94 protein-coding genes, 7 pseudogenes and 1 riboswitch (1 of these 102 only partly in view) are annotated in these 114,924 nt (G+C 71.7%); of the genes and pseudogenes, 43 read left to right on the top strand and 58 right to left on the bottom strand.

Annotated elements, in window-relative coordinates:
* Nucleotides 1-1,261 carry the 3' portion of a sensor histidine kinase gene (locus tag ACF08B_RS29185; protein WP_392320123.1) on the top strand. It extends 50 nt beyond the left edge of the window, so only the last 1,261 of its 1,311 coding nucleotides appear in the window; its start codon lies beyond the left edge, outside the window; the stop codon is at nt 1,259-1,261.
* On the opposite strand, the gene ACF08B_RS29180 is transcribed toward ACF08B_RS29185, so the two are convergent.
* The 17 genes and pseudogenes from ACF08B_RS29180 to ACF08B_RS29100 form a co-directional block, all read right to left on the bottom strand.
* Complete coding sequence (locus tag ACF08B_RS29180) at nt 1,163-2,050, bottom strand: ABC transporter ATP-binding protein (protein ID WP_392320122.1); 888 nt, start codon at nt 2,048-2,050, stop codon at nt 1,163-1,165. The two genes, ACF08B_RS29185 and ACF08B_RS29180, sit on opposite strands and share 99 nt — an antisense overlap.
* 3 nt (nt 2,051-2,053) lie before the next feature.
* Nucleotides 2,054-3,016 (bottom strand): FecCD family ABC transporter permease, encoded by a 963-nt coding sequence (locus ACF08B_RS29175; protein ID WP_392320121.1) that lies wholly within the window; start codon nt 3,014-3,016, stop codon nt 2,054-2,056.
* Nucleotides 3,017-3,081: 65 nt separating this feature from the next.
* A complete protein-coding gene (locus ACF08B_RS29170; protein ID WP_392320120.1) occupies nt 3,082-4,119 on the bottom strand; it encodes an ABC transporter substrate-binding protein in 1,038 nt (345 codons plus the stop codon).
* Between the two features lie 13 nt (nt 4,120-4,132).
* Nucleotides 4,133-8,455, bottom strand: a complete 4,323-nt coding sequence (locus ACF08B_RS29165; protein WP_392320119.1) for an amino acid adenylation domain-containing protein — start codon at nt 8,453-8,455, stop codon at nt 4,133-4,135.
* Nucleotides 8,442-8,699 carry a phosphopantetheine-binding protein gene (locus ACF08B_RS29160; protein WP_392320118.1) on the bottom strand — a complete coding sequence of 86 codons (258 nt, stop codon included), beginning with the start codon at nt 8,697-8,699 and terminating at the stop codon, nt 8,442-8,444. Before ACF08B_RS29160 ends, ACF08B_RS29165 begins: the two co-directional genes overlap by 14 nt.
* A gap of 29 nt (nt 8,700-8,728) precedes the next feature.
* The gene (locus ACF08B_RS29155) at nt 8,729-10,258 is read right to left on the bottom strand and encodes a long-chain-fatty-acid--CoA ligase (RefSeq protein WP_392320117.1); all 1,530 of its coding nucleotides are present in this window, start codon (nt 10,256-10,258) and stop codon (nt 8,729-8,731) included.
* 23 nt (nt 10,259-10,281) lie between these two features.
* A complete protein-coding gene (locus ACF08B_RS29150; RefSeq protein ID WP_392320116.1) occupies nt 10,282-10,809 on the bottom strand; it encodes an FcoT family thioesterase in 528 nt (175 codons plus the stop codon).
* On the bottom strand, nt 10,806-11,696 hold the full coding sequence (locus tag ACF08B_RS29145) for a TauD/TfdA dioxygenase family protein (RefSeq protein ID WP_392320115.1): 891 nt from the start codon (nt 11,694-11,696) through the stop codon (nt 10,806-10,808). The genes ACF08B_RS29150 and ACF08B_RS29145 overlap by 4 nt, the downstream gene beginning before the upstream one ends.
* A 64-nt stretch (nt 11,697-11,760) precedes the next feature.
* Nucleotides 11,761-13,131 carry an MFS transporter gene (locus tag ACF08B_RS29140; RefSeq protein WP_392320114.1) on the bottom strand — a complete coding sequence of 457 codons (1,371 nt, stop codon included), beginning with the start codon at nt 13,129-13,131 and terminating at the stop codon, nt 11,761-11,763.
* A 12-nt stretch (nt 13,132-13,143) separates the two neighbouring features.
* Nucleotides 13,144-13,902, bottom strand: a complete 759-nt coding sequence (locus tag ACF08B_RS29135; RefSeq protein ID WP_392320113.1) for an aspartyl/asparaginyl beta-hydroxylase domain-containing protein — start codon at nt 13,900-13,902, stop codon at nt 13,144-13,146.
* 242 nt (nt 13,903-14,144) lie between these two features.
* Entirely contained in the window at nt 14,145-14,798 is a 654-nt protein-coding gene (locus tag ACF08B_RS29130; RefSeq protein ID WP_392320112.1) for a sigma-70 family RNA polymerase sigma factor, read from the bottom strand.
* Between the two features lie 298 nt (nt 14,799-15,096).
* Nucleotides 15,097-15,897 carry a hypothetical protein gene (locus ACF08B_RS29125; RefSeq protein WP_392320111.1) on the bottom strand — a complete coding sequence of 267 codons (801 nt, stop codon included), beginning with the start codon at nt 15,895-15,897 and terminating at the stop codon, nt 15,097-15,099.
* Between the two features lie 152 nt (nt 15,898-16,049).
* Nucleotides 16,050-16,793, bottom strand: a complete 744-nt coding sequence (locus ACF08B_RS29120) for a class I SAM-dependent methyltransferase (protein WP_392320253.1) — start codon at nt 16,791-16,793, stop codon at nt 16,050-16,052.
* A gap of 208 nt (nt 16,794-17,001) precedes the next feature.
* The gene (locus ACF08B_RS29115) at nt 17,002-17,544 is read right to left on the bottom strand and encodes a copper chaperone PCu(A)C (protein WP_392320110.1); all 543 of its coding nucleotides are present in this window, start codon (nt 17,542-17,544) and stop codon (nt 17,002-17,004) included.
* Nucleotides 17,541-19,835, bottom strand: coding sequence for a heavy metal translocating P-type ATPase (locus ACF08B_RS29110; protein ID WP_392320109.1), 2,295 nt, complete (start codon nt 19,833-19,835; stop codon nt 17,541-17,543). The genes ACF08B_RS29115 and ACF08B_RS29110 overlap by 4 nt, the downstream gene beginning before the upstream one ends.
* Nucleotides 19,835-20,065 (bottom strand): hypothetical protein, encoded by a 231-nt coding sequence (locus tag ACF08B_RS29105; RefSeq protein ID WP_392320108.1) that lies wholly within the window; start codon nt 20,063-20,065, stop codon nt 19,835-19,837. The genes ACF08B_RS29110 and ACF08B_RS29105 overlap by 1 nt, the downstream gene beginning before the upstream one ends.
* A gap of 143 nt (nt 20,066-20,208) precedes the next feature.
* Nucleotides 20,209-21,337: pseudogene (locus ACF08B_RS29100) on the bottom strand (HoxN/HupN/NixA family nickel/cobalt transporter).
* 8 nt (nt 21,338-21,345) lie between these two features.
* Nucleotides 21,346-21,534: riboswitch (cobalamin riboswitch) on the bottom strand.
* 79 nt (nt 21,535-21,613) lie between these two features.
* Between ACF08B_RS29100 and ACF08B_RS29095 the strand changes: the two are divergent.
* On the top strand, nt 21,614-22,009 hold the full coding sequence (locus ACF08B_RS29095) for an ArsR/SmtB family transcription factor (RefSeq protein WP_392320107.1): 396 nt from the start codon (nt 21,614-21,616) through the stop codon (nt 22,007-22,009).
* 81 nt (nt 22,010-22,090) lie between these two features.
* Here the strand turns inward: ACF08B_RS29095 and ACF08B_RS29090 are convergent, their stop codons facing one another.
* From ACF08B_RS29090 to ACF08B_RS29080, 3 genes are all read right to left on the bottom strand, one after another.
* Entirely contained in the window at nt 22,091-23,236 is a 1,146-nt protein-coding gene (locus ACF08B_RS29090) for an RNA polymerase sigma factor (protein ID WP_392320252.1), read from the bottom strand.
* Nucleotides 23,237-23,244: 8 nt separating this feature from the next.
* Nucleotides 23,245-23,652 (bottom strand): YciI family protein, encoded by a 408-nt coding sequence (locus ACF08B_RS29085; protein ID WP_392320251.1) that lies wholly within the window; start codon nt 23,650-23,652, stop codon nt 23,245-23,247.
* Between the two features lie 159 nt (nt 23,653-23,811).
* Entirely contained in the window at nt 23,812-24,741 is a 930-nt protein-coding gene (locus ACF08B_RS29080) for a YoaK family protein (RefSeq protein ID WP_392320106.1), read from the bottom strand.
* A gap of 623 nt (nt 24,742-25,364) precedes the next feature.
* On the opposite strand from ACF08B_RS29080, the gene ACF08B_RS29075 reads away from it, so the two are divergent.
* Complete coding sequence (locus tag ACF08B_RS29075; protein ID WP_392320105.1) at nt 25,365-27,599, top strand: SpoIIE family protein phosphatase; 2,235 nt, start codon at nt 25,365-25,367, stop codon at nt 27,597-27,599.
* A 32-nt stretch (nt 27,600-27,631) separates the two neighbouring features.
* Here ACF08B_RS29075 and ACF08B_RS29070 read toward each other — a convergent pair whose 3' ends face one another.
* Nucleotides 27,632-28,621: a helix-turn-helix transcriptional regulator gene (locus ACF08B_RS29070; protein ID WP_392320250.1), complete on the bottom strand. Its 990-nt coding sequence runs from the start codon at nt 28,619-28,621 to the stop codon at nt 27,632-27,634.
* A 92-nt stretch (nt 28,622-28,713) separates the two neighbouring features.
* On the opposite strand from ACF08B_RS29070, the gene ACF08B_RS29065 reads away from it, so the two are divergent.
* The 4 genes and pseudogenes from ACF08B_RS29065 to ACF08B_RS29050 all read left to right on the top strand — a co-directional run bounded on the left by ACF08B_RS29065 (nt 28,714) and on the right by ACF08B_RS29050 (nt 33,184).
* Nucleotides 28,714-29,112, top strand: coding sequence for a VOC family protein (locus ACF08B_RS29065; RefSeq protein WP_392320104.1), 399 nt, complete (start codon nt 28,714-28,716; stop codon nt 29,110-29,112).
* A 49-nt stretch (nt 29,113-29,161) separates the two neighbouring features.
* Nucleotides 29,162-29,932: pseudogene (locus ACF08B_RS29060) on the top strand (integrase core domain-containing protein); the annotation flags it as partial.
* 274 nt (nt 29,933-30,206) lie between these two features.
* On the top strand, nt 30,207-30,755 hold the full coding sequence (locus tag ACF08B_RS29055) for a DUF4142 domain-containing protein (protein WP_392320103.1): 549 nt from the start codon (nt 30,207-30,209) through the stop codon (nt 30,753-30,755).
* A 278-nt stretch (nt 30,756-31,033) separates the two neighbouring features.
* Nucleotides 31,034-33,184 (top strand): SpoIIE family protein phosphatase, encoded by a 2,151-nt coding sequence (locus ACF08B_RS29050; protein WP_392320102.1) that lies wholly within the window; start codon nt 31,034-31,036, stop codon nt 33,182-33,184.
* 23 nt (nt 33,185-33,207) lie between these two features.
* On the opposite strand, the gene ACF08B_RS29045 is transcribed toward ACF08B_RS29050, so the two are convergent.
* The 3 genes from ACF08B_RS29045 to ACF08B_RS29035 form a co-directional block, all read right to left on the bottom strand.
* Nucleotides 33,208-34,020: an alpha/beta fold hydrolase gene (locus tag ACF08B_RS29045; protein WP_392320101.1), complete on the bottom strand. Its 813-nt coding sequence runs from the start codon at nt 34,018-34,020 to the stop codon at nt 33,208-33,210.
* A gap of 270 nt (nt 34,021-34,290) precedes the next feature.
* Complete coding sequence (locus tag ACF08B_RS29040) at nt 34,291-35,337, bottom strand: FUSC family protein (RefSeq protein ID WP_392320100.1); 1,047 nt, start codon at nt 35,335-35,337, stop codon at nt 34,291-34,293.
* A gap of 147 nt (nt 35,338-35,484) precedes the next feature.
* Nucleotides 35,485-36,606 (bottom strand): PP2C family protein-serine/threonine phosphatase, encoded by a 1,122-nt coding sequence (locus ACF08B_RS29035; RefSeq protein WP_392320099.1) that lies wholly within the window; start codon nt 36,604-36,606, stop codon nt 35,485-35,487.
* A 322-nt stretch (nt 36,607-36,928) separates the two neighbouring features.
* Here ACF08B_RS29035 and ACF08B_RS29030 point away from each other — a divergent pair, with 322 nt between their 5' ends.
* Both ACF08B_RS29030 and ACF08B_RS29025 read left to right on the top strand, forming a co-directional pair.
* Nucleotides 36,929-38,092: a transaldolase family protein gene (locus ACF08B_RS29030; protein ID WP_392320098.1), complete on the top strand. Its 1,164-nt coding sequence runs from the start codon at nt 36,929-36,931 to the stop codon at nt 38,090-38,092.
* A gap of 147 nt (nt 38,093-38,239) precedes the next feature.
* Nucleotides 38,240-39,496 (top strand): M23 family metallopeptidase, encoded by a 1,257-nt coding sequence (locus ACF08B_RS29025; RefSeq protein ID WP_392320097.1) that lies wholly within the window; start codon nt 38,240-38,242, stop codon nt 39,494-39,496.
* A gap of 25 nt (nt 39,497-39,521) precedes the next feature.
* On the opposite strand, the gene ACF08B_RS29020 is transcribed toward ACF08B_RS29025, so the two are convergent.
* The gene (locus ACF08B_RS29020) at nt 39,522-39,932 is read right to left on the bottom strand and encodes an ATP-binding protein (RefSeq protein WP_392320096.1); all 411 of its coding nucleotides are present in this window, start codon (nt 39,930-39,932) and stop codon (nt 39,522-39,524) included.
* 516 nt (nt 39,933-40,448) lie between these two features.
* Here ACF08B_RS29020 and ACF08B_RS29015 point away from each other — a divergent pair.
* Complete coding sequence (locus tag ACF08B_RS29015; RefSeq protein WP_392320095.1) at nt 40,449-40,760, top strand: hypothetical protein; 312 nt, start codon at nt 40,449-40,451, stop codon at nt 40,758-40,760.
* A gap of 62 nt (nt 40,761-40,822) precedes the next feature.
* Here ACF08B_RS29015 and ACF08B_RS29010 read toward each other — a convergent pair whose 3' ends face one another.
* Nucleotides 40,823-41,665, bottom strand: coding sequence for a hypothetical protein (locus ACF08B_RS29010; RefSeq protein ID WP_392320094.1), 843 nt, complete (start codon nt 41,663-41,665; stop codon nt 40,823-40,825).
* A gap of 427 nt (nt 41,666-42,092) precedes the next feature.
* On the opposite strand from ACF08B_RS29010, the gene ACF08B_RS29005 reads away from it, so the two are divergent.
* Nucleotides 42,093-43,364: a phosphatase PAP2 family protein gene (locus ACF08B_RS29005; RefSeq protein WP_392320093.1), complete on the top strand. Its 1,272-nt coding sequence runs from the start codon at nt 42,093-42,095 to the stop codon at nt 43,362-43,364.
* Between the two features lie 112 nt (nt 43,365-43,476).
* Here ACF08B_RS29005 and ACF08B_RS29000 read toward each other — a convergent pair whose 3' ends face one another.
* From ACF08B_RS29000 to ACF08B_RS28990, 3 genes are all read right to left on the bottom strand, one after another.
* Entirely contained in the window at nt 43,477-44,718 is a 1,242-nt protein-coding gene (locus ACF08B_RS29000; RefSeq protein WP_392320092.1) for a PP2C family protein-serine/threonine phosphatase, read from the bottom strand.
* A 78-nt stretch (nt 44,719-44,796) separates the two neighbouring features.
* A complete protein-coding gene (locus ACF08B_RS28995; RefSeq protein ID WP_392320249.1) occupies nt 44,797-46,071 on the bottom strand; it encodes a PP2C family protein-serine/threonine phosphatase in 1,275 nt (424 codons plus the stop codon).
* A 180-nt stretch (nt 46,072-46,251) separates the two neighbouring features.
* Complete coding sequence (locus ACF08B_RS28990) at nt 46,252-46,746, bottom strand: SRPBCC domain-containing protein (RefSeq protein WP_392320091.1); 495 nt, start codon at nt 46,744-46,746, stop codon at nt 46,252-46,254.
* Between the two features lie 279 nt (nt 46,747-47,025).
* On the opposite strand from ACF08B_RS28990, the gene ACF08B_RS28985 reads away from it, so the two are divergent.
* The gene (locus tag ACF08B_RS28985) at nt 47,026-47,979 is read left to right on the top strand and encodes a YihY/virulence factor BrkB family protein (protein WP_093471855.1); all 954 of its coding nucleotides are present in this window, start codon (nt 47,026-47,028) and stop codon (nt 47,977-47,979) included.
* Nucleotides 47,980-48,111: 132 nt separating this feature from the next.
* Complete coding sequence (locus ACF08B_RS28980) at nt 48,112-49,098, top strand: Ig-like domain-containing protein (protein WP_392320090.1); 987 nt, start codon at nt 48,112-48,114, stop codon at nt 49,096-49,098.
* A gap of 90 nt (nt 49,099-49,188) precedes the next feature.
* Here the strand turns inward: ACF08B_RS28980 and ACF08B_RS28975 are convergent, their stop codons facing one another.
* The gene (locus ACF08B_RS28975; protein WP_392320089.1) at nt 49,189-50,145 is read right to left on the bottom strand and encodes a GNAT family N-acetyltransferase; all 957 of its coding nucleotides are present in this window, start codon (nt 50,143-50,145) and stop codon (nt 49,189-49,191) included.
* 165 nt (nt 50,146-50,310) lie between these two features.
* Here ACF08B_RS28975 and ACF08B_RS28970 point away from each other — a divergent pair, with 165 nt between their 5' ends.
* Nucleotides 50,311-51,138, top strand: a complete 828-nt coding sequence (locus tag ACF08B_RS28970) for a maleylpyruvate isomerase family mycothiol-dependent enzyme (protein ID WP_392320088.1) — start codon at nt 50,311-50,313, stop codon at nt 51,136-51,138.
* Nucleotides 51,139-51,199: 61 nt separating this feature from the next.
* On the opposite strand, the pseudogene ACF08B_RS28965 reads toward ACF08B_RS28970, so the two are convergent.
* From ACF08B_RS28965 to ACF08B_RS28955, 3 genes and pseudogenes are all read right to left on the bottom strand, one after another.
* Nucleotides 51,200-51,945: pseudogene (locus ACF08B_RS28965) on the bottom strand (molybdopterin-dependent oxidoreductase); the annotation flags it as partial.
* 253 nt (nt 51,946-52,198) lie between these two features.
* Nucleotides 52,199-54,082, bottom strand: a complete 1,884-nt coding sequence (locus tag ACF08B_RS28960) for a chloride channel protein (RefSeq protein ID WP_392320087.1) — start codon at nt 54,080-54,082, stop codon at nt 52,199-52,201.
* A gap of 407 nt (nt 54,083-54,489) precedes the next feature.
* Complete coding sequence (locus tag ACF08B_RS28955; RefSeq protein WP_392320086.1) at nt 54,490-54,738, bottom strand: hypothetical protein; 249 nt, start codon at nt 54,736-54,738, stop codon at nt 54,490-54,492.
* Nucleotides 54,739-54,880: 142 nt separating this feature from the next.
* Between ACF08B_RS28955 and ACF08B_RS28950 the strand changes: the two genes are divergently transcribed.
* Entirely contained in the window at nt 54,881-55,432 is a 552-nt protein-coding gene (locus tag ACF08B_RS28950; RefSeq protein ID WP_392320085.1) for a MarR family winged helix-turn-helix transcriptional regulator, read from the top strand.
* Nucleotides 55,433-55,437: 5 nt separating this feature from the next.
* Here the strand turns inward: ACF08B_RS28950 and ACF08B_RS28945 are convergent, their stop codons facing one another.
* Nucleotides 55,438-55,548 carry a multicopper oxidase domain-containing protein gene (locus ACF08B_RS28945; protein WP_392320084.1) on the bottom strand — a complete coding sequence of 37 codons (111 nt, stop codon included), beginning with the start codon at nt 55,546-55,548 and terminating at the stop codon, nt 55,438-55,440.
* On the opposite strand from ACF08B_RS28945, the gene ACF08B_RS28940 reads away from it, so the two are divergent.
* Nucleotides 55,547-55,708, top strand: coding sequence for an alpha/beta fold hydrolase (locus ACF08B_RS28940; protein ID WP_392320083.1), 162 nt, complete (start codon nt 55,547-55,549; stop codon nt 55,706-55,708). The genes ACF08B_RS28945 and ACF08B_RS28940 overlap by 2 nt on opposite strands.
* Nucleotides 55,709-55,801: 93 nt before the next feature.
* On the opposite strand, the gene ACF08B_RS28935 is transcribed toward ACF08B_RS28940, so the two are convergent.
* The 5 genes from ACF08B_RS28935 to ACF08B_RS28915 all read right to left on the bottom strand — a co-directional run bounded on the left by ACF08B_RS28935 (nt 55,802) and on the right by ACF08B_RS28915 (nt 60,414).
* Nucleotides 55,802-57,406: a carboxylesterase/lipase family protein gene (locus ACF08B_RS28935; protein ID WP_392320082.1), complete on the bottom strand. Its 1,605-nt coding sequence runs from the start codon at nt 57,404-57,406 to the stop codon at nt 55,802-55,804.
* 16 nt (nt 57,407-57,422) lie between these two features.
* Nucleotides 57,423-58,061: a GPP34 family phosphoprotein gene (locus ACF08B_RS28930; protein WP_392320081.1), complete on the bottom strand. Its 639-nt coding sequence runs from the start codon at nt 58,059-58,061 to the stop codon at nt 57,423-57,425.
* A gap of 112 nt (nt 58,062-58,173) precedes the next feature.
* Nucleotides 58,174-58,833 carry a response regulator transcription factor gene (locus ACF08B_RS28925; protein WP_093698626.1) on the bottom strand — a complete coding sequence of 220 codons (660 nt, stop codon included), beginning with the start codon at nt 58,831-58,833 and terminating at the stop codon, nt 58,174-58,176.
* A complete protein-coding gene (locus ACF08B_RS28920) occupies nt 58,830-59,894 on the bottom strand; it encodes a sensor histidine kinase (RefSeq protein WP_392320248.1) in 1,065 nt (354 codons plus the stop codon). Before ACF08B_RS28920 ends, ACF08B_RS28925 begins: the two co-directional genes overlap by 4 nt.
* A gap of 196 nt (nt 59,895-60,090) precedes the next feature.
* A complete protein-coding gene (locus ACF08B_RS28915; protein ID WP_392320080.1) occupies nt 60,091-60,414 on the bottom strand; it encodes a hypothetical protein in 324 nt (107 codons plus the stop codon).
* 390 nt (nt 60,415-60,804) lie between these two features.
* Between ACF08B_RS28915 and ACF08B_RS28910 the strand changes: the two genes are divergently transcribed.
* The 4 genes from ACF08B_RS28910 (at nt 60,805) to ACF08B_RS28895 (ending at nt 66,872) form a co-directional block, all read left to right on the top strand.
* Nucleotides 60,805-62,178 carry an acetyl-CoA carboxylase biotin carboxylase subunit family protein gene (locus tag ACF08B_RS28910; protein WP_392320079.1) on the top strand — a complete coding sequence of 458 codons (1,374 nt, stop codon included), beginning with the start codon at nt 60,805-60,807 and terminating at the stop codon, nt 62,176-62,178.
* Nucleotides 62,175-64,187, top strand: a complete 2,013-nt coding sequence (locus ACF08B_RS28905) for a PEP/pyruvate-binding domain-containing protein (protein WP_392320078.1) — start codon at nt 62,175-62,177, stop codon at nt 64,185-64,187. Before ACF08B_RS28910 ends, ACF08B_RS28905 begins: the two co-directional genes overlap by 4 nt.
* An 8-nt stretch (nt 64,188-64,195) precedes the next feature.
* A complete protein-coding gene (locus ACF08B_RS28900) occupies nt 64,196-65,569 on the top strand; it encodes an MFS transporter (protein WP_392320077.1) in 1,374 nt (457 codons plus the stop codon).
* Nucleotides 65,570-65,705: 136 nt separating this feature from the next.
* Nucleotides 65,706-66,872, top strand: coding sequence for a PAS domain-containing protein (locus tag ACF08B_RS28895; protein ID WP_392320076.1), 1,167 nt, complete (start codon nt 65,706-65,708; stop codon nt 66,870-66,872).
* A gap of 83 nt (nt 66,873-66,955) precedes the next feature.
* Here ACF08B_RS28895 and ACF08B_RS28890 read toward each other — a convergent pair whose 3' ends face one another.
* The 5 genes from ACF08B_RS28890 to ACF08B_RS28870 all read right to left on the bottom strand — a co-directional run bounded on the left by ACF08B_RS28890 (nt 66,956) and on the right by ACF08B_RS28870 (nt 73,393).
* On the bottom strand, nt 66,956-68,461 hold the full coding sequence (locus ACF08B_RS28890) for an arabinofuranosidase catalytic domain-containing protein (RefSeq protein ID WP_392320075.1): 1,506 nt from the start codon (nt 68,459-68,461) through the stop codon (nt 66,956-66,958).
* 250 nt (nt 68,462-68,711) lie between these two features.
* Complete coding sequence (locus tag ACF08B_RS28885; protein ID WP_392320074.1) at nt 68,712-70,085, bottom strand: FG-GAP-like repeat-containing protein; 1,374 nt, start codon at nt 70,083-70,085, stop codon at nt 68,712-68,714.
* A gap of 81 nt (nt 70,086-70,166) precedes the next feature.
* Nucleotides 70,167-71,210, bottom strand: coding sequence for a DMT family transporter (locus tag ACF08B_RS28880; RefSeq protein WP_392320073.1), 1,044 nt, complete (start codon nt 71,208-71,210; stop codon nt 70,167-70,169).
* A complete protein-coding gene (locus ACF08B_RS28875) occupies nt 71,207-71,812 on the bottom strand; it encodes a TetR/AcrR family transcriptional regulator (RefSeq protein WP_392320072.1) in 606 nt (201 codons plus the stop codon). The genes ACF08B_RS28880 and ACF08B_RS28875 overlap by 4 nt, the downstream gene beginning before the upstream one ends.
* Nucleotides 71,813-71,899: 87 nt before the next feature.
* Entirely contained in the window at nt 71,900-73,393 is a 1,494-nt protein-coding gene (locus tag ACF08B_RS28870; protein ID WP_392320071.1) for a metallophosphoesterase family protein, read from the bottom strand.
* Between the two features lie 196 nt (nt 73,394-73,589).
* Between ACF08B_RS28870 and ACF08B_RS28865 the strand changes: the two genes are divergently transcribed.
* Together ACF08B_RS28865 and ACF08B_RS28860 are read left to right on the top strand one after the other, a co-directional pair.
* Nucleotides 73,590-74,429, top strand: coding sequence for a hypothetical protein (locus ACF08B_RS28865; protein WP_392320070.1), 840 nt, complete (start codon nt 73,590-73,592; stop codon nt 74,427-74,429).
* 152 nt (nt 74,430-74,581) lie between these two features.
* Nucleotides 74,582-75,490, top strand: coding sequence for a hypothetical protein (locus tag ACF08B_RS28860; RefSeq protein WP_392320069.1), 909 nt, complete (start codon nt 74,582-74,584; stop codon nt 75,488-75,490).
* Here the strand turns inward: ACF08B_RS28860 and ACF08B_RS28855 are convergent.
* From ACF08B_RS28855 to ACF08B_RS28830, 6 genes and pseudogenes are all read right to left on the bottom strand, one after another.
* Nucleotides 75,465-76,871 carry a sensor histidine kinase gene (locus ACF08B_RS28855; protein ID WP_392320068.1) on the bottom strand — a complete coding sequence of 469 codons (1,407 nt, stop codon included), beginning with the start codon at nt 76,869-76,871 and terminating at the stop codon, nt 75,465-75,467. The genes ACF08B_RS28860 and ACF08B_RS28855 overlap by 26 nt on opposite strands.
* The gene (locus ACF08B_RS28850) at nt 76,868-77,527 is read right to left on the bottom strand and encodes a response regulator transcription factor (protein WP_392320067.1); all 660 of its coding nucleotides are present in this window, start codon (nt 77,525-77,527) and stop codon (nt 76,868-76,870) included. The genes ACF08B_RS28855 and ACF08B_RS28850 overlap by 4 nt, the downstream gene beginning before the upstream one ends.
* A gap of 374 nt (nt 77,528-77,901) precedes the next feature.
* Nucleotides 77,902-78,498, bottom strand: coding sequence for a sarcosine oxidase subunit gamma (locus tag ACF08B_RS28845; RefSeq protein WP_392320066.1), 597 nt, complete (start codon nt 78,496-78,498; stop codon nt 77,902-77,904).
* Nucleotides 78,488-81,672: pseudogene (locus ACF08B_RS28840) on the bottom strand (sarcosine oxidase subunit delta family protein). Before ACF08B_RS28840 ends, ACF08B_RS28845 begins: the two are co-directional and overlap by 11 nt.
* Nucleotides 81,673-81,687: 15 nt before the next feature.
* Nucleotides 81,688-82,935, bottom strand: a complete 1,248-nt coding sequence (locus ACF08B_RS28835; RefSeq protein WP_392320065.1) for a sarcosine oxidase subunit beta family protein — start codon at nt 82,933-82,935, stop codon at nt 81,688-81,690.
* Between the two features lie 110 nt (nt 82,936-83,045).
* Nucleotides 83,046-83,414, bottom strand: a pseudogene (locus ACF08B_RS28830) (serine hydroxymethyltransferase); the annotation flags it as partial.
* A 100-nt stretch (nt 83,415-83,514) separates the two neighbouring features.
* On the opposite strand from ACF08B_RS28830, the gene ACF08B_RS28825 reads away from it, so the two are divergent.
* From ACF08B_RS28825 to ACF08B_RS28790, 8 genes and pseudogenes are all read left to right on the top strand, one after another.
* Nucleotides 83,515-84,174, top strand: a complete 660-nt coding sequence (locus tag ACF08B_RS28825; protein WP_392320064.1) for a GntR family transcriptional regulator — start codon at nt 83,515-83,517, stop codon at nt 84,172-84,174.
* 136 nt (nt 84,175-84,310) lie between these two features.
* A complete protein-coding gene (locus ACF08B_RS28820) occupies nt 84,311-85,159 on the top strand; it encodes an STAS domain-containing protein (RefSeq protein ID WP_392320063.1) in 849 nt (282 codons plus the stop codon).
* Nucleotides 85,156-85,524: an STAS domain-containing protein gene (locus tag ACF08B_RS28815; RefSeq protein WP_093471889.1), complete on the top strand. Its 369-nt coding sequence runs from the start codon at nt 85,156-85,158 to the stop codon at nt 85,522-85,524. The genes ACF08B_RS28820 and ACF08B_RS28815 overlap by 4 nt, the downstream gene beginning before the upstream one ends.
* Nucleotides 85,521-85,939 (top strand): annotated as a pseudogene (locus ACF08B_RS28810) (anti-sigma regulatory factor). Before ACF08B_RS28815 ends, ACF08B_RS28810 begins: the two are co-directional and overlap by 4 nt.
* Entirely contained in the window at nt 85,936-86,973 is a 1,038-nt protein-coding gene (locus tag ACF08B_RS28805; RefSeq protein ID WP_392320062.1) for a SpoIIE family protein phosphatase, read from the top strand. The pseudogene ACF08B_RS28810 and the gene ACF08B_RS28805 overlap by 4 nt, the downstream one beginning before the upstream one ends.
* On the top strand, nt 86,970-88,910 hold the full coding sequence (locus ACF08B_RS28800; RefSeq protein WP_392320061.1) for a hybrid sensor histidine kinase/response regulator: 1,941 nt from the start codon (nt 86,970-86,972) through the stop codon (nt 88,908-88,910). Before ACF08B_RS28805 ends, ACF08B_RS28800 begins: the two co-directional genes overlap by 4 nt.
* Nucleotides 88,907-90,523: a SpoIIE family protein phosphatase gene (locus ACF08B_RS28795; RefSeq protein WP_392320060.1), complete on the top strand. Its 1,617-nt coding sequence runs from the start codon at nt 88,907-88,909 to the stop codon at nt 90,521-90,523. The genes ACF08B_RS28800 and ACF08B_RS28795 overlap by 4 nt, the downstream gene beginning before the upstream one ends.
* 167 nt (nt 90,524-90,690) lie before the next feature.
* Entirely contained in the window at nt 90,691-93,360 is a 2,670-nt protein-coding gene (locus ACF08B_RS28790) for an ABC transporter substrate-binding protein (protein ID WP_392320059.1), read from the top strand.
* 38 nt (nt 93,361-93,398) lie between these two features.
* Here the strand turns inward: ACF08B_RS28790 and ACF08B_RS28785 are convergent, their stop codons facing one another.
* The 4 genes from ACF08B_RS28785 to ACF08B_RS28770 all read right to left on the bottom strand — a co-directional run bounded on the left by ACF08B_RS28785 (nt 93,399) and on the right by ACF08B_RS28770 (nt 98,295).
* Nucleotides 93,399-94,697, bottom strand: a complete 1,299-nt coding sequence (locus ACF08B_RS28785) for a PP2C family protein-serine/threonine phosphatase (RefSeq protein ID WP_392320058.1) — start codon at nt 94,695-94,697, stop codon at nt 93,399-93,401.
* A gap of 57 nt (nt 94,698-94,754) precedes the next feature.
* A complete protein-coding gene (locus ACF08B_RS28780; protein WP_392320057.1) occupies nt 94,755-95,453 on the bottom strand; it encodes an SDR family oxidoreductase in 699 nt (232 codons plus the stop codon).
* 442 nt (nt 95,454-95,895) lie between these two features.
* Entirely contained in the window at nt 95,896-96,552 is a 657-nt protein-coding gene (locus tag ACF08B_RS28775) for a fasciclin domain-containing protein (protein ID WP_392320247.1), read from the bottom strand.
* Nucleotides 96,553-96,654: 102 nt separating this feature from the next.
* Nucleotides 96,655-98,295, bottom strand: coding sequence for a molybdopterin-dependent oxidoreductase (locus tag ACF08B_RS28770; RefSeq protein WP_392320056.1), 1,641 nt, complete (start codon nt 98,293-98,295; stop codon nt 96,655-96,657).
* A 331-nt stretch (nt 98,296-98,626) separates the two neighbouring features.
* On the opposite strand from ACF08B_RS28770, the gene ACF08B_RS28765 reads away from it, so the two are divergent.
* On the top strand, nt 98,627-99,325 hold the full coding sequence (locus ACF08B_RS28765; RefSeq protein WP_392320055.1) for an alpha/beta fold hydrolase: 699 nt from the start codon (nt 98,627-98,629) through the stop codon (nt 99,323-99,325).
* 124 nt (nt 99,326-99,449) lie between these two features.
* Entirely contained in the window at nt 99,450-100,490 is a 1,041-nt protein-coding gene (locus ACF08B_RS28760; RefSeq protein WP_392320054.1) for a vWA domain-containing protein, read from the top strand.
* Between the two features lie 103 nt (nt 100,491-100,593).
* Here ACF08B_RS28760 and ACF08B_RS28755 read toward each other — a convergent pair whose 3' ends face one another.
* On the bottom strand, nt 100,594-102,045 hold the full coding sequence (locus ACF08B_RS28755) for an ATP-binding protein (protein WP_392320053.1): 1,452 nt from the start codon (nt 102,043-102,045) through the stop codon (nt 100,594-100,596).
* Nucleotides 102,038-102,502: pseudogene (locus ACF08B_RS28750) on the bottom strand (DNA-binding response regulator); the annotation flags it as partial. The gene ACF08B_RS28755 and the pseudogene ACF08B_RS28750, both read right to left, overlap by 8 nt.
* Here ACF08B_RS28750 and ACF08B_RS28745 point away from each other — a divergent pair.
* The 4 genes from ACF08B_RS28745 to ACF08B_RS28730 all read left to right on the top strand — a co-directional run bounded on the left by ACF08B_RS28745 (nt 102,495) and on the right by ACF08B_RS28730 (nt 105,654).
* A complete protein-coding gene (locus ACF08B_RS28745; RefSeq protein WP_392320246.1) occupies nt 102,495-103,091 on the top strand; it encodes a PepSY domain-containing protein in 597 nt (198 codons plus the stop codon). The pseudogene ACF08B_RS28750 and the gene ACF08B_RS28745 sit on opposite strands and share 8 nt — an antisense overlap.
* A gap of 273 nt (nt 103,092-103,364) precedes the next feature.
* On the top strand, nt 103,365-104,093 hold the full coding sequence (locus ACF08B_RS28740; protein ID WP_392320245.1) for a hypothetical protein: 729 nt from the start codon (nt 103,365-103,367) through the stop codon (nt 104,091-104,093).
* Nucleotides 104,094-104,113: 20 nt separating this feature from the next.
* Nucleotides 104,114-104,689: a hypothetical protein gene (locus ACF08B_RS28735; protein ID WP_392320052.1), complete on the top strand. Its 576-nt coding sequence runs from the start codon at nt 104,114-104,116 to the stop codon at nt 104,687-104,689.
* Between the two features lie 203 nt (nt 104,690-104,892).
* On the top strand, nt 104,893-105,654 hold the full coding sequence (locus ACF08B_RS28730; protein ID WP_392320244.1) for a class I SAM-dependent methyltransferase: 762 nt from the start codon (nt 104,893-104,895) through the stop codon (nt 105,652-105,654).
* Nucleotides 105,655-105,735: 81 nt separating this feature from the next.
* Here ACF08B_RS28730 and ACF08B_RS28725 read toward each other — a convergent pair whose 3' ends face one another.
* Nucleotides 105,736-106,626 (bottom strand): haloalkane dehalogenase, encoded by an 891-nt coding sequence (locus ACF08B_RS28725; protein ID WP_392320051.1) that lies wholly within the window; start codon nt 106,624-106,626, stop codon nt 105,736-105,738.
* 205 nt (nt 106,627-106,831) lie between these two features.
* On the opposite strand from ACF08B_RS28725, the gene ACF08B_RS28720 reads away from it, so the two are divergent.
* From ACF08B_RS28720 to ACF08B_RS28695, 6 genes are read left to right on the top strand one after another with little or no spacing between them, the layout of a single operon-like run.
* Nucleotides 106,832-107,509, top strand: a complete 678-nt coding sequence (locus ACF08B_RS28720; RefSeq protein WP_392320050.1) for a hypothetical protein — start codon at nt 106,832-106,834, stop codon at nt 107,507-107,509.
* Nucleotides 107,506-108,435 (top strand): hypothetical protein, encoded by a 930-nt coding sequence (locus ACF08B_RS28715; protein WP_392320049.1) that lies wholly within the window; start codon nt 107,506-107,508, stop codon nt 108,433-108,435. The genes ACF08B_RS28720 and ACF08B_RS28715 overlap by 4 nt, the downstream gene beginning before the upstream one ends.
* A gap of 40 nt (nt 108,436-108,475) precedes the next feature.
* Complete coding sequence (locus ACF08B_RS28710; protein WP_392320048.1) at nt 108,476-110,722, top strand: PEP/pyruvate-binding domain-containing protein; 2,247 nt, start codon at nt 108,476-108,478, stop codon at nt 110,720-110,722.
* A 28-nt stretch (nt 110,723-110,750) separates the two neighbouring features.
* Nucleotides 110,751-111,629: a UbiA family prenyltransferase gene (locus ACF08B_RS28705; protein ID WP_392320047.1), complete on the top strand. Its 879-nt coding sequence runs from the start codon at nt 110,751-110,753 to the stop codon at nt 111,627-111,629.
* Nucleotides 111,630-111,664: 35 nt separating this feature from the next.
* Nucleotides 111,665-112,315 carry a glycerol-3-phosphate acyltransferase gene (locus ACF08B_RS28700; protein ID WP_176986358.1) on the top strand — a complete coding sequence of 217 codons (651 nt, stop codon included), beginning with the start codon at nt 111,665-111,667 and terminating at the stop codon, nt 112,313-112,315.
* Nucleotides 112,312-113,379, top strand: coding sequence for a polyprenyl synthetase family protein (locus ACF08B_RS28695; RefSeq protein ID WP_392320046.1), 1,068 nt, complete (start codon nt 112,312-112,314; stop codon nt 113,377-113,379). The genes ACF08B_RS28700 and ACF08B_RS28695 overlap by 4 nt, the downstream gene beginning before the upstream one ends.
* On the opposite strand, the gene ACF08B_RS28690 is transcribed toward ACF08B_RS28695, so the two are convergent.
* Nucleotides 113,316-114,026, bottom strand: a complete 711-nt coding sequence (locus ACF08B_RS28690; RefSeq protein ID WP_392320045.1) for a glycerol-3-phosphate acyltransferase — start codon at nt 114,024-114,026, stop codon at nt 113,316-113,318. The two genes, ACF08B_RS28695 and ACF08B_RS28690, sit on opposite strands and share 64 nt — an antisense overlap.
* A gap of 346 nt (nt 114,027-114,372) precedes the next feature.
* Between ACF08B_RS28690 and ACF08B_RS28685 the strand changes: the two genes are divergently transcribed.
* Complete coding sequence (locus tag ACF08B_RS28685) at nt 114,373-114,747, top strand: VOC family protein (protein WP_093471926.1); 375 nt, start codon at nt 114,373-114,375, stop codon at nt 114,745-114,747.
* Nucleotides 114,748-114,924 lie beyond the last annotated feature (177 nt).

Raw genomic sequence — 114,924 nt, 5'->3', positions numbered from 1 at the left:
GAGCCGGTTAGAGGATGAGATGACAACTCCGAACGCGTTGCCGACCGCCCACGAGGGCCGACCGCCCGGTCACGGAGGGGAGGCCGAGGTTCCCGCGCTGCATCTGCGCAGGTCGTTCCGGTGGCAGGCGCTGCTGCGGATCGCCGTGGTGATCGCGTTCGCGGTGGATCTGGCGGTGTTCCCGCCGTCGGAGCAGCTACCGCTGTCGGTGGTGTTGGCCGCCGTCTACGGGCTGTGGACCGTGGCGACGCTGTGGGCCGCGTTCGGACCGCACCAGCCGTTTCCGAACTGGGTGTACCCGCTGGCCGACCTGACACTGCTCACGGCGTTGATGGCGGTTTCCGGGAATTTCTCCGACCCGAACTGGAGCTCCCCGCTCTCGGCCGACATCTTCCTGTTCATTCCCGTTCTCGCCTCCTTTCAGATGGAGCCGATTCTCACCGCAGCCTCCGGAGTACTGGCCGCGGCGAGCTATGCCATCGGCACCAGCCTGGGACACATGCAACAGCCGTACTGGCATTTCATCTTCGTCCACACCCTGTTCATTCTCGTGGTCTGCGCCGGCTGCGTTCTGCTCTCCGACGTCCAGCAGCACCGGGTGCGGTCGATCAGGGAACTCGCGGAACATCGCCTATGGCTGCTGGACCGCATCATGGCGGCGGAGGAACGTGAACAGCGGAAGATCGCGGAAGTGCTCCACGACGGTGCCCTGCAGAACGTCCTCGCTGCCCGGCACTTCATCGACGAGGCGGCGTGCGGCCCGGAGGATGTCACCGATTCCCTGCAGCGCGCCGACGAGGCCCTCACGGCCGCGAGCAGGCAGCTCCGCTCCTCGGTACGGACGCTGCACCCCGAGGTGCTCGTCTCGGGCGGCCTCGTACCCGCCCTGGAACATCTGACCCAGCAGGCGTCCGAGCGCGGCAGATTCCACGCCGAGGTCCACGCGGCCATCACCACCGCGGGGAGCGCCGACCGGCCGCTCTACTGGCTGGCCAGAGAACTGCTGGAAAACGTCGTGAAACACGCGCAGGCGAAAAACGTCACCGTCACCCTGCAGAAGAACAACTCGGCGAGTGTACGGCTGTCGATCCAGGACGACGGCATCGGAATTCCCCCCGACGCCATGACCAGAAGTCTTTCTTCCGGGCATATCGGCATCGCCTCACATCGTGCCCGCGTCGAGGGAATGGGAGGCACGTTCACCCTCCACGCGAACTCCTCCGGCGGCACCACGGTCGAAGCCGTCCTCCCCCTCGAATAGCCGTCGGTCCTTGCCGGCGGCGAGAGGCTGCGCACCGTAGGTGATGCGGACGACACCGTCGGCGTGCCGTTCCGCGGACGCCCGTACGCCGAACACGTCGGCGAGGATCTCGGGGGTGAGCACTTCGAGGACCGGTCCCGCGACGACCACGGTTCCCTCGTGCAGGACGACCATATGGTCGCAGAGCCGGGCGGCCAGGTCCAGGTCGTGCAGGACCGCGAGCGTGGTCACGCCGGTGGTGCGGATCAGGTCCAGCAGTTCGAAGCGGGCGCGGATGTCGAGGTGATTGGTCAGCTCGTCGAGCACGAGCAGCCGGGGCTGCTGCGCCAGTGCCCTCGCCAGCAGGACGCGCTGCCGCTCCCCTCCGGACAGGGAGGCGTAGTCACGGTCGGCGTAGGGCCGCACGCCGCACCGGTCGATCGCGTCCTCCACGGCCCGGTGGTCCTCGGCGCCGTCGCGTCCCAGCAGACCGTGGTGCGGGGCGCGGCCGAGCGCGACGATCTCGGTGACGGTCAGCCCGGAGGTGCTGCCCGTGGCGTCCTGGAGGACGGCGGCGGTGCGGCGGGCCGCGGCTCGTGCGGACAGGGCCCATACGTCGTCGCCGCCGACAGCGACCACGCCGTCCGCCGGGCGGAGCGAACGGTAGACGGCGCGCAGCAGTGTGGATTTTCCGCTGCCGTTGGGGCCGACCAGGCCGACGATGTCGCCTTTGCGTGCCTCCAGGCTCACGGCGTGCAGGATCGGCCGGTGGTCCAGGGTGATGCGGAGCTGGTCGACGGTCAGTTTCATGGATCAGTCCAGGCCCTTGTCGCGGCGCAGCAGCCACAGGAAGAAGGGGGCGCCGAGCAGGGCGGTGAGGATGCCCAGTGGCAGTTCGTTGGGACGGTCGAGGGTGCGGGAGAGCAGGTCGACGAGGACGAGGTAGAGGGCGCCCAGCTGGGCGGTGAGGGGCAGGAGGCGGCGGTGGTCGGCGCCCAGGGTGAGGCGGACGAGGTGGGGGATCATCAGGCCGACGAAGCCGATGCTGCCGGCCACGGCGATGACCGTGCCGGTCAGGAGTGCGCTGAGCACCAGGAGTGTCGCGCGCAGCCGGTTGACGTCGACGCCCAGCGCGGTGGCGGACTCGTCGCCCGCCAGCAGGACGTTCAGGCGCCGTCCGAACAGTGTCAGGACGGCGGTGCCGGTCAGGACCACCACGGCGACGGTCGGGAGCCGGCCCCATTGGGCGCCGGCCACGCTGCCCAGCATCCAGAACATGACCGTGCGCAGTTCGGTCGGCGTCGCCTGGAGCTGGACGTAGGACGTCGCCGAGAGGAAGACGTAGCCGACGGCGACACCGGCCAGGACCAGTCTGGTGGGTGCCATCCGGCCCCGGCGTCTTCCGAGCGCGAAGACGAGTGCTCCCGCCGCCACCGCGCCGAGGAAGGCGGCCGCCGACACCCCGAGACCGGCGAGCGCCACGCCGCCGCCCAGGGTGATGACCAGCACGGCGCCGAGTGTGGCGCCGTAGGAGAAGCCGAGGACGACGGGGTCGGCGAGCGGGTTGGACACCACGGTCTGCAACACCGCTCCGGAGACGGCCAGGCCCGCGCCGACCAGTGCGGCGAGGACCACCCTGGGGGTGCGGAAGTTCCACACGATCTGGTCGGTCGCGAGGTCGGCGGCCGTGCCCTGCCCGGTGATGTGGTGCCAGACGATGCCCCAGACGTCATCGAGCGGAACGGTGACCGCTCCGATGCTGATCGCCACGATCATGGTGGCGATCAACGCGCCGGGCAGGAGGGTGAAGGCCAGAACGGCCCCGAGCCTGTCGCGTCGGTTCAGAAGGCGTCCGGGTGCAGCATCCGCGCGATCTTCTGCACGGCCAGGTCGTTGCTCGGGCCGAGGTACATGGAGTCGGACAGGACCACGAACGTGTTCTTCCTGGCGGCCGGCCACTGGGGGAACTCCTTCAGCAGTTTCCTGGCGTAGGCCGCCGGGTCGGGGTCGTGGTAGCCGATGACGACGAGTGCGTCGACGTCGGTGGCGGCCACCTTCTCCTTGCTCAGGTCGGCGAAGGCGGTCCTGGAGGCCGACTCGAAGGCGTTGGCACCGCCGGCCCTGGTGAGGATGTCGTTGTAGATGCCGTGGGCGACGACGGAGCTGAAGTCGTTGCCGCCCATGGACATGTTGGAGAAGAGCACCATGACCCTGGGCCTCTTCCTGCCCTTGACCTTGGCTGCCACCTCGTCGATGTGTTTCCGGGAGGCGGCGATCAGCTTCTCGGCCCGCCGGGGGACGTTGAAGACCTTCCCCATGTCACGCAGCAGCGTGTAACTGTCGGCGACGGTCATCTTCGAGGTGTCCTGATCACAACCCTGGGGTGAGACATAGGTGTTGGCCCCGACCTGCCCCAACTGGTCACGGGTGGCGAAGCCGTTCTTCTCGTCGAAACCGTACGACGTCGTGGACAGCACCAGGTCGGGGCGCAGGCCGAGCATGGCCTCGCGGGGAATGTCGTAGGCGTCGTTGAGTTCGATGTGTCCGGTCGGCAGCGCCGTGACGGCCTTGGCCCGGCCCGGTACCTCGCTCATGCCGTAGTTCTGCTCGTTGGCGACGATTCGGTCCCCGAGGCCGAGGGCGAGCAGGGTCGAAACCTCCGCCACGGAGGCGCCGTTCATCACGACGACCCGACTCGGTGCCTTCTTGAAGGTCTCGGACCGGCCGCAGTTCTCGAGGGTCACCGGGTGCCCGGTCCTCGACGCGGCCTCGGTCCCGTCGCCGTTCGTCCTCCCCTCGGTCGAGGAGTCGGCGCATGCCGTCGTGACCAGGCACAGGGCCGCGGTCAGCACCGCGGCGACCGGCCGTTTGATGGACATGGTGGCTCCTTGCTCACAGGCTCGGTGGTGTTCCGTTGCAGTAGTCGTGGCGCGGTGGTCTCGAGTTCCCGACGCGGTCCGACCACTGCTTCCGGGAGGCCGGACGGGGATCGTGTCCGGCCGGTGCGGGCAGCTTGCCGGTGGTCACGCAGTGGTCGAGGTACCGGAAGACCAGGTCGCGGTCGACGGGCGGACAGGTGATGCCGCTGCCGCGCAGGCCCTGGCGGACGTTGTCGGCGCGGACGTGTCCGAGGCGCAGGTCGGGTGTACCGCTCCCGGTGGTGTCGTGGGCGTCGAAGAAGGTGAGCAGGGTGGCGGCGGGCCCGGACGACGGGGGCAGTTGGTCGCGCCATCGGGTGAGCGGCAGGCGTCGTACGGCGTACCCGTACTCCTCCACCCAGTCGTAGAGGTCGCTCAGCCGGACCCGCGGAACGGCCGCGTGGTTGAAGACGGGCCCGGCGGCCGTGCGGGCCAGATGCACCACGGACCTGGCGATGTGGTCGACCGGTGTCCAGGTCTCGTCCTCGGACAACTCCGGGAGGATTCCCGCCGGGAGACCGGCGCGCAGCACGCTCCACAGGAAGTCGTCGGCGTTGACGTACCCGGAGCCGGCGGGTCCGACCACGCGTCCCAGACGGTGCACGGTGACCGGCAGACCACGCTCGGCCGCCTGTTCGAGCAGGCGTTCGGAGGCCCACTTCGACTGCTGGTAGCCGTGACGCAGGCCCGCGTGCGGTGGCAGGAACTCCTCTCGCACCTCGGCGTCGAGGCTCGCCGGCGGGGCCACGGACAGCGTGGACACGTAGTGGAGGGGAACGGTCCGTCGGGCCGCCAGGCGCAGCAGGTGCCGGGTGGACTCGGTGTTGACCGCGCGCAGGGTGCCGTACTCGCGCAGGACGCTGACCGTGGCGGCGTTGTGGAAGACGGCGTCGCAGGTCCCGGCCAGTTCATCGAGGAGATCGGGTGCGAGGCCGAGGTCCGGGCGGGCGAGGTCGGCGGGGACGGCGGTGACGCGCTGCCGCGCGGATTCCGGAAGCCCGAGGTGGTGTTCCCACAGGGCTTTGTGCACGCGGTCCGCGGCCGCGTCGCCGGTGGGCGCCCGGACGGTGCAGACGATCTCCGCGTCCGTGGCGGCCAGGAGTTCCGCCAGCAGGTGCGCGCCGACGAAGCCGGTGGCTCCGGTCAGCAGGATGCGCGCCGGGGTGTCGGTGTGCCGGCCTGTCCCGGGGCGGATGTCCGGGTCGAGGACGGTGTCGGTGTGCAGCGCCGCGGGGAGGCCGGTGGCGGCGGGTGAGCGCTCGTCGAGGAAGCGGGCGAGTGCCGCCGCCGTCGGGTGCTGGAAGAGCCAGGCGACCCGTACGTCACGGGCGAGTTCCGTGCCGAGCCGGTTGGCGGCCTGGATGGCCTGCAGGGACTGGGCGCCCAGGTCGAACACGTCGTCGTCGGGGGTGATGCCGTCGACGCCCAGGATCCCTTGCCAGACGCCGATGACGGTCCGTTCCAGGCGACTGCCGGCGGTCGGGACGCGGGGCTCGGGCGCGGTGCTCAGTGCGGGTCGGTCGACCTTGCCGGATCCGGTGCGGGGCAGACGGGCGTGGAAGGCGACGGCCGAGGGGATCATCGCCGCCGGCAGCCTCGCCCGGAGGTGAGCCCTCACCTCGGAGGCGGACGGGGCCGGGGGGTCCGTGACCAGATGGGCGGCGAGCGCGCGGGTGCCGTCCGGCATCGTCCGGCCGACGACGGCCGCCTCACGGATCCGGGGATGGGTCAGCAGCGCGCTCTCCACCTCGGCCGGGTGCACACGATGACCGCTGATCTTGAATTCCTCGTCCGCTCGGCCGAGGAACCGCAGTTGCCCGTCGTCACCGATGTCCACCAGGTCGCCCGTACGGTAGGCGCGGGGCGCTCCCGGAAGCGCCGCGAGAGGCGCGAACCGGGCGGTGTCGCGGACTTCGGTCCCCCGGTAGCCGAGGGCCAGGTTGTCGCCCAGGAGGTACAACTCCCCGCGGACGACGGCGGCCCTGGTGCCGGGCAGTGGCAGCCCGATGGGTACGGCGCCCTGGGCGAGCCCGGGGTCGTGCAGGTCGGCGACGGTGGCGACCACGGTGGCCTCGGTCGGGCCGTAGGTGTTGAACAGCCGGACCGAGGTGCCGACGGCCTTGCGCCAGCGCTCCACCCGTTCCGGCAGCGCGGCCTCACCGCCGATGACGACGGTCCGTACGCCCGCGGGCAGGGCGGCCGTGCCCGTCGAGAGGGCGTGGGCGAGTTCGTGCCAGTAGGCGGTGGGCAGGTCCAGCACGTTGATCCGCAGGCGCGCGCACGCGTCCAGGAACCGCGGGACCGACTCCGTCATGTCGTCGGTACGGACGACGAGGGTGGCTCCGGCGCAGAGCGTCAGGAGGATCTCCTCCACGCTGGCGTCGAAGTGGAGCGGCGCGAACTGCAGGACGCGGTCGTCGCTGCTCAGCCCGTAGCGGTGGGTCGCCCCGGTCACGAAGTTCGCCAGGGCGCCGTGGCTGATCTCGACGCCCTTGGGGCGGCCGGTGGAGCCGGAGGTGTGGATGACGTAGGCGGGGTCCTGGGGCGAGGGAGGTCTCGGGGCGGGGCCGGACGGCGAGTCCGGCTGGTCGAGCGCGAGTACGGGTGTGCCCGTGAAGGTGTCCGCCCAGGTGGTCGTCGTCAGGACCAGGACGGGCTCGGTCCCGCTCAGCAGCCGTGCCGTCCGGTCGGGCGGAGCGGCCGGGTCGAGAGGACAGTAGGCCGCGCCCGCGAGCAGCACGCCGAGGACCGCGGTGACGGCACCGATCCCCCGCGGCAGCGCCACGGCCACCAGGGTGTCCGGGCCGGCACCCCGCGCCGTCAGCCGGAGGGCCAGCTCGCGTGCGTCGGCGTACAGCCGTGCGTACGTGATGCTGTCCCCGGCGTGCTCCACGGCCGCCACGGCGCCCCGGTGGGTGGCGTGGTCGGCGATCAGGCTCAGCACCGGGCGGGCGGGGGCGGGCAGTGGACCGCCGTCGAGAACCAGTGCGGACGGCGGACTCAGGGGCCGGTCGGGAGCGGCCACCGCCTCGGCCAGCAGAGCGAGCAACCCCGTGTGGAGGGCGGCGACTTCGGTCTCGTCGTACAGGTCGGGGTTGGCGTCGGTCGCGATCCGCAGTCCGGTTCCGTCCGAGCGGTCGTACACGTTGACCGCCAGGTCGTCGACGGGACCGGCGGAGACGTTGTGGACGGTGCTGCGGTGTCCGGCGAACCGCAGATCGTACGCGAACGGCATGATGTTGACACCGGGCCCGGACAGGCGCCGCTGCCCGCCCACCAACTTCAGGTCGCGGCGCAGCTGTTCGTAGCGGTAGCGCTGGTGCGGCAGTCCGGCGCGGAGTTCGCCGGAGACGCGGGCCGCCAAGTCGCGCAGGCTGTCGTCGGCGGTGACGGACACCCGCAGCGGCAGGATGTTGCGCACCATCGCCGGTACACGCAGCGACACCGAGCCGAGGCGGCCCATGACGGGCAGGCTCAGGACGGTCTCCGCCGCACCGGTGACGCGGTGGAGATGGGCCGCCGTCACCGCGAGCAGGACTTCGGACCAGGTCACCGACAGCTCTCGGGCGACCGTGCGCAGTGCGTCCACCTGGTCCGGTTCGAGGTCGGTGACGCGGCGGTGGAAGGTGCGGGCGGGCAGCGCGGACCGGCCGGCCGGTGAGGCCACCGAGGGTCGGTCGGCGTACCGCGTGTTCCAGTGGGCGCGGTCCCCGGCGTGCCGGTCGCTCTCCCGGTACGCCTGTTCCTCGGCGCGGACGGAGTCCAGTGTGCCGAAGCCGCTGTCCGGTATCGGCTCGCCGGCCATGAGGGCGGTGTAGACCCGGGCCACACGGCGGGCGACCAGGGAGAGGCCGAAGCCGTCGAGGGCGATGTGGTGCACCCGGTGGTACCAGAGATACCGCTCGTCTCCGGTCTTCAGCAGGGCGTGGCCGAACACGGGTCCCCGGGCCAGGTCCACGGGCCGGGCCAGGTCCTCGGCCATCCACGCGAGCGCGGCGCCGCGCGGGTCCGGTTCGCCGGTGAGGTCGACGGTGTGCGACTGCCAGTCGGTGACCGGGGTTTCGAGCTGCCAGGGGCGCCCTGCCCCGTCCGTCTCGTAGGTGACGTTGAGGGCTTCGGTCTCGGCGACCACGTGGTGGAGGGCGAGTTCGAAGACGGCCGCGTCGACGGACCCCTCTATGCACACGTATTCGGCCGTGTTGTAGGCGGGACTGTCCGGGTCGAGCTGCTGGCCGGTCCAGATGCCTTCCTGCGCGGCCAGCAGCGGATGGCGGCGTGCGTGTCTAGGTGTCGGCATGGTTCTCTCCTCCCTGGCGTTCGGCCAGCAGCCGCCACCACTGGGCGAAGGAGGTGCGCTCGGCGAGGTCCACGAAGCTGACGTCGGCACCGGCGGACTGCCACCGTTCGAGCAGGGTGACGATGCGCAGGGAGTCGAGGCCCGCGTCCAGCGGGTTCTCGTCCAGGTCGACTTCGTCGGGGCTCAGGTACAGGAACTCGGCGAGGTCGGCGCGGAAGCTGTCGAGGGTGAGGGGTTGAGGCATGGTCTCTCTCCACGGCGGTGTCGGCGGCGTCAGTTGACCTTGCGGGCGGAGTCGCCCCAGAAGCGGTCGCGCAGCTCCCGGCGGAGGATCTTGCCGCTGGGGTTGCGCGGTACGCGGTCGATGAACTCGTAGCGCGAGGGCAGCTTGAAGGCGGCCAGCCGCGGCACGAGGAACGTGTGCAGGTCCCGTGGGCTCGGCCGCTCGCCGGGAGCGGGGACGACGAAGGCGTGGACGCGTTCGCCCCAGCGCTCGTCGGGGGCTCCGACGATCACGGCCTCGGCCACGCCCGGGTGGTGCTCCAGCACGTTCTCGATCTCGGCGGGGTAGACGTTCTCGCCGGCGACGAGGACGGCGTCCTTGATCCGGTCCTGGATGAAAAGGTAGCCGTCCTCGTCGAGGTACCCGGCGTCGCCGGTGTGGATCCACCCGTCGACCAGGGTCTGGGCGGTCCTGTCGGGCAGGCCCCAGTACTCGACCATGCGGGCCGGGGTGTGCAGGCAGGCCTCTCCGATCTCGCCCGGTGGCAGCGGTCGGCCCTTGTCGTCGATCACCTTGACGCGGACGCCCGGATAGGGGCGGCCCGCGGCCTGCATGCGCGGTCCGCCGGGCACATGGTCGGCCGGTGGCAGACACAGGGCGGTGTTGCCGGTCTCGGTGAGGCCGTAGATCTGGGCGAACTCGCAGTCAAGGACGGTGAGGCTCTCCTCCAGCAGGTTCTCGGAGATCGGCGAGCCGCCGTAGACGATTTTGCGGAGCGTGGTGAAGTCCTGTGCGCTCACGCCCGGTTCGGTGAGCAGCAGGCGGAGCATCGCGGGCACCACGCAGGCGGTGGTGACGCCGAGTCCGCGGATCAGGTCGACGGCGTGGCGGGCGGCGAAGGCGCGCATCGCCACGATGGTCGTACCCGCGTTGAGGTTCTGCGTGGCCCACCACAGGCCCCCGATGTGGAAGCCGGGGATGCCGACGAGCGCGATGTCACCGTCCCGCCAGTCGATCCAGTCGAGTCCCTCGCGCACCAGGGCGTCACGGACGGCGAAGAAGCTGCGGTGGGCGAGGACGACGCCTTTGGGGAGTCCGGTGGTGCCGCTGGTGTAGAGCTGGGCGACCGGTGTCCCGGATTCGGCCGCGAACTCCGGTTCTGTGCAGGGGTGTTGTGCGCTCCACGCGGTGATGGTCTCCAGCGGTACGACCGTCTCGGGCGGCGCGGTCGGCATGCGTGCCACGATCGGCGCGAACTCCGGCTCCAGGAACAGGAGTCCGGTTCCGGAGTCCTGGAGGATGTGGCTCACCTCGGGTGCGGTGAGCCGCCAGTTGACGGGGACCAGCACGGTGCCGCTCTTGGCACAGCCGTAGAGGATCTCGTAGTAGTGCTCGGACTCCCTGCCGAGGTACGCCACGCGGTCGCCCTCGGCGAGTCCGGCTGCCCGGATGGCGTGGGCGATGCGGTTGCTCTCGTGGTGCAGGGCGCCGTAGGACAGGCTGCGGCCTTCGCAGAGCACGGCCGGGGCGTCGGGCCGGTGTTCGGCGTGGAAGCGGACGGTCTCGACGAGGGTTTCCATGGGCGGTCCCTTCGGTGGCCGGGTCAGGGGAGGTTGACGAAGGCGAGGGTCGCCTCGCCGTCGCAGCGTCCGCCGTCGGCGTCCCAGTAGCGGTAGGAGGTCTTGGCGTGGAGGAACGGCTTGCGGCCGTCGGGCTCGCGCCGGGTGACGGACAGGAACTCCATCTCGCCCGAGAAGGAGCGGGGGTCGATCGGACGCCGGAAGCTGCCCGAGAAGCGGGCGATGAGGATGTCCGGGAGCTGATGCCGCCAGAAGTCGTCCAGGGTCCAGTCCTCGAACCCGGCCAGGAGTCCTTCCCGGACGGACTTCGCGACGAGGTAGTACATCATCTGGTTGTAGGCGATGTTGACCTCGACCGAGTTCAGGTGCCCGGTGTCGTCGATGTAGCAGGACTCGGGGATCGCGAACTCGCAGCGCGCCGCGTGGTGTTTGGGCCCTGTCGTGACGACCGCGGACGTCAGGTACCTGCAGTGCGCCTTGTACGGCGCCAGGACACGCTCCAGGAGGTCGGTGTCAGTGGCGTACGGGCGCTGGGCGGAGGTGGTGGTCATGGCACTCGTATCCCGTCGTGCAGCTTGTGGTCGTCGTGGACGGTGACGCGGTAGGAGACGGTCGGTTCCGGGGTGGCCGTGTGCCGGGCGCGGTGGACGAGGCTGCGGTTGTCCCAGACGAGCAGATCGCCCTGCTCGAAGCTCTGCAGATGGATGTCACCGTGCTCGAAGGTGTCGTCGAGCTGGCCGGTGGCCTCGAACAGGCGGTGCAGCAGGTCGTCGTCGAGCGGCCTGCCGTCCGCGTCCTCCATGCCGACGGTGAAGCCCTCGCTGATGTAGAGGACGGTCTCGCCGGTGAAGGGGTGCGTGAACGTGGTGGGTTGGCGCACGGCCGGAGTATTGCGCTCGACCTCCTCGACGACTTCGGAGAGCGGGCGGTAGACGTCCTGCGGGCGGATCTTGAAGTACTTGCGGACGGAGTGCCGGCAGTAGGTGCCGGCGATCCGCTTCCGGAGATCCTCGGGCAGTTTCGCGTGGGCCCGGCCCATGTCGATGAAGTAGGTGCCGCGGTCGCGCAGCGGGACGACCTGGGGGTGGATGAGGGTGATGCCGAAGGGATCGGGCATGAACTGGTAGTCGGCGTGCCAGAACGTGCCGGTCTTCGGCACGCCTATCTGTCTGCCGTTCTCCGGGACGTTGGAGGACACGAAGATCTCCGGCAGTTCGGGGTGGTGGTACATCGGCTCGTAGTAGGTCTCCGGGCGTCCGAGACGGCTGCCGAGGTCGAGGAACTGTCGGGGAGTGAGGTCCTGCGCCTTCAGGACGGCGATCTTCTTCGTGTAGACGGTCCGCTTGAGCCTCTGGACGTCCGCCTCCGATGCGTTGGTGTGGTCGAAGCCCTCGATCGTGGCGCCGAGGGCGGAGCCGGGATGTTCGGTGATCTTCATGAGTCGATTCCTTCGTGGGGGTTTTCTGAGAACGGGTGCCGTGAGGCCCCGCGTACGGCGCTGTCTAGGAAGCGGCGGGGGTTCCGCGCACGGCGCGGGCCAGGGGCACACCGCAGGCGATCCCCGCCGCTATCGCGAACACGGCGGTTCGCAGGCCGGCCGCCGAGGGACCGCCGGCCGGATGCCGTCCGACGGCGCCGGCCACCGCCACCAGCACCGCGAGACCCACCGCACCGCCGATCTGCAGACCGGTGGAGGTGATTCCCGACGCCACGCCCTGCTCGTCGGGGTCGACACCGGCGCCTGCGGCGATCCATATGCAGGTCCAGGCGGCGCCCTGGCCCAGGCCGACGAGCACGATGCCCGGGAGGAGCAGGGGGTAGGAGCCGTGCGGGGTGAGGGCGAGGCCGAGAGCGGCGGCCCCCGTCGCACCGAGTGCCATCCCGCCGGCCAGCGTGCGGTGCACGCCGACGGCCGCGACGGCCCGCTCCCCGGCCTGTGTCCCCACCGCGACCACGACGGCGGGAACCAGGAAGGCCAGGCCGGTCGCCAACGCGCCGTACCCGCGCACCTCCTGGAAGTACAGGGTCAGGAAGTACGGCAGCGAGCTGAACGTGGCGCTGTAGACGGCGGTCACCGCGATCGCCGCGACGAGCCCTCGGTGCCCGAACAGGCGGCCCGGCACCAGCGGATCGCGTGAGCGCGTCTCGACGACGGTGAAGAGGGTGAGCAGAGCCACCGACAGCACCGCGCTCACCAGGACGGACGGGGTGAACCAGCCGGCCTCGGGCGCCCGCACGAGCAGGAACACCAGCAGGGTGATGCCCGCGGTACCGGTCAGCGCGCCCGCCAGGTCGAAGCTCCGCGCCGCGACCGGGGGGACGTCCGTGGGGAAGAGCACCCAGCCCGCCCACGCGACGGCCGCCGCCAGGGGAACGCTGACGAAGAACACCGACGGCCAGCCGAACGCCTCGACCAGGACGCCTCCGAGAAGGGAACCGAAGCAGAGACCGCCGGCGCCCGCGGCACCCCACACCGCCAACGCCCGGTTCCGGTCCGGTCCTTCGGCGTAGATCGTGTTGATCAGGGACAGGGTGGCCGGGAAGAGCAGGGCTCCCCCGATCCCCTGGACCGCCCGCACGGCGATCAGTGCTCCCGGAGCCACGCAGAACCCTCCCACCAGCGAGGACACCGCGTAGACCGAGGCCGCGACGACGAACGTCCGGCGCCTGCCCAGCAGGTCCGCGGCCCGGCCACCCAGCAGCAGGAAGCCCCCCGTCGTCACGACGTAGGCGCTGACCACCCACTGCAGATCGTGTTCCGCGAAGCCGAGGTCCGTGCCTACGGCGGGCAGGGAGACGTACACGATGTTGAAGTCGAGGGCGACGACCAGTTGGGCCAGCGCCAGAACGAGGAGCGGCAGTCGTGCCGACATGGTCCGCTCCACCTACTCGTTCGCTCCCATCAGCCGCCTGATCTCCGTGATGAGCACCACCAGCGCCTGCCGTTCGGCAAGGGTCGTCTCGGGATGCCACAGGTCCAGGAGGAGACAGGTGCGTGGACGGTCGCCGTCATTGCGCGCCTCGTGCTCGAAGGAGTAGTCGAAGAGCAGGCACCGGCCCTCCTGCCAGGTACGGGTCTCACCGGCGACGGTGATGCTGCACCCCTCGGGGATGTCCACGGCGAGGTGCAGGTTGATGCTGAAGTTCCACAGGTCGCAGTGCGGGGCTATGGACGCCCCGGGCAGCAGGGTGGAGAAGTGGCTCTCCAGGAGGGGGCAGATCTTCTCCGCGTCGACGGCGAACTCCTCGAGCACCTTGTACGCGGTGGGCACGAGCGCGGCCGACGGCTCGACCATGGCGCCACCGCGGTACAGGTGGAGGGCCTGCCAGTCGTCCTGCCTGGTCAGATGGTGCTCGTAGGCGGAGAACGCCTCCCGGCGCATCTCCCAGGCCGAGGTCAGCTCGTCCTTGATGGCCGGATGGGCGCCTTCCAGTGCCTCGACGACGGAGAGCAGTTCCGGGTGGGCACGGGGATCGTGCCACGGGGTGGGAGACAGTCCCGGCAGGATCCATCTGGCTCCCCGCCGACGGGGGTGCCCGGCCTCGCCCCCTCCGGGTTCCAGCATCCGCTCCACCCGGCTGAGGGATGTCGCACCGTGGTCGCTTCTGATCGCCGCGAACGCGTCGTCCAACTCGGGTGTCATGAGGTCCTCCTGGCCGCTCGCGCGACCGTCGCTGGACCGTGCCGTCGCATCAGTAGTCGGGCGGGTGACCGGACGAGTTCCCACGACTTCTGGACAAGGTGGCGCGTCACCAGGGGACTTGGCGCCTCCGTTCACTCGTGAGGGGCTGGGGCGAGGCGTCGCTGCCGGCGTCACGGGCCCACGACGCCGGCTGCCGGCGCCGCCGCGCGTGCCGTACGCGGGCGGCGCCGGTCCGGTCGCCGTCAGGCCGCCCGACCGGCCGGGGCGGTCCCGGGAGGGGTGGGTTTTACGGCGGCCGCGCTGCCGGCGGGTCCGTCGGCTTCGGCGAGCAGCGCCGTGAGGGTCATCCGCGCGCGGGCCACGCGCGAGCGCACCGTCCCGACAGGGCAGCCGCCGAACCGGGCCGCCTCCTCGTAGGACAGGCCGACCACCTGGGTCAGTACGAACGCCTCGCGGCGTTCGTCGGGGAGGGCGTCCAGCAGGTCGAGGAGGGCGATGCCGTCGTCGAAGCCGGGCAGACCCCTCGGCTGCGCCCACTCGGCGGCCGCCTGCCAGTCGTGGGTGTGGGCCGTCCGGGGACGTACGGCGGCACGGCGGAAACTGTCGACGACCGCGCGGCGGGCGATGGACAGCAGCCAGGTACGGGCGGAGGCCCGGCCCTCGAAGCGGTGCAGGCTGTCGAGTGCCCGCACGAACGTGTCCTGGGTGAGGTCGTCGACGTTCTGGGGGTCGGCGCCCAGATGGGTGACGAAGCGCAGCACGTCGGAGTGCAGGGCCCGCACGAAACGTTCGGCCGCTTGCGGGTCACCGCTCCGGGCGGCCAGCGCCCAGGCGGTCGCGGCGGCGTCCGCCGAGGCCTTCTGCGTTCGCGAAGCGGGCAGGGCAGAAGTGATCACGAGGTGTCCTTCGCAGGTCCTCCGGAGCCCGGTCATGGTGGGACCGCGGGTTCTCCGGTGAGTGGGGTGCCGCCGTAGGGGTGGTACGGCGGTGCCCGGGGCTCGTGCGCACTTGTGCGCGGGCAGCGGTGATCGGGGGTTCTCGGGAACCCATCAGGCCCTCAGGGGCCACTCATGGCCTCAGGAGCACTCAGGTCCTCGGGAACCGCTCACGACACCACCGCCGAACTCTTCCGAGGAGGCCTCAGAACGCCCGCTGGAAGGGAAGGAAGGGGGAGCCCCGGTGGATCCGGCTGTCTCAGGCGACAGCGAGGCCCACCGGCGGCCCGCGGGAGATGATGGCGTGGCAGAGCAGGAGTCGTGCCAGGGAGCGGTGCCCGGAAGTGCGGCGCCTGCGCACCGGCGGCCGGCTCGGCGGCACGGGCAGGGCGAGCAGCATCCGCAGGGGGGCCACCAGGCGCGTCGCGGCGGTCCTCAGCAGGCGGAACACCGCGCGCTCGCCGTGCGCCAGCCACAGGCCGCACAGAATCGCGGCGAGCAGGTGGGCGGCGAACATGCCGAACGTGCCGTTGCCGCCCATGCTGTGAGCCATGTGCATACCGGGGTCCATGGGCGTCATGGAGCCCGACCCGATGTCTCCCAGGCCGGGCATGTGCATCGCGTCCATGTGCATGGACCCCATGTGCATGGACCCCGTGTGCATGGGCCCCATGTTCGTCGAACCCATGTGCGCGGAGCCCATGTCCGTGGGGTTCATGTGCAGGGAGCCCGCGGGAGTGGCGCCCATGCCCATGACGTCCACGCCCTGTGCCACGGCGGACGAACCCTCGGACCGGCCGGACACGAACGCCTGCGCCAGCGAGAAGCCCTCGTGCAGGACCGCCTGCGCACCGACCACGACCGTGACGATCAGCGCCTGTCCGCGCTCACGCCCGGCGAGGCACCAGCCGGCGGCACCTGTCCCGGCGGCCCCCGCCGCCATGGCCCACCAGGGCACCGGGACACCGGACATCAGCACGTGACCGAGGGCAGCGAGCAGCACGCAGGCGGCGGCGAACACACCGGCCCGCAGCGTGCGGCACCACCCTCCGACAGTCATGACGCGCCCATCTTCCCACCAGTGGTCCGGTCGTCGTCAGGGGGTACGTACGAACGCGCGCCCCGGACTCAGCCAGAGAAGAGTGACACACACCGAACCGTCAGGGCGGGAACTCCACGGACATCGCGGACGACTCCGGCAGGTGGCCGTGCTCAGGCGCGGCAGCGCAGCATCTCCAGCGGCGGCCTGGTGCGGAGGTCCGTCCAGAAGTCCGCGCCGAACTCACGGACGCCGGCCTCGGACACCTGGAGCGGGACCCACTCCACCGCACGGAAGCCGGCCGCCCGCAGACAGTCCTCGTAGACCTCACGGCGCGGGGCCGTGGTGACGATGCTGATCGGCGCGGGTTCGACGAGGGCGGTGACCCGCACCCGCGGACCGGTCTCCGTCTCCTCGCCGGTCGGTTCGCAGCGGAACCCGTACCTCTCCAGCGACGGACAGTCGAACCGGTAGTCGGGCTTCTGTGCCAGCACGAAGAACTCCCCGCCGGGCACCAGACTCCGGTGGATGTTGCGGCACATCCGCTCCATCGCCGCAACGTCCTCGGCGTAGTTGAGGCACTGGACCCCGACGGCGACGTCGAAACGCCTTTCGAGAGATCGGAGTTCGGTCACGTCGCCGACCTCGTAGCGCACGCCCAGCGGGTCACGTCGCTCGATGTCCCGGGCGGCGGCGACCATTTCGACGGAGATGTCCACGCCGAGGACGTCCGTGGCGCCGCGCCGCTTGAACTCCCTGCTGTAGAAGCCGGTGCCGCACGCCACGTCGAGGACCGACCTGCCGCTCACGTCCCCGACCATGCCCAGGAGGCTCGGCACCTCCCCGTAACGCGTCAGCGGCAGGGACTTGAACCCCTCGAAGGCCTCGCCGATCTCGTCGTACTGCTGCACGCTCACGTGCCGCCCCCTCCTGCGCTCGGTCATGTACGTGCCACGCCGCCTGCCCGAGGTGAGGACGGGCCGGGCCGTGGTCATGGCAGCGAGTCTCCTCCGCGCCCGTTCGGCCGGCGTACTGGCAGAAGGCACAGGGAAGTTGGGCGACGCCCCCCGGATCGACCAATGCCGTTCGGGGACGGCGTTCACGGCATGCGCCTCGTCGACACGGTCAGGGCCGGAAAACGGCCGTCCCCGCGCGGACCACCACGGCGGACATCCGTACGCGGCCGCCGCGGCGGAACGTCAGTGTGAACGACACCCGGTCGCCCGCCCGCCACGCGCCGGCCGGGACCGGCACCGTCAGGTCCACTCCGTGCGGCGACATCGCGACCGTCCGTCCGGCCGGTATCTCGACCGATGCGATCGAGGCTCGGTAGGCCGTCGCCCCTGCGCCCATGCGGTGCCGGGCGAGTGTCACCCCACCGGGGACGCCGGGCGAGGTGACCCCCAGCAGACGGTCGGTCGAGCCGCCCTCGTTGGCGATGCGGAAGAACGCCGTCGTCTCGGGCGAGCCGCCGGTCGGGAGCAGGACGCGTCCTTCGGTGACGCGTATGCGGGCGGGGCTTCCCGCGTGGCCCGCGCCGACCCAGGTCGTCAGGCCGGCCAGCGCCAGGCCGGCCGCGGCGACGGGCACGAGGGTGGCGAGGAGGGCGTCGGTCAGCCGCCCGCGATCGGTGAGCCGGGCGACGGCGCCGGCAAGGAGTCCGTTCACCGGGGCACCGCCCGCTCGCGCCGCCGCTCGCGTGCCGGGGCGGGTGTGGGCCGCCACGCCCGCAGGCGCAGGCTGTTGCCCACCACCAGTACGGAGCTGGCCGACATCGCCGCCGCGGCCACCATGGGGTTGAGCAGCCCGGCCACGGCGAGCGGCACGGTCACGACGTTGTAGCCGAAGGCCCACACCAGGTTGGTCCGGATCGTACCGAGCGTGCGCCGGGCGAGCAGCACGGCGTCCACCAGGGCTTCGATGTCCTCGCGTACGAGTGTCAGGTCGGCCGCGCCGATGGCCACGTCCGTACCGCTGCCCATGGCGATGCCCAGATCGGCGCCGGCGAGCGCGGCGGCGTCGTTCACGCCGTCCCCGACGACCGCGACCCGCCCGCCACCGTCCTGCAACCGCCGGACGAGGGCCGCCTTGTCCTCGGGCGTGCAGCGGGCGTGCACCTCGTCGATGCCGAGTGCGCCGGCCACGGCTCTGGCGGGTGCCTCACGGTCACCGGTGGCGAGAACCGGCCGGATCCCGAGTCGGCGCAGTCGGTCCACGGCTCGGTAGCTGCCGGGCCGGACGACGTCGCCGACCGCGATCAGCGCCTCGGCGCGTCCGTCGACGCGTACGAGGACGGGTGTGTGCGCGGCGTCCTCCGCCGCTGTGAGCGCGGCCCGCAGCACCGTCGGCAACTCGCCCTCCGGGGAGAGGACTTCCACTGTCCGGCCGTCGACGCGGCCGCATACCCCCCGTCCCGGCGTGGCCGTGAAGTCGCGCACGGCGGGGAGCGGTTGCCCGGCCGGTGCGCGTCGCGCGCAACTGGTGACGGCTCGCCCGAGCGGGTGTTCCGAACCCTGTTCCACGGCACCGGCCAGGCGGAGGACCGTCTCCTGGCCGAGACCGCCCGGAGCCGCGGTGATCCTGGCGACGGTCATGTGGCCGCTGGTCAGCGTGCCGGTCTTGTCCAGGACCACGGTGTCGACGTGCCGGAGTGCCTCCAGGGTCCGCGGACCGCCGACCAGTACGCCCAGTTGGGCGCCGCGGCCGGTCGCGGCCATGAGGGCGGTGGGCGTGGCCAGGCCGAGCGCGCAGGGGCAGGCCACGACGAGCACGGCCACGCACGCGGTGATCGCCGCCTGAGGGTCGGCTCCGGCGCCGAGCCAGAACCCGAGCACGGTGACGGCGACGGTCAGCACGACGGGTACGAACACCCCGGCCACGGCGTCGGCCAGTCGCTGCGCCCGCGCCTTGCCCGCCTGGGCGTCGGTCACCAGCCGGGTGATCCGGGCCAGTCGGGTGTCGCTCCCGACGGCGGTGGCTCGCACCAGGAGCAGACCACCGGCGTTGACCGCTCCTCCGACGAGGGCGGATCCGGGCCCCACCTCGACCGGCTCGCTCTCGCCGGTGACCAGGGACAGATCCAGGGCGGAACTGCCCTCCACCACACGGCCGTCGGTGGCGACCCGCTCACCGGGGCGCACGGCGAAGACCTGCCCCACCCGCAGCTGTTCGATGGGCACGGAACGCTCGCGGTGCCCGTCGCGCACGGACACCTCCTTGGCGGCCAGCTCCGCGAGCGACCGCAGGGCGGCTCCGGTACCTCGCCCGGCCCGCGCCTCCAGGAACCGCCCGGCGAGCACGAACAGCGGTACGCCGACCGCGGCTTCCAGGTACACGTGCGCGGGGCCGTCCGACGCGGACGGCAGCAGACTGAACGGCATCCGCATCCCCGGGTCGCCCGCTCCCCCGAGGAACAGCGCGTACGCCGACCAGGAGAAGGACGCCACCACGCCCAGCGAAACGAGGGTGTCCATGGTGGCCGCGGAGTGACGCAGTCCGCGCACCGCCCGTGCGTGGATCGGCCAGGCGCTCCACACCGCCACCGGGGCCGCCAGCACGAAGCACAGCCACTGCCAGTTCCGGAACTGCAGGGAGGGCACCATCGACAGGACCAGCACGGGAACGGCGAGCAGCGCGGTGACCACGAGCCGCTCGCGCTCCTGGAGCGCGGCGGCCTCGGCAGCCTTCTCGCCGCCGTCGGTCCCGTCGCGCCTGTCCGGTACGGCGGGCTCGGGCAGCGCGGCCTCGTACCCCGCCCGCTGGACGGCCGTGACAAGGTCCTCCGCGGGGATGTCCGCCGGGTGGCTGACCCGGGCGCGTCCGGTGGCGAGGTTGACGGTGGCCGTGACCCCGTCGAGCCCGGCCAGCTTCTTCTCCACCCGGCGGACGCACGCGGCACACGTCATACCGCCGACCGTCAGATCCGTGACCACCAGCGGCGCCAGGGGTTCGGCCCCCATCACTGACCGCCGCCGTGCATGCCGGGCATGTCATGCGTGCCGCCTCCGCTGCCTCCGCCGCCTCCGGAGCCGTGCATGCCCGGCGCCACCGGCCCGGCGGCCGATCCCACGGCGTACGCCGCCGAGAAGACCAGCACCAGCAGCAACAGGAAGCCGCAGAGCCTGGGCGGGGGCAGCAAGGTGCGGGGAACCGCGGCCGCGCCGCGGGAGGGATGTCGGGACTCGGCCATGCTCGACCTTCCTGGTCGCTCGAACCGTCGTACGGCGCAAGAGGTCGCAGCCGTACCGCTCCAGCAGTCGGACGGATCGGTGGCGGAGTTCCCGCACGGGACGATGGCGTAGGCCACATGGCGGACCCGTGCGGTGCTCGACGTCAGCCGGTGTCGGCGGAGCGGGTGTTCCAGCGTTCCTCGATCCTGGCCAGGCGCCAGTAGGCGATGGCGACCGCCCAGACGACCACGAACAGACCGACGATGACGTAGCCGACGCTGTCCAGGTTCAGCCCCGCGATCCAGCCGGTGACGCCGTCGCTCAGGCCGAGCTTGTCGTGCAGGACGCCGACCAGTTCGATGGTGCCGACGAAGAACGCGACGGCGATGGACAGGCCGGTGATCGTGAGGTTGTAGAACACCTTGCGGACGGGGTTCGAGAACGCCCACTGGTAGGCGAAGTTCATGAAGGTGCCGTCGAGGGTGTCGAACAGGCTCATGCCGGCGGCGAACAGCAGGGGCAGGCACAGCACCGCGTACCAGGGCAGCCCGGCGGCGGCGCCGTTGCCGGCCAGCGCGAGGAGCAGGACCTCGGTCGTGGTGTCGAAGCCGATCCCGAAGAGGAAGCCGAGGGGGAACATCTGGCCCGGGCGGCGGATGGACCTGGTGAGCCGTCCCAGGATGCGGTTCATGAACCCGCGCGAGTCGAGGTGCGCCTGCAGCTCGGCCTCGTCGTACCGGCCAGCGCGCATGGCCCGGAAGACCCGCAGGATGCCGAACAGGGCCACGAGGTTGAGCGCGGCGATGAGGTACAGGAAGGACCCCGAGACCGTGGTGCCCACGGTGCCCAGGACCTGGTGGGTACGGGAGCCGTCGTTCATCAGGGTGCCGGCGAGCTTCGCACCGCCGGCGACCAGGGCGGCCATCACGACCACGACGCTGGAGTGCCCGAGGGCGAACCAGAAGCCCACGGAGACGGGCCGCTTGCCGTCGGCCATCAGCTTGCGGGTGGTGTTGTCGATCGCGGCGATGTGGTCGGCGTCGAAGGCGTGCCGCATGCCGAGCGTGTAGGCGGTGACGCCCAGCCCGACCCCGAACGCCTTCGTGCCGACCTCGTAGTGATGCGGTATCACCAGCAGGAAGAGGATCCCGAAGGCGACCACGTGCAGTGCCACGATCACGGCCAGGAGCCCCGCGGTGCGGACGGTGTCCTCGCGACGCCAGCGGAAGGACGGTTCGGCGTCGGTTTCGGGCACGCCTCGGGACACGGTCATGCGGGTCACGCTCCAGCACCTCGTGGATCAGCTTCGTGATGCCGTGGCCGGTCTCCTGGCTGACGGGTCGACGCGCCCGCCCCTGCCTTCCCGGCCGTGCGGCCAGTGGCATACGTGGGGCGGGAACTCCCCGATCACAGTGGCGAGGGCCGCTCCGGACTGAGCCCCTGAGGGCTGTCACCGGTCTTCCCGAACACCACGGCCCGTCCACCCTAGAAGGCCGAGGTCGTCGGCTGCAAGATTGCACAACTGCTCAGGTATGGAGGCGATCGCCCCGGGCTGCGATGATGACGGCATGCATCTCGTCCCCGCGGACCGTGCCGGGCAGCGCACCATCGACGGCGACCGGGTCTGTGACGCCATCGCCGCCGTCGGCGAGCCCGAGCGGGTGCGCACCTGGGCCGACCGCTTCTCCCTGCTCTCCGATCCCGGGCGGCTGTCCCTGCTGCTCGCCGTCCACGAGGCCGGTCCCATCGCCGTCTCCGACCTGGCCGTGGCCACCGGAATGCGCGACACCACCGTCTCCCAGGCACTGCGGCTGCTGCGGGCCGCGGGAGTGGTCGAAGGCCGCAAGGACGGCCGGATCGTGCGCTACCACCTCGTCGACGGGCCGATGGCCGCGCTGCTGGAGCACTGCAAGTCCGCCGACACCGGCGACGTCCGCGTACGGCCCCACCGGTCCGAGGAGTAGGGCACCGAACGCGGCCGCGCACCGGGGAGCGACCGCGGCGCCGCGCCGTGTCGGCATCCGGGCCGGTGTCGGCCGGAGCCCTCAGCCGCGGGCGCGGGCGTTGAGCCGGGCGGCCTGTCGCGTCAGGTGGTCGCGTTCGGCCAGGTTGGGAGCCCTGTGCGCCGCCTCGGCGTACAGGCGTGCGGCCGTCACCACATCCCCGTCACGCTCGTGCAGGTACGCCGACACGGCCGAGTGGCGGGGCAGCGACGCGTCCAGTTCCGCCAGCGCGGCGAGCCCGGCACGCGGGCCGTCCGCCTCGCCGACGGCGACGGCGCGGTTGAGCCGGACGACGGGGCTGTCGGTGAGGCGTACCAACTCGTCGTACCACTCGACGATCTGCACCCAGTCCGTGTCCTCCGCACGCTGCGCGTCCGCGTGCAGGGCGGCGACGGCCGCCTGGGCCTGGAACTCGCCAAGACGGTCCCTCGACAGAGCCGCCTGCAAGAGGGCGATGCCCTCGGCGATCGCCTTCGTGTCCCAGCGGCCGCGGTCCTGCTCGGCGAGCGGCACCAGGCTGCCGTCCGGCCCGGTCCGGGCGGGCCGCCGGGCATGATGCAGCAGCATCAGCGCGAGCAGCCCCGCCACCTCGGGGTGGTCGATCCCGGCCGCGAGCTGCCGGGTGAGCCGGATCGCCTCGGCGGCGAGGTCGACGTCACCGCCGTACCCCTCGTTGAAGATCAGGTACAGCACGCGCAGCACGGTGGCGACGTCGCCCGGCCGGTCCAGCCGCACGCCCGAGACGGTGCGCTTGGCCCGGCTGATGCGCTGGGCCATGGTCGCCTCGGGCACCAGGTACGCCCGGGCGATCTGCCGGGTGGTCAGCCCGCCCACCGCGCGCAGCGTCAGTGCCACCGCCGACGACGGCGTCAGCGAGGGGTGTGCGCACAGGAAGTACAGCTGGAGCGTGTCGTCCACCGCGGGCGAGGGCGCCGGCGACGGCTCCTGGTCGACACGGTCCTCCCGCCGGCGGCGGGCGGCATCCGCCCGCACCGCGTCGAGGTAACGGCGCCATGCCACGGTCACCAGCCAGCCCTTCGCATCCCGCGGCGGATCGGCCGGCCACACGCGCACCGCTTCCAGCAACGCGTCCTGTACGGCGTCCTCGGCCGCGGCGAAGTCCGCGCCCCGCGCCACCATGACGGCGAGCACGCCGGGCGTCAGACTTCGCAGCAGCACCTCGTCCACGGCCGGGGTCACTCCGTGACGGTCGGCGGCTCGGCGAGGAACGGGCGCAGCTCCAGCCACTCGTGGATCGGCTCGCCGCCCGCGCCCGGCGCGGCCGACAGTTCGCCCGCCAGCTCGACCGCCCGCTCGTAGGTGTCGACGTCGATGACCATCCAGCCGGCGATCAGGTCCTTGGTCTCCGCGAACGGGCCGTCGGTGACCGGCGGGCGTCCCTCACCGTCGTACCGGACCCACGTCCCCTCCGGGGCCAGCGCCTGGCCGTCGACGAACTCCCCGGTCTTCTCCAGCCGCGCCGCGAAGTCGCGCATGTACTGCACGTGCGCCGTGATCTCGTCCTGCGTCCACTGGTCCATCGGCACGCAGTCGGCAGGGGCCGGAGCGCCGCGGTAGTGCTTCAGCAGCAGATACTTCGCCATGGTGACCTTCTCCTCGAAGCTCGTGCGGCCCATTGTGGCCGCCTTCACCCCGAGGACGGAGCGGGTCACGGGATCTCGACATCGCCACGGGAAGTTTTTTCGGGCCGGGTGCGACGCCCTTGCCCGAACGGACTTCCCGCACGTCGGCTCGGCCGTACCTCAGGCGCCCGGGCTGCCGGGCTTGGGGAGTCTGCGTGCCATGCGTTCGTCGTGCACGAACAGGGCCAGGCCGGCCGCCAGCACCACGCAGGCCGCCCACACCGCGTGCACACCCCATTGGAACGTCAGCCAGCCCCCGCCGAACGCCCCCGCGAGGAAGGCCAGCACGACGGCGGCGAAGTGGCGTGCCCGGCGCCGGGCGTCCGCGCTCCGGCCGACCACCGCTTCGTAGGCGTTCTGCATGGCCGAGCGGAGGTTCCCGGTCGTCATCGTGCTGTTGTAGACCGTGTCGACCAGGGTGCGGAAGGTGGACATCTGGACCGACGCCATGAACGCGATCAGGACCGTGACCAGGGCGTCCGGCGCGCTCGCGGGGATGAGTCCGACCACCGCCAGCACCACGCACTCCAGCACCATCGCCACGCAGGCCGGCCGGCGCAGGAACGCCGCCACCCTCGGCCGCCGCAGCGTTTCGGCGACCAGGACCCCGGCGAGGAAGGCGACGACCGCGGGGAGGTGGCCCAGCGCCTCCCACCAGTGCCGCTGCGCGGCCGCCACGCCCATCAGGACCACGTTGCCGGACTGCGCGTTGGCGAACACCCCGCCACGGCTGATGAAGGTGTAGGCGTCCAGTCCCCCGCCGACCAGCGCCAGCAGGATGCCCAGCCGTACGGACCGGTCCGTCGGCAGCACCTCTTCGGCCGCACCCGGCCCTACGGCACCGGGGCCCGCGGCGGCGCGCGGCTCCGTTGCATCACCGCGCCCCACGGCATCACCCGCCCCGGTCGCCGCAGGACCCGGCTGCTCGACCGGGCTTCGCCCCACGGCACCGTCGGACCCCGCGGCGGCGCCCGGCTCCGTGGCACCGGTGGCGGGCGGGCTCTGCTGCTGCTCGGAGTGGCCTCCCGTCTGCGGTGTGGCGTCCGACATGTCTGCCCCTTCCGCCTCCGCGGCCCGCCGCAGCCGAGCCGCCAGGCAACCCGGCGCGCGGGCGTCTTGCCTGTTGTGTCCCGGCCGGCAGTCCGTGCCGCCGCAGCCCAGGTCGATCAGCCACCGTCCGTGCACCGGCCGATCCGGCAACCGGCCTGCTCGCGCGCCTCGGCGCCGCTCCGGCCGGAGGCTCGCCCTGCCGGAGCCGCCGTATGGTCCGACCGTCACGGCCGCCCGCAGCCCCGGCGCGCAGATGTCTTCCGATCATCCCCCACTCCCCCGGCCGCTGCCCGGTGGCGCCGGGGCAACCCGGCCCGGCGTCGGTCCGGACGTCCTGCCCGGTGGACGGTGGGCGTGCGCGCGCCGCCGGCCCCGCCCAGGGCCCGCTGGACCCCGCAGGAGCCGCAGGACCCGCTGGTGATCGGCCCGCCCGCGTCACCGCCCGGCCACGGCGCTCTTCACGAGAGGAGCTCGCGGACGCGGGCGTACGGCCTCCCGAGCGCCAGGCGGATGCGCCCGCCGCATGCCGGGGGGAGCATGGAGAACAGCTCACCACACCCAGCCACGCAGCCAGCTTCAGCCTCACGCGCCCTCCGGACGGGCGTCCGACGCGGGACACGGCCATGAACGAACCCACGGACCCCCACACCACTCTGCACCGGGACTCCGCCCTCGCGACCACCTTGCGGGAGGTCGTCGAGCACCTGGGCGCGAACACGGGCCTGGCCTACCTGCTCGACAAGGACAAACAGACCCTGCGGACCGCGATCGTCGCCGGGGCCCAGCCCGCGATCTACACCATGCCGGAACGCGTGGACCTCAACGCTCCCTACGCCACCGCCGCGGCGTTCCGCACCGGGCAGATGACCATGGCCGGGTTCGCCGCGCCGTACTACCCCGATCTGAAGCTCGCCAGCCGCATCCCCTTCCCCTATTCGGTGATCTCCCTCCCCCTGGACGCCGAGAGCAGCCGCCTCGGCGTTCTCACCTTCGCCTGGGTGCCACCCCGTACCCGCTTCCTGCACGCCCACGAGATCGCCTGGCTGACCGACCGGGCCGAAGACCTCGGCCGTACCCTGCACACCCTCCTCGGCCAGGGCGTCGACATGCATCCCGGCACCAAGCCCGCGCTGATCCCGCTCTATCAGTCGAAGTCCCATGCAGTGCAGGCCGACAACTCGGGCTGGGGGCTGCCCCACGTCCCGGGCTCCACCGAAGTCAGCTTCATGTACCAGGTGCACCAACTCGCCGCCGAGCTCAACGAGGCCGCGAGCGTCGACGAGATCATGCAGGTCGCGCGCGACCGGGTCATGGCCCCGTTCGGCGCCTCCGCGTTCGTCGTGAGCACGCTCAAGGACGGCAGGCTCTGGATCACCGGGCACAGCGGGTATCCCACCGTCGCCCTGAGGCTGCTGCACGGCCAGGCCGCCGGCCCCCATCGCCCCGACGCCGACGCCCTCCTGACCCATACCCCGCTGTTCTTCGAGGACCACGCCACGCTCACGCAGGCGTACCCGCAGGCCGTGGACGACGAGCTCGAGGCGACCGCCCACCTGCCGCTCATCCTCAAGGACCGGCTCACCGGGGTGTGCACTCTCGGCTTCGGACGGCCCCGCACCTTCAGCTCGCAGGAACGTGTCGTCGCCATGATGATGATGGACCTCCTCGGTCCCGCGATCGAACGCGCGAGTCTCGACGAGAACGCCCGCTCCCTGGCCGAGAACCTGCAGAAGAAGCTCCTTCCCCGCGATCTCGTCGAGGTGCCCGGCATCACCACCACCGCGCGCTACCTGCCCGCTCCCTCCACCGCCGGACTCGGCGGCGACTGGTACGACATGATCCCGCTGCCCGCCGGCCGCCTCGCCCTGGTCATCGGTGACGTCGAGGGGCACAGCATCGAGAGCTGCGTGGTGATGGGGCAACTCAGGAGCGCCGTCCGCGCCTACACCACCGAGGGCCACCCCCCGGACGCCGTCATGACGCGCGCCAACCGTCTCCTCAACGCCCTCGACACCGATCTCATGGCCACCTGCTGCCTCACCACCGTGGACCCCTCGACCGGCGTCGCCGAGACCGCCCTCGCCGGTCATCCGCCGCCGCTCATCCGCACCCCGAACGGCCACATCGCCGCCCCGGACCTTCCTCCGGGCATTCCCCTGGGGATCGACCCCGAGACCACCTACACCGCCGACGAGACCCCGCTCAGCCCCGACACCCTGCTCATCCTCTACACCGACGGCCTCACCCACACGCACACCCACGACACCGTGCTGTGGACCCACACCCTCGACACCACCGCCTCGCCGCCTCCCCACGCCGCCGTGTCGGCCGTCCCCACCCAGGACGCTCCTTCCCTCGACACCCTCGCCGACCATCTGATCGACCAGGCCACCACGCACGGCACGCACCACGACGACGTCGCGCTCCTCCTCGCCCACTACGAAGGACCGGACCCAGGCCCCAACCGGCGCATCACGCGCACCACGTTCCACCGCCACGACCTCAGGGCCGTCAAGGCGGCCCGTCAGTTCGTCACCGACAACCTCCACCAGTGGGGCCTCGACGACCTCATCGACAACTTCCAGCTCATCACCAGCGAGATCGTCACCAACGCCCTCATCCACGCGGACAGCGACGTCGATCTCCGCCTGCGCGAATACCCCGACCATCTGCGACTCGAAGTACGCGACACCAATCCCACGCCGCCCATCCCGACGCCCATCACCCAGACCCTGGAACAGAATCAGCACGCCGAGCACGGGCGGGGGCTCAACATCGTCGACACCCTCTCCACGCAGTGGGGCAACACCCCCAGCGGGCGGGGCAAGACCATCTGGGTCGACATCTACAACACCTAGCTGTGCCACCTCATGACGTTGGTTCCTCGCCGTCAGGCTTGGCGGGCGTAGGACGCGAGGCGATCGGCGAGCGCGATGACGAGGTCGCGCAGTTCATCGGGGCGCTCGATGACGAACGGCCGGTCGAGTGAGGCGAGTACCGGAGGCAACCAATCGAGCCGCTCCGCCCGCAGCTCGACGCGCAGCCAGCGCGCGGTCGCCCGGTCCTGGCCTGCCGCGGGCGCGTGCTCCTCCAGGTTCGCGACGCTGACGGGAAGGCGGGCGCGGATCTGCTCAACTGTCCCGTGAATCCGCAAGGTCACCTCATGCCGGTACTCGGCCGTGGCGAACCCTGACAACACGCGCTGTGCCGGACCGGGCCCCACGGGTGCTTCGAATGAGCCGGGCAGGGTCCGCGCGTCCGCGATGCGATCGAGCCGGAAGGTTCGGTCCTCGCCGATCCGGGCGTCCTTGCCCGTGACGTACCACCGGCCCGCATGGGCGACGATCCCGTACGCGTGCAGCGTGCGTTCGCTGCGCCGTCCGTCGCGGTCGGTGTAGCGGATCAAGACCGGCCGGCGGTGGCGTACCGCATCGGCGATGGCGAGCAGGACCCCAGCGTCCGGGGTGTCGAACTCGTCGGACTGGTCCGTGAAGGCGAGAGCCTCCAGAAGTGTGTCGAGCCGGCGGGCGATGTGCTTGGGCAGCACCCGCCGGATCTTCGCCGATGCCGTCTCGTTTGCCGTGTGCTGCGTCGTCGTCAGCCCTGCTCGGCGGCCGGCGACCAGGCCGAGCAGCACGGCCAGCGCCTCGTCGTCGCTGAGCATGAGCGGAGGCAAGCGGTACCCGGGGGCGAGCCGATACCCGCCGTAGCGGCCGCGCACCGATTCCACGGGCACATCCAGGTCGATCAGCTGGTCCACATACCGCCGCACGGTGCGCCCTTCGACGCCGAGCCGGTCGGCGAGTTCGGCCACCGTCCGGGTTCCGCCCGACTGCAGCAGCTCCAGGAGTGTCAGGACGCGGCCAGTGGGTCGAGACATGTGCACAACCTAACGCAGATACAGGACCGATTCTGTCCACTATTTCTCCTAGCCTGCGCAGTGCACGCCTCCAGCACAGCCAAGGAGATCCCATGGACTTCGTCTCGATCCGCATCATCACCAGCGACGTAGCGCGACTCGTCGACTTCTACGAGCGAGCCACAGGGGCGCGGGCGATGTGGGCCACCGAAGACTTCGCCGAACTGAAGACCGCGGGCGCCACCCTCGCGATCGCCGGCACCCGCACCGTCCCGCTGTTCGCCCCGGGCTCTGCCCGCCCGGCGGACAACCACAGCGTGATCACCGAGTTCCTCGTCGACGACGTGGACCGCGTTCACCAGAACCTGACCGGCTTCGTCACCGACTTCGTCACCGAGCCCACCACGATGCCCTGGGGCAACCGGTCGCTGCTGTTCCGTGACCCCGACGGCAACCTCGTCAACTTCTTCACCCCCGTCACCCCAGCGGCCATCGAGAAGTTCGCACGCTGACGCCACGCACAGCCGCTCACACGGGAGCCCTGAGATCCCAGGGCTCCCGGTGAACACGGCCACCGAGTCCAAGAGCGCCGCCAGCAGGGGACATCGGAACGCACCGCTGACCCCCGAAGGACGTCTGCGCTTGTGTCTGCGGATCGACGCCGGACGTCCGATCGCTACTCGACCACTCCTCCCGCCCCGCCACCAGCCCCGCCCGCACCCCCGAAGACACCGCTGACCTGGTGGAGGCGCTGCGGCGGCAGACCCAGCACGGGCCGGCCCGGCTCGCTTCCGACCTACAGCGGCTGCACGGCGTCACACTCGCACCCGCGACCGTCCACCGCATCCTGGTGAGGCCAGGACTCAACCGGCTCCGGGACCTCGACCCACCGACCGGCGAGCAGCTGCGCGAGGTCATCCGCTACGAGCACGATCAGGTCGGCGACCTGGTCCACGTCGACGTCAAGAAGCTCGGACGCATCCCGGCCGGCGGAGGGTGGCGGATACACGGCGCGGGCACCGAGCCGCCTCCCACGGCATCACACCGATCCGCCGCTGCCTCACCGACAACGGCGCGTGCCACCGGTCTACGACCTGGGCTGACGCGCTCGCCGCGACCGGTACGAAGCACAACCGGAGCAGGCCGTACACGCCGCGCACGAAGGGGAAGGTGGAGAGGTATGACGGGACGCTCTCCCGCGAGTGGGCGTACGTCCGCGACTACACAACCGAGCGTGAACGCCGCGTCGCACTCGCGGAGTTCGTGAACTGCTACAACCACGAGCGGCCGCACGCCGCGCTCGGCGGCCGACCCCCATCGGCCGGACCGCCGGGAGCGACTACCGGATCGTCTTTGACCAGCCGCCCGAACCACTTGCGGACATCCCGCAGCAGCTCACCTTCGAGGACTTCGCGTAACCAAGGTCCCGAGACGCCACACCTGGCGAGCGGTCGTCCGCCTCCCCGGCGCACCCATGTCCCCCGTACGGACGGGACGGTTCCGCCGGCGAACCCCCCAGGTGGACGACGGCGCTCGTGGCGACGGTCCTCAAATCTGGACGCCAGGGCACGAACCCGTGCCCGCGCCTGTTGAAAGGACTGTCGAGATGAAGCAGTACAACCGGTCGGTGTCCATAGCGCTCGTGGCCATGTCCGTGGTGGGTGTGTCGGCGGGCATCGCGTCCGCGGACGGCATGGCCCCGTCGCACGCCCAGAGCGACAAGGCTTTCGTCGCGTTCATGGCGAACGTGAACGTGAGCGAGATCGCGGCGGGGAGCAACGCGCAGAAGAACGCGACCAGCGAGTGCGTCAGGCAGGCGGGCCATGTCCTGTACGACAACCACACGCAGCTCGAGGTGAAACTCAAGCCGGTCGCGAAATCCCTGGGCGTGCCGCTGCCCAGCGGTCCGACCAGGGCCGACCAGCGAATGTTCGCCCCCGTGGCGGACAAGGCGCACACACCCGCCTACGACACGGCCTGGCTGAACATGATGTACCCGGGGCACAAGGAGGCACTGGCCACCATCGACCAGGAGATCGCGAGCACACGGAACAGCCAGGTCAAGGCGTACGCCGAGATGGCCCGTCCGATCATCCAGGCCCACCTGGACATGGTCTACGGCGCCAAGTGCCACACGCCCCCGAGCACGGGCTGACCCGCCGGGGCAGGAGGTCCGGGTACCGCGGCGGGGCGGATCCTCTCGGGGGTTCCGCCCCTGCCCGCGTCGGGGCGTCGGCGTGCGCGCCGCCCGAGGGTGTCCGCCCCGGTGCCGTCACACCGGGGACGGCATATGGTCCGTATATGGGTGATGCTCGACTGCTCGCCATGGGTGGAGCGGCACGGGGCTGCCACTGTTCCACGCCGGCGCGGGCGCCCGAGCCGGCCGGTCAGGTGCGCGCGGCGGCGACCGGTGCCGGCGCCCGGAGGTGAAGCGTGTCCGACGCGGCCACCGGCCCTTCCGCCACCGGCCCTTCCGCCGCCGACTCCGGTCCCGGGACGGTGGGCGCCGTCCTCGGGCGGCTCGCGCGGGACACCGGCGCCTACGCGAGCGCCGTCTATCTGATGCCGCCGGACCGGCAGGTGCTGCAACTCGCCATGCTGGGCGGTATCTCGATGCGGATCGCCTCGCCCTGGTCCCGGGTGGCGCTCGCCGCCGCGACTCCGGTGAGCGACGCGGTGCGCGAACGGCGGCTGGTGTGGATCGGCGGTCAGGAGGAGCTGGCGCACCGCTATCCGCAACTCGCGCTCGTCCTCCCCCACCCCTTCGCCATGGCCGCCGCACCGATCGTCACCGGCGACCGGGCATGGGGTGGCGTGGTGCTGCACTGGGCCGCCACCCACGCGTCCGCGCTGAGCGCACAGGAGCGGGACGCCATCTTCGGTGCCTGCGACCACCTGGGGCTCCTTCTGCGGGAGGCCGCCGCCGACGGACACCCGGTGCTGGCCGGTCCGGAACCGCGGGTGCTGCCCACGCTGCGGCCCCGTGCCACGACGCCGGCCGAGGCCCAGGCCGCGGTCGACTTCGCCGAGCGCCTCCCCAGCGGCTGCTGCGCGCTCGACCAGGACGGCAGGATCACCTTCCTCACCACCACCGCCGCCGAGCTCCTCGACGCCGACATCCCCGACCTGCTGGGCAGGCGGCCCTGGGAGGCGCTGCCGTGGCTGGACAACCCCGTGGCCGAGGACCGCTACCGGGCGGCGACGCTCAGCCGTCAGCCGACGTCCTTCACCGCCCGGCGACCCCCGGACCAGTGGCTGTCCTTCCACCTCTACCCGGACGCGTCCGGCATCAGCGTGCGCGTCGTCCCCACGCACTCGGGCGGCACCGTCGTTCCCCCGCACCTGCTGCACCCCGCGCCCGCCGCCGGACCGGGCCGCGCCACGGCGCTCTACCACCTGATGCATCTGGCCGCGACCCTCACCGAGGCCGTCGGCGTGCGGGACGTCGTCGAGAAGGTCGCCGACCAGGTCCTTCCGGCCTTCGGCGCCCAGGCCCTCGCCCTCATGGCCACGGAGGAGGCCCGGCTGCGGATCATCGGGTTCCGCGGCTACTCCGCCGAGCTCATGCACCGCTTCGACGCCGCCCCGCTGACCTCGGACACGCCCGCCGTGCACGTCCTGACAACGGGTGCCGCCAGGTTCTTCGGCACCTTCACCGATCTGAAGCGGGCCTACCCGCCCGCGGTCCTCCAGGACGGCATGGCCGCCTGGGCGTTCCTCCCCCTGATCACCTCCGGGCGTCCCGTCGGCTCATTGGTCCTCGCCTACGACCGGCCGCGGGCCTTTCCGCCGGAGGAGCGCTCGTTCCTCACCTCGACGGCCGGACTGATCGCCCAGGCACTGGACCGCGCCCGTCTGTACGACGCCAAACAGCAGCTCGCCCACAACCTCCAGGCCGGTCTCCTGCCCCGCACCCTGCCCGGCGTTCCCGGCCTGGACGTGGCGGCCCGCTATCTCCCCGCGAGCCGCGGCATGGAGATCGGCGGCGACTTCTACGACCTCATCCGCCTCGACGAATCGACGGCCGCGGCGGCCATCGGTGACGTCCAGGGCCACAACGTGCAGGCCGCCACCCTCATGGGGCAGGTCCGTACGGCCGTCCACGCCACCGCCGGCGCGTCCCCCGGTGAGGTGCTCGCCCGGACGAACCGGCTGCTCAACGACCTCGACGCCGGTCTGTTCACCAGTTGCCTCTACGCCTATCTCGACCTCGACCGACAATCCGCCTGTCTGGCCACGGCCGGCCACCCACCGCCGATCCTGCGCCACCCGGACGGCCGGACGGAGATCCTCCATCTGCCGCCCGGGGTCCTCCTCGGCATCGATCCCGCCGCCGACTACCCGACCACCGACGTGCCGTTCCCGCCCGGGTCCGTGCTCGCCCTGTACACCGACGGACTCGTGGAGGCTCCGGGCACGGACATCGAGGACGCGATCGACGCCCTCGCCGACCGGCTGGCGCAGGCCCGGGAGCGGACCATGGACGCCCTCGCCGACACCCTCATCGACCAGGCCCGGCTCACCGAGCCCCGCAGCGACGACATCGCGCTGCTCCTGATCCACCCCCAGCGGACGCCCCGCTGACACGCGCGGCGCCTGCGGGTCGCTCAGCGGTCCGTCACCGACCGGGCGGCCGCCTCGATCACACCCATGACCGCCGCGGGATGGGCGACGGCGACAGCGTGGGAGGAGTCCACCTCGCTGACATGGGCGTTCGCCCGCTCGGCCATGTGCCGTTCCGCGGCCGGCGGGATGACGCGGTCGTCGTTCGCGACCAGGTACCAGGACGGGAGGGCGTGCCACGCGGCGTTCTCGCTCCGGGCTCCCAGGGCGGAGGCGTCGATGGGACGTTGGGTCGCGGCGAGCACCGCCGCCTCCCGTTCCGGGACGTCCGCGGCGAACACCTCCCGGAACAGCTCCGGCCTCACATACAGGTCCGTTCCCCGCTCGCCGCCGGGCAGCGGGTAGGCGGCCTGGTCGAGAGCGCCGGGGAGCAGGCTGCCGGGGAACGCGCCGAGGATGTCGTCGGCGCTCTCGCCCTTCTCGGGGACGATCGCGGCCACGTACACGAGCGCCTTGACCCGAGGGCTCGACGCGGCGGCGTTCGTGATCACCTCGCCGCCGTAGGAGTGGCCCACGAGGACGACCGGTTCCTCGATCGTTTCGAGGATGCTGCCGAGGTAGGCGGAGTCCTCCGCCAGGCCGCGCAGCGGGTTGGCCGGGACGACGACGCGGTAGCCGAGGGTCTGCAGCCTCTCCGTCACCAGGTTCCAACTGGAACCGTCGGCGAAGGCGCCGTGCACCAGGACGATGGTGGGGTGCTGCGGCCGCTTCCTCGCCGGGGCGGCGAGAGAGGTCGTGGCGGTGCTGATGACGGCCGCGGCGGCGAGCGCCGAAACGGCCGGAAGGGTTTTGATCATGATGAGTTCCCGTGGGGTGTCGTGCGCGCACGCACGCTCGGCGGAGAAGTGTTCCGCCTTCAGGGTCCCTGATCGGGCCCTCCCGGGTCATCGACCGATCGGCCCAACGAGCGGGGGAAGGGCGGGGGCCCGATCGCCCGACATGGCCCTTGCTCGCGACCATGGCCCTTGCTCTTGACCACGGTGCCTCGTACCGGCACGGGCCGAAAACCCAGTGGGCCGCTCAACAGTGCGGCCGGTGGCGGCCGTTCGCCGGTCACCGCGGCACGCTCAGCCCCCACCGTCGCCCGATGACGCCCCGAGCGGTGTCGTCGGGTCCAGGTCGTCGAGGATCTGCTGGAAGGGGCGGCGCAGGGCCACCGCTGCGGGTCGGCTGTCGGAGTGGGCGTAGGCAGCCAGTGCCGCGCGGGCCTCGGTGACGAGGGGCCGGAACTCCTGCTCGGAGAGCAGGGCGTCGATGGCCCGGGCCGTGGCGTCCGCGACGGGACGCAGCTGCCGCTGGGCCCGTCGCACGTCCGCGACCAGATCCGGGCGGTCGGAGAAGGCGGCCGCCTCACGGGCGAGGGTGCCGAGATCCGCGGCGATCCGCTCCGCCGTCTCGATGGCTCGGACGAGGCCGGCCACGGCGCCCCGGTGTCCGCGCCGCAGCGGATTGAAACGCATCGCGCGCTGGGCCTCACGCGCGCGGGTGGCGTCCGCCTTGACGGCGGCGATGTGACCGTTGACGACGGCGAGGTTGTCCCGTGCGACGGCCGGCCCGCCGGTGAGGACGGCGGGGGTGACCGTGACCCCCTGGGCGAGCCGGTTGCGGCAGTCGTCCGCCAGGGCCTTCAGCACGCGCCGCGGATGCGGCGGCCAGAGCAGTGGGGCCAGCGCTGTCGTCACCAGCGCCCCCATGGCCGTTTCCCAGAACCGGGACAGGGCGTAGGCGTCGGGAGCGGGGTTGGCGAGGACCAGCAGGGAGGAGGCGGGCACCTGGACGTTCAGGCCGGCGCCCTTGGGGAAGAAGATGCCGACGGCGAGGCCGAGGGCCACGACGACCACGAGTGACGCGGTCGACGGCCGCAGGACGTTCAGCGTCGCGATGCCGATCGCCACGCCCGCGACGACGGCCAGGACACGCTCGTAGGAGATCTGCAGGGCGCTCATCGGGTCGCCGCGCAGGGCGACGAGGGGGACGATCGCCGCGTAGACGGGTGGCTGGTCGGCCCCGACCCACTTGGCCGCCGTCCAGGCGGCGACCACGGTGACGAGGATCCGGGAGGCGGCTGGTCCTTCGTCGCGCAACTGGTCGCGGATCCGGTCCCATCGGCTCACCCGTGAAGCGCTGTCGGGCTTCATGAAGGGGAGAAATGATCGGAAACCGTCACGCGGGCACCCTATCCCGAGCACGGTCCCCGCAGGAGGCAACTCCGTGCCGGGGCGCAGGTGTCGTACGCCGGGTGTCCGGGCCGTCGGCCGGGGTCAGCCGGCGGGGCGCGCCGACGGGGCGGGGATCGCGGCGTCGACCCGCTCGACCAGGATCAGGGCCGCGTCGTCCTGTCGGCGGCCTCCCCCGTGGCGGAGGAGGTCCTCGCGCAGGGTGTCGAGCAGGACCGCGCCCGTGAGCCCGGTCCAGCGCTGCAGCCGCCGGAGCAGGGGGTAGAACGTGCCGTCGTCGGCTCGGCATTCGGTCACTCCGTCGGTGTACAGCAGGATGCGGTCGCCCAGCCGGAAGGGCCTGGTCACCAGGTGGTGCCCGGCCTGGGCCAGGTCGCCGAACCCCAGCGGCAGTCCGCTCACGGACGGGGTGAGGGGCACCGAGCAGCCGCTGCGCAGCAGGAGCGGCCGGGGATGGCCGAAGTGCACGATGCGCACGACTTCCTCGGTGGGGATCTCGACGATGACGGCGGTGGCGAAACACTCGGAGAAGGCGCCGGCCGAACGCGCGTAGCGCTGCGTGCTGTCCTCCAGGCGCTTGGCCAGGCGGTCCAGTGACCTCTCGGTGTGCGCGGCCTCCCGGAAGCAGGTCAGCAGTGCGGCGGCGGCGTCGACGGCGGGCAGGCCCTTGCCGCGGATGTCGGCGATGAGCACCCGCACGCCGAAGGCCGTCTCCAGGCATTCGTAGGCGTCCCCGCCGATGCGTGCCCGGTGGTGTGCGGCGAGGTACAGGCCGTTCAGTCGGACCGGTCCGAGGCGTTCGGGCACCGGGCGCAGGACCACCCGCTGGGCCGTCTCGGCGATCAGCCGGACGTCGGCCAGTTCCTGTTCCCGGCGCAGCCGGACGGCTCCCGCCCACATGGCCGCCAGGGACACGGCGACGATGCAGATGATCGTGCCCAGGGACGGGGCGTCGAGGAGCCAGCCGTGGAGCCATGCGACGAGCAGGGACGTCAGGCTGGTGAGCAGCCCGACGCAGGCTATGCCGGTCACGGTGCAGGTGGCCGCCGCCAGTGCGGGTACGGCCGCGAACACGGGTCCGAACCGGGTGTGCGAGGGAGCCCAGAGGACCAGGACGGCCGAGACGACCAGGGCGATGAGGGGCACGAGGATCCCTACGGTCGCCCCGTACGCCACCTCGCCGACCGCGCGCCGGGCACGGGGCATGTGTGTGCGCTCCTGTACGAGCACGGGATCTCCTGTTCAACGGGCTGCTGACGCGCCTCCGTCGGGGGATCGGCAGTGGATCCGGAGGGCGTCTTCACGCTAGGCGCGGCACCGGACGCCGCTCGTGGCCCGTCCGGCTGTTTCCGCGGACAGGGGGCCGTCCTCCGAGCGGCGGACCGGCCGGGTCCACCGGTCGGCCGACGGCGGCGTTCCCCCGATCGGCCGACACCTGTTTCAGGAGCCGGGTCCCTCCGCCGGTCCATTCGGCGGCCCGGGCGGCGGGCCTAGCGTCGAGGCATTCCCACTCACACAGGAGGACGACATGCCCGATGTCTTCGCACGCCTGGCCCGGGAGGGCGTCTCCGTCTGGCTGGACGACTCCGGCCGGGCCCGTCTGGACGCGAGCTCGATCGACGTGCACGTACGGCGGGGACGGGTGTCCGGACTGATCACCGATCCGGCTCCCACCGCCCTGTTGCGCTGCCTGTACGCGAGCGGCGTCGGTACGCGGGGGCCGATCGGCGGGGCGGCGGCCGACAGGACCCCTTCGTGGTTCCCCGCTCCCGCCGTGCTGCGCGACATGGGGGCGGCGGATCTCCGCCTCTCGTGCGATCTGCTGGCGCCGGTCCACCGGGACAGCGGCGGCCGGGACGGGTACGTGAGCGTCGCGCTCTCCTCCCGGACCACGAACCGTGCGACCGACGTGGTGAACGCGGCCGTAGCGCTGCGCACACGGGTCGGACGGCCCAACCTCATGATCCGTATCCCGGTCACGGACGCGACCCTGCCGGCGATCTCGGCCTGTCTGGAGCTGGGCATCCCCGTCCAGGCGACCGGGGTGTTCAACCCGCTTCGGCACGAGCAGGTGCTGTCGGCCGCGTGCACGGGCCTGGAGCGGGCCCGGGACCGCAGGCAACGGCTGAGTGACGTGGCCTTCGTGGTGTCCTTCTCCCCCGGCGCGGTGGACGTCGCCGTCGACCGGTGCCTGGAGCTGGCGGGCGGAGCCGAGGCGGCCGCGCTGCTGGGCACGGCGGGGCCGGCACTGGCCCGCCTCGCTCAGGAACGCCAGGAACGGCTGCTGGACAGCCCCCGCCTGCGGCGGCTGACGGCGGCCGGAGCGCTGCCGCCGCGCCTGCTCTGGCTGTCCTCCGTCCCGGCCCGGTCCGCGGACACCCGGTACGTCGAGGAACTGGTCTGCCCCGGCACCGTCACGGCGGTGCCCGAGAGGTTGCTGAACGCGGTCGCGGATCACGCGTACGTCAGCGGGGACCGGGTGCACGGACGTTACGGCGACGCCCGTCGCCGGCTCGGCCTCCTCGCGTGGTTCGGCGTCGAGCTGGACGGCCTGACCACGGCTCTGGAGCAGGAAGCGGCCCGTAGGACCCGTCGAGGACGGATACCGGCCACGCCGGTCGCCACGCCCGACGCCTCCCGGACGGGTACGGCACACGACGGGGTGCGCCCCGCGGCGGGCATCGCAGCCTGAGGCGAATCGGGCTTCCACGCACCGGGCCGGTCCATCAGGCCCTTCACGGCATGCGGAAGCCCCTCTCGCCGGATAGGCTCTTTTCCCGCTTTCGCACGGGACATCGGTTCTCCCATCGCAGATGGGCTCTTCCCCCGGGAATCGGTCATGCGCAGAACGCAGAGGACAGCTCGCGGTGGTGCCGCTGTGGCGGCCGCGTCGCTGCTCGGCGCGGGGCTCGGTCTCACACCCGCCGCCGCGGCCGCGCCGCCGGCCGGCACGCTCTCCCCCGCGTCGAGTGCCGGGCAGGACGCGATCACACCGGTCACCGCGTCCGCGACGACCGTCCCCGTCCCCGTGCGGGGCACGGACGGCAGGACACACCTGGCGTACGAGCTCACGGTGGTCAACGAGAGCACCCTGCCGGCCACGCTGACCGGGGTGACCGTGCGGGATCGCGACGGCCACCGCACCCTGCTGAAGCTGACCGGCGACTCTCTCGAGGCGCACTTCCGACCCTCCGGTTCGGCCCCCGGCGCCAAGCCCACCGACCAGTTGTCGCCGGGGCGTCAGGGACGGGTCTGGATCGATGCCGTCGTACCCGCCGGCACCTTGTTCCCGCTGCGGCTCGGCCACCAGGTGTCGGTGACGTATCCGAAGGCCGTCGGCCTCATCCCCGGGCATGTGACGGAGTCGGTGGCGAACCTGACGGTCCCCGACCGGCATCCGGTCGTCCTGCGTCCGCCGCTCGGCGGCGCGGGCTGGCTCGACGGCAACGGATGCTGCGACCAGGTCACTCCGCACCGGGGCGCGGGTTCCCCGCTGAACGGGTCCACGTACTTCGCCGAGCGCTTCGCGATCGACTTCGTGCGCCTGGGCGCCGACGACCGGCTGCGCACCGGCGCGGTGGACAAGGTGAGCAGTTATCCCTACTACGGCGTTCCCGTCACGGCGGCGGCCGACGGTGAGATCGTCTCGGTCGTCGACGGTCTGCCGGACTCCACCCCGGGCCAGAGCCCGGCGAACCTCCCGCTGAGCGACTACGCGGGCAACCACGTCGTGGAGAAGCTGCCGGGCGGCGAATATGTGCTGTACGCCCATCTCGCACCGGGCTCGACGGGCGGCAGGGTGCGGGCCGGTCAGAAGGTGGCGGCGGGCACGCAGATCGGACAGCTCGGGAACTCGGGCAACAGCGACGCCCCGCATCTGCACTTCCAGGTCATGAGCGGACCGGACCCGCTAGCCTCGAACGGACTGCCGTTCGTGTTCTCCTCCATGTCCCTCCAGGGCGAGCTGAACGGCTCCATCGACGGCCTCTTCAGCGGGAAACCGGCCCGGATCAGCCCGGCCCCGGCCCAACGGGCCGACGCGGACGACAAGATGCCCCTCTACCTCGACCAGGTCGGCTTCCCCGCGAACCGGTGACCTCCGGGTTCCCCCCGGCCCGCCCTCATGTACGGCTGGTGAAGAACTCGGTCCAGACGGCCTTGCCGTCCGCGTCGTGGCTCTCGTACCCCCACGCCGCGGAAAGCGACTCCACGATGAGCATGCCGCGCCCGCCGGTGTCACCTTCCGCCGGCTGCCGGACACGAGGCGTGCTCAGCGGGTCGTCGTCCTCGACCTCGACCCGGATGAGGGTGTCGTCGGCGTCGATACGGACGTGGAAGAGATGGCCGCCGTCCTCGGCGCGGGTCCCATGGTTGACGGCGTTGGACGCCAGTTCGGAGACACACAGCCGCACGTCGTCCACGCGACCGGTCACCTGCCAGGCTTCCAGCGTTTGCTCGGTGAAAGCCCGGGCGGCCGCTATGGACTCGGGGACGGCGGTGAACGAATGCTCCGCGTGTTCTTGCTTGTGCATGGCATATGTCGCAATCAGGGGGCGCAACCGTACGGCATGCGTGTCCTTCTCTTGTCCAGAGCCGACGCCGGTGAAACGCCTGTTCTCCGTGCGAACGGCGGCGCTGCCGTTCTGCCCACCAGTACGCCTCCGAGGGCGCTCGGACCGCCTCGTCCGAACGGCTGACCCTGCGGGGGACTCGCGTCCATGCGGGTTGCAGTTGCCGCTCGGACGAGTCGAAACGGCGACCGCGACCGTTGTGCAAGGCACCCGATACGCCGCCAGAAAGGCCCCGCCATGCAGCGCACGACCTTCTTCCTCGCCCTGGGCGCCCTCCTCAGCGCCGCGGCCACCGGGTTCCTGGCCACCACCGCCATCCGGAACCACCACGAGCATCACTGACCTGTCACCGAGGGACGAGAGCCGCATCGCCAATCCAAATGCGCGCCGCCCACGTATCACGTGATGAGGTGACCTCGGGCCGGCCCGTCTCGTGCCGCCGAGGTCGTGCGCGACGATGGAAGAAGGCGTATACCCATGCGAGCAACACGCTCGACGCGTCTCGCCGTGGCGTCCGCGGTCGGCATCGTGCTGGTCGGCGGCGCCACGATCGGCGCGGCGGGGACGGCCGCGGCAGCGACCCCCGCCGTGCACACGAACGTCGGCACCGACTGGTGCGGCGGCGGAGGCGACTGGAACCGCTGGTGCTTCGACCACCACGGCGACCGCTTCGACAACCGCTTCGACAACCGCTTCGATCACCGCTTCGACAATCGCTTCGATCACCGATTTGATCACCGCTTCGATCACCGCTTCGACCGGGGCGGCGTCGTGATCATCGTCCTGTAGCCCCCGCCCCGGGGACCCGCGCGGTCGCCCTCCTGCCTCCGCCCGGACGCCGCCTCGACCGGCTACGGGTGCTCGTAGAGCTGAAGCACGCCCGCGAGCGAGAAGCAGAGGGCGCCCGTGAGGGTGCCCCAGTTGGCGATGTCGGCGTTGACCAGGCTGCCGGTCGCCGGGCGGGTGTACGCGGCGAGTGCGGAGACCATGAAGAGGACGGAGCCGAGCTGGTTCACGGCGACGATCCACCAGCCCAGACTGTGCGGGTGGACACAGGGCCGGCCGTGGCAGAGCTCGACGAAGCCCAGGTGCCCCGAGACGAGGAACAGTACGCAGCCGATCACGTCGGGCACCCAGATCAGCCGGTTGACCTGCTGGACGCTCAGGCCCTGGAGGAAGGAGTCCAGCAGGTTGACCGCGAAGACGAGCGTGCCCAGGAAGAGGACGAAAGCGCCCAGCCAGTCCACCCGCATCGGCTCGTAGCTCCACCACCGCCAGCGGCGGGTGGCGAGTCGGCCTGCCCCGGTGGTGTCGTGGCGGGGTGCGTTGATCACCTGGAGCAGCGAGACATAGCCGCCGGTGTTGAAGAACAGGCCGCCCGCGAAGTAGATCGACGCCAACTCGGTGGCGTCGCCCGACCCGTACAGGGCGAAGCCGGCGCCGGCCGCGAAGAGGCCCCCGCCGATGACGAACGCGGCCGCCGCGATGACGTTGAGTCTGCGCAGCCGGCCGAGAGCGGCGGCGTCCGCACGGGTGCGCCGGCTCTCCGTCCCGCCGGGCGGGCGGACGGCGAGTGCTCCGCGCCGTCGTGCGGTCCGCGACTCCCACACCGCCTCCCCGCCGCCGGGCAGCGGCCAGGTGACTTTGGTGACGAACGGTCCCGCGCACTCGGCACGCTGCTCAGGCTGCCCCACGCGCCGAGCCTAGACATCGGCCGGGACCGCAGGGCTCACGAAACGCCGAACCGCGCGTGGGTCGCGCTGGGTAAGCTCGCACGCAATTGTTCTCAGCCGTGCGGGGAGGGGTCGTGGCGGACCAGCCCGGTGCGGACGGGGAGGACGGCGAGAGGGCGGGGCTCGGCGCCGGTTGTCTTCTCCGCGGTCGATCCCCCGTTAAACCCGCGCGACGTCCCCCGATAACATGTTCGACTTATGGCGATCGACGTGGACACCGGCCCTTGCACCGGGTAAAAGCACCATCCAGCTCGATCGGCAACTTTCATGGACAACATCTACTAAATCGGCCGGACAATTGACACCAACAACACCGCGGGTATGTGGGCGAATAGAGTGGAGATCCGCATTCGCCGCATGGCGCCGGCCGCGGGCGATCCTGTGGACCGTGGCCGGGGCCGTCACCGTCGGCTTCCTTGTCGCGCTGGAGATCGCCGCACGCCACTACGGCCTGCCCGGGCCCATGACGAACCAGGCGAAAGAAGTCGTACTCGCGCCCAAATCGGGGCCGCTGCTGTACGCCAGCATGGCGTTGATGATGGTCGTGCTCCCCTGGCGGCAACGGTTCATCGCGGCCGGTGTGGCCGTCGGCATCGACATCGTCTTCTTTCTGGTGCGGTGGGCTGTCGACGCCAAGATGATGTTCGGCAACGGCGCGCTGTGGGTGGTGCTGGGCTGTGCGGTCGTCGCGGTCACACGACGCACCGGCCGGGAGCGCGCGCTGCTGCTGAAAGGCGTCGGGCTGGCGCTGCTGCTGGTGGCCGGCCGCAAGACGGGTGACACCTGGCTGCTCATCACGTCGAAGACCCGCCCGACGGTGCTGGACCAGTACGTCGCGACGGCCGACCACGCGCTGGGCAACCCGTCCTGGGTGGTCGGGAGAGTGGTCAGGGCCACCGGTCCGGTCGGCACCCATCTCCTCGACTACGTCTACATCCAGCTCGCGGTCGCCGCGGTCGTCGTCGCGCTGTACCAGTTGCGCGACGTGGCGAAGGAGGGCCGCTTCCCGAGCCACCACCTGGTGCGCACCTTCCTGGTGATCGGCCTCCTGGGGCCCGGCATCTACATGCTCTTCCCCGTGGTCGGTCCCGTCTTCGCCTACGGCCCGGGCGCCACCGGCACCGGCGGTCTGCACTGGGCGGTGGGCGACCTCTGGCCGAACACGCCACCGGTCGGCGCGCCGCACCCGATGCCCTACGACGATCTCACCCCACGGAACTGCATGCCCAGCCTGCACACCGCGTGGGCCACCGCGATCTTCATTCATTCCCGCAAGGCCCCACGCGCTCTGCGCATCGGCGGCGCGTTCTGGCTCGTCGCCACCCTCGGCGCGACTCTGGGTTTCGGCTACCACTACGGAGCCGACATCATCGCCGGCGTGGTGTTCACGCTCACCATCGAGGCGGCTCTGCGTTCGGCCGCACGCGGCTGGGATCGCGCGGGAATGCAGTTCGTCGCCTACGGAACAACGGTTTTCGGCGTGCTGCTGATCTCGTACCGCTATCTGCCGGTGGAGATGGCGAAGCACCCGTGGGCGTTCGGCCCCCTTCTCGTGCTGGCGACGGCCTGGGTGATCCAGGGCTACATACGGACCACCAGAACGTGGGAACCCCAGGTCGCCCCGGCCGTACAACCGGAGCCTCAACCCGAACCCGTCTGAAGCCTGCCGCACCGAGATGTCGACCGGGTGAATCACCAGTGGCGGAACACGGTGTCGAGGGAAACGGAATGAGTTCGCCGCTGCTCCGGGGCCGGCACCCCGGGCCGTTCGGCTACAGGCGGACGACGATCAGGGCGACGTCGTCGCGTCCGCCGTCGGCCACGCCGAGCCGGGTCAGGAGGGTGTCGGCCAGTTCGTCCGGGCTCATCCGCGCGTGGCGGCCGATGACGTCGGTGAGGCGGCGCAGCCCCACGTCGATGTCCTCGTCGCGGCGTTCGACGAGTCCGTCGGTGTACAGGACGAGCGTGTCGCCCCGGTTGTACGGCACCGTGACCTGGGGGCGCTTGTCCTCGTCCAAGGGCACGCCGAGCGGCGGATCGGTGGCCTGGTCGAGCAGGACCGTGGTGCCGTTCGGCTGGGTCAGCACGGGCGGCAGATGGCCGGCGCTGGTGTAGATGACGCGCTCGGCACGCGTGTCGACCACGGCCTTGACCGCGGTCGTTGCCAGAGCGCCCTCGCAGGTCTGGGCGTAGCGGTTCAGGACGTCCATCGCTCTGCCGGGTTCGTCGGTGGCACGGATGGCCGCGGACAGCGTGCTGCGAAGCATGCCCATGACGGCGGCGGCGTCGAGGCCGTGGCCCACCACGTCGCCGACCGCGACGGTGTACCGCCCCTCCGGCAGGTCCACGACGTCGTACCAGTCGCCGCAGACGTTGAGTGAGCGCGCGGCCGGCAGGTAGCGCACGGCGATGTTGCGGTGCTCGGCCAGGTCCGGGGTGTGCAGCATGGACTCCTGGAGCCTGAGGGCGGTCTGCCGCTCCCGGCCGTGGGCGTCGCGGAGCTCGTCGTTCAGGCGCTGGAGTTCCTGAGCCCGCGTGTACAGCTCGGCCTCCATCGCGGCCCGCTCGCCGCACGGGTCGTCGGGCCCCGCCCGCAGGTCGCGGCTCAGCAGGAACTCGGTCATGTCCTCGACCCGGTGGATGATCCACGCGACCTCTCCGTCGGGCCCCAGAACGGGCGTGTTGATCGGCGACCACCACTTCACCTGGAAGACGCCCGGACTGCCGGTCACCGGGACGTCGTACTTCTGCACCGCCATGGTGTCCGGCCTCCGCGCGGACAGGACCCGTTCCAGGGATGCGCTCAGATTGCGCACGCCGTCGGCATGCGGGTCGGCGGGATTGTCGGGATGGACGTCGAAGAGGTAGCGGCCGATCAGCTCGTCCCGGGTGCGGCCGGTGGCCCGCAGATACGCCTCGTTGACCTCGGCGATCACCAGGTCGGGGCGCAGCACCAGGTAGGGGCTGGGCGTCACGGTGAACAGCGCCCGATAGTCGATCCGCGATGTGGTCACGGCCGGCCTCCCGTCGCGCCGCCGGATCCCGTACCAGAAGTATGCGCCCGGGGGCCGCCCGCGAGCGCGCCCGAAGGTTCAGGGGCGCGGGCCCGCGCCGCCGCCGAGTCCTCCCGGCGCCAGACCCGTCCACTCGGCTGCCACGGTTACCGGCTCCGTGTGCGGGCCGATCCACTCGCACAGCAGCACGGTGGCGTCGTCCTGGAGACGGCCTTCGTGGTACTCGAGCAGGGCGTGGATGAGGCGGCGCAGGGTCTCGGGCACGGGCAGGCCGTCGGCGTGGTGGCGGATGAGGAAGTCGGTGAAGCGCTCGATGCCGAACTCCCGGCCACCCGGCCGGCGGGCCTCGGTGATGCCGTCGGTGTACAGGACGACGCGGTCGCCCGGCTGGAGGTGCTCCTGGCAGACGGTGGTGGGCAGCCCGAGGTCGGTGCCCATGGGATGACCGGGCGTGCAGGCCAGGCGGGTGGTCCAGCGGTTGTCCCGGATGACGATCGGCGGGTGGTGGCCTCGGTTGACCCACTGCAGGACGCCGGTGCCGGTGTCGAGGGTGGCCAGGATGCCGGTGACGTACCGCTGGTGGTCGTACTGCTCCAGCAGGGCCGCTTCGACGGCATCGGACCTGCCGACGAGGTCGGCGCCCTGGCGGCGGGCATTGCGGTAGGCGCCCAGCGCGAGCGTTCCGGACAGGCCCGCGGCGGTGTCGTGGCCCATCGCGTCGAAGATCGCCAGGTGGACCAGGGGGCCGTCGACGGCGTACTCGAAGACGTCGCCGCTGATCTTGTAGGCCGGTTCCAGCGAGGCGGAGATGGCCACCCGCGCGTCCGCATAGGTACGGGGAGGCAGGAGGTTCCACTGCATCTCCGCCGCGAGGCTCATCGGCTGCGCCCGCACCCGCTTGGCCAGCTCGTCGCTCGTCGGGCGCTTGCTCACGATGATCAACGCGATGAGCGCGGCCAGCGCCTCCATGTCCGTGCGGGTCGCGGCGTCGTTGCGGCCCGCGCTCACCCGGAGCAGCCCGATGCGTTCCGTCCCGTCCAGCAGCGGTACCCACCACTCGAAGACGTCCTCACCCGCCGACGCGGCGGCCAGGACGTCGCTGTACTGGTACGCGCGTCCCGGTACGGTCCCCTCCACGTGGAGTTCGGCCTCGTACTGCCCGCCGGTCGCCTCGTCCCCGGCCAGCAGGCGGAGGCTGGTGCGCTGCAGGTCCGCCACGTAGATGAGCACCCGGTGGAAGCCGGCGGCCCGCGCGCATTCGGAGGCCTTGGCGGGCAGCATCTCGACCGGCATGAGGTGGCTGGCGCGCAACAGATCGGCGAGCATCGCCCGGCCTCCCTCGCCGCTCCCCACCTTGCCGCTCCTCGCCGTCACCGTCCACCTCCCGTCGTCGCCGGTCCGACACCAGCACACACGTCTCCCTCACTACGAAACACCAGGAAGCGGCGAACGCGCACGAGAACGCGGGCGCTGCGGCGGGGCCGCGACCGGAAGTGACGGTGGGGCCGGGCGGCCGGCGTACCCGTGTGCCGGCTACGCGGAGGCCTTCAGGGCCGCCGGGAGGCCGTTCAGGCGGAGGCGGACGGCACCCCGCAGATGGGCGAGGTCGGCGGCGCCGTCGCCGGTGGGTACGAGGAAGGCCGCCTGCTCGGTCCAGGTCAGCGAGGTGCCCCGGCCCTCGGGGGTCAGTTCGACCGTCACCAGCGAGGTCCAGCGCAGGACGTCGTCGACGAGTGACTCGTAGCCCTGGACGATGCGCCTGTCCGGCACGATGTCGAGGTAGCGGGAGCGGTACTCGACGCGTTCCTCGGTGCCGTCGAGGTGGCGGAAGGTGCCGCGGGCCCGATCGCCGCCGCCGATGCGGAAGTCCAGGGTGTACGTAGCGCCGTGACCGGGGAGTCCGAACCAGCGCCGCAGGACCTCGGGATCGGCGAACGCCCCGTACACCGCCCGGGGTTCGGCGTCGAGGTGCCGGGTCTCGGTGAAGGCGGTGTGCTGGACGGCCGTCACCGTTCGCGCGTGGGTCATGATCGGTGAACGCGGGGCCGGCGGCCCCCATTCCCGCCCGCGACGGGTCCGGCCGCCTCAACGCCGTTCGGGGACGGCCGTGTTCCGGCACAGGCGTCTCGCGCAGACAGCACGCGCGGCCGGGGACGCCTGCTCTTCGGTCGAGCGGGCATACGGCGTGAGCCGGGGGACGAACGCCGCCGGCGACCGCCGTACGCCCGCTCGACCACAGGGGGAACCATGCCGACCGCCGCGACCCGGAGAACCGCCGGCCCTCCGCAGCCGACGCGGGAGAAGTGAATGGGTACCGCGACGAAGGTTCCCGAGACCCGGGACATGAGCGGCGAGGAACTGTCAGGCGACGAGGCGTGGGCCGCCCTGCGCCGCTACGGCGGCTGGTCCCTGCTGCGTGACGCCTTCACCCGCTTCCGGTACGCCGACGGCTTCAGCCACTCCCGGGCCCTCGCCCTGCAGACGGTGCTGGCCGTCATCCCCCTGACGATCGCCTTCGTCGGTCTGTCGGCCACCCTGCACACCGAGACGCTGGGCAGGCTGGCCGAACTGACGATCCACCGGATCGCCCGGGGGCCCAGCGCCGGCGTCGTCGACGACGCCCTCACCCGCGGCCGGCGCACGGCCGGTGACGGCGCCGCGGTGGCCCTCTGGCTCTGTGCCGCCTTCTCCCTGGTCAACGTCACCACCGCGATGTGCCAGATCGAGCGGGGCGCCAACCGGATCTACGGCAACGAACGCGACCGTCCTTTCCGTGCCAAGTACCTGCGCGGCCTGCTGATGGCCCTCGGCGCGGGGCTCCCGCTCGGCCTCGGGTTCGTCGTCCTGGTCGCCGGTGACGACCTCGCCGCGGCGGCGGTGGCGGTCTACCACCTCGACGACAGCGCCCGGACGGCCTGGGACGTCCTGCGCTGGCCCTTCGGGCTGCTGCTGGCCCTCATCTCCGCGAGCACCGTCTTCCGCCGCTCCCCGCGCCGCAGGCAGCCCGGCTACACCTGGCTGGCGTTCGGCGCGGCCGTCTACCTGATCCTGTGGATGACACTGACCTGGCTGCTGACCCTCTACCTGAACGTCAGCGGCTCCTTCGACACGATCTACGGCCCCCTGAGTGCCTTCATGTCCTTGCTGCTGTGGGCCTACCTGACCTCCGTCGCCCTCTTCCTGGGACTCGCCTTCGCCGCGCAGCTGGAGGCGGCGCGCGGACGGCGGCCCGAACCGATCCGGGCCGACCCCGGAGTGTGAGTGCTCCTGTGCGGGCACCCGCCATTCTTGGGACACGTTTTACGCAACGCACGCAACTGGGTCCGGTCCCCTGTCTGTCTGACAGGGAGTCGGGCCCATGAGGGCCGAAGGGCTAGAGAGCGGGGGCAGGTCGTGGGACGGCGCAAGGGCGGCATAGGGATCGCACTCGTCACGGCTGCGGTGCTGGTGGGCGCGAGTGCCTGCGGCGGGGGCGGTAGTGACAAGGCGGGCGGGGACGACGCCAAGGCGTCGGGCAAGCCGGGTGCGAGTGCCTCGCCCTCGCCGAAGAAGCCCAAGGGGCCGCCGATGCTGCTGGAGACGATCACTCCGCAGAGCGGAACCACGGTCGGCGTGGCCATGCCGATCTCGGTGGTCTTCACGAACCCGGTGGCGGCGAAGGCACGGGCGAACGTCGAGAAGCACTTGAAGGTCAGCACCTCGCAGCCGGTCACCGGCGCCTGGCACTGGTTCGGCGACAAGCGGGCCGACTGGCGGCCGCAGACGTACTGGCCCGCCGGCACCAAGGTGAAGATCGACGCCGACATGACGGGCGTCGGCAACGGCAACGGACGCTACGGCGTGCACGGCTACACGCACACCTTCAAGATCGGCGACGATGTGCGCGCGGACGTCTCCGTGACGGGCCACACCATGAAGGTGACCCGCAACGACAAGACGGTGCGCACCCTGTCGATCAACGCGGGCAGCCCGCAGTACCCGACGTGGAACGGCACGATGGCCGTCATCGACAAGCAGGAGAAGGTCCACATGACCTCCTGCAGCGTCGGCATCAGCTGCGACAAGGGCAGCCCCAACTACTACGACCTCACGCTGCCCTGGGACGTCCACCTGACCCAGTCCGGCACCTACGTGCACTACTCGACCGGCGACCCCAACCCGGGCAGCGGCAGCGCCCGCGGCTCGCACGGCTGCGTCCACCTGTCCATGTCGGACGCCAAGTGGTTCTACGGCCAGGTCAAGCAGGGCGACCCCGTCACCATCACCGGCTCGTCGCGCGCCAAGGCCCCGGCCGACAACGGCTATGCGGCCTTCAACCTGAGCTGGGACGAGTGGCTCGCGGGCAGCGCGTCCGGGAAGGGAACGACCTCGGCGCTGTGACGTCCTGAGGTGACGGGCGGATCGTCCGCCGCTCCCGCGGTCCTGTTCTCCTCCCGGAGAGCGGGACCGCCGTCCTTCCCGGCCGGCGGCTTAGCCGGTCTCGCCCCCGGACCTGATGAGCGGCGCGTCCCGGGTGAACTCCCGGAACCCGACGCCGTAGTACAGCCCGCGTGCCCCGGGGTGTCCCGGTGCGCCCAGGCAGGCGACCGTCATGTGGTCGGCGCCGGCCTCGCGGGCCAGCCGCATCCCGTGCAGCAGCATCGCCCTGCCGAGCCCGCGCCGCCGGTGGTCCGGGTGCGTTCCGACCGGCTCGAACTGGGCGGTCCTGTTGGCCGCGTCGAGCCACATGATCGTCGATGCGGCCATCGTCCCGTCCGGCGCCTCCACCAGTACGTGCAGGTCGCCTCGGTACGGCGGGGTCCCCCGTACCCCCTCGTAGCCCTCGGTCGTGTACGTCGACGGTGCCCAGGCGTCCACGTGCGCCTGGACCGCGGCCCGCGGCCCGGCCTCGTCGGCGGTGCGGAAGCGGAACCCGTCGGGCAGTGCCGGCCGTTCCACGTCGTCGAGGTCGCGCTGGTTGAGCTGCGTCCAGGAGCCGGTGTCGCCGAGTGCGGCCGGATCGGTCCCGTAGCCGTGCGCCGCCCAGCGCCCCAGGGCGTACTCGTCGGCGGCGCTCGGCACCACGGTGCGTTCCACGCCAGCCGCCACGGCGTCGTACCAGTCGATGACCTCGTCCACCAGTGCACCGTGGTCGGGATGGACCTGGTAGCTCAGACCCGCGCCGGTGACGTCCTTCACCGTTCCGTCGCTCCGGGTCACCCGGTGGGGCAGGGCCACCCAGCCCCAGGCGACCAGGACGTCACCGGAGAACCACAGGCGGCGGACCCAGCTCCCGCCCTCGCGCGCGTGGCCCTCGCCCCAGATCCACGCCAGTTCCCCCAGCGACGCGTCGCTGTTCACCAGATCGGGACGGACGGCGGTGACCCGCTGGGCCAGGTCCTGCATGAGCTCCACGTCGGCCGCCGTCAGAAGCTCGAAGTCATCCATGGTGCGCCACTGTGCCAGGGCACCGCGGCGCCATCGACTGCTTTTCCGGGCGCGGAGCCGGAGCCGAGGGGCGCGCGGGGCTTGCCGTGCGCCTCCGTGGTCTGGTTGGGTACCAGCGCCGCAGGCACGGTGGGCGTGCCGGGCGGTGGGAGCGGAGCGATCAACGTGCACACGACGGTACGGCAGGACGGCTCGTGGTCCTTGCCCGAGGGGCTGGGACAGGCGATCCGGGACACCGCCGAGGAGATCGCCACGCTGGTGCGCGGCGCGAGCGACATGACGCTCGCCGTGCCGGGGTCGGAGTGGACCATCGGCGAAGCCGCCGCCCATCTCGCCATGGCCAACGAGCTGATGGCCGACCTGGCGGCCGGACGGGAACGCCCCTACGGCGACGGGACCCCGCAGAGTCTCGCCGAGGCGAACGCGGAGTCGCTCGCCGTCTTCGGGGAGCGCGAGGCGGAGCCTCTCGCGAGGATGATCATGGAGCAGGCCGAGGCGTTCCTGGACGCCGTGTCGCGTTTCGAGGCCGACGGCCCGGCACCCACCACGCCGCTGGGCCCGATGGACCGCTCCGTTCTCGCGTCCTACCTGCTCACGCACATGCTCGGCCACGGGTACGACCTCGCTCTCGCCGTGAAGCGGCCGCACATGATCGACCGGGCCCGAGTGGGCCTGTGCATGCCGTTCATGCTGTCGGTCATGCCGCGGGTCGCGAACCCGACGGCCACGGCCGGGATCGACGCCCACTACCGCATCCGGCTGCGCGGGGGCGGCATGTTCGGCGTGTCCCTGGCCGACGGCACCGTGCGGGTGACACCGGGGCCGCCGCCGCGGCGCGCGGACTCCACCATCCTGCTGGATCCCGTCGCCTTCCTGCTGATCGCGCTGGGCCGGCTGAATCCCTGGCGTGCCATCGCGCAGGGGCAGGTCCTCGCGTGGGGCACCCGGCCGTGGCTGGCCCCCCGATTCCCCACCCTGTTCACCGCGCCCTGAGCCGAGGGTCAACGGATCGGCGGTCGTCCCCGGCGCGGGCGGCCGGTGGCACCGCCGCGGGAGCGGTAGCCCACCAGTCCCCCGACTCCGGTACGTCGGTCTGGTCGCCGAAGACCTGTGGCGAGGCGATCGGCAGGTCGGCGTACCCGTCGTAGAAGGTGAGCATCGGCGCACCGATCAGCGACATGAGCGGGCGCCGACCGCGTGCGAGGCCATCGACATCGCCGGGATGGGGGAGAATCCGGCGACCCGGTCCGGTCCGTGCGCGGCGATGGTGTGCACATGGGCGGCGGCGATCTCCAGGGGCTCGTCCCAGCCGACGCGCACCAGGCCGCCCTTGCCGCGCGCTGACTGGTAGCGGCGCCTACTGCCGGGGTCGCCGGTCACCTCGGCCCACGCGGCCACGGGATCGCCGAGGCGTGCGCGGGCTTCGCGGTACATCTCCAGGAGGACGCCCCGCACGTGCGGGTGGCGCACACGCGTGGGCGAGTAGGTGTACCAGGAGAAGGACGCGCCGCGCGGGCAGCCGCGCGGCCCGTACTCGGGCCGGTCGGGGCCCGTCGACGGGTAGTCGGTCTCCTGGGTCTCCCAGGTGATCAGGCCGTCCTTGACGTACACCTTCCACGAGCACGAGCCCGTGCAGTTGACGCCGTGCGTGGAACGGACGACCTTGTCGTGGGCCCAACGCTCCCGGTAGGGAGTGTCGTTGACGCCCTGGCCGGTGCGGAACACCGCCCGCCGGTCGGGAGTGGTCGCGGTCGCGGTCGCGGTCGCGGTCGCGGTCGCGGTCGCGGTCGGCCGCAGTATCCCGCCGAGGCGCAGCAGTTGGTCGGCGGCCAGTGCCGCCGCTCGTTCCGCTTCCCGCCGGGCGCCGCGCCGTCCCACCGTGCCCACTTCCTACGCAGTCGGTATTCCGCTTCCGTCAGCATGGAGGAGCTGTGACACAAGGCGATGGCGTGACTACACACTGTTGAGAATCTCTATACGGAGCTTTCCTTGCCCTTTGCAATAGTTGTGCAGGGCATTGGATTTTCCCGGCGCATGGCCCCTGCCGCCGCGCTCAGGTCGCGGCGGCGGCAGGCGCGCGTCGGGTCCGCAGGCCGAGAACGCGTTCGGCGTGGTGCTCCTCGTGCAGGTCGATGCGTCGCGCGGTCAGCAGGTCGCGGAGGCTGATGATGCCCTCCACCTGCGGGTGTTCTCCGCGAGAGGTCACGAGGAGGCGGGTCACCTCGTGCTGGGCCATGCGGTTGGCCAAGGCACGCAGGGTCTCGTCCGGGTGGGCGGTGACGGGGGCGGCGGCCAGGTCGCCGAGCGGGGTGCGGTCGGCGGGGTCGGCGTGGATCAGCTGCCCCCGGGTGACGACCCCGGTGAGACTCCCGTCGGCGCCGAGCACGGGGTACAGACGTTGGCCGAGCAGCCGGTCGGGGTCGCCCTGGTCGTGGGCGGCGCGCAGCAGCGCGGTGATCTCGCCCGCCGGCCGGTCGGCGCGGAAGGTCACGGCGACCGGTGTCTCCAACTGCCGTACGAGATGCACCTCCAGCGGGTCGACGGAGTACTCACGGGTCAGGTGCAGTCCACGGCGCGCCAGCTTCTCCGTCAGCACCGAACGCTTCAGGAGGACCACCGAGAGGAGATAGGCGGCGGAGGCGGTGATCACCATCGGGATGAGGGAGTTGACCTCGTGCGTCAGCTCCAGGCAGAAGACGATCCCGGTGAGCGGCGAGCGCATCACACCGCCGAGGACGCCGGCGAGCGAGACCAACGCCCAGAAGCCGGGGCTGACATGGGGGAAGACCAGGGCCTCGGCGGCACCCAGGGCACCGCCCACCATGAACATCGGGGCCAGCACACCACCGGAGGTGCCGGACCCGAGGGACAGCCCCCAGATCAGGGTCTTGACGACGAGGACACCGACGATCAGACCGACGGTGGCGTGCCCGGTCAGCAGGGCACCGATGACGTCGTAGCCGACGCCCAGGGCCCGCGGTTCGACCAGGCCACCGACCCCGATGATCGCGCCGCCGATGGCCGGCCACCACATCCAGTGGATCCGCAGACGGGCGAAGAGGTCCTCGGAGAAGTAGACGAGGGAGGTCGCGCCGAGGGCGAGCAGCCCGGCCGCGACACCCGCGACGACACAGAGGCCGTAGGCGGACAGGCCGATGCGCTGGGGCACATGGGCACCGCCGAACAACGGGTCGGTACCGAGCAGCGGCCCGCGGACCAGGGTCGCGGTCACGGCGGCGACGGCGACCGGGAGATAGGAGCGGGGGCGCCACTCGAAGAGCAGCAGTTCGACGGCGAGCAGGATGGAGGCGAGCGGCGCGTTGAAGGTCGCGGCCATGCCGGCGGCGGACCCCGCGACCAGCAGGGCCTTGCGCTCGTCGGTGGTGACGCGCAGGAACTGGGCGATCAGGGAGCCGACGGCACCGCCGGTCATGATGATCGGCCCCTCAGCGCCGAAGGGGCCGCCCGTCCCGATGGATATCGCGGCCGACGCCGGCTTCAGCACGGCCACCCGGGGCTGTACCCGGCTGCCGCCGACCAGGATCGACTCGATGGCCTCGGGCATCCCGTGACCGCGGATCTTCTCGGAGCCGTAGCGGGCCATGACCCCGATGCCGAGGCCGCCCACGACGGGCATCACGAGCAGCAGCCAGCGGTGGGCGGCGTCGCCGGGTACGGCCGCACCGAACCCGAAGCGCCCGAGGAAGGAGAGATTGGTGATCAGCGCGATCAGCTTGAGCAGTCCCGCGGCGACGACCGCCGCGACGGCACCGACAGGCGCTGCGAGCAGCGCGATGAGCACGACGCGCGGCGGCACATGGAAGTCCCCCAGGTGGGCGATCCTCGCCGCGACCGGAGGGTGGCGGACCGAGCCGGGCGGACCGCCCGGAGAGTGCGAGCGGGCGTCGGGGGGAGCGGGCGAGGTGGACGTGGACATGGTGGCTCCAAAGGGCATGGCGGAAGTGGGGGGCCGTCCGCTTGCGCACCGTCGAGCGGCGCTCCGACGGCGTGGCGGTGTGAGCGGGAGCGGCGGTAATCACGGGCGACGCTGCCCGTGCGGGGACATGGGGGGGGTGGCCGGTGCAGGCCTGATCCGGACGCGCCCGCGCGGTGGCGCGAGGGCGCCCGGCCGGGGTGCGAGGTGAACCGACCGGGCGGGGGTCGGCCCGGTCACCTGGAATCCCGTTCACTTGGTCACCCGGGCGTACGGCAGGCGGCGGACGGGTCACGTCGGACGACTGGCAGTGGGCGGTGAACGACGTTCGGCGTACGGGCGGTTGGCAGCACGCGGACGTAGGCGCCTCGTCGCGCGTACGTCGCGTACCCCGGGCTACGCGGGCGCCCTCACATCGGTGCCGGACGGGCCGAGCGGACCCGCCCCGGCCGCAGGATGCGGATCCGCCGCCCCGCACACACCCGGCAGGTGTTGTCCACGAGCGGCGACCGCACCCGCAGGCCGCCTTTCAGGTAGTAGGCGGCGCGCAGGTGCCCCGCGCCGTCCCGGACGTGCCGGATCTCGTACGCACCCTCCCAGGCGTGCCCGCAGCGCAGGCATACGAAGGAATAGGCTTCGTGTATCGGTTCGCTTCTCATGGTCATCACCCTCAGCACCGGGGCCGTCGCGCCCGCACGGCCCGGCATCTGCAGACCAGCCTACCATTGCATTGTGCAATGGTCACCTTGGGTGACAGGAGAAATCCGGACTGTTCACCGAAAGTGGCGGAAGAAGGACTCCATGGCGCAGCAGGGCAACGACGGCTCGGGCTCGGACGAGATGTTGGATCGCGAGGCGGAGGACGTGACCCTCGCGGTCATGGCCGCGTCCCGGCTGATCGTGGCGCTCTCCGCCCGCGCGCTGGCCGCCGTCGACGTGCCCTTGACGCTGCCCCAGCTCCGGTCCCTGGTCGCCCTGCACACCTGCGGACCGATCAAGCTCGCCGCCATGGCCGCCACCCTGGGGGTCACCCCGTCCACGGCGCTGCGCATGGCCGAGCGGCTGGAGGCTCTGGACCTCATCGACCGCCGCGTCAACCCGGACAACCGCCGTGAGGTCGTACTGCGCCTGACCGGCACGGGAGAGGACCTCGTCGAAGGCGTCCTGGCCCGTCGGCGAACCGAGATCCGCTCGCTGGTCGGACGCCTGCCCGCGCGGGAGCGCGCCGGTCTCGTACCCGCGCTCAGGGCGCTGACCGCGGCCGCCGCCGCTCTGGACCTGGGCGTGGACCCGGCCGGCGAAGCGGGTCGCCTGGCCGGCGTGGTCGAGGATCCGCTGAACCCGGCGCCGTAGAAAGGCTACTTGTCGATCTGGAGCGCCGACATCATGCCCAGGTCCTCGTGGTTGAGGATGTGGCAGTGGATCACCGTCCTGCCCGGGTAGTCCAGGAACCGTGTGCGGATCACCATGTTCCCCCGCGCCGCCGCGATCCCGGGCGCCGCACTCGTCGAGTTCCCCTCCGCGGCGCATCTCATCGCCATGGACGCGCCCACCGAACTCCTCGCCGCGCTGGAGCCGTTCCTCAAGCGTCAGGCCTCACGACGGGGCGGCTCCGGGGCATACCGGTGACGCGTCCGTGCCGGCGCTCTCTCGACGGAAGCGAAGTCACCCGTGGGGCCCACCGGCCGGACCGGCGGATCCCCACGGCGGTCGCCTCCTCGGTCAACCGAGCGCGCTCCAGAACGCGCAGTGATGGCGGAGCCGTGCCGTGCCCGTGGGCGCGATGTGGTCCGGTGCCAGTGACTGCGCCGTTTGCGCGGACCACGGCGGTGCGGACGGGCCGTTCGGGTCGGCGGTGCGGGCGAAACGGCTCCAGTAGTCGATCATGGTGTTGGCCAGCCGCTGCTGTGGCGCGGTCAGCTCGCGGGAGCGTCCGCCCAGGTCGAACAGATAGGGCAGCTCGCTCGCATGCGGTGCGCCGAGTGGGAACGGCGGCGTGCCCGGGGTGAGTGGCGGGGCGTGCTCGTCGGCGAACTCGTAGCGCCAGACGGGCACATGGGCGGCGAGCAGGTCGCCGGTGCGTGCCGTGGGGCAGGCGAAGTCCGCGTCACCGATGACCGCGCCGAACACCGGGCCGCCGTCGGTGCGGTGCACCGGGTACTCGCGGACGATCGCCTTCGCCCGGCCCGGGGCGGGGAAGAAGGTGGCCGCGACGTCGGGCCAGGTGCCGGGAGTGACGGGATTCCCGGCCTGGACGATGCCCGCGGCCCAGCCGTTGCCCTCGTCGTGGTTGTTGCCGATGAGCACGGGGACGCGGTGGAAGCGGCCGGCGGCGATCGCCGCCGCGGGTTCGCCGGGCAGCAGGGGCGTGCCGTACGCGGGCTGCTGCTCGGTGTCCTGGACGGCGAGGAGCCGGGTGACGTCCACGCGTCGCAGACAGGCCATCACCTCGCGGGCGGATCCGCAGCCGGCCGTCGCCGCCAGGTCCGCGCCCGTTGCACGGGCCGTGGAGAGCAGGACGGAGGAGGGGGCGAACGGCCGGTCGGGGCGCCCCGTGCACGGGCCGCTCTCGATGATCGCCCGGTCGAAGAGGCCCGCGGCGGCCGGTGACGCGAGCTGGGCGCAGACGCTGTAGCCGCCCGCCGACTCGCCGGCCAGTGTCACGTCGTGCGGGTCCCCGCCGAAGGCTCCGATCTCGGCCCGGACCCAGCGCAGCGCCGCCTGCTGATCGGCCAGGCCGAAGGTGCCGGAGCCGGGCAGCCCGCGGTGCGCGAGGAAACCGAGGGCTCCGAGGCGGTAGTTCACCGTGACGACCACGACACCGCCCCGGGTGGCCATGCGGTGGACGTCGTACGAACTGCCCGCGCCGGTGGTGAAGCCGCCACCGTGCAGCCACACGATCACCGGCCGGGGGCGTGCGGGTCCCGCACCGTCGGGCGTGGTGACGTTCAGGTGGAGGCAGTCCTCGTCGGTGCTGCCGCCGGGCACCTCGCCGGCGGGTTGCGGGCAGGCGCTCGCGGGCCGGGTCGCGTCCCGCACCCCGGACCAGGGGGCCGCCCGGTGGGGCGGCGCCCAGCGCAGGCCGCCGACCGGGGGCGCCGCGTAGGGGATGCCCTCGAAGGTGCGGTAGCCGTCGTGGTGGGCACCGCGCACCAGGCCGTCGTGGGTACGCAGAGTCGTGGTGTCACCGGGCGCCGGGCCGGCAGGGGTGCGGGCCGTCGCTGCGGCGGGGCGGCCGGTCTCCGCCGACGGCGCCGCGGACCAGGCCGTCGCGAGTACGGCGGTCAGGGCGCAGCACAGGGTGGTCAGGACGCGGTGCGTGGTCATCGTCTCCCCCGGCGGGTCAGCTGCCGCCCATGCCGCCCTGCGCGGCGATCATGGTCGTCGGCAGGGCGCGTACGGCTTTCTCCAGTCCGGGTGCGAGGGCCGCGAGCCGTGCCGTGCAGGCGTCGATGCGGGCCCGGAAGGTCTTCCGGTCCTGGCGTGACACGACCGAGCGGACTCCGCCCGCGGCGGCCAGCGCGAGCAGCGCGGCGTCGGCCAGGAGGATGTCCGGTACGGGGCCGTCCCCGTGCAGCGCGGCGGACACGCGGGTGTGCGGGGCGGCGGGCGCGGCGTGGTCCGTCAGGGTCAGCCGCCGGGTGCCGAAGGGGGTGCGGGGTTCCCGCACGGTGAGGAGTCCCTCCGCCGCGAGCCGGTCCTCCACCTCCGTCAGGGTCCGCTTGCGGTGGCGGCGCACGAGCTGCTTCCAGCCGTGACCGCCCGCGGCGTCGCGCAGCACGCCGTCCAGGACGGGGTCGCCGGTCGGCCGGGTGCCGGACACGGTGACGGTGCCGCCGTCCTCCTTGAGCCGGCCGCGCATCGCGAGGTCGACCAGGGCGGCGGCACGGACCAGCAGCTCCGTCCGGGAGCGGTCGTACGGGCCGTGGGCCGCGTCGTCGTGGGCGAGCAGATACATGTGGCGGGTCAGGTCGTCGGTCACGTCTCGACGCTACGGCCGGGCGCCCCGGCCACGGATCGGCCGCGGGAAGGGACCGGCACTGGGAGCACAGGAGGATCGCGGCCCGGTCTCCTCCTGGAGGAGGAGACCGCTGTCAGGGGCGGCGCGGCTGGACGAGGCCGTGGTCGTACGCGGCGACGACGGCCTGGACGCGGTCGCGCAGACCCAGTTTGCGCAGCACCGCGGTGACGTGGTTCTTGACGGTGGCCTCCGACAGCCGCAGCCGCTCGGCGATCTCCGCGTTCGACAGGGCCTGCCCGATCAGGGTGAGCACCTCGCGCTCGCGGCCGGAGAGGTCCCGCAGGGAGGGCGGCGGCTCGAGGTCGGGCGTGGTGCGCAGGAAACGGTCGAGGACGCGGCTCAGTACGGTCGGCGCAAGCAGCGCGTCGCCGCGCGCCGTGAGCCGGATCGCGTCGACGAGTTCGGCGGGACGGATGTCCTTGAGCAGGAATCCGCTCGCCCCGGCGCGCAGGGCGGCGACCACGTGCGCGTCCACGTCCCAGGTGGTCAGCACGAGCACTCGGGCCCGGCTGCCGCACTCCGCGATCCGCCGGGTGGCCTCGATGCCGTCGAGGACGGGCATGCGTACGTCCATCAGCACCACGTCGGGCTCCAGCTCCCGCGTCAGCCGCACCGCCTCCCGGCCGTCGGACGCCTCACCGACCACCTCCAGGTCGTCCCGGGCGTCGATGATCATGCGGAATCCGGTGCGGACCAGGGTCTGGTCGTCGGCCACCACCACGCGCAGCGTCATGACGCACGCTCCACCGGCAGCCGTGCCGCCACCTCGAACCCGCCTCCGGGCAGCGGACCGGCGCGCAGGCTGCCGCCCACGAGCCGGGCGCGCTCGTTCATCCCCACGAGACCGCGTCCCGCTCCGGCCGTACCCGAACCACCGGACGGGGTATGCCCGTTGTCGACCACCCTCACCGTCACGCACTCCTCCTCAGCCGTCACGCGCACACTCACCTCGTCGGCGCCGGCCGCGTGGCGCAGCGTGTTGGTCAGGGCCTCCTGGACGATCCGGTACGCCGCCAGGTCCACCGCGGCCGGCAGCCCTTCGGTGGCGCCCTCGCGGTGCAGGCGCACGGTCATCCCGGTGGCCCGTACGGTGTCGGCCAGTTCGTCCAGACGCGCGAGCGAGGGCACCGGCTGCCTCGGCTCCCCGGCTCCTTCCTCCCCCTCGTCGGGCCGGAACGCCCGGAGCAGCAGGCGGAGTTCGCCCAGCGCCGAGCGGGCACTCGTCTCGATGGCCCGCAGGGCCTGCCGGGCCTGTTCGGGCCGTTCGGTGAACACGTGGTCGGCGGCGCCCGCCTGAATGACCATCACCGAGAGGGTGTGGGCGACGACGTCGTGCACCTCGCGCGCGATCCGTGCGCGCTCCTCCACCACGGCCCGGCGCGTCTCCGCCCTCGTGCGGGCCCGTTGCGCGCCGCGCCACTGCCCCGCGGTCCACGCCAGGACCACCGTCAGCAGATAGACCGTGAGCCCCGTGGGCCCGCCCGCCGCGAACGCCAGCGGCGCCGGCAGACACATCGCCGCGAGCGCCCGCGCCGACAGCCGCCGGGGTCCGGTCGCCGACAGCACGCACAACGTGATCTGCGCCGCGAGCAGCGCTCCGGTCAGGGTGACGGCGGGCAGCAGCGCCCACACCGCGAGCCCTGTCACCGCGTCGGCCGCGAGGACGGCGATCGGGGCGCGCACCTGCCACCTGAGGGCGAGAACCTGCGCGAGGACCAGGGCCGCGGCCACGGCCGACCGCGGGCCGTCGTCCGCGCCGGCGACCAGCACCGAGGTGCCGAGCACCGCGAGCACCAGACCGGCCGACCCCCACCACAGGGCCCTGGCCGTCCGGGGCGGCACCCGGCCCGGCGCCTCCCCGTCGAGGGCGTCGTCCTCGCCGCCGCTCACGGCCGGGGCCGGCCCGCCGCGCCGGGCCCGAGCGGCGTCCTCCGGGGGGTGCCCTGCCGGCATCGTGTCTCCTGCCGCTGACGGTGGTACGTCACCGACCCTAACCTCCGCCGGGGGCGCGGCGGGGTCCGTCCACGCACCACCGGTCGTGTGCCGCGCCCTCGCTGTGCAGGGCGAGCCTGCAGCACGGGATCAGCGGTCCGGGCCGCTCACCCGGTACGCGGCGCCGCCTCTCCCATTCCTCCTGCCACAGCCGGCGGCGGTGGTCGGCGCGCAGGCGCCGTTCGCACCAGCCGAGGAAGGCGGCGCAGTAGAAACCGGGCACGCACCACCAGGAGGCGTGGACCGCGAAGTAGACACCGGTGGCGGCGCTGGAGGTGGCGAGGACCAGGCAGACACGGGCGTCTCGCAAGCTGTTCGTCATCGGCTGCTCCGGGTGTGTCGGCTGCGGAGGGCTCGGCCCGCCGGGCTGAGGCCGAGCAGAGCAACGGTGATGAACTGGAAACGACGCCGCCTACCGGGAGGACGCGGACATTCACCGTGTCATTCCCGGTCAGGGCGTGGGCATGCGCACGGACGTTCGGCGCGGACACGGCCTAGCGCATCGCCGTGGCCGTACGCGCCGGAATCGGTGTTCGCGAGTCGGGCATTTGCCTGAATCGTCGGCGCATCCCGGGCCCTGTGGCGGGCAGGCGGGCTGCTTCGCTTGAAGGAGACCGCAGGACGACACCACGTGTCAGGCGCGCTCGAAGGCCGCCGTACCGCGCAGGCCGCCTTTCGCGCAGGGACCGACCAGCAGAGGAGTTGGGTATTCGTGAGCAAGGTGCTGTACGTGCATGCCAAGGGCGGCCCCCCGGTGGGACACGCCCTGTCGCGGGTGGCCGCCAGGTCCGCGGTGCACCTGCTGGCACTCAGCGAACTGCCCGCCACCGTCACGGCGGAAGCCGCCCGGCTGTGCGCCACGGCCGTCACCGTCCGGGACGCCGACGGCGTCGACCTCGTCGAACTCATCACCGACCGCGCCCGCGAGGTCGGCGCCGAGGCCGTCATCACGTTCTCCGAGTACGCGGTGGTCGCTGTCGCCGAGGCGGCACGGCGGCTCGGGCTGAAGGGTCCCGGGCCGGCGGCGACGCTGGCCCGGGACAAGCGGCTGATGCGTGCCGCCTGGGAGCGGCACGGCATCCCGCAGCCCCGGTTCCGCGGGGTGCGGACCGTTGCCGAACTCGACGCGGCGGGCATGGAGTTGACGTACCCGCTGCTCCTGAAGGCGGCTTGGAGCGCCGGCTCCACCGCGCACCAGATCATCGACACGCCCGAGGATCTGCACGGCGCCTGGGCGCGTTCGGGTGCGGTGATGACGGAGTCCGCCCGGCTCGGCTTCGCGGAACTGCATGTCACCGGCGCCGGCGAGGACTTCATCGTCGAGGAGATCGTCAGCGGCTGCGCGCAGGAGTGGTTCGACGGCCCCGGCTGGGGTGACTACGTCAGTGTGGAGGGCGTCGTGGTCGACGGCGTCTTCCAGCCGGTGTGCCTCAGCGGCCGGATGCCGACGATCTCCCCCTTCACCGAGCGCGCGGGCATCACTCCGGCCGCTCTCGGCGGCGAGGCGCAGGACAGGATCGTGGAGCTGGCCCGGCGGGCCGTGGCGGCGCTCGGACTCGAGAACTGCGGCACCCACACCGAGATCAAGCTGGGCACGGAGGGCCGTATGTGGGTCATCGAGACCGCCGCCCGGTTCGGTGGCGCGATGACCGTGCCGCAGATCGAGGAGGTGTTCGGACTCGACCTGGTCGGCCTGTTCACCGACCAGTTGCTGGGCAGGTCGCCGGACTGGCCCGCACGCGTCCTGACGCCCGACGACGCCGACGGCGCGGCCGGGTCCCTGGTCGTGCTCGCGGTGGACGGCGACGGCAAGGCGTGGCCGCAGCGGCACGTCTGGGACGCGTCCGCCGTCGTGCGGTCCGCGCCCCTCGGCCCGGGCAGCACGCTGTCCGTGGTCGCGGAGAGCTCCCTGCCGGACGGCACCCCCGTGCCGGTCTACGACCCCGCCGCGGGCGCCAACACCATGGCGGGCCTGTGCCTGCTGTCGGCCGACCGGCCGCAGAGCGTCGTACGCGACTTCGCGGCCCTGGTGGACGCGCTGCCGCACATCCTGCCCGCGCGCATCGGTGGGGAGGCACGGGCATGACGCTCGCCGTGGACCCGGCAGGCCTGCCCGAGGCGGCGGGCGACCGTACCGTCGTCGGCGCCAACCTGTCGCTGCCGCTGTTCCGGACGCTGTCCGGGGTGCTGGCCGGTCATCCGTACCTGAAGGTGGTGCTGGACCGGTCCGAGGACACCTGGCATCTCCTCGACACGCGGGTGCACCCCTTTCACGTCAACTACATCGCCACCCGGATCCTCGGTATGACGCTCGACGAACTCGACGCGGATCTGGACGGGTTCAACGCCTCCGTGTACATGGCCCCGGAGCGCCGTTTCCTGCTCGGGGTGCTGTCCCTGCACACCGACGACGACCCCGACGGCTTGGAGCGGCCCTTCCTCGTGCTGGAGACGACCGAGGCCGACACGATGAGCGGTGCGCTGCTGGAGGAGTTCTACACCTATGTGCGCGGGCGGGTCGACGGGCGGCTGCCGCTGCTGCTGAAGCCCGCCAATCACGGGCAGGAACAGGAGCTGGCCTCGATCGGTGAGGCCCGGGTGCCGCGCATCCTCAGCCACGAGCTGTTCGGCAACCGGACCCGGACCTGCCTCAACCCCGGGGAGGCGGAGGGCCGGCTGCGGTACTTCCGCAGCACGGCGGAGTACGCGGCCGCGGCCGCCGAACTCGGCTGGTCGGACATCGTCGCCATGCCGTGCCTGCCGGACGACGTGCCGCGGGTCGCCGGATTCGTCAACACGGCCCCCATCACACCGCTTTCGCACACCAACGTCCTCGCCTCGGGCTGGGCCATTCCCAACGCGATCGTCCGTGACCTCGACGCGCTCGTGGAGCGGGACGGTCTCGACGGCGCCTGGGTGCGCTACCGCGTCCGCGAGGACGCGATCACGCTGGAGCGGCTGCCCGGCGCACCGGCTCTGGACCGGCCCGTCTGGCATCAGCAGCGCATCCGCATCGGGGCGCCGCTGCTGGAGGAGGCGCCCGTCCTGGCTCTGCACCGGCTGCGGCGGACCGACCGCGACAGCTACGGGACCAAAGCGGCCAACCTCGGGGAGCTGCACCACGTCCTGGACAGCCGCACCGCCGATCTGACCGCGTTCTACGCACGTCCGCGCCCGCCGCGGCCGCATCTGCTCGCCCACCTCGCCGCCCGTCTCGGTGAGACGGACCCGTCGCCGGAGCGGCTGCGCGCCGCCGCGGCCGAGCGCGTGGCGGACACCGTCCGGGCGCCGGACGGCGTGGCCCTGCCCTTCCGGCTGCACCACCTCTTCCTCACCTCCTCGCCCGCGCTCCAACAGGGCATCGGCAAGCTGAAGATGGCCCTCGAACTGGAGGCGTTCGACGTCATCGACTCGCTCTGCCTGGGCCTGCAGCGTCTGATCCACGGCACCCCCATGCCGAAGGAGGTCGCCCGGATGATCACGGGCGCGGTGCCGGCCGCTCTGGCGGACGGCCGCCGGCTGGTGGTGCGCTCCTCCTCCAACGCGGAGGACCTGCCCGGCTTCTCCGCCGCCGGCATCTACGACTCCGTCACCACGGTGCAGGGCGAGGATCAGCTCATGGACGCCGTCCGGCAGGTGTGGGCCTCCCTGCTCTCGCCGCGCAGCGTGCGCCTGCGGCACCAGGTCGGCATCTCCCTGGACGACACCTACATGGGCGTGATCGTCCAGGAGTACGTGCCCGCCGGCCTCGGCGGTGTGCTGGTGACCTGCAATCCCACGCGCCGCGAGGACTTCCGCAACGTGTACCTCAACTGCGCGCCCGACTCCCCCGAGCGGGTGGTGGACGGTACGGTCCTGCCGCACCAGTACCTGTACAACACCGTGGAGGGCGGCGGTCGTACCGTCGACGTCGGCTCGTCGGGCGTGGACCTCCCCGGGCCGACTCGGGCGGCGCTCGCCCGACTCGCCCTGACGGGACGTCTGTTGCAGTCGCACTTCAGCGCGGAGGATCCCGACGACGCGCTGGACATCGAATGGCTGATGACCGCCGAGGGCGCGTTCCGGCTGGTCCAGATCCGCCCCTACGCCCGGTGAGGCACCGTATGTCCGCCCTGCCCTTCCGGAAGACCGCGGCGGTCGCACCCCCGGCCGCCCGGCACATCATCCGTCTCAACAACGGCTTCCAGCTGCTGTTCAACCTGCTGTGGTGGATGCCCGTCTTCTACGCCTACCAGCGGGACGCCGGTCTGTCCGACGGCCAGATCTTCGGCATCCAGAGCATCTACTACATCGCGTTCTGCCTGTTCGAGATACCGACGGGAGTGGTCGCCGACCGTATCGGCGCCCGCAACTGTCTGCGCGCGGGCGCCGTGGTCATGACGGCGGCCAATCTGGTGCCCGTGGTGTCGGCGTCGTACCCGGGCTTCCTCGTGCACTTCCTGGCCATCGCCGCCGGCCGTTCGCTGACGTCGGGCGCGGCGAGCGCCTACCTCTACGAGGGGCTGCGTGCCGAGCGGGCGGAGTCGCACTACCTCCGGGCGGAGGGTACGGCCCGTGCGCTCGGACTCGCCGCCAAGGTCATCTGCTGGCCTCTGGTGGGGCCGCTGATGGCGCTGGCACCGCAGGCCCCGTACGTGCTCAGCGCGGCGAGCGCGGCCGGTTCGCTCGGCTGCGCGCTCGCCCTGCCGCGGCTGGCTCCGGGCGGCGCGGACGCCGGGGCCGACGCCCGGCGGGGCCGGCGTGGCTCCCTGCTGCGCGACTCGGGAGCCGCGCTGCGTGCCCTGCGGGCTTCGCCGTGGCTGGCTCTGCTCATGGTGCAGGGGGTGGCGGTGTTCACGCTGTCCCGGATCTGTCAGGTCAACCTGTTCCAGCCGGTGCTGCTGGAGCACGGGGTCGGGGAGAGCACGCACGGCAGTGTGCTGGCGGCGATGACGGTCGCCGAGGCCGTGGCCTCGGGCCGTCCGCAGTGGCTGGGCCGCCGGCTGTCGCCGATGGCGTGGGTGTCGGTGCTGAGCGTGGCGCTCGCCGCGACACTCGCCGGTACGGCCCTGGGCGGGCCGTGGGCCGTGATCGCTCTTCTGTGCGCGTTCGCCGCGATCACCGGGTTCGTGTATCCGGTGCAGCGCAAGCTGGTCAACGACGCCATTGCGCTCGACGCACCGCGTGCCACGCTGTTGTCGGTGGAGAGCATCGTCGACCGCGGTGTGTGTGCGATCGCCGCGGTCGCCGCCGGCGCGTACCTGGCGGCGGGGCGGCTGGACGCGCTGCTGTGGCAGAGCGCGGCGGTCACCTGTGTGCTCATACCGGCGATCCACATCGCCCTGCACCGGATGAGCCCGGAGAAGGCCGCCCGGCGGGCGAAGGGAGCCGCCTTCTCCGCCGGTTCCTCCGTCGGCTCCGGCACCCGTGCGGCACCCCTGCCACCCGAGCAGCCGGTGTCCCTGCCGGTCGACGAGGGAGCGGCACCCCGCCCGTGATCCGCCACGGGTGCGGGCCAGGGCCGCGCAGCCGCGACTTCGGCTGGCCGGAACTGGCCGGTCCGGCACCCACCTGAAAGGACACGCGTGGTATGTGACGCACAGTGAGCGAGTCGGTACGGCGGAGGAGTTGTTGATGGACGAGGCCGATTTCCACACGCTGCTGGCGTCCTTCCCCGTGTCCTGGCGGGAGATCGACCGCGGCGCGGGTCCGGTCGGGAGCGGGGGTGGTGCGTTCGCCGACGAGCGCACCGCCCGCCGCTTCCTGGCAGCCCTGTGCGCCGAGCGCGCCGGTCCGTCGCGGTTGCCGGACGACGGCGCGTACCAGACCCTGCCGTTCGCCGATCTGAGCCCGGCAGCGGTGTTCGTCCGCGATCCCCACGGCCGCTACGTCTGGGCCAACCACGCGTACGCCCACATGTACGGGACCACACGGGACACGTTGATCGGGCGCCACCTGTCCGACTTCGACGAGCCCGACGACGCGGCCCGGTTCCTCGCCCTCGACGAGGAGGTGCTCACCCGTGGCCACCCCGTGCGGCACACGCTGGTCTACCAGCGCTCGGACGGTTCCCCGGGCCACGCGGCCGGCTACCGCTTCCCCGTGCGCTGGGGCTCCCCCTGTGTGGCGGGCATCTACGTCGACATCACCGACTACGTCCACGCGTTGGACGAACGGCGCCGGGCCGAGGAGGACCTCCGCGCGCTGCGGGACCACAGCGGTCTCCCGTGTCTGCGTCTGTCGGCGGACGGAGTGGTCGGGGAGGCCAGCGCCGCCGTCGCCGAGGTGCTGCGGGTACGCCTGCGTGACCTCGTCGGACACCCCGCCGACCGCCATCTGGCGCCGACGCCGGAGCGGACCGCGTTGCACCGCGTCTGGGGCGACCTCGTCGGTGGCCGCCGCAGAAGCGTGCGCACCAGCGCGGTCATCGTCGACGGCGACCAGCGCCGGCGCCGGGCCTGGGTCTGCCTGAGCGCCAGTCGTCACGCCCCGGAACGCCGCCCTCACATATGGGCCGTCATCACCCAACTGGGCCTACGCGACGAGGCGCAGCCCCCGCTGACGGCGACTCAGGTGCGCATTCTCGCCCTGCTGGCCGCCGGCCACAACAACGTGGACATCTCCAAGGCCCTGCACCTGTCGCGGCAGACCATCGACTATCACCTGGGGCGGCTGCGGCACCGGCTGGACGCACCGACCCGCCCCGCCCTCGTCGCCCGTGCCTACGCGCTCGGCATCCTCTCCCCCCATGTCTGGCCGCCCCGCGCCACCACGGCGACCCATCCGCGAAGTCCCGCGTGAGCGGCGCGGTGGGGTGAGGCCGTGCCCGCCGGGGTGGGCGGTCCGGGCACCGCGCGGGTGCCCGGACGGCGGGGACGGGTGCGTCAGTGCAGCGCGAACTTCTGGGCGGTGGCGCCGTTGCAGTCCCAGATCTGCAGCCGGGTGCCGTTCGCGGTCGCCCCGCCGGGCGCGTCGAGGCAGCGCCCCGACTGCGGATTCAGCAGCGAACCGTCGCCCTGCTGCACCCACTTCTGACCGCCCACCCCGTTGCAGTCCCACAACTCGACCTCGGCACCGTTCGCCGTCCCGTTGCCCTCGACGTCCAGACACCGCCCGATCGTGGACAGCGAGCCGTCGGCGTTGTGCGTCCAGTGCTGGTCCTCGGCATAGGTCTGGCAGTCCCACAGCTGGACCGCGGTGCCGTTGGTGCCGGTGTCGTCGGCGGCGACGTCGACGCACTTGCCGCCGGGGCCCGTGACGCTTCCCTGCGGGCCGTTGGGTACGTCCGTGCGGCCGGAGTAGCCGACCGAGACGATGTCGGCCTGGACCGCGTTCTCGGCGGCGTCGGTCGGGTAGCCCGCCACCATGACCCCCTCGAAGAAGGTTCCCCGGTTGCGGTTGCTGTTGTCACCGCCGATGCCCAGGATGATGCCGCCCTCCTGCCGCATGGGCCGGTAGCCGCCGCGCGTGGGCAGTCCGCCGTCCCACCACGTCGTCAGTGCCCCCGCCTGGGAGTTGCCACCCTTGAGGGCGTACTTGGTCCGACCGTCGTTCTTCAGTACTGCCGTGACGAAGGCGCTGTTGTTGCCGCGGTTGGCGGTGTTGGAGCCGTTGTCGCCCTGGAACAAGCCGTTCTCCAGGTCGGCTTCGACCCAGGGGCCGGAACCGGTGCACGGCGCGAAGTAGCACGTGGTCGCGATGCTGACGGCGTCCATGTGCCCGTTGCCGGTGTCGGCCGGGGTGCTTTCGGCGTTGCCGTAGTCGAAGCAGCAGTCGGAGCCGACGTGGGTGCCACTGGCCACCATGTAGACGCCCTCGGGCTGCCCGTCGACCGCGACGCCGGAGGCCCGTCCCGTGTAGCGGTAGCCGACCCCGGGCGAGATCCAGATGCCGTACACCTTGTGACCTCCGGCGGTCACGGAGACCTCACCGGCGTCGGCACCGCGGTCGACGCCGCCGGCCGTTCCCGCCGGTCCCGGCAGCAGGTCGTTGTGGCGCGGGCTCTGGTCGTAGACCTTGGACATGCGGCAGGTGGTGTTCGCGCAGAACCTGTCCTGCTGGGCCGCGTCGGCGTATCCGCCCTGCGAGAGCAGCCCGATGTCGGCCTTCGCGCCGTCCGAGGCACGGGTGACCTGGTACAGCGGGCCGTTGTAGGCGGCGTACAGGGCGCGCACCGTGCTGTGCGCGGCCACACAGGCCGTACCGGCGCCGCCGTAGATGTCGCAGGGCAGGGAGCCCGCCGCCTGCGATGTCGCGGGGAAACCGATCAGGACGCCGAGGGCGAGGGTCAGAGCCGACCCCGCGATCGTCGCGGCCCTCGCCAGACGGCGGGCGGAGGCGGCAGCCCGCCGTAAGGCCCTCGCGACGAGAGCCGATCTTGTTGTGAGCATGACATTTCTCCTCGGGAGTCGAACCTGGAGCGGGTGGGGCGCATACAGGACGGCGTCACGCATCGACGGGCTCGCGCCACGCTTCGATCGGCTGGGAACCTACGCAGCCTGTTCGAAGGCGTCAATATTTGTTTCACTTTCTTGGTACAGACCTTGCCGGCTGTGAGGTCGTGTTCGTTCTGGTTGCTTTGCGCAACACGCGGAGAGGGGCGCCGGTACGACCCCGGCGCCCCTCCACGAACCCGCGTGTCTACTTCAGCTCGGCGCCGAACGCCGCCTTGCCGTACGGCGCGCCGACCGCCTTCCCGCCGAAGCTGAGGACGTTGTCGGTGACCACGCCGGACGGGCCGCCGCGGAGCACCCAGACCGCGCCGTTGCCGTTGTCCTCCCACGGCGCGTCGGCGGCCAGGTCGGCACGGCCGTTGCCGTCGGTGTCGAGCAGCCGGACGGTGGCGCCGAAGGCGTCGTACTTCTCGGCGGTGCCGGGGACACCCGGGGTGTTCTGCCCGATCGACCGGGCGCCGGCACCGGTCAGACCGGCACGGCTGCCGCGCAGGACGTTGACCACGCCCATGTCGTTCTCGCCGGGCACGCCGACCGCCACGTCGTCGATGCCGTCACCGGTGATGTCCCCGACGGCGATCGACGCCCCGAACCGGTCGTCCTCCTCGCGGCTGCCGGGGACCCCGGGCGTGTCCTGCGAGAACGTCGCCCAGGTCCCCTCCCCGCCGAGGCCCCCGGCCCTGCCGTACATCACCGAGACCGAGTTGTCGTTCTCCGAACCGGTCAGGAGGTCGTCGTACCCGTCGCCGTTCACGTCGCCGATCGCCACCGCGCCGTCGCCCTCCGGGTGCTGGTCGGTGACGCGCTTGAGGCCGGTGGGGCCGCTCAGGTAGAGCGTGCTGCAGTAGCTGCCGTCGCCGCAGTACTCGGTCACGACCAGGTCGGCGCGGTGGTCGCCGTTGATGTCGCCGGTGTCGCCGTCCCGGACGTCGATGTACTTCAGATGGCCGGGGTCGAGCGGGGTCTTCGCGGCCGGGACACCGGTGCGCTTGAGCGGGCCCTTCCAGATGGTCCCGGTGGTGCCGATCGGGTCGTCGCCCGGGGCGAAGCCCGCCCGGAACACGGCGAGATCGAGGCGCCCGTCGCCGTCGAAGTCGGCGGTCTGCGTGGAGGTGGCCGGGATGGGCCGGCCGCCGGACAGGCCGTGCGGGCCGCCCCAGACCACGACCGCGCCGTCCCGCGTCGAACTGCTGCCGACGACGAGGTCCGCGTAGCCGTCACCGTCCAGGTCGCCCTTGGACAGCTGGCTCCCGAAGGCCTGCCCCTTGACGGCACTGCCGGGGATGCCGGTGGTGGCCCGGCTGAGGTTCGTGCGGCGGGTGGTGGACAGGCCGTGCGGGCCGCCGTACATGACGGTGACGAATCCGGCCTTGGCCTGGCCGCCGACCGTGCCGCTCGGGGCACCGACGGCCAGGTCGGCGTAGCCGTCGCCGTTGAAGTCGTCACGGACGGGCGTGCCCTTCGGCGGAGCGGCGGACGCGACCGGGACGGTGAGGGCGAGGGAGGTCAGGCCGAGGGTCAGCGGCAGGGCCCAACGGACGTGCGAACGCGAGCGGAACAAGGAGGAACCCCCTGGTGTACAACTGATGGTCACCGCAGGAGACTCACGCCGCGCGCGAACGGTTGTACGACCAGGGGCTGTTCACCGTTCGCCGGACCCCGGCCGGGCGCCGGCCACGTCCGCCGGGTGTCCCCGGTCGTCCCGTACCGCCGCGCCGAAAGGGGTCCCCGCTGTCGTGCGCCGGGGGCCGCGTCGGCCCGGGCCGCGGCCGGCACCTGGCGGGAGGGTCAGGACGGCGAGGCACATGACGACGAGCGCGACACCGGCCCAGCCGGCCGCGGGGAGGCGCTCGCCGACGACGAGGACGGCCAGGACGGCCGCCACGGCCGGTTCGAGCAGGGACAGGGTGGTGGCCGTGCTCGCCGGCACATGTGCGAGACCCCAGCCGAACAGGAGGTAGCCGGCGAACATCGGGACGAGCGCCATGTAGGTGCCGACGGCCGCGTTGGTCCAGGAGCCGATGAGCGGGCCGCCCGTCACCAGCAGGACGGGGACGAGGAGCACTCCGCCGAGCCCGAAGACGGCGCCCATCGCCGCACGGGAGGGGACCCCTCGGGTGATCAGCCGGTGGGCGGCCCAGGAGTACAGGGCGTACGTCCCGGCCGCCACGAGCCCCAGTGCGACGCCGAGCAGCGTGCCGCCCAGGGACGAGCGTCGCGTGCCGCCGGAGGATCGCGTGGCTTCCGCGACGCACAGCAGGACCGTGCCGAGCAGGCCGAGCGAGGCCGCGACCATCCAGCGGCGGGTGAGCCGGCGACGGTCCACGACCCGTTCGATCACAGCCGATGCCAGTGGCGCGGTGCCGATCGACACCACGGTGCCCACCGCGACACCGGCCAGGTGCATGGAGCTGTAGAACGCCAGGGGGTAGATCGCCACCGAGACGGCGCCGAGGAGTACGGTCCCGCGCCGGGCGCGCAGTCGCGGCGCGCTCCGGGCGACCGGGCCCGCGGCCGCGAGGGCCTGGAGGAGCCCGCCCAGACCCATGGCCACGGCGCCGATCGCGAGCGGGCCCACGGCGGGGGCGAAGGTGGCGGCCGTGCCCGTCGTACCCCACAGCACGGAGGCCGCCAGCACGCACAGGGCGCCGGTCGTCGCGGACGGGCCGCCGGCCACGCCCTTCACAGCCGGTCCAGCAGAACGGCCGCGAGGGAGCGGGCGCGCCGTAGCCGCTCGTCGTCACCCTCCAGACCGGCGCGGGCCATCGCGCCCTCCAGCAGGAAGGCCAGATGCTCGGCGGTCGCGCGGGCCTCGTCGGCGCGCCCGGGCAGCAGCTCCGCGAGATGCCCGGCGATCAGCCGCTCGACCTCCTCCTTGTGGGCGCGGACCACAGCTCGGCCCTCGTCCCCGGACGGCAGCTCGGCGGCGGCGTTGAGCAGTCCGCAGCCGCGGAAGCCGCGCTCGTAGGTGAACGCGGCGTGGTCCGCGTACGCGTCGAACACCGCCAGTACGCCCTCGCGCGGCCCGTCGGCATGCTCCAGCCGGGTCCGGTACAGACCGAGCCACTCCTCGTGCCGGGCGTCGAGATAGGCCCTGACCAGGTCGGCCTTGGAGGCGAAGTTGTTGTAGAGACTCATCTTCGCCACGCCGGCCTCGGCGGTGATCGTGTCGATGCCGGTCGCCGCCACGCCGTCGGCGTAGAAGCGGCGGGCCGCCGCCTCCAGCAACCGCTGCCGGGCCGGCCGGCGGCGGCCGCCGGTCCTCACATCTGCTTCCGTCTCGCCCATCACAGTCCAGACTAGGTAGGTAGGTCTACCTAGACTAGACGCGGGCGTCGGGCCGCGCCACCTTCGGCGCGGGTGGCCGCGCGGACCTCAGTGGCAGACGAACGACTTGTTCGCCGTACTCGTGCTCAGGGCGCACGTCTTGCCGCGTACGGCCCCGGCCGCGTCGTGGAAGGTCAGGCTCCAGGTCCCGCCGCTGTCGGTGAGCACCGCGTATCCGAAGACGCCGAGCCCTCCCGGGGTCTGTTCCTGGGTGATCGACTGGTGCACGGCCTGGGGCGGCGTGCCGATCAGCTTCCCCACGACCTTGGTGTCGTCCGGGCCGTTGTCCAGCGGCCCGCCGGAGGAGCCCACGGTGAGCTGGGGCGGGCGCCGGGTGTCGAAGTCGACCATCTGGTAGAGGTGGATGTGTCCCGACAGCACCAGTCGTACGTTGTCGGCCAGCCGGTGCAGGCCGGTGCCGGCGACGGCCGCGTCGAGCACGTGGGTCACCGACTCCACGTTCTGGGGCAGGGTGCCGGCGGCCTTCACCATCCAGAGCGGCTTGTGCGTGAACAGGAAGTAGTCGTTGCCGGGGTGCTGCTGAGCGGCTTGGTTCACGGCCTCGAACTGCCGCGTGAAGATGCCGGCCTGCGTCGTGCTTCCCGTGTCGCCGGGATCGGCGAAGGAGGAGTCCACCGAGACCAGGTTCAGGGTTCCGGCCCTGATCGGCGTGGTGGGGGTGTAGATGCTGCACGAGCCGTTGGCGCGGAGGTCGTCGGCGAGGTACCGGAACCACGCGCCTCCCGCGCCGCCCTGCTGCGCCGCGTTGCAGTCCTCGTGGTTGCCGCGGGTCAGCGCGACGGGCGCGGTGGCGAGCAGCGGCTCGGCGGGCCGGAAGAAGTCGGCGACGACGCAGTCCCAGCCGGCCCGGTCGGCGGTCGTGGTGCAGCCGGGGTTCGCCGCCTTGTCGTTCTCCCTGGCCGGGTCCTCCCGGTACAGGTAGTCGCCGACGTGCACGACGAGGTCGGGGCGGGTGGTGTTGGCCGCACTGGCCGCGATCCTCGGGAAGGGCCAGCCGGTCTGGTGGTTGGCGCAGTCCTGCACGGGGCCCGTCGTCGGGACCTCGCAGCCGGCGTCGCCGATGACGGCGATCCGGCGCGGACGCGTGGTCCGGTTCCAGTCCGGGAGGGGCAACTGCCGGTTGGCCGGGTGCAGTACGGCCGCCTGGACGGTCGACTGTTCGAGCACCGCGTCGGAGGCCGTGAGGGGTACCGCCAGTTCACAGACGGTCGTCGGGAACTGCGATCCCATCGGCACGCTCACCCTGGTCATGGGGAACGGATTGCGGCTCGCGCCGAGGGTGTAGCGCACGACGGGGCACGTCTGGCTGGTGTCGGTGGACACGTAGCGGATCCGGGTGCCCCGGCCGGTCAGCTGGGTCCATGCCCATGCCTCACCGCCCGCCCCGCCGGGCGGGGGCGGGGAGGTCGCGGGTGGCCGCGGGCCCGCCGCACCGGGTGCGGTCCGCGCGGGCGCGGCGCCGGCCGCCACTCCACCGGCCAGCACACCCGCCGCGGCGAGAACGAGGATCGGACGAAGCATGGGCACATTCCTCACGGTCGCGCTTCCCACGTCACTGACACCTGGAATGATCACGGACGCTCCTGCCCCGTGCCGCGCTACCGAGGCGTACGGCTGACACACCCCGCCGGTGGAGGCTCGGCGGCGATGCGCGCCGCGGGGCGGCCGGCGAGGAAGTCAGGATGCGTTCAGGTGTGCGACGGCACAGTCAGGCGCCATGACCCATGAAACGTCCGAGACATCCGCCGGCCCCGTGGCAGGCGGGCCCTCCTCCCCCGCGCGGCGGCGGTCGCGCGGGAACAAGGTGCCCGAGGTCACCGTCTACTTCTGGATCATCAAGGTGCTGTGCACGACGGTCGGTGAGACCGCGGCCGACCTGCTGAGCGAGAAGGCGGGCCTCGGCCTGACGGGTGTGTCGGTGCTGATGAGCGCGCTTCTGGCCGTGGTACTGGTGGGCCAGTTCCGCACGAGGGCGTACCGGGCCGGTGTGTACTGGCTCGCCGTGGCCCTGATCAGCGTCGTCGGCACCCTGATCAGTGACAACCTCACCGACAACATGGGCGTGCCGCTGGAGACGACCACGACCGTGTTCGGGATCGTCCTCGCGGTGGTGTTCGTCCTCTGGTACCGGCGGGAGCGGACGCTGTCCATCCACAGCATCGACACCACGGGCCGTGAGGTCTTCTACTGGCTCGCCGTGCTGTTCACCTTCGCGCTGGGCACCTCCGCCGGTGACCTGGTCTCCGAGCGCATGGCCCTCGGGTACTGGCTGTCCGCCGTGCTGTTCGCCGCGGCCATCGCCGGGGTGGCGATCGCGCACTTCGCGCTGGGCCTGGACGCGGTGTGGAGCTTCTGGACCGCGTACATCCTCACGCGGCCCCTCGGCGCGTCGATCGGCGACTACCTCTCCCAGCCGGCCGGCGACGGCGGCCTGGGCGGGGGCACGGTGGTCACCAGTGTGCTGTTCCTCGCGGTCGTCCTCGGTCTGGTCGTGTACCTCGGAGTGACACGGAAGGACGTCATCGCGCCGGAGCCCGCCGCACGGCACTCGGTCTGACCGGCCGCACGGCACATGTTCAGGATGCGTTCAGGCTTCCTGTGCCAGGGTCGGGGATCTCGGCCGCCACCGGCGGTCGCTCATCCGACAGGGCGCTCGTCCCGCATCGCGGGGCGGGCGCCCTGTCGTTCGACCGGCAAGGAGAAAGTGACTTGGAGACACCGGAGGTCCTCACCGACCTCGATGGGGCGAGCACGTCGAGTACGACCAAGTCGGTGATGAAGAAGCTGCCCGAGGTGACGCTCGCGTTCTGGGTCATGAAGATCGCCGCGACGACTCTGGGCGAGACGGCGGGCGACCTCTTCGCGCAGACCCTGAAGCTGGGCTACTTCCTCACCACGATCGCGCTGTTCCTGGTGTTCGTGGTGACGCTGGTCGTCCAGCTGCGCTCGTCCCGCTACCACCCGTTCTTCTACTGGACCGTGATCCTGTCGACCAGCATGGCCGGCACCACGATGTCCGACTTCATGAACCGCGACGCCGGCGCCGCGTACCTGGCGAACGGCGCGACCAGGCTGGGCTGGGGCCCACAGGGCCTGGGGCTGGGTTACCCCGCCGGCGCGGCGATCCTGATCTCCGTCCTGCTGGCGATCTTCCTCGCCTGGAAGCTGAGCGGGATGACGTTCCAGATCCGTGACATCGTCACCTTCAGGGGTGAGGCCCTGTTCTGGTCGGCGATCCTCGTGTCGAACACCCTCGGCACCTCCATGGGCGACTTCCTGTCCGACAGCTCCGGACTGGGCTACGCCGGGGGCGCGCTGCTGGTGACCGGCGCGCTCGCCGTGCTCGTGGCGCTGATGAAGGTGCCCGCGGTCTCGAACGTGCTGCTGTTCTGGATCGCCTTCGTCCTCACCCGCCCGCTGGGCGCCACCGCGGGCGACTTCCTCACCAAGCCGGTGGCCAAGGGCGGCTTGGATCTCGGTACCGCGGGCTCGTCCGCCGTCCTGCTCGCCGTCCTGTTCGGCCTGATGGCCCACGCGCAGGTGCGGGAGCACCGGACCGCCGGCCGGCCGGCCGGGGCGGAGGGTGCCCCGGTCACCCGGCGGGCAGACCGACCGTGAACCTGGCCCCGGGCCGGTGCCCGGGGTCGTAGGACACCTCGCCTCCGACGGCGCGGGCCAGGCGTCGCGCGAGCGACAGGCCGAGGCCCGCGCCGTCGTGCCCGTCGTCGGAGTCGGCGCGCCGGCCGGGCTGGAAGAGTTCGTCGACGAACGCCTCCGGCACTCCCGGGCCGTCGTCGGCGACGTCGATCCGTACGGCTCCGGGGACGCGCCGTGCGGACACGGTGACCTGGCAGTGGGCGTAGCGGACGGCGTTGGCGAGCAGGGGGCTGAGGATGCGTTCGAGGAGAGCGGGGGCGACCCCGGCCTCCAGCGCCGGGGCCCCGGCCTCGCGCACGGTGGGGTCCGTCTCCACCACGGTCTTCACCCCGTCGGGGACATCGAGGTCGCGGAGCAGCCGGTCCAGAACGGGCAGGACGCCGGTGGTTCCGGGGGCCGTCGCGGGGCCGGCGGCGTTCTCGCGGGCGTCGGTCAGCAGGGTGTCGCAGATCGTGCGCATGGACCGGGCGGCCTCGGCGATCACCTCGTGCGTCGAGTGCATCTCGGCCTCCGTGCGGGGGCGGGCCCGGGACCAGTCGAGTTCCATGATGATCCGGGTGAGCGGTGTGCGCAGTTCGTGGGACAGCTCTCCCGTCAGCTGCTGTTCGTGGCGCAGGACCGTGCGTATGCGGTCGAGCAACGCGTCCAAGGAGGTACCCAGCCGGGCGAGTTCGGCCGGGTGCTGCTCGTTGCCGAAGCGCTCGGCCGAGCCTACGGCGCTCCACTGCGTGGCCTGGTCGGTCATCGTCCGCACCGGGCGCAGGGCCCGGCCGACGGACAGGCGGGTGAGGACGTACGTGAAGCCGAGCATCACGGCGTCCAGGACGAGCGACCCCAGCAGCAGGGCATCGGCCGAACTCCGGTACGGGGTCAGGTCCAGCGCGGTGACGACGGTGGCGGTGGCGCGGCGCCCGTCGAGGGGCTGTACGCACAGCCGGACGGGCCGGTGATCGTGTGCGTCGACGGTCGCGCAGGCATGCCTCCCCTGCGCGGCCAGCCGGTCGGCGGCCCGGGTCGGTGGGCTGCCGGCCGTGACGGACGGCGGTTTCTCCAGCAGCCGGGTCCCGGCGTAGATCCACACGTTGGCGTCGAGGAGGCGGTCGTTGACGCTTTCCAGGACGCGCACGCCGGGTCCGGTGGTGTCGACGGTCGTCGCCACCGCCGCGGCCCGGCTGCGCAGTTCGTCGTCCGCCTGGTGCTGCAGATGCCGGTCCGTCACGGCGTTGAACACCACGGTCAGGATCGTCATCAGCAGGGCGGCGGTGGTCAGTGCCACCAGGGAGAGGCGGCCGCGCAGGGTGCGCGGGGCGAGGCGGCGCAGGGTACGCGGGGCATGGTTCACGACAGGCGGTGTCCGATCCCGCGCGCCGTGTCGATGCCGAGGCCGCTGCCGGTCTCCCGGAGTTTGCGGCGCAGCCGGCTCAGGTACTGGTCCAGGGTGTTGTCGCTGACCTGTGCGCCCTCGGGCCAGCCGGCCCGCAGCAGCTCGCGGCGGCGTACGAGCGTTCCGTCCGCGGCGACGAGCGTGGCCAGCAGCCGGAACTCGGTCGGTGACAGGGCGCTGCGCTCACCGCGCACGCTCATACTGTGGTCCACGGCGTCCAGGACCAGGTCGCCCGTGGTGGTCGCCGTCGCCGGGGTCCGTTTGAGGACGGCCCGCAGTCTCGCGGCGAGTTCGGCGAGGTGGAAGGGTTTGGGCAGGTAGTCGTCGCCCCCGACGGAGAATCCCGACAGGCGGTCGGTGAGCTGGTGCCGGGCGGTCAGGAAGATCACGGGGGCGGTGAAGCCGTTGGCGCGCATGGCCTGGCACACATCCCTTCCGTCCGCGTCGGGCAGGCCGATGTCCAGGACGGCGGCGGCCAGATCGGCCGTGGCCAGCCGCAGGGCGGTCGCGCCTTCGGCGGCCGGCACGGGGGCGAAGTCCTCGTCGGACAGGCCGCGGCGCAGCACGTCGCGCAGAGCGTGATCGTCCTCGACGACCAGGATCCTGGGGCGCATGATCCTCCGTCGGGTCGGGTGTGCGGGCGGGGAGAGCGGTGGGCGGCGTACCGGCGCGCCCTCAGCCGTCCATCGGCAGGCACCTTACTGTCTACAATGACGTAGACACTCTAGCGGACGCAGGCCCGCCCGAGCCGCACCGGAGTGCACACGGCGGGCACGGCGACTCCCGCGTCGTCCTGCTGAGCACAGGTGTGCCAGGACGACACGGGAGCGTGGTGGGTGACCCGTGACCCGCGAGTGCACCGGGTGCCGCTACGGCCGGGGGCCGGGTCGCCCCGGTCGCCGCTGAACGCGACCCGGGTCAGGGCCTTCGATCAAGGCGCCTTGCCGGCCCACGAGGGCGACTTCGAACAGGTCGAAGACGCTGACGCTCATCCGATGCCTCCCCGGTACTCCGTACAGGCGTCGAGCAGCCAGGTGGCCAGGTACGAGGCGAAGGAGGCGCGGACCAGCAGCCAGACGGCAGGGGCCGCCTCGTCCCGCACCACGAGGGTGACCTGGGCCTGCGCCAGCAGGGTGGTCGGGCAGGAGTCGACGGGCGTGACCCGCGGATCCAGATCGACGGCACAGCCCTGGGCCAGCACCTCGCGCAGGAGGGGCCCGGACAGGGCCAGCGTGGTGCGCTGCGCGGAGACGTCGGTGACGGAGGCGGAGCCGTCGTCACCGATGGCGTCCCGCAGCCGGGCGAGCAGTTCCTGCCGCCGGCCGTCCGGCGCCACCAGCAGCCATTCGTCCGGGCCCATCCAGAGCGCCTTGACGTCGCCCGACAGCTCGGCGCGCACGGGGTCCGGCAGGGTGATGCCCAGACAGGCTTCGACGGCCTTCGCCGCGGCGCTTCCGGGCTGCGTCCGCAGACCGAGCTGGGTCAGGAAGGGCAGTTCCCGCACCCGCAGTCCGGAGGGCAGCCCCGCGAGGCGGTCCTGCCATTCGGCCAGGGGGCTGAAGCGAGTGGGTGTCTCAACCGTCACGGCGAGCTCCCTCCTTGTCGAAGAGCACGGGTTCGGTCACGGTCACCGGGACGGTACGGCCGTCCAGCGGCACGTAGAGGGTTTCGCCGATGCGCCGGGTTCCCGCGCGCACCAGGGCCAGGGCGAACGTCCGCTGGAGGGCGTCGCTGCGGTAGCTGGAGGTGACGTGGCCCAGCATGGGCACCGGGGGCGCCGGAACACCGCTGGTGGCGATGATCTGGGCCCCTTCGGGCAGCAGGACTCCCGCGTCGGCCGGCAGCAGGCCGACCAGCTCCTTGCGGTCGTCACGCTTGTTCTCCGCGCGAGTGAAGGACCGCTTGCCGACGAAGTCCGCCTTCTTCCTGGACACCACCCACGACATGCCCAGGTCCTGCGGGGTGACGGTGCCGTCGGTGTCCTGCCCGATGATCGGGTAGGCCTTCTCGGCGCGCAGCACGTGCATCGTCTCGGTGCCGTAGGGGGTGATGCCGAAGGGACGGCCGGCCTCGTACAGGGCCTTCCACACCGTGATGCCGTACCAGGCGGGGACGTTGATCTCGTAGGCGAGTTCACCGGAGAAGCTGATGCGGCACACGCGCGCCGGCACGTCGGCGACCGTGGTGTCCTGCCAGGACATGAACGGAAAGGCGTCGTTGCCGACGTCGAGTCCCGGGGCCAGCAGGGCGAGTACGTCGCGGGAGCGGGGACCGACCAGAGGGATCGTCACCCAGTGCTCGGTGACGGAGGTGAGGTGCACCCGCAGGCCCGGCCACTCCGTCTGCAGCCACTCCTCCATCCATTCGAGGATCCTGGCCGCGTTGCCGGTGGTGGTGGTCAGCAGGAACTCCTGCTCGGCGACCCGGATCACGGTGCCGTCGTCGATGGCCATGCCGTCGACGCCGCACATCACGCCGTAGCGGATCCGGCCCACCTTGAGGGTGCTCATCAGGTTCGTGTAGAGCCGGTCGAGCAGGACCCCGGCGTCCGGGCCCCGCACATCGATCTTGCCGAGCGTGGAGCCGTCCATCATCGCGACGCCGGTACGGGCGGCCCGGCACTCGCGGAGCACGGCGTCCTCCATACCCTCGCCCGCCCGGGGGTAGTACCAGGGGCGCTTCCACTGGCCGACGTCCTCGAAGAGAGCGCCGTGTTCGACGTGCCAGGGGTGCAGGGCGGTCACCCGTACCGGGTCGAACAGTTCACCGCGGTTGCGGCCCGCGAGGGCGGCGAAGGCCACCGGTACGGCCGGTGGGCGGTGGCTGGTGGTGCCGAGGTCGGCGACGTCCACCCCGAGGGCCTCGGCGACGATGCCCGAGGTCATGACGCCGGAGGTGCGGCCCTGGTCGTGGGCGGTGCCGATCGTGGTGTAGCGCTTGACGTGCTCCACCGAGCGCAGGCCCGCGCCGACCGCCCGCAGGACGTCGCTGACGAGGGCGTCACGCTGCAGGTCGACGAACTGGTGGGAGCCGTCCGGTGTCTCCTGGGGGCTGGGGACCCGCCACAGCACCCGGGTGGGCGCTCCCTCGGGCTGGGGGGCGCCGGTCGGCAGGGTGACCGGCTGTCCGGTCAGGCCGAGGGCCGACAGGGCTCGCGAGGCCGCCTCCGCTCCGTCGGCGAGACAGCCGGCGAGGGTGAACGTGCCGCGGGCCGATCCCGCGGTGCGGACCGTGTCCGGGCCGTGGCCGGGGACGAAGGCCCCGGATACGGCGTCGTAGCGCAGGGTGCCGCGGGCCTGGCCGAACAGGGCCACGGCGGGGTTCCAGCCGCCGGACACCAGCAGCAGGTCGCAGTCGATGCCGTGCCGGTCGCCGAGGCGGCCCCGGCCGAAGGCGGCGACGTGGGCGCGGGAGACGTGTTCGGTGCCGCTGGTGCCGGTGACCAGGTGGCCCGCGCGTACCCCGATACCGCGTTCGGCGCACGCCGTCCGCCAGTGCGCCGGTACCTCCTCACGCGCGTCGACGACGGCGGCGACACGCACGCCGGCGTCGGCCAGTTCGAGCGCTGCCGGGTAGGCGCTGTCGTTGGTGGTGAACACGACGGCCCGCCGCCCGGGGAGTACCCCGAAGCGGTTGAGGTAGGTGCGGGCCGAGCCGGCCAGCATGATGCCGGGGCGGTCGTTGTCGTCGAAGGCGACCGGACGCTCGTAGGCGCCGGTGGCGTACACGACCTGCCGGGCCCGGATGCGCCAGACCCGCTGCCGCGAGATGTGGGCCGGTGCCGCGGCACCGAGGTGGTCCGTGCGCTTCTCCAGGGCCAGGACGAGTCCGTCGTCGTAGTGGCCGAAGGCGGTGGTGCGGTGCAGGACCCGCACGTCGGCGTGGCCTTCGAGTTCGGCGGTGACGTCGTCGGCCCACACGGTCGCCGGCGCGCCGTCGAGGAGGTCCCGGCTGCCGAGCAGCGACCCGCCGGACCGCGGGAGTTCGTCGACGAGGATCACGCGGGCACCGGCACGGGCGGCGACCAGTGTCGCGGCCAGGCCGGCCGGTCCCGCGCCGACGACCAGGAGGTCGCAGTGGGCGTGCATGGTGTCGTAGCGGGCCGAGTCCGGCCGGCTGCCGAGCCGGCCCTGGCCGGACAGGCCCCGGGCCACGAGTCCCTCGTACAGCTCGACGGTGGTGGCCGTGAGCATGGGTTCGGGGAAGGGGGCTTCGATCTGCACGAGCGCGTTGGGCTCTTCGGCTCCGGCGGCGAGGACGCCCCGCGGCCGTCCGTACTTGATGCCCCTCGCCACGTGGTGCACTCCGTTGGCCAGCAGGGCCGAGGCGAGGGTGTCGCCGGGGTGACCGGTGTAGGCGGTGCCGTCGAAGGTGAAGGAGAGCGTGGTGTCCCGGTCGACGTGGCCGTGGCCGGAGGCACGGAAGGGGGTGTTCATCGGCCGGCCTCCTGGCCCGTCGCCTGCGGTGCGGCGGGTGCGGTGCCCGGGATGGAGGGGCGCTCGGCGCCGATGGTGTGGACGGCGAGGAACTCGTGGGTGGCGGTGTCGCGCAGGGCGTTGAACCAGCGCCGGCAACCGGCCGAGTGCACCCACCGTTCGGCGAAGGGGCCCTTGGGGTTGTCGCGGAAGAACACGTACTGGGCCCACTGCTCGTCGTCGAGCGCGTAGGGGTCGTCGGGGTAGGGGACGTGCGCCTGACCGCCGTAGTGGAACTCGATCTCCTCGCGGTCACCGCACCAGGGGCAGGTGATGAGCTGCATGTCGGTACTCCTCGGCTAGTGGGCGACGGCGGCCGCGCCGTGCTCGTCGACCAGGGCGCCGGTGGTGAAGCGGGAGAGGGTGAAGGGCGCGTTGTAGGGGTGCGGTTCGCCGGTGGCGATGGTGTGGGCGTAGCACCAGCCGACGCCCGGTGTGGCCTTGAAGCCGCCGGTCCCCCAGCCGCAGTTGAGGTAGAGGTCGTCGACGGGGGTCGGGCCGACGATGGGTGAGGCGTCCGGGGTGACGTCGACGATGCCCGCCCAGGTGCGCAGCATGTGGGCGCGTGCGAAGACCGGGAAGAGTTCGAGTGCGGCGGCCATCTGGCGCTCCAGGATGTGGAACGCACCGCGTTGTCCGTAGCCGTTGTAGCTGTCGATGCCGGCGCCCATGACGAGCTCGCCCTTGTGCGCCTGGGAGACGTACACATGGACGGCGTTCGACATGACCACGGTCGGGTGCACCGGTTCGAGGAGCTCCGACACCAGGGCCTGGAGCGGGTGGCTCTGGAGCGGCAGCCGCAACCCGGCCATGGACGCCAGCACGGACGAGTGGCCCGCGCCCGCGAGCGCGACCTTCCCCGCGGCGATGGCACCGCGGGTGGTCCGCACGCCTCGGACGCGGCCGCCCTGGATGTCGAGCCCGGTGACCTCGCAGTCCTGGATCAGGTCGATGCCGTACTCGTCGGCCCTGCGGGCGAAGCCCCAGGCCACGTAGTCGTGTTTGGCGATGCCCGCGCGCGGCTGGTAGGTAGCGCCGAGCACCGGGTAGCGCACGTCGGGCGAGACGTTGACGATGGGGCAGACCTTGGCGACCTCGTCCGGCTCCAGCCATTCGGCGTCGATGCCGTTGAGCTGGTTGGCGTGGACGCGGCGCTTGCTGTCCCGGATGTCCTGGAGGCTGTGGGCGAGGTTGAGCACGCCGCGCTGGCTGAAGAGGACGGGGTGGCCGAGGTCCTCCTCGAGGGTCTCCCACAGCTTCAGCGAGTGCTCGTAGATGCCGGAGCTCTCGTCCCAGAGGTAGTTGGAGCGGATGATGGTGGTGTTGCGGGCCATGTTGCCGCCCGCGAGCCAGCCCTTCTCCAGGACGGCGACGTTGGTGATGCCGTGGTTCTTGGCGAGGTAGTAGGCGGTGGCCAGGCCGTGTCCGCCGCCGCCGACGATGACGACGTCGTAGGACGGCTCGGGGTCGGGGTTGCGCCACAGGAAGTCCGGGTGGTCGGGCAGGACGTCGCCGGGCGTGGCCGGTCGGTTCTCGCGCGGGTTCATCACTGGGCAGCCTCCTGGGCCGCGAGCCGGGGATCGGCGGGGTGGAGCGGGAAGCGGTCGGTCAGGACCCGGACGCGGTGGCGCAGCGCGTCGGCGGTCCGGTCGTCGAAGCCGGGCGGGAGGGCCGTGGCGGCCGCGTTGGCCTGTGCGCCGGAGTGCGGCCGCACGTGGGCGGCCTCGGCTCCGAACAGCTGCTTGACGCGGTCGACGGCGAGCCGTTCGATCACGTCGACGTGCTCGCAGCCGCCGTAGTGGCGGCGTCCGGGGCAGCCCTCGGCGTATGTGTCGGTCAGCACCGAGCCCTGGGCCTGCACGACCGCGAGGGGCGCGACGTCCTCGCCGGCGATCGTCTCCAGGGTGCCGCGCTGCCGGGCCGGCTCCGCGTCGATGGCCGCGGCGGTCTCGGGATCGAAGTCGTCCAGCCGGGTGCCGAGCACGGCGGAGCGGGCCGCTCGCTGACCGGTGGCTTGGGCGTTCATGGAAAACTCCCTGGTGAGCGACTGAAAGCTGACTGATATATCAATCGGTTGTTGCGCTACAGTAGGAGCGCCGTCGGACAGCGTCAAGGGAGGTTCCCGGGTGACTTCGTCGACCGTCACCGGTCCCGGCCTCGGTGGGGGAACGCTGGCCGACCAGGCCTACCGCTCCATCTCCGACCGTCTGGTGACCCTCCGCATCCATCCCGGGGAACCGATCAACGACGAGTGGATAGCCGCCGAGCTCGGCTTCGGACGCACCCCGGTCCGCGAGGCGCTCAAGCGGCTGGAGCACGAACGGCTGATCGTCTCCTACCCCCGGCGCGGGACCTTCGCCACGGAGGTGCAGATCGCCGACCTCGGGCACATCTCGGAGGTCCGCAAGCAGCTGGAGCCCCTCGCGGCGAGCATGGCCGCACAGCGCGCCGGCGAGCGCGACCGCCAGGACCTCGAAGGACTGCTCGCAGAGCTGGCGGACGCGTCCGACCGCGGGGCCGACCTCATCCGGCTCGACATGACCGTGCACCGCGCGCTCTACGCCGCGACCCGGAACCCCTACCTCGAGGACACCCTGATCAGGTACGACAACCTGGCCACACGCATCTGGTGCCTCTTCCTCGACCGGCTGCCGGGCCTGGCGGGCCATGTGCACGAGCACGGGCCTCTGCTGCGCGCCGTCATCGACGGTGACGCGGAGAAGGCCGCGGACCTCGCCTCGGGACACGTGGCAGGGTTCGAGGCGGCGATCCGCAGCGTCATCTGACCCGGCCCGCCGCCCGCGGCGTCGACCGACCGGCTCCACGGCCCACGAGGGCCATGGCGCGGGCGGGTCGCCACCCCTGTTCACGTGTGCCGTAAGGTCTCTTTGGCATATGCAGCTAACGTTTGGTGGGGATGACGTGACGATCGAGAGCAACTCCCGGATTCTGACCGAAAGGCTGACCGCCGAGCGCGACGCCTTCCTCACGCAGTGGGCCCGGGTGGTCGGCGTGGACGTGCAGGGCCGCCTGAGCACGGTCGAACTGGAGCGTGAACTGGGCGAGTTGTACGACGCCGTCGTCGTCGCCCTCACCACGGGCGGACTGGACGGCCGGGGCGAGCACTTCCGCGAGGTGCGCAGCCTGTTGATCGAGCTTTCCCGCAACCGCGCCCGTCAGGGTTTCACGCCCACGGAGACCGCCCGATGCGTCTTCGCCCTCAAGGAGGTGCTGGAGCCGGCTCTCACCGGGGACGAGAACGGGGCGCGTACGTATCTGCAGTTCGCACGGCTCCTCGACGACCTGGGTCTGCTGACGACGGAGGCGTACGTACGCACCCGGGAGGAGATCATCTCCTCGCAGGCCGAGCAGCTGCTGGAGCTGTCCACCCCGGTCGTCCAGCTGTGGAAGGGTGTGGTCGGCGTTCCCCTCGTGGGCACGCTCGACTCGGCCCGTACCCAGGTGGTGATGGAGAAGCTGCTGCAGAACCTGGTCGACAGCGACTCCACTCACGCCATCATCGACATCACCGGCGTCCCGACCGTGGACACCCAGGTCGCCCAGCACCTGCTGAAGACGGTGGTGGCCGCCCGCATGATGGGCGCGCAGTGCATCATCTCCGGCATACGCCCGCAGATCGCCCAGACGATCGTGGCGCTGGGGATCGAGTTCGGTGACATCCCCACCAACGCCTCGCTGTCCGACGCGCTGCGCCGGGCGCTGAAGGAGATCGCCCAGGACGCCGAGGACGATGTGCGGGGTCTGCTGTGACCGACCGCGTCCCCGTACTCAAGATCGGCGAGATCCTGCTGGTCTCCATCCAGACGGACCTCGAGGACCAGATGGTGATGGACCTCCAGGAAGACCTGTCGAACCGTATCGTCGCCGACGACGCCAAAGGCGTCGTCATCGACATCTCCGCGCTGGAGATCGTCGACTCCTTCGTCGGCCGGATGCTGGCCACCAACGCGGCGATCTCGCGCGTTCTCGGCGCGGAGACCATCGTCGTCGGCATGCGGCCCGCCGTGGCCATGACGCTCGTCGAACTCGGCCTCTCCCTCCAGGGTGTCCGGACGGCCCTCAATCTGGAGCGCGGGCTGAAACTCCTGCGTCGTCTCAGCGCGAGCCGCGCATGAAGAACTACGGCACCGCGAGCGCCTCGATCGAGACCGTCTCGGTTGCCACCAGCAGCGACGTCGTCTCCGCCCGTCAGATGGTGCGTTCCCTCGCGCACAGCAACGGTCTGTCGCTGATCCATCAGACGAAGCTGGTCACGGCCGCGAGTGAACTCGGACGCAACATGCTGGTCTACGGCGGGGGGGCGTCGTACGGGCGGCTGCCGTCGACGACGCCGGCCGCTGCGGCATCTTCGTGGAGTTTGAGGACCAGGGGCCCGGGATAGCGGATCTGGAGCTTGCGCTCACCGACGGGTGGACCTCGGGCAACGGCATGGGGCTCGGGCTCAGTGGCGCCAAGCGGCTCGTCGACGAGTTCGACATCGAATCGGGTTCCGGGGGTACCACGGTGCGCATTGTGAAGTGGGGCAGGTGAACGGCAGTTTCGTCGGTGCGGCCGGCGATGTCTGCTGGCTGAGGTCCGACATCGCGCTGGCCGCGGCGGCCCGCCGTCAGGCGGGGCTGCTGGCCCGCGGCATCTGCCTGTCCGAGGAGCGGGTGGCACGCTTCGAACTGTGCGTGACGGAGATGGCGACCAATCTCCTCAAGTACGCCGACGACGGCTCCCTGGCGCTGCGCGTCGTACGCGTTCGCGACCGCGTGGGCGTGGAGTGTCTGTCCCTGGACAGCGGTCCGGGCATCGACGACGTCCAGCGGGCGCTGCTCGACGGCACCTCCGCGTCCGGGAGCCTCGGCATCGGCATGGGCGCCATCGAACGGCTCGCCGACGTCTCCGGCATCCACTCCCTGCGCGGCCGGGGCACCGTCGTCCAGGCGCGCTTCTGGGCGGACGGGCAGCTGCCGCCGCCCGGTCCCGCGGAGACCGACGGGCTGACCCGGCCGATCAGTGGCGAGCAGGTCTGCGGTGACACGTGGGCCGTGCGCACGGTCGTGAGCGACGGCGCCGAGGCGCTGCTGCTGATGATGTGCGACGGGCTCGGGCACGGGCCGCTGGCGGCCCGCGTCGCCGACCGCGCCGAGGAAGCCTTCCGGGACAGCCGTCACAGCCGTCCGGAGACCGTGCTGCAGGACGTGCACAGCAGTCTGCGCGGCACCCGCGGTGCAGCCGTGGCGATCGCTCTGCTCGACCCGGCCGGGCAACGGGTGCAGCTGTGCGGGGCCGGCAACATCTCGGCACTGGTCGCGTCCGCGGACACCCGCACCGGGCTGCTGTCCATGCCGGGGATCGTCGGGGCGCAGCTGCCGCGTCCGCGTTCCTTCGAGGCCGCGTTCCCGCCCGGCGCCGCCCTGATCATGCACTCCGACGGCCTCAGCGACCGCTGGAAGCCGGCGGACTTCCCCGGCCTGTTCGCACGGAACCCCTCGCTCATCGCCGCGCAGATCCTCAACCAGGCCGCGGTCCGCCGGGACGACGCCGGAATCGTCGTGGCGGTGCACAGACAGCCGTGAACGCCGGAAGGTCTCTGCACGAGCTGATCACCATCGCCCTGGGGGAGGCGAGGGACGTGGTCACCCTGCGCCGTTGCACACAGGCGGTCTGCCGTGCCACGGGGGTGGCGGGCACTCCCCTGGTGCGGCTGACCACCGTCGTGAGCGAGGCCGGCGAGCACCTCCTCGGTACGCAGGACCTCACGGCGGAGCTGTGCCTGGAGGAGTCCGACACCGTCGCGGTCGCCGTGCGGTTCCGCTGGAGAGAGGAACGCCGTCCGTCGGACGCCCTGCTGGCCGCGGCCGCCCGGCTGCTCGACGCCACCCGTCTGGAGCCCGTCGCGGACAACGGCCGCCATGAACTCGTCCTCTCCCAGCGGGCTCCGGCCCCGGCCGGGTCCGTGCGGGAGCTGGCCGCCGACGTGCGCGACAGACTCGCCGGCACCGACACGGCGGCCGATCTGATCGACGCACTGCGCACCCAGAACCGCCAACTGCTGGCGGCACTGGAGGAGTCGGAGCGTCAGCACGAGGAACTGCAGCGGCTTAACGCCGAGTTGGAGGAGACCAACGCGGGAGTCATGGCCCTGTACTCGGAGCTGACGAGCGAGCTCCAGGCGACGAACAGCGGCGTCGTGGCCCTGTACGCGGAGCTGGAGGACAAGACACGTCAGCTCGAAGCGGCCCATGAGTCCAAGACCCGATTCTGGGCCAACGTCAGCCATGAGCTGCGCTCCCCGGTCAACTCGGTGATCTCCCTGGCCCGTCTGCTGCTCGACACCGGTGCGGACCCGCTCTCCGACGAACAGCGCCAGCAGGTGGCGCTCGTGCAGGCGTCGGGGAGCACCCTGCTGGCCCTGGTCGACGAGCTGCTCGACGTCGCGAAGGCGGAGTCCGGCCGGCTGGAGCCGCATCCCGTGGACACCGACCTGCGGTCGCTGCTCCACCAGTTGCGCGGCACGCTGCGCGGGACCGCGCAGCCGGGGGTGGCTCTGCACATCCCGGACGGGATCCGGTGGGGCCCGCTGCTGACCGACGAGGTCATGCTGACCAGGATTCTGCGGAACGTGCTGTCGAACGCACTGAAGTTCACGACGGAGGGCTCGGTGACCCTCACCGTCACGGAGGAGGACGGCGATTCCGGCCCCCGCTTCGTCTTCCGCGTACAGGACACCGGCGTCGGCATCCCGGCCGAGGAGCTGGACCGCGTCTTCGAGGAGTTCTACCAGGTGCGCGGACCCCATCAGCGGGGCCGGGCCGGTACCGGCCTCGGGCTCCCCTACGCACGGCGGCTGACGCAGCTGCTGGGCGGCAGTCTGACCCTCGGCAGCGAGGTCGGAGTGGGGACGAGCGTGGTCGTCGACATCCCCGCCCTATCGGCCCGCCCGATGCCGGAGGCCCCGGCCGAACCGGCGGTGGCGGCGCCGTCGCACGACAGCCCGGCGCAATCCGCGAGCACCGGTCCTGTCCGCACGGCGCAGGAAGCGGCCCTCGCGCACCGAGGCGGGCCGCCCGAGCCGTCACCGCACCCCGCGGTGAACTCCGTGGTGGTCGTGGACGACGACGAGACGTTCGTGGCCGGCTTTCGTACGCTGCTGACGGCGTACGCCGCGTCCGTCACCGTGGTCACCGACAGTGCCCTGGCCGTCGACACCGTCGAGAGGGAAGGCCCGGACATCGTCTTCCTCGACCTCAACATGCCCGGCACCGACGGGTACGAGGTCAGCCGGCTGCTGGCCGCGAATCCGGCGACGGCCCGGGTGCCCGTGGTCGTACTGACCGCGCTGGAGCCCGCCGACGTGGACCGCACCCGCCTCGCCCAGGTCCGGCTGGTGCTGAACAAGTCCCGCCTCACCTCGGCCGGTCTCGCCTCCGCCGTACGGCAGACCGCCCTCCGTCCACCCCAGCCCTCCGCCATCGACTCTCCGGCGCCGCCCGGGGCCGAGGAACGCCGATGACCCTCCCCAGCGACACCGACCACAGCCCGGCACACATCCTGGTCGTCGACGACGCGCCGACCAATCGGTACGTCCTGGCCACCACCCTGCGCCGGGCGGGACATCAGGTCACGGAGGCCGAGGACGGCACCCAGGCCCTCGAGCTGCTGAGCGCGCCGGGGCCGCTGCCGGAGATCGCCATCGTCGACGTACGGCTGCCCGACATGACCGGGTTCGAGGTCTGCGAACACATCAAGAACACCCCGGCCACCGCCGCGCTCCCGGTCATCAACATCTCCGCCTCCGCGATCACCGTGAACGACCGGGCACAAGGACTCAACCGGGGTGCGGACGCGTACCTGGTGGAGCCCGTGGCTCCGGACGAGCTGCTCGCCACGGTCACCGCCACCCTGCGCTACGCCCGCGCCCGCCGCCGCGCCGAGCTGCTGGCCCACCGGCTGCACCTGCTCAACCACTTCACGCTGGCCCTGTACAGCACCACCGACTCCCAGGAGCTGGCCCGGGTGACGGCCCGGGCGGCCGCGGCCATCTTCGGGTGCGGTGTGGCCGCGATGCTCACCACGCCCGAAGGCCGTCCCCTGGTGGCGCACACCTGGCAGGACCGGCCCGGCCGGACGCGGCCGACGGAGCCGCAGGTGCACCCGATGGCGGCATGGCCCTGGCGGCGCGACCAGCACGGCTCCCAGGACAGGCCGTCGCCGGAACCCGAACCGCCGTGCCTGCCCCCCGATCTCAAGGACCCGTCGCACCGGCGCACCGTCATGGGCCGGGCGAAGTCCGAGCGCCCGCCGGTCGTCGTCGTCATCGACGCCGACGCCGTCACCACGCCGGACGACGAGCAGGTGCTGGCCCAGCTCACACAGGCGAGCACGCTGGCGCTGGAGGCGCTGCGCAGTTACAGCGAGGAGCACGCCCTCGCCCTCACGCTGCAGCGCAGCTTCCTGCCCGAGCGGCTGCCGGAGAACCCACGGGCGCAGCTGGCCGTGCGCTATCTGCCCGCCAGCGAACGCACCGAGATCGGCGGCGACTTCTACGAGGCGATCAGCACCCCCGCGGGCCTGGTCGTGGCCGTCGGCGACGTGGCCGGGCACTCGCTGGACGCGGCCATGATCATGGGCCAGATCCGGCACGCCCTGCGCGCCTACGCCGCGGAGGGACACCCACCGGAGACGATCCTGGCCCGGCTCGACCACCTGCTGATGTCCGTGGAGCCGGGTGCCACGGTCACCCTCTGCGTCATCTTGATCGAGTACGACTCGGACACCCTCCACCTGGCGAACGCGGGGCATCTGCCACCCCTGTTGCGCAACCCGGACGGCACGACCTTCTTCGTCCAGGAGCACGGCCCCCTCCTGGGACTCGGCCTGCCCCATCCGCCCGCACGGAAGATCACCGCGGAGCCCGGCGCGCTGATCATCCTCGTCACGGACGGCCTGATCGAACGGCGCCACACAGATCTCCAGGTCTCCCTGAGTCATCTCGCCGAGACGGTGAGCGCGGCTCCCACCGGGCCGGAGGAAGCCTGTACCCACCTGCTGGAGCACCTGCCGCCGGACGGCAGTGACGACGTGGCCCTGATGGTCGTACGGCTGAACGCCGCCCGAACCGCCTGACCCACACCGCCGGCCGGGGACGGAGTGCGACCGGGGCGGAGTCGCGTCATCCGCCGACGCGGAAACGATCCGAATCACTCATTAGGTTTCAGTGATTGCTTTAGCCCGGTTCGGCGGACATCGCTCATGGCATGTTGACCTCCTCACACCGCCTCGGGAGGATCCGCGTGCCCAACTCCCCCACGCCCATGGACGCGTCGCCGCGCTACCCCAGGTGGGCCGACCGACTCATACGCCAGCTGGACGCCTTCGCCGCCACCCGATCCGGAGCGGAGCGGGTGCCGGCCCTCGTCCTCAGCCGTCAGGAGGGCGGCGACGCCAGGTCACCCGCGTTCATGATCCGGGAGTACGCGCACCGGCTCTCACCGGTCCGCGGCACCTCCCACTTCCAGGTGCCGCATGCCGTCGTCGACGACCAGGAGCTCACCGGCGGCTTCCTCGCGGCGATCGACCGCGTGGCCCTGCGGTTCCAGCTCACGATGCCGTCGGGACGGCTGCGGCTGCCGTCCTTCCACACCTGCCGCGCCGTGCTGGAGGCGGAGCGGGGCACGGGGGATCTCCAGGCCCAACAGCAGCCGATCGTCGACGACCTGTACACCGCGCTGCTGACGAGGCGGAAGTCGCTGCGGGCCGGCGCGCGCGTCGCGGAGCTGTTGGGGCAGCACCTGCTGACCGGCTGGCTGCAAGGGCTCGTCGCCGCGCTGATCGTCGGCTTTCCCAAGCTCTGCTACCGCTTCCACCTGCGCCACCGGGGTCTGCGCTGGGTCGCGGACGAGAGCAACGCGACCTGCTTCCTGGACGCCGCACTGGCCTTCTGCCGCGACGGCGAGCTGGACGGCGAGGATCCGCGGGTGCGGCGGATCCTGCTGCGCGCGCTGCTCACCGACCTGCGGAAGGCCACCCGGAGCAGGACCTGGCTGAGCCATCTGTGGGCCCGGCGCCGGTGGTCCTTCGTCGTCCTCGTCCCGGAGATCGACGACGTGGACGGCGCCGGCCGGGCGTTCCTCGGCGCCTTCGAGGAACTCGCCGGCGACCAGCCGTCCAGACCCCTCCTGGTCCTGGCCGCCTGCGCGGGTCCGCCCCCGGCGTACGCCGCCCCGCTCGACGCCGACCTGAGCCGGCCGAACGGCATCCCCGACAGGGTCTTCACCTACCTCAAGGAAGGCAGTGCCGAGCCCGTGCGTCTGGTCACCCTGCCGGCCGAGGACGACACCGAGGGCAAGGCGAAGGAGAGGATCGAGACCCACCCCGGTGTCATGGTCCGCAGGGACCGCCCCCTGGACTGGATGCGTCCGGCCGTGCTTCCCGCGCTGGCCCTGGCGAGCGCCGGCGTCCTCCTGGCCCCGCACTACCTCTGGCCGACGCCCTCACCCAAGCCGCCGGCGGCGCCCGCGTGCGTCACGGTCGGGACGGGCGAGCGGGTGGGCGTCACGGACGGCAGGCAGTGCAGCCTCGCCGTGCCGGGAAGCCGCGGGAAGGAACTGCGCGACCTCGAACGCCAGGTCGCCGAGGAGAACGCCCTCGTCCCGGGAGGGCGTTACCGCACCCTGGTCTTCCTCGCTCCTCTCAGCCTCCAGAACGGCGTGTACGACGATCCGCCGGTGGGGCTGCAGATCCTGCGCGGTGCGATCGCGCAGCAGCACCGGCTCAACGCCGGGGTCCGCCAGAACAAGATGCCGATCCGGCTGCTGATCGCCAACACCGGCCAGTACTTCAAGTACGGCGCCAGGAACGCCCGCTCACCCAAGAATCCCGACGTCACCCGGATGATCGTCGAACGTCGGCGGAAGGACCACATCGCCGCCGTCATCGGGCTCACACAGAGCCGGCCCGAATCGCTCGAAGCAGCCCGGGAACTCGACCAGGCGGGCATCCCGGTCATCGCCAACGGAGTGACCGGCAGCAACATGGTCGGGCCCGACTCGCCGCAGCGCTACTTCCAGATCTCCGCACCGAACGCGCGGGTCGCGCCGGTCCTCGCCGACTTCATCGAACACTCCCCCACCGTGCACGGCCTCAGCAGCGGCAGACCGCACGCCGTGGTCGTGTACGACCCGACCGACGCGTACTTCAGCACGGACCTGAAGAACCTGTTCCTCGACTCCTACGGCAAGCACGGCGGCGTCGACCTGGTCGGCTTCAGCGAGAAACCCGGGGCGACCACACCGGACAACATCGCGACGGACGTGTGCAACAAGGTCTCCGCCACCCACGGCATCATCGTGTACCTGGGCCGTTCCGGGGTCCTGCCCAGCCTGCTCAACGCCATGCAGAGCGCGGGCGGACACTGCCAGCCACCGGAGGGCAGCACCATCCCGCTGATCGCCGAGAGCGCCCCCATCGACTTCCAGCTCCATCCGGCCGAGACGGCGCGCGCGTACCCGTACATGACGCTCCTGTACGAGACGGCGAACGCCCCCACGCAGGACCCCCGCGACCCCTACGCGCAGTTCACCCGGGATTTCGCGGCCGTCTTCGGCGGCCGCAGCGCCGACGCCGACGCCGCCGGCGGTTTCGACACGGTGGGCATCGTCACCAAGGTCGTCGAGAACCTGCTCCCGGCGTCCCACGACGTGCAGCCCAACGACATCTACCTGTGGCTCACCGCCCACGGAGTGTCCCAGTACCCCGGCGCCTCGGGCGTGCTGCGACTGGACGGCAAGCACAAGTACCCGCCGGACAAGGCGGTGTTCATCCGCGAGATCGGCCAGCCGGACGGCGCGACGGCCACCCTGCTCAGCTGCGGGATACTGCCCAACCGTCAGCATCCGGCACGCTGGGGGTCCGCGCCCGACACCTTCCCCTGCCCCCGGGACGGCACCCCGGCCGCCTTCTGATCCGGTGCCATGCCGAGGACGGCTGCACGAGGGTGCGGTCAGAGACCGACCACGATCAGTGCGATGTCGTCGCGTGCGCCATGGCTGACCCCCAGGCGCTCCAGCAGGGCGTCGGCCAGGTCGTCCGGGGTCTGCCCGAGGCAGTCGCGCAGGGTGTCGGTCAGACGCTGCAGTCCCTTGTCGATGTCTTCGTCACGGCGCTCGATCAGGCCGTCGGTGTAGAGGACCAGGATGTCCCCCGGGTGGTAGGCCGCTCCCGCCTGGGGGCGCGGCACATGTGTGGGTCTGGCACCTAGGGGCGGGTCGGTGGCCTGGTCCAGGAGTTGGCAGGTGCCGTCGGGGCGCATGAGGACGGGCGGCGGATGACCCGCGCTGGAGTAGATGACCAGCCGGGAGCGGGTGTCGACCAGCGCGGTGACGGCGGTCGCCGCCAGTGCGCCGTCGACGGAGCGGGCGTACAGGCCCAGCACCTCGAGTGCCTGGGCCGGGCCCGCCACGGCACGACTGGCCGCCGACAGGGCACTGCGCAACATGCCCATGACCGTGGCGGCCTCCAGGCCGTGGCCGACCACGTCGCCGACGGCCACGAAGAAGCGCCCGTCGGTCAGGTCGACGGCGTCGTACCAGTCGCCGCACACGTTCAGGGAGCCGATCGCCGGCAGGTAGCGCACCGCCACGTCGGAGTGCCGCGCCAGGTCGGGCGAGTGGAGCATGGCTTCCTGCAACGTCATCGCCACCTGCCGCTCGCGCGCGTGCGCCCGCCGCAGTTCCTCGTTCAACCGTTCCAGTTCCTTGGCGCGGGCGTACAGCTCCGCCTCCAGGCCCGCGGGCGGGGGGCCCGGCTGGTCGACGGGTTCCGGCCGCCGCCGCTCGCGGCGGCTGCGGACGAAGCCGGTCACGTCCTCGACCCGATGGATGATCCACGCGACCTTGCCGTCACGTCCGATCACGGGAGTGTTGACCGGTGACCACCAGCGTTCCTCGAAGGAGCCCGGCTGCCTGGTGACGGGGATGTCGTACCGCTGGACGGCCATGGTGTCGGCCCTCCCCGTGGTGAGCACCCGTCGCAGGGAGGCCGACAGGTTCCGCCTGCCGTCGGCCTCCGGGTCGGCCGGGTTGTCGGGGAACGCCTCGAAGATGTACTGCCCGAGCAGTTCCTGACGGGTACGGCCGGTGACCCGGCAGTAGGCGGCGTTCACCCCGACGATCACCAGACCGGGGTCGACGACCAGGTAGGGGCTGGGTGTGGCGGCGAACAGCGCGGCGTAGTCGACCAGGTCACCGCTCGGCTGCTCTCCGAAATCAGTAGCACCCACGTGTCCAATGTAAGCGGGCATCGCCCGGCGGGCTCGCGTACGCGCCGCCGCCGCGGAGGACCAGCGTCGCGGGGGCGGTCAGCGCCCGGCGTACAGCGTCTCCAGGTCTCCCGAGAGCGCGGCGCGCACACGCTGGGTGACCTCGTCGACGAGCACTTCGGGTGCATCGTCGAGCAGGGCGGCCATCGTCATCTCGGCCACGTCGGCCGCGAGGATCTTCGGGGAGTCGATGTCCGCCGCGAGGTCGGTGTCCACGTAGCCCGCGTGCACGCCGACGACCAGCGTGCCCTGTTCGCGCAGCGCCAGCCGGAAGGCGTTCGTCAGCGACCACTGGGCGGACTTGGACGCCGCGTAGCTCGGGAGCCGCCGGTTGGCCACCCAGGACGCCACGGACAGCATGGTGACGAGTGCCCCGCCGCCGTTGGCGGCCAGCACGGGCGCGAACGCCCGGGACACGGCCCAGGTGCCGAAGTAGTTGACCTCCATCTCGCGCCGTGCGCCGTCGAACGACCCTTCCAGGAGGGCCGGACCACCCGCGACGCCGGCGTTGTTGATGACGATGGTGACGTCGTCCGCGGTGCGCGCCGCCGCGGCCACCTGCTCCTCGTCGGTGACGTCCAGCCGCAGCGGGGTGACTCCGGGTTCGCGCATGCTCTCCGGATCCCGGACACCGGCGTAGACCTTGGCGGCACCGTGCGCGAGCAGCGCCCGGGCGAAGGCCAGGCCGATGCCGCGGTTGGCTCCCGTGACGAGAGCGGCGGAACCCTTGATGTCCATGGTCGGCCCTTCTGTGAGGGAGTGGAATGTCGAACGTCCTGCCGGCCCGGCGGACGCCGTCACTCGACGCAGAGGGCGAGGCCGGCAGCGGCGTGCGGGAAAGGGGCCGGACACCTCCCGGCCCTCGTCCCAGTCTCCCCTTCCGGCATGCTGATCGCCTTCCGGCACGGGCGGCGGACCGGACCGGCCGGGGACCCGTCCCGGTCGGCGGGGCCGGCGCGGCGGCCGGGAGAAGAAGGAAAACGGGCCGGCTGGGCGTCGCCGACGGCCTCGAAGAACCGCCCGACGGCCCAGCCGGCCGTGCCCGCCCAGGCCAGGGAGGACAGATCATCCGCAGGGCGACAGGTTCCGGTCGCCCCGCGCGCGGGCGGGCATCGCCTCGTACCGCGGGTCCTCGCCGTGGCCGCGGCCACGGTGCGGGGCCGGCGGGCGCTGGGGGGTGTCACATCTTGGGCATCAGGACGGTGTCGACGATGTAGACGTTGGCGTTGGCGGTCCTGACGTTGCCGCAGACGACCTTGGCGGTGTCGTTGACCGTGTAGGACTCGCCCGATCCGGTGGTCGTCACCCTGGACTTCTCCAGCGTGTCGAAGGAGCCGTTCTCCAGGTCCTTCGGCGCGAGCTTCTGGCCGACGACGTGGTAGGTGAGGATCTTCGTCAGCTGGGCCTTGTCGGCCAGGACCTTGTCCAGGGTCGCCTTGGGGATCTTCTTGAAGGCGTCGTTGGTCGGCGCGAACACCGTGATGTTCTGGGCGTTGTTGAGGGTGTCGACCAGGCCGGCCTTCTTCACCGCGGTCACGAGGGTGGAGAGCGCCGGGTTGTTGGAGGCGGCGGTGGCCACCGGGTCCTTGGCCATGCCGTCGAAGGAACCGGCGCCGTTCTTCGGCACGGCGGAACAAGCCGCACCGAACGGCTGGTCCATGCTGCTCGCGCCGCCGCTCGAACCACCCGTGTCGGCACCGCTCTTCGTGGCCGAGGCCGACGCCTTGCCGGCGGAGTCGGACTTGTCCGAGTCGCCGCCGGAGCAGGCGGAAAGAGCCAGGGGCAGTACGGCGGCCGCGGCGAGAAGGCCGGAGGTACGGCGGATACGCGTGTTCATCATGTTCTCCTGTTGAATCGCGCAGCACTGTGCGGCTGCGTCAGGGGGTGTGGGGAAAGTGGCTCTGGAGGGCACGAGGCCCAGGTGACGAGGCCGGCCGCGTCATTCGACGGTCACGACCACCGAGTGCCATCCGCCGGCGCCGTCGGGGACGGTGCGGGTGCGTCTTTCCGTCTGCACGGCTCCCGTGCGGTCGGTGGCGCGCACCGTGAGGGTGTGGCTGCCCTTGGTGGCCTGCCAGGCGAGGGACCACTGGCGCCAGGTGTCCCGGGTGTCCTCGGCGGCCAGGTGGGTCTCCTGCCAGGGGCCGTCGTCGACGCGGACCTCGACCTTGTCGACGCCCCTGTGCTGGGCCCAGGCGACACCGGCGACCATCACCGTGCCGGCGTCGGGCCGGGCGAACGGCCTGGGGGTGTCGATGCGCGACTGGGTCTTGACGGGAGCCTTGCGCGCCCAGCCGCGCTTGACCCAGTAGGAGTCGTAGGAGGCGAAGGTGGTGAGTTCGATGTCCTCGATCCACTTGCAGGCCGACACGTAGCCGTACAGGCCGGGGACGACCATCCGGACGGGGAAGCCGTGCTCGAAGGGCAGGGGTTCGCCGTTCATGCCGAGGGCGAGCATCGCGTCGCGGCCGTCCATGACGTCCTCGACCGGGCTGCCGATCGTCATGCCGTCCACCGAGCGGGCGACCAGCTGGTCCGCCGGTCCACCGTGGGACGGGGGCCGCACCCCGCACTCGGCGAGCAGATCGGCCAGTCGTACGCCGGTCCAGCGGGCGTTGCCGGCATAGGGCCCGCCGACCTCGTTCGACACGCAGGTGAGGGTGATGTCCCGCTCGATCAGCTCCCTGCGCAGCAAGTCGTCGAAGGAGTGGACGGCCGGACGGCGCACCCCCTTGCCGTGTACGCGCAGCCGCCAGCCGGTGGCGTCCACCTTGGGCACCACCAGCGCGGTGTCCACCCGGTAGAAGTCCTCGTTCGGGGTGACGAAGGGACTGATCCCGGGGACCCGCGGCCCCGCCCGCTTCGGTACCGGCCGCGCCGGTGACCCTGGGCGCGGCAGTACGACCCGCCGACGCGAGGCGACGGCGTTCTGGCCGCGCGAGCCGTTCAGCGACCGTCCGACGCCACCCACGGCGGCCGAGGCCGCCGCGGCGGAGGCGGCAGCCACCACGAACCCCCGGCGGTCCCAGTCCTCGGCGGCGGTCCTTTCGGCTCCCTCCTCTCCGGCCGCGGGCCCGGACTCCGGTGAGGATGACTCCCTCACCGTGGTCAGGCGGTGGACCAGGGCGTACAGCAGCAGCGCTCCGACGAGCGCCCCCACGACGGACGGCAGGGCGTCGGTGATGCCCTGGGAATCGGGGCGGCTGAGGGCGGCCGCTGCACCGACGGCCCCGAAGAGCAGGACCCCGGCGGCCCCGGCCCGCCTGAACCGTGTCGCCAGCACACCCAACCCCAGGGCCAGCACGGCCAGTACGGCGAGGATGCCGAGCTGCAGGACGAGCTTGTCGTCGGTGCCGAAGTGGCGGATCGCCCAGTCCTTGACCGGGGCGGGCGTCGCGTCGATGGCCGCGCCTCCGACCGCGACGACCGGACCGGCCTGCGGCCGCACCGCCGCCGCGGCCAGTTCTGCGACGGCCAGGGCGGCGCAGCCGGCGAGCACTCCGCTCAGCGCGCCCAGCGCGCCCAGCGCAAGACGCGGCGGAACCGGCCGTGTTCGCTGATCCTTCTCTTCGTCCCTCACGCCGGGAATCCGGTTCTGCCCGCCCACCGGATTGGTGATCCCCCCGATCAGGCGAAAGAAGATCTCGCACCAATCCGCCGTGCGTTCCGCAACGGATGAAGGGCTTCACCTGTTCCGGCTCGCGGCCTTTCCCTCGTCCGCGGACGGCCGGGCGGCCCGACGCGACGTCGGCGGGGAGTACTTGCTCAGCACCCGATACGGCTGGAGCATCAGCCGCACGACAACCCGTCCGTCGAACCCGGCGCGCCACCAAGCCGCTCCCCCGGCAGCCCCGGATTCTCCGCGCGGGACATCGCCGCAGGTGGGCTCCAGGGAGGAAGGCATCGAATCGATGGTGCGAGGTCACAACGGCCGACCGGCCGACCCGGCTCTGTGCGTCCGGCACTGCCCGCAGCAGCCGGAAGCCGCGGTCATCACCCTCCACGGAGGACGGGCGGACGGCTACCAGACGTCACGGCCCTGGCATCTGGCGGCGCTGAGGATGCGTCCGGTCCTTCGCACCGCGGCGTCGGCCGTCTCGCTCCGGGAAGCGGTGCTGGGACACGTCCGCTACCGACACCGGGGGTGGAACCACGAGGATCCCCTCCAGGACGCCTACCGCGCGCTCGACGAACTCGAACAACTCGCGGGTCCGGTACCGGTGGTCCTCATCGGCCACTCCATGGGAGGCAGGGCGGCCCTGCGCGCGGCCTCCCATCCGCGGGTACGCGGTGTCGTCGCCCTCGCCCCCTGGCTGCCACCGGAGGAACCCACGGCACACCTGCGCGGCAAACGCGCCGTCGTCCTGCACGGCGACCGCGACACCGTGACCAGTCCGGACGCCTCCCTGCGCTACGTCCGCCGGGCCCGGCTGTCGGAGTCCCGCGCGGGCATCGTCCTGATCCGGCACGGCGACCACGCGATGCTGCGCCGGGCCGCCCTGTGGCACCGCTGCGTCGGCGGACTGGTCGCGGACCTGCTGCGCCCGCGGGAGAGCCCGTCGGGACTGGCCGCCGCGAGCTACACGGCCACCCTCCCTCTCCTGCTGTAGGCAATCGGGCCGACCTGCCCTTCGACGCTCTCCGCCGGTCTCCGCGCGCGGTCGGCGTTCAAGATCGATTGTCAGTGGTGGGTGGGAGAGTAGGAGCATCAAGACGGAACGAGGGGGAGCTGTCATGTCAGGAACCCAGAACTACATCAACCACGTCGCCCTGGTGCTGGACGCGAGCTCGTCCATGAGGCATCTGAGCAGCAAGGTCATCGAGGTCGCCGACCAGCAGATCGCCTATCTCGCCCGCCGCTCAAGGGAACTGGACCAGGAGACCCGCGTCACGGTGTACGTCTTCGCCGACAAGGTGGAGTGCGTCATCTACGACAAGGACGTGCTGCGGATGCCGTCGCTGAAGCAGCTGTACCGGGTCGGTGGCATGACGGCACTGCTGGCGGCCGCGCTGAAGTCGCAGGCGGAGCTGGCGCAGACGGCCCAACTGTACGGCGACCACAGCTTCCTGACGTTCGTCCTCACCGACGGTCAGGAGAACGCGAGTCACCGCTGTCCCGACGCCCCCACCAGGGATCCTCGTGAACTGGTGCGGGCCGTGGCCGAGATGATCGAGACGCAGCAGGACAACTGGACACTGGCCGTCCTCGTGCCGGACCAGATGGGCAAGCGCGAGGCCATGCGCTGCGGCTTCCCGAAGGACAACATCGCCATCTGGGACGCGACGAGCACCCAGGGTCTGGAGGAGGCCGGCCAGGTCATCCAGGAGGCCACCGAGAAGTTCATGGTGGGCCGCACCAAGGGCATCCGGGGATCGCGCGCGGTGTTCTCCGTGGGAGCCGAGGCGGTCAACAAGGACACCATCAAGGCGGCCGGCCTCACTCCGGTGGATCCGGCGCAGTACGAGCTGATCCCGGTGGCCCGGGACGCGGCGATCCGGGAATGGGTCGTGGAGAGCGGCCACACCTACCGTACGGGTGGTGCCTTCTACCAGTTGAGCAAGTCGGAGAAGATCCAGGCGCGGAAGCAGATAGCGGTGCTGGAGAAGAAGACGGACCGGGTGTACACGGGCCCGGAGGCCCGAGCCCTGCTCGGCCTGCCGGACGTGGAGGTGCGCGTCAAGCCGGACCACAACGACGACTTCACGATCTTCGTGCAGAGCACCAGCGTGAACCGGAAGCTGGTGCCGAACACCCGGCTGCTGCTGATGAACTGACGCCTCGACGGTCGGCCGCGCTCACGCGATCCCCGCGGGTGGCCGTCAAGGCGCTCCACGGGACAACTGCATCGGCGAAGGACGGGGTTCGGCATGCCGAAGGTCAGCGAGCGCGGGGCAGGCCGATCCGGAAGGCGGCTCCTCCGGCGGGGGCGTCGGTCAGGGTCAGGGTCCCCTCGTGGCGGCTGACGACGTCGCGGGCGATGGCCAGGCCCAGGCCGGCTCCGCCCTCGTCGCGGCTGCGGCCCTCGTCGAGGCGGACGAACCGTTCGAAGACGCGCGTGCGGTCGGCCGGGGCGACGCCGTCTCCGTCGTCGGCCACGCTCAGCACGACGGCGTCGCCCACGGCGTCCACGGTCACGGTGATGCCGGTGGACGCGTGCCGCTGGGCGTTGTCCAGCAGGTTCCCCAGCACCCGGGCGAGCTGGTTCCTGCTGCCCCTCACCTCCAGTGCGGTGTCGGCGGCGGTGACGGCGGGGGTGATGCGGTCGGTCCGCGCGCGCCGTGTCACCTCTTCACGCACCAGGGCACCCAGGTCGACCAGGGTGTCCGCCGGCCGCTCGCCGGCGTCGAGGCGGGCGAGCAGCAGCAGATCGGTGGCCAGGTGCTCGAGGCGCACGACGTCCTGCAGCAGGTCGGGCACGTCGAGCAGATCGGAGTGCTGTTCCGCCACCTCCAGTTGGGTGCGCAGGGAGGCGATGGGGCTGCGCAGTTCGTGGGAGGCGTCGGCGACGAAACGGTGCTGGCGCTCCACCGACTGCTCCAGCGCCGCCAGGGTCTGGTTGGTGGTCCGAGCCAGCCGGGCGATCTCGTCGCGCGAGCCGGGCTCGGGCACCCGGCGGGCCAGTTCGCCGCTGCCGGTGATCTCCGCCATCTCCGCCCGGATGCCCTCCACCGGCCTGAGCGCTCGCCGCGTGACCAGCCAGGTGACCCCCGCGACGACGACGAGGAGACACGGCAGACCTGTCAGCATCGCGCGGACGACCTGGTCCGACGTGGCCTGTTCGTCCGCCAGCGAGGCCCCCGCGTACACGGTGTAGGTACGGCCGTCGTACGTCGTTCCCTGCACGGCCGCGAACCGGTACTCGTGGGACTCGTCGCCCACCCGCACGGTGAGCGTCCTGCGTTCGACCTCGGTGCCGACCTTGCCGCGCGCCGGGGTGCTGTCGTGCCCGTGGTCGTCGTTGTCGTCGTCGTCCTCGCGCCTGCCGCCCGACGCCGTGCCCTCGGGTGCGGGTGCGGGCGCGTAGTCGCTGATCGCGCCGCGTCCGCGCAGTTCGTCACCGGCGGCCAGCACCTTGCCCGACGCGTCGGCGACCTGCACGAGGTCGTCCTCGTCGTCGGGCAGGTCGAGGGTGCCGAAGTCGCCGTTCAGCGTGGCCTGGGCGCCCGCCACGGTGCGGGCGGTGACCTCGGCCTCCAGGCCGGCCCGCTCGGTGAGGTTGTGCCGCAGGACGGCGACGACGAGGATGCCCGCGGCGACCAGGGCGATCGAGACGACCGCGGTGGCGGCCAGCGCGGCACGGGCGCGCACGGAGGCGAACGGTCTAGGCATGACGGCCCCCGTCGGCCTCCAGCCGATAGCCGGCCCCGCGCAGGGTCGTGATCGACCGCCGTCCGAAGGGCACGTCGATCTTTCGGCGCAGGGCGCTGACGTAGACCTCGACGATGTTGGGGTCGCCGTCGTAGGCGAAGTCCCATACGTGATCGAGGATGTCGCTCTTCGACACCACCTGCCCGGCGTGCACGGCGAGGTGTTCCAGCACCGCGAACTCCTTGGCCGTCAGGGCGATGTCCGTCCCGGCGCGCTCCGCGCGCCTCGCGGCGGGATCGACCGTCAGGTCCCCGATGCGCAGCACCTGGACGCCGGCCCGGGTGCGGCGGCGCAGCAGCGCGCGGATGCGGGCGAGCAGCACCACGTACGAGAACGGCTTGGTGAGGTAGTCGTCCGCGCCGGTGTCGAGGCCCTCCGCCTCGTCGTACTCACCGTCCTTGGCGGTGAGCATGAGGATCGACGGCGATCACAGGGGGGTGGAGACGGCCGCGGCCGGCTCGGCCGGGACCGATCGCGACGACCACGGCGACCACGGCGACCACGCCAGTGACCGCACGATCGTCAAGGCCGGCAAGGTCGATCTGAAGCAGGCCGTGGCGGTTGCCACCCGGTCCACGGCGGGCACGGTCACCGAGATCGAACTCGACGACAGCCTGGGCAAGCCGGTCTGGAAGGCCGAGGTCGTCGACGCCCGGGGCACCGAGCGCGCGTTCACCGTCGACGCCACCGATGGCACGGTCACCGCCACCGGCACGGCGAAGGACGACGACTCCGACGACGACGACGCCACCCTCGCCAAGTCCGCGGGGACCGACGCGACCAGGGCCGTGGACGCGGCGCTCGCAAAGCTCAAGGGCACCGCGACAGCCGCGGAGCTCGAAGGCGAACACGGCACGCCCGTCTGGCACGTCGACGTGACGGACGCCAAGGGCCGCGACCACGAGGTCACCGTCGGGGCCCGGTCCGGCAAGGTCACGGCCTCGGAGGCCGACGACCACCACCGGCACGGCGGCTCCGACGACCACGACCACGACCACGACGACTGACGGCAGAGCACGGAGGTGCTGATGTACTGACGTGCCGCGAACCGGGCGGGGACCGCTCCGGCGGACACCCCCGCCCCGCCCGGACATCACCGGCTCACGGATCTCGACGCGAAACGACGGCAAATCACTCCCCGAACCCACATGCAGCAAAAGGGATGTGCCCGTCAGGACCTTGACCGGGCGCCGCTTCGACGGAGGATGGGAGCAGGGTGGGTCCGCGTGGTGAAGTGTGGGCCTCTGACAACGCCGACAGCAGGGAGCGTTTCCTCCGACATGGATGTCTCTCCGTTCAAGCCTTCTCTCGTCAAAGCGGTGTTCAGGGACGTGACCCCGATGCACGTCTCCCGGTCGGCCGCGTGGGCCGCCGCGTCGGTGACGCGGACCGTGCTGACGGAGATCATCGACGGCGCGAGGAGAGCGGCGGCGGAGGAGGCCCGGAAGAAGCTGATTCCCGGGGACCTTCTCTCGGCGATCGAGCGGAACGTCGAGCTCGAGGTGGGGGACAAGTGGTACGACCACAGCCCGACGTTTCAAGGCCTGACCGGTGTTCTGTACGACGCCGAGGGTGTCATCGTGCCTTCTCGTAAGCGCGGCAGGTCACGCAAACCGAGTGCTGTGGTGGGTGCCCACAGATTCGAGGCCGGGGTCAAGAAGCTGCTGCGGAGCCGGGGAGCGACGGCGGTCCCAGTGATGGTCCGCGACCTGGACGGAATCGCGAGCGTGTTCCTGACGGACCTCGCCCGAGACGCGGCCAGGGTCGTCCGCGAGGGCGGGGTCAGACGTTTTGGTACGGTCACCCTGGTGATGTCGGGTGAACCGGCCCCACCTCCGTCCCCCAAGGAGTCCTTCCGGGCCGCGTCCGCCCGCAGGGAGGACGGGCGGACCATCGGCAGGGATGACGTCCTGGCCGCCACCACGATTCAGTTGTTCGGCGGCAGCCTCAGGCAGCGAGCCCTCACCGAAGCACGCGAGGCGACACAGAGTCAGCGCCGGTCTCGATGACGGTGCCGTTGAAGGGAATCATGCGCCGGACCGCCACCGTATCCACCGCCCTCATCACCGTCTGCTGTCTGGCGCCTCTCACCGCCTGCACCGGCGGCGACAACAACAGCAGCCCAAAGCCGAGTACGCGTACGGCGCTCAAGCTGAGCCAGAGCGCCGACACTGCCGGTGCCGGGGGCGACGGGACCATGCGCATCACCCCCGACACCGTGCTCTACCTCAGCAGGACGAGCAGCGGCACCCCCGAGCGCGACCTGTACGCCATCGTCACCTTCAGCGCCGAGAACCGCTCCAAGAGACCGGTGACGGCCACGACAAAGACGGGTGGTTTCCGCTGGAAGGCAGCCAACGGGCACACCGTCAGCGCAGGGAACAGCAAGAACGCGGCGAGGATCGCACCCACGGGTTTCGCCGACGGCGGCCCGACCGTCGCCAGTGGCACCTTCCGCAGAGACACTGTCACCTTCGACATCACCAACGCGGAGAGGGGCGGCACCCTCCTGTACGTCGACGGCAACGGTGACGCCTATCGATGGCAGATCCCCGCCACCAGTTCTGGTCGTGCGGTATCGGCGTTGAAGCTTGCTCTCACCTGAGTGATCCCCGAGCTGGGGATCCCACCCGAACCGCTTTCCGGTGGCGGAGCACGGCCCGGAGGCCGACTTGGAGCGGTTGCGCGCGACGGGCAGGCGGCCGGCTCGGTGCGGGGCCCTGTCGATGCCTCGGTGGATGAGGCCCCCTTGGCGCTACCGTAAGGAGGGTGACGGGAATCGACGCCCGCCGGCGGTGGTCCGAGTCCATGCCGGCAGCCTACGATCAGTACCTCGCGCCGGTGGTCTTCCGGCCCTTCGCCGAGGATCTGGCGGCCCGAGCGGCCGCACTCCACCCCCGGCGGGTCCTCGAACTCGCCGCAGGGACCGGCGTTTTGACGTCCAGCCTGCTGGTGGCGGCGTCGTCGGCCGACGTGACGGCCACCGACCTGAACGAGGCCATGGTCGCGTTCGGGTCGGCCCGGGTCCCGGACGCGGTGTGGCAGCAGGCCGACGCACAGTCGCTGCCGTTCCCGGACGGCAGCTTCGACCTGGTGGTCTGTCAGTTCGGCGTGATGTTCTTCCCCGACCGGCACGCGGCCTTCGCCGAGGTCCGCCGGGTGTTGACGCCGGGCGGCCGATTCCTGTTGAACACCTGGGGCCCGCTCGGCACGCACGCCTTCGGAGCCGCTCTGCAGGCCGGGTTGGAGCGGGCCTTTCCGGCCGACCCGCCGCAGTTCCTCCCGACTATTCCACACGGCTACTCCGACCCCGCCCTCGTGTCCGAAGACCTGACGGCCGCTGGATTCACCATCGAGGAACGGCAGGAACTGACTCTGGAGGGCCGGGCCGCGTCGGCCGCCGATGTCGCGACCGGATTCCTCGCCGGAACTCCGGTGCGCGCGGCCGTCGAGGAGCGCGGCGACGCGCCCGGGGCCCGGGCCACCGTCATCGAAGAAATGACGGCCCGCCTGGGCCCGGGGCCGGTTGCCGCCCCCATGACGGCGTACGTCTTTCGCGGCGCGTCCTGAGCGCAAGAGGGCCTGCGCCCGTACCTGCCGCGCCTGGGCCCGATCCGGCCCGGGCTACGCGACTACCGTGACCCGTGGTTCTCACCCCGCGTCAGGCAGACCGCTCAACCAGGCCGCGAGAGCCGCGCCGATCTCGTCCGGGGCGTCCTCCTGCACCATGTGGCCGCCTCGGACGGTCAGGTGTGTCTGGTGCGGCCAGGCCCGGGCGACGGCCCGGTGCGAGGGGAACATGGCCCCCGGAACGGCCTCGATGAACAACTTGGGCACCGTCGACTTCGCCAGCCATGCGGCATAGCGCGTGATGGCCTCGTGCACCTCGCGCGGCTCGCCCGCGACGGGCACCTCGCGGGGCCACGTCAGCGTCGGCCTGCGCGATTCCCCGGGCTCCGCGTAAGGGCGGCGGTACACGGCCATCTCCGCCTCCGACAGACCGCGCAGCACCTCCGTGGGCAGAACCTCCTCGACGAAGAAGTTCCGGTCGAGGACCATGCCCTCGCCCGCGGCGGAACGGATCGCCCGGAAGACGGGCACCGCGGACTCCGGCCAGTCGTTCCAGGAGTCGATCGGGGCCACGAACGCCTCCATGTAGGCGATCGCCCGGACGGCGGAGGGGTGACGGTACGCCCAGTCGAAGCCCAGGGCCGAACCCCAGTCCTGCGCCACCAGGGTCACCCGCTCCCGCACACCCAGCGCCTGGAGGAGCGCGTCGAGGAATCGGCGATGCTCCACGAAGCGGTACGAGCCCGGTCCGCTGTCGGGGAGCTTCGCGGAGCCCCCCATCCCGATCAGGTCGGGGGCGATGCAGCGGCCCTTGTCCACCAGGTACGGCAGCACGTTCCGCCAGACGTACGACGAGGTCGGGTTGCCGTGCAGGAACACGATCGGATCGCCTTCGCCCTCGTCGACGTAGGCCATCTCGAGTCCGCGGACGTCGATACGGCGCTTCCGGTAGCGCTCCCCCGCCGAAATCATGCAGCCCTCGCTTCCGCCGCTCCACCGCACGAGGTGATTATGAGCCGATTCGGCCGGAATGCCGGGACCGATTCGGGAGAAGCGGACATAGAACAAAATTACGATCGTACCGACCCCTTGACCGAAGCCGACCCTGGCGGGAACCTGCTTGGCCTGCGACGGGATCGGGGGGACTTCGAGCATGCCCGAAAGGGTTCTTCAGTATGTGGATTCACCGGACTACGCCCACGATCTGCGCGCCGTCCGCACCGCCTGGACCGCCCCCGGAATTCTGGGTGGAGCGGGCATGTTCGTCTTCACCACCTACGTGACTCTCCCGCTGCTCACCCGCGTGGGATCGGCCGACGGTCGCGAAAGCGCGCTGATGCTGCGCAAGATCGCCGACGGTGGACGGGAGAAGCAGTTCCTGATGAGCCTGCTCGGCATCGGGGGCGCGCACGCGCGGGGCCCGGGCATAGCCGATCCCGCGGTGCGTCGGCGTATCGGTGAACTCGGTGCCGTCCACAGAGGGCTCCCGGGCATGAAAGGCGAATACCTCGACGTCTTCGCCGGTGTCATCGCCCTCTCGTACCCGCGCACCGCGGCCGCCCTGAAGTACCGCCCCGACACGGACGACTGTGACCGGTACTGGCGCTACTTACGCCATTCCTTGGCACTCTTCGGAGCCCGACTCGGCGACCGGGAAACGGTTACCGACCTGTGCGAGCGATTCGTGACGCGGCACTCCGGAGCCGACCGCCATGCCCGCGCCTGTCTGGCCCAGCTCTGGGCCGCCCATCCCCGGCACATGACGACGTGCCACCGGGCCCTGTTCCCGGCAACGCGAAGAGTCGTCGGCACCACGCTCGCCGCAGAGCCGGACCGGCGCCGGTGCGCCTCATGACGGTCCTTCCGCGCACGGCCGGTCGCACCCGCACGGCGTTGCGGCTGCTCCCCGGATACGGCCGGCACCTGCTCCTTCACCCGTACCGCAAGGGACTGCCCGCCGCCTCGGGCGGCCGGGCGCTGGAAATCGCCGCCTACGACCTCTTCGTCGGCCTGCTGCTGGCCGGTTTCACCGAGGCGACCGGTCGGCGGACACGGCGGGGAACGGCGCAACTGCTCATCCTGGTCAACAGGATCGCCTTCCTGCTCGACGACGAGTTCGAGCGCCGCGTCGGCCTCGAATCCGTGCACTTCGACGAACTCGCCCGGACCTCGGACATCGAGCAGGCCATCGTCAACATGCGTGCCCATCTCGACGCCACCTGTGACCCGGCCCGGCGCGACAGGATCCGCCGGGCGCTGCGCCGGACCGTCGACAAGGACTACCGGCGCTACGCCACCTCGATCGAGAGCCGAAGCACCACACCGTCGGTGGACGAGCTCCTGGAGGACGCGGAGGTCGACTGCGGCGTCGTCATGCGACAACTCGCCGAACTGATAGGCCTGTTCCAAGGACGTATCGCACCGCAAGGTGCTCTGGACGACTTCCACGCACTTGGCCTCGCCTGCCGTTTCGCCGACGACCTCAGGGACTGGCGGCACGACCACATGACGGGCGGGGCGAACATACTCCTGAGTCTCGTCGACCGGCACCCGATCGAAAGCCGGCGCCTCGCACGGGCGCGGGAATCGGGCGTCCGGATGAGCGAGAAACAGTGGAGCCGTTGCTGCCCCGTCGCCTTCTCCGAGTTCACCCGCCTCTACGAGAGGCACTACGCGGTCATCCGCTCCCCCTCCCTGCGCATCGCCGCGGATCTGATGATGGAGCCGGGTCGCGCCGGTCACCGCGCGAGAACCGACGGGCCGACGGCCGCCCGTGCATAGGTCCCGGGCGCGGAACACAGGCAACAGACAAGGAAGCCCCATGCATGAACCGTCGGACCCGCCCACCACTCTGGCACTCACCGACGGCCGGGCGACGGACCCTCAGGTCACCGGGTACAAGGCGGCCACTCTCGCCCGGCTGCTGAGAGAGGGGTTCCCGTGCGCCGACGGCGTCGTCATCCCCACCTGGATCCACCGGCGACACCAAGAGGACACCGCCACCGCTCCAACCGGCCGGGCCGGCCACGTGGCCCCCCTGGAGCACGCCCTTGCGGAGATCACGGACCTCCACCCCACGGAGCCGCTCGCCGTACGGTCCTCCGGCACCGCCGAGGACACGGTCGAGGCCTCCTGCGCAGGCCTGCACACCAGCGTGCTCGACGTGACCGGCCCCGACGCGCTGCGGACCGCTGTCCTGGAGTGCTGGGCGTCCGCGGACAACCCCGCACACGCCGGGTACGCGGAAGCCGTCGACTCTCCGCCCATGGCGGTCCTGGTGCAGCGCATGCTCGAACCCGAAGCGGCCGGCGCCGCCTTTGCCACCGGATCCGAGGCCGGCGGCCCGGGCGCGGTGTCCGTCTCCGCGGTACGGGGCCGCGCGGACCGGCTGATGCAGGGAGAGTCACCTGCCGACGAGTGGACGGTCACGGGCACCCACGCCGACCGCATGCGGAGCACCTGTGAGGTCATCACCTCCGAACAGGCTGTCGCCGTGGCGGAGTTGACTCGGCGGGTCTCCGCGGCCCTGTCCTGTCGCGCCGAGATCGAGTGGGCCCTGCGCGACGGCGACATCACCCTGCTGCAAGCCCGGCCGGTGACCCACGCCGACGCGGTCGAGCCCGCCTGGCCGGTGCCGGCGCGCGGCGAGTGGCGGCGCGACATCCGCCTCGGTGAGTGGCTGCCCGAACCGGTGACCCCGCTGTTCGCCACCTGGTTCCTGCCGGCGGTCGACCTGCGGTTCCGGCGCGCCCAGTGGCAGCGCAGCGGAGTGCTGGTGTCCACACCGTCGTACCGGATCGTCAACGGCTGGTACTACCACTCCCCGCTCGGTGAGCGCCGCTCCGTCGCGCTGCTCGAAGGGATGCTCGTCAACCCCCGCTTCGCCTGCGCCATGCTCGCCGGCCGACACCGGCCGTCGGTCTCCGACAGGTTCGTCACGGCCAAGGAGACGGCCGCACTCGACCACCACACACGCCGGTACCGCGAGCTGCTGAGCTCGGTGACCGCCGGGTTCGAGTCGATGTCCGAACTCCAAGTGGCCGAGTTCGTGGACCGCGTCGTGGCGGTCGTCGGAGACTACCTGTGGCCGATGCTCCTGGTGGGTGGCGCCGCCTGGCGTGCCGAACAGGCGCTGGCCCGCTACTACCGGCGGCGGCTGCACCCTTCGCTGGGGGCGCCGTACCAGGAGCTCCTGGTGGAGCGTGGACGGAGCGAACCGGCGCCCGCGCACGCGGTCTCCACCCTGGACTGGTACCGGCCGACCCTCGGCGAAGTGGCCGAATCCCCGGATCCGCGGGCAGCCGCTCCCGTGACACGCGCCACCGGCGCCTTGCGGCTCGAGCAGGCGTGTCTGTCGGTGCTCCTGCAGCACAACACCGATCCGGCCCCTTTCCAGCGTCTGCTCACCCTCGCACGGGACAGTGCCCGCCGACGACGGCTGCACACCGGGAAGCTCACCGAACCCTGGCCGGTTCTCCGGCGGGCTCTGCACCGGCTCGGTACGGCTCTCGTGGACCAGGACGTCATCGACCGCCCGGAAGACGTGCACTTCCTGACCCTGCCCGAACTGCGGACCGCCCTCTCCACCGGATCGGGCACCTCCCTACGGGAGGCGGTCGCGGACCGGGTTTCCGTCTGGACCCGTCAGCGCGCCTTGCGCCCGCCGATGGCGCTGGGCACCGCGGCCTGCCTGCTCCCGCTCCTGCTCGGGCGTCCGACCACGGAGAGCGCGTCGGACGGCGACGTACTGCACGGCATCGGGGTCAGCCCCGGAAGGGCCACCGGCCGGGCCAGGATCGTCGACCGTCCGGAGACGGCGCGGATGGCGGCCGGTGACATCCTCGTCGTCCGCTCCCTCGTGCCGGCGCTCGCTCCGCAGATCATGCGGGCCGCGGCGGTCGCCGCCGACGTGGGAAGTGTGGCCGCGCACATGTCGGTCATCGCCCGCGAGTACGGCGTGCCTGCCGTCGTCGCCCTGCACTCGGTCACCCGGAGCATCCGTGACGGCGACGTCATCACCGTGGACGGTACGACGGGCCGCGTACATCGGCGCGGGGCCGTGGGGTAACGCGGCGGACGAGGAGACGAAACCATCCATGGCGCACAGCGCTTCCCACCTGGGGACGGTGAATCGGCTCACCGCAGCCTGCCGGATCACCCGTCCGATCACGTGTCTGCTGGCGGCGCTGTCCGCGGCGTGCGGCGGCACTCTGGCGGGCCACCCGGCCGCGACGGGCTGGGGCCGTGACGCCCTGTCCATGGTGTCCATGGCCGGGGTGATGGGCGTCGCGAACGCCGTGAACGACATCGCCGACCTGCCGGCCGACCGGATCGGCAAGCCCTGGCGACCCATGGCCTCCGGACAGCTGGGGGTCCGTACCGCCTGGTCCGTGGTCCTGGCGCTGGCGCTGCTGACCATGACGACCGCCGCCGCGCTGGGACCGACCCAGACACTTTTCGCCGGTGCACTGCTGCTGCTCGACCTCGCCTACTCCTACCGGCTCAAGGACACCGTGCTGGTCGGCAACCTCGTCGTCGGTGTGGTCTGTGGCGGCACATTGCTGTTCGGCGCCTCGGTCACCGGCGGACTCACCCTCCGCCCCTGTGTGGCGGCCGGGACGGTCCTGCTGTTCGTGCTCGGCTACGAGATCGTCAAGACGTTGCAGGACAGCGCTGCCGACGGCGAGGCCGGCTTCCGCACGCTGGCCACGGTCTTCCGGCCGGAGGTGAGTGTCGGCGCCTACGCCGCCGTGGCCGCCGCCCTGTGCCTGGCGGTGCTCGCCGTAGGCGCCCCGGTCAGTTCGGCACCCTCCCTGTTCCTCGTCTGTGCCGCCCCGTTCCTGATCGCGCCGGTATGCCTGTGCGCCTGGATCCTGTGGACCTCACCGGATCGAGACGCCTCGACGGCGCGGGTGCTGCTCATTCTGCGCCTGGCCTGGTTCCCGGGCCTGTTCTCCCTTGCCCTGCTCAAGTAATGCCCTGCTCGAACGAGGTGTGTGGTGGATACCTGATGAACCTGACGAACCATGTGCATACGCATCACATCGCGCTGGTGACGGGCTATGCCGTCGTCAGCTATCTCATCGGCTGCGTCTCGACCAGCTACTACGTCACGAAGGCCCACATCGGGCAGGACATCCGCGACCTCGGCAGCGGGAACGCGGGCGCCCAGAACGTGGGCAAGGTCCTCGGCCGACCCTGGTTCTTCGTCATCCTGCTCCTCGACATGCTCAAGGGCTACGTCGTCGTCCTAGGCGGTATCCACCTGGGCCTGTCGAGCACGGTCGTCACCCTGGGGATCGTCGCCGTCGTCTCCGGGCACATCTGGCCGGTGCACATGGGGTTCAGGGGCGGGATGGGCATCGCCACCTCGCTCGGTGCCGTGCTGGCGTTCCACTGGCTCGTGATGGCCGGCATCGTCGGGATCTTCGCCGCGACCTACTTTCCCCAGTTGTGGACCGGACGCATCGTGGCCCGCAAAGCGGCCGCAAGAAGTGCGGTCGCGGCGATCAATCTGACGGCTCTGTCGATGGTGCTGCTCAAGGAGCCGTTCATGAGCTGGTTCTCGCTCATCATCCTGGGCTTCGTCCACTACGCGGCCTACCGGTCACGCCTCGCGAGGGGCTGGCCGCGCCCGGCCAGGGACAGGGCGGCCGCATGAGCACCGCACTGCGCGAGCACTACGCGGACCAGTTGCACGCCATCGACGAGCGCATGCGCGCCGGCTTCGCGCTCTGGCCGTGGGGTCACCACGACCGTATGCGCGCGCTGGTGGAACGCCAAGTGGCCCGGAAGGGCAAACGGCTCCGGTCGCTGTTCGCCCTGCTCTGCGCGGAACTCCTCGGCGGCGACCTGGAGAAGGCGCAGCCGCTGGCCGCGGCCGTCGAGTTGTACCACGCCGCGTCACTGGTGCTCGACGACGTCCAGGACAACGCGGACTTCAGGGACCGCGACCGTGCGGTGCACGTCAGCGAGAGCGTCAGCAACGCGATCAACCTCGCCTGTGTCGTACGGTCGTTCGCGCACCATCCGCTGCACTGCTCCGATCTCACGCTGATCGAGAAGGACGGGGTGCGGCACCAGCTGGATGTGATGGCGACACTCGTACCGCTCGGCCAGAGCATGGACATCGGGTGGCACCAGGGCTGGTACGACTTCCGTTCGGTGCCCTACGAGGAGCTGATCCGGCTCAAGACCGGTGCGCCTTTCGCCTGTGTCGCCGCGGGTGCCGCCGTGACCGGTGGCCGGGACGAGGCCACGCGTGCGGCGATGGAGCGGCTCGGCTACCGCGTCGGAATCCTCTACCAACTGGTCGACGACCACAACGACATGTTCCAAACTGCCGGGGACGGCGACGGGGAGGACGCGTCGGGCCGCGTGCCGAGCGACCTCGTGGAGGGCAAGTTCACCCGACCGATCGGCTTGCTGTGCGAACGGCTGAGCGCGGACGGCCGTGACGATCTGGCCGAACAGGTGGTGGCCCGGCTGCGGGATCCCGGCGAAGACGGTCCACGGTGGATTCTGGACCTCATGGCCGCCCACTCCGTCGCCTCACGAAGCGTCCGGGAGATCCACGACCGAGCGGTGGGCATCGAGCGGGACGCCGCGGCGCTCTCCCACGTTCACGGCGTCGCGACCGGCCGCATGTCGGAGTTCGTCCGTCATCTCGCCGCGATGGCCGGCGGGGGGTCTCGCCCCTTCGAGGTGCTTCCGTCCCGGTCGTAGAGCAGTCGTTCCAGGTAGCGGGTCACAGGCAGCCCCGCACGCATTTCCAGTCTGTTGCCAAGGATCCGCTTCGCCCAGATGGGAGCGAGGACCGCGGCGACGGACGGCAGCGCCGCACGCCGCCTTCGAGTCAGCAGGGTGTCCGACAGCAACAGGAGTTGGGAAGCGAAGGCTCCGAGTCCCGACTCCCGGCAGGCATAGCCGAGAGTGGGGCCGCCGAGGATCAGGGCGGCCCCCCTCCAGTCGGTGCTCAGCAGTGCTCCGGTCGCCGGCATGATGCCCCGACCGCCTGAACCCCGCAGAAAGGGCGACCAGTTGTGGCCGGCGACCACCAGTGCCGCGTGCAGGGCGACCGTGTGCCGACCACGCCCGGCCAACCTGGTGGCCGCGTATCCCTTGGCCATGTCCAGCGCCGCCACCGTCAGAAACGGCACGAGTCCCGCGGCCCGGTACGCCCCGGTCGCCGACACGCACTCCGGGTGTGCCGTGCGCAGGTCGACACCCACCGCACACCTGGCCACCAGCTGCGCGGACGGCAGCGCCCCGATGAGGAACGCGCACCCGGCTCGCCACAGTCCCGCGCCTACGGGCATGACCGGTCTCGCTCCGACCGGTTCCGCGCTCTCGAAGACGACGCTGTCAGGCACCCTCAACTCCCCACGTCCGGCCAGGCCCGGTGCCCTGGGAGCCTGTCCCACGGCTGCGCCTTCATGCGCGGCGCCGACGACCGGTGCCCGCTCCCTGAGCGTGGTGGTGGCCGTGGAGGCGCGGCCAGGGCGGCCGTGCTTCGCCGTTGCCGCAGTCAGGGAGAACAACTAGGGTTGCTCGACGTGAACACCGGACCGGCACTACGCCACGCACGGATCGGCTACCCGGTGGAGGGCTGATCGCACGGTGGGTGCGCGAACGGCACCCCACTTCGGCACGCGGACCTCCCCGCGCTCGCGCACGACGAGTCCCTTTCCCGCGCGCAGCGACAGCGAGGTCAACCGCATGTCAGTCACGTTCAACCACACCATCATCGCCGCCAAGGATCGCGGTGAGTCGGCCCGGTTCTTCCGCGAACTGCTGGAACTTCCGGAAGCGCCGTCCTGGGGTCCGTTCATCAACATCCAGCTCCACGACGGGGTGCTGCTCCAGTTCGCCGAGCCGCCGGTGGAGATCCAGATGCAGCACTACGCGTTCCTGATCGACGACGACCTGTTCGACCGGGCGTACCGGCGGCTGTGCGACCGCGGTGTCGAGCACTGGGCTGATCCGCAGATGCGACGCCCCGGTGAGATCAACGACGAACACGGCGGACGGGGGGTGTACTTCAAGGACCCCGCCGGTCACGCGATCGAGCTGATCACCCGTCCGTACCTGTAGGCGAGTCCGCCGACCGGGACGAAGCCGGCCGGGCGCCCGAAACGCGGCGCCCGGCCGGCGATCCGCCTAGGGCCTGTCGTTTGGATCAGGCCGGCCTGGCTCACGGTGCCTTGTCGGCCGGCCCGAGCGGGGCGTGGTGCGTGCAGCCGCAAGGCGGAGGAGGGCGGCGACGCGGAG

Source organism: Streptomyces sp. NPDC015139 (assembly GCF_043079785.1).
GTDB classification, from domain to species: Bacteria; Actinomycetota; Actinomycetes; order Streptomycetales; family Streptomycetaceae; genus Streptomyces; species Streptomyces albidocamelliae.
This window is presented reverse-complemented; position numbering and strand designations above follow the sequence as displayed.

Bases quoted from the DNA above. Each gene is read 5' to 3' on its own strand.
- ACF08B_RS28780 (WP_392320057.1), bottom strand. From the start codon at position 95,453: ATGGACATCAAGGGTTCCGCCGCTCTCGTCACGGGAGCCAACCGCGGC.
- ACF08B_RS29055 (WP_392320103.1), top strand. From the start codon at position 30,207: ATGAAGCAGTACAACCGGTCGGTGTCCATAGCGCTCGTGGCCATGTCC.
- ACF08B_RS28685 (WP_093471926.1), top strand. From the start codon at position 114,373: ATGTCAGTCACGTTCAACCACACCATCATCGCCGCCAAGGATCGCGGT.
- ACF08B_RS29160 (WP_392320118.1), bottom strand. From the start codon at position 8,699: ATGCCTCAACCCCTCACCCTCGACAGCTTCCGCGCCGACCTCGCCGAG.
- ACF08B_RS28715 (WP_392320049.1), top strand. From the start codon at position 107,506: ATGACGGTCCTTCCGCGCACGGCCGGTCGCACCCGCACGGCGTTGCGG.
- ACF08B_RS28935 (WP_392320082.1), bottom strand. From the start codon at position 57,406: ATGACCACGCACCGCGTCCTGACCACCCTGTGCTGCGCCCTGACCGCC.
- ACF08B_RS28925 (WP_093698626.1), bottom strand. From the start codon at position 58,833: ATGACGCTGCGCGTGGTGGTGGCCGACGACCAGACCCTGGTCCGCACC.
- ACF08B_RS29175 (WP_392320121.1), bottom strand. From the start codon at position 3,016: ATGATCGTGGCGATCAGCATCGGAGCGGTCACCGTTCCGCTCGATGAC.
- ACF08B_RS28905 (WP_392320078.1), top strand. From the start codon at position 62,175: ATGACGCTCGCCGTGGACCCGGCAGGCCTGCCCGAGGCGGCGGGCGAC.
- ACF08B_RS29025 (WP_392320097.1), top strand. From the start codon at position 38,240: ATGCGCAGAACGCAGAGGACAGCTCGCGGTGGTGCCGCTGTGGCGGCC.
- ACF08B_RS28895 (WP_392320076.1), top strand. From the start codon at position 65,706: ATGGACGAGGCCGATTTCCACACGCTGCTGGCGTCCTTCCCCGTGTCC.
- ACF08B_RS29065 (WP_392320104.1), top strand. From the start codon at position 28,714: ATGGACTTCGTCTCGATCCGCATCATCACCAGCGACGTAGCGCGACTC.
- ACF08B_RS29165 (WP_392320119.1), bottom strand. From the start codon at position 8,455: ATGCCGACACCTAGACACGCACGCCGCCATCCGCTGCTGGCCGCGCAG.
- ACF08B_RS28990 (WP_392320091.1), bottom strand. From the start codon at position 46,746: ATGACCCACGCGCGAACGGTGACGGCCGTCCAGCACACCGCCTTCACC.
- ACF08B_RS28775 (WP_392320247.1), bottom strand. From the start codon at position 96,552: ATGAACACGCGTATCCGCCGTACCTCCGGCCTTCTCGCCGCGGCCGCC.
- ACF08B_RS28795 (WP_392320060.1), top strand. From the start codon at position 88,907: ATGACCCTCCCCAGCGACACCGACCACAGCCCGGCACACATCCTGGTC.
- ACF08B_RS28865 (WP_392320070.1), top strand. From the start codon at position 73,590: ATGACCCATGAAACGTCCGAGACATCCGCCGGCCCCGTGGCAGGCGGG.
- ACF08B_RS28940 (WP_392320083.1), top strand. From the start codon at position 55,547: ATGTTCCCCCGCGCCGCCGCGATCCCGGGCGCCGCACTCGTCGAGTTC.
- ACF08B_RS28700 (WP_176986358.1), top strand. From the start codon at position 111,665: ATGAACCTGACGAACCATGTGCATACGCATCACATCGCGCTGGTGACG.
- ACF08B_RS28740 (WP_392320245.1), top strand. From the start codon at position 103,365: ATGGATGTCTCTCCGTTCAAGCCTTCTCTCGTCAAAGCGGTGTTCAGG.
- ACF08B_RS28705 (WP_392320047.1), top strand. From the start codon at position 110,751: ATGGCGCACAGCGCTTCCCACCTGGGGACGGTGAATCGGCTCACCGCA.
- ACF08B_RS29170 (WP_392320120.1), bottom strand. From the start codon at position 4,119: ATGTCCATCAAACGGCCGGTCGCCGCGGTGCTGACCGCGGCCCTGTGC.
- ACF08B_RS29020 (WP_392320096.1), bottom strand. From the start codon at position 39,932: ATGCACAAGCAAGAACACGCGGAGCATTCGTTCACCGCCGTCCCCGAG.
- ACF08B_RS28945 (WP_392320084.1), bottom strand. From the start codon at position 55,548: ATGGTGATCCGCACACGGTTCCTGGACTACCCGGGCAGGACGGTGATC.
- ACF08B_RS28735 (WP_392320052.1), top strand. From the start codon at position 104,114: ATGCGCCGGACCGCCACCGTATCCACCGCCCTCATCACCGTCTGCTGT.
- ACF08B_RS28765 (WP_392320055.1), top strand. From the start codon at position 98,627: ATGGTGCGAGGTCACAACGGCCGACCGGCCGACCCGGCTCTGTGCGTC.
- ACF08B_RS29150 (WP_392320116.1), bottom strand. From the start codon at position 10,809: ATGACCACCACCTCCGCCCAGCGCCCGTACGCCACTGACACCGACCTC.
- ACF08B_RS29080 (WP_392320106.1), bottom strand. From the start codon at position 24,741: ATGTCGGACGCCACACCGCAGACGGGAGGCCACTCCGAGCAGCAGCAG.
- ACF08B_RS29180 (WP_392320122.1), bottom strand. From the start codon at position 2,050: ATGAAACTGACCGTCGACCAGCTCCGCATCACCCTGGACCACCGGCCG.
- ACF08B_RS29135 (WP_392320113.1), bottom strand. From the start codon at position 13,902: ATGACACCCGAGTTGGACGACGCGTTCGCGGCGATCAGAAGCGACCAC.
- ACF08B_RS28725 (WP_392320051.1), bottom strand. From the start codon at position 106,626: ATGATTTCGGCGGGGGAGCGCTACCGGAAGCGCCGTATCGACGTCCGC.
- ACF08B_RS28850 (WP_392320067.1), bottom strand. From the start codon at position 77,527: ATGCGCCCCAGGATCCTGGTCGTCGAGGACGATCACGCTCTGCGCGAC.
- ACF08B_RS28730 (WP_392320244.1), top strand. From the start codon at position 104,893: ATGCCGGCAGCCTACGATCAGTACCTCGCGCCGGTGGTCTTCCGGCCC.
- ACF08B_RS28985 (WP_093471855.1), top strand. From the start codon at position 47,026: ATGGGTACCGCGACGAAGGTTCCCGAGACCCGGGACATGAGCGGCGAG.
- ACF08B_RS28695 (WP_392320046.1), top strand. From the start codon at position 112,312: ATGAGCACCGCACTGCGCGAGCACTACGCGGACCAGTTGCACGCCATC.
- ACF08B_RS29035 (WP_392320099.1), bottom strand. From the start codon at position 36,606: ATGCCCCGTGCCCGGCGCGCGGTCGGCGAGGTGGCGTACGGGGCGACC.
- ACF08B_RS29140 (WP_392320114.1), bottom strand. From the start codon at position 13,131: ATGTCGGCACGACTGCCGCTCCTCGTTCTGGCGCTGGCCCAACTGGTC.
- ACF08B_RS28870 (WP_392320071.1), bottom strand. From the start codon at position 73,393: ATGCTTCGTCCGATCCTCGTTCTCGCCGCGGCGGGTGTGCTGGCCGGT.
- ACF08B_RS29015 (WP_392320095.1), top strand. From the start codon at position 40,449: ATGCGAGCAACACGCTCGACGCGTCTCGCCGTGGCGTCCGCGGTCGGC.
- ACF08B_RS28900 (WP_392320077.1), top strand. From the start codon at position 64,196: ATGTCCGCCCTGCCCTTCCGGAAGACCGCGGCGGTCGCACCCCCGGCC.
- ACF08B_RS29110 (WP_392320109.1), bottom strand. From the start codon at position 19,835: ATGGGGGCCGAACCCCTGGCGCCGCTGGTGGTCACGGATCTGACGGTC.
- ACF08B_RS28710 (WP_392320048.1), top strand. From the start codon at position 108,476: ATGCATGAACCGTCGGACCCGCCCACCACTCTGGCACTCACCGACGGC.
- ACF08B_RS29125 (WP_392320111.1), bottom strand. From the start codon at position 15,897: ATGACTGTCGGAGGGTGGTGCCGCACGCTGCGGGCCGGTGTGTTCGCC.
- ACF08B_RS29075 (WP_392320105.1), top strand. From the start codon at position 25,365: ATGAACGAACCCACGGACCCCCACACCACTCTGCACCGGGACTCCGCC.
- ACF08B_RS29105 (WP_392320108.1), bottom strand. From the start codon at position 20,065: ATGGCCGAGTCCCGACATCCCTCCCGCGGCGCGGCCGCGGTTCCCCGC.
- ACF08B_RS28955 (WP_392320086.1), bottom strand. From the start codon at position 54,738: ATGAGAAGCGAACCGATACACGAAGCCTATTCCTTCGTATGCCTGCGC.
- ACF08B_RS29155 (WP_392320117.1), bottom strand. From the start codon at position 10,258: ATGGAAACCCTCGTCGAGACCGTCCGCTTCCACGCCGAACACCGGCCC.
- ACF08B_RS29145 (WP_392320115.1), bottom strand. From the start codon at position 11,696: ATGAAGATCACCGAACATCCCGGCTCCGCCCTCGGCGCCACGATCGAG.
- ACF08B_RS28755 (WP_392320053.1), bottom strand. From the start codon at position 102,045: ATGCCTAGACCGTTCGCCTCCGTGCGCGCCCGTGCCGCGCTGGCCGCC.
- ACF08B_RS29030 (WP_392320098.1), top strand. From the start codon at position 36,929: ATGCCCGATGTCTTCGCACGCCTGGCCCGGGAGGGCGTCTCCGTCTGG.
- ACF08B_RS28950 (WP_392320085.1), top strand. From the start codon at position 54,881: ATGGCGCAGCAGGGCAACGACGGCTCGGGCTCGGACGAGATGTTGGAT.
- ACF08B_RS29045 (WP_392320101.1), bottom strand. From the start codon at position 34,020: ATGATCAAAACCCTTCCGGCCGTTTCGGCGCTCGCCGCCGCGGCCGTC.
- ACF08B_RS29070 (WP_392320250.1), bottom strand. From the start codon at position 28,621: ATGTCTCGACCCACTGGCCGCGTCCTGACACTCCTGGAGCTGCTGCAG.
- ACF08B_RS28785 (WP_392320058.1), bottom strand. From the start codon at position 94,697: ATGCCCGCTTACATTGGACACGTGGGTGCTACTGATTTCGGAGAGCAG.
- ACF08B_RS28975 (WP_392320089.1), bottom strand. From the start codon at position 50,145: ATGGATGACTTCGAGCTTCTGACGGCGGCCGACGTGGAGCTCATGCAG.
- ACF08B_RS28960 (WP_392320087.1), bottom strand. From the start codon at position 54,082: ATGTCCACGTCCACCTCGCCCGCTCCCCCCGACGCCCGCTCGCACTCT.
- ACF08B_RS28835 (WP_392320065.1), bottom strand. From the start codon at position 82,935: ATGAACCCGCGCGAGAACCGACCGGCCACGCCCGGCGACGTCCTGCCC.
- ACF08B_RS29095 (WP_392320107.1), top strand. From the start codon at position 21,614: ATGCATCTCGTCCCCGCGGACCGTGCCGGGCAGCGCACCATCGACGGC.
- ACF08B_RS29085 (WP_392320251.1), bottom strand. From the start codon at position 23,652: ATGGCGAAGTATCTGCTGCTGAAGCACTACCGCGGCGCTCCGGCCCCT.
- ACF08B_RS28890 (WP_392320075.1), bottom strand. From the start codon at position 68,461: ATGCTCACAACAAGATCGGCTCTCGTCGCGAGGGCCTTACGGCGGGCT.
- ACF08B_RS28915 (WP_392320080.1), bottom strand. From the start codon at position 60,414: ATGACGAACAGCTTGCGAGACGCCCGTGTCTGCCTGGTCCTCGCCACC.
- ACF08B_RS28875 (WP_392320072.1), bottom strand. From the start codon at position 71,812: ATGGGCGAGACGGAAGCAGATGTGAGGACCGGCGGCCGCCGCCGGCCG.
- ACF08B_RS28745 (WP_392320246.1), top strand. From the start codon at position 102,495: ATGAGGATCGACGGCGATCACAGGGGGGTGGAGACGGCCGCGGCCGGC.
- ACF08B_RS28760 (WP_392320054.1), top strand. From the start codon at position 99,450: ATGTCAGGAACCCAGAACTACATCAACCACGTCGCCCTGGTGCTGGAC.